Raw genomic sequence first — 108,921 nt, 5'->3', positions numbered from 1 at the left:
GGGCTCGGCCTGGTCCGGCGACGGCACATAGGCGCACCACTCGCAGATGCCGCGTTCGGCGCCCCGCCGCGCGTTGCGCTGCGAGCAGAGCGGGCAGACGAGCAGGATCAGGCGCGAGCCGGTGCGCAGCGCCAGCCCGCGCCCCCGGAAGGTGACCTCGGTCGCCGCGTCGCCCGAAGCGCGGTCGCGGGCGCTCACGGCGAGGCCCTGCCGCCGTGCGGGCGGCGCACCGGTGCGCGCGTGATCTCTGTTGCCATGGCGATGCCGCCCCCCAGCGTTCCTGCCAAGTTGTCGCTGGGTATAAGCGGCGGGGCGGCGAATGGCTCCGCTTGCGCATGTGGATCGGCGGGATGCGCGCGGGTCGAAAGGCCCGTATGACGGGCTGCGGCCCGGCCTCGCTCCGGCGCGGCCCCGGGCGGATGGTACCCGGACGACGATGCAGGCAACGATGCAGGCGACCATGCACGACACGCAGCACGGCGAATCCGGCGCGGCCACCGGCGGCCTTCCGACCTTCGCGGACGTGGCCCGCGCCGCCGAGCGGATCGCCGGGGCCGCGCACCGCACCCCGGTGCTGACCTCCCGCACGGCCGACGCGATGACCGGCGGCCGCCTGTTCTTCAAGGCGGAGAACCTGCAGCGGGCCGGCGCCTTCAAATTCCGCGGCGCCTACAACGCGATCAGCGCGCTGCCGGAGGCGGCCCGCACCCGCGGGGTCATCACTTACTCCTCGGGCAACCACGCCCAGGCGATCGCCCTGGCGAGCCGGCTGCTCGGAGCGCCCGCCACGATCATCATGCCGGGCGACGCCCCCGCGGCGAAGATCGCCGCCACCCGCGGCTACGGCGCCGAGGTGGTCCTGTACGACCGCTACACCCAGGATCGCGAGGCCCTGGGCCGCGAGATCGCCGAGGCCCGCGGCCTGACGCTGATCCCGCCCTTCAACCATCCCGACGTCATCGCCGGGCAGGGGACGCTGGCGCAGGAGCTGATCGAGACGGTCGGCCCCCTCGACGTGCTGGTGGCCTGCCTCGGCGGCGGCGGCCAGCTCGCGGGCTGCGCCCTCGCCGCCGCGGAGCTGTCACCGGGCTGCCGGGTGATCGGCGTCGAGCCGGAGGCGGGCAATGACGGGCAGCGCTCGTTCCGCGAGGGCCGGATCGTCACGATCCCGGTGCCCCGCACCATCGCCGACGGTGCGCAGTCGACGGCCCTGGGCGACCTGACCTTCGCGATCATCCGCGCGCGGGTGTCCGACATCCTCACCGTCACCGACGCGCAGCTCGTCGAGACCATGCGGTTCTTCGCCAGCCGGATGAAGCTCGTGGTCGAGCCGACCGGCTGCCTCGCGGCGGCGGCGGTGCTGAGCGGCCTCGTGGACGTGACGAACAAGCGCGTCGGCGTGGTGATCAGCGGCGGCAACGTCGATCTCGGGACCTTCGCGCGACTGACCGGCGAGGCCGCCTGAGGGCGCTCCCGCGCGGCGAATGCCGGGCCGGTGTGACCCCGCCGCGGTGGACCGGCCCCGGGCCAATGCTTATCTTGTACGCGTCGGAATGCGCGTCCCCGGGCCTTGAACCCGGATGGGCGGGAGGGTGACGATGTCCGCTGGTTTCAAGGTTCTCTCGCTGACCGATCGCGCCGCCGATCGGATCAAGGCGATCATGGCGGAGGCCGACCGGCCGATCGCCGGGCTGCGCGTCGGCGTCCGGAACGGCGGTTGCGCCGGGATGTCCTACACGATGGAATATGCCGAGGCGGCCAAGCCCGGAGAGGACGTGGTCGAGGATCGCGGCGTGCGCGTGTTCGTCGACCCGAAGGCGGTGCTGTTCCTGCTCGGCACCGAGATGGACTTCACCACCAACAAGCTGGCCTCGCAGTTCGTGTTCAACAACCCGAACCAGACCTCGGCCTGCGGCTGCGGCGAGTCGGTGGCGATCACGCCGGTCTCGGCTGACCGCCTGCCCGCGCAGGCCTGACCGGTCCGCGCCCGCCGTCGCGGGTGGCGCGCGTCGCCGGACGGCGACACGGCCGGGGCCGGCTCTAGGCCACCTGCATCAGCGACTCGGCGGCGTCGTCCAGGAAGCGGTTCCGGCCGGCGCGCTTCGCCGCGAACATACACAGGTCGGCCCGCTCCATCAGCGAGGCGGGCGTGTCGCCCGGGCGCAGCACCGCCACGCCCAGCGAGATGGTGACCTTGCCGAGCGACTCGCCGGTCGAGCGCTTGACCAGCTCGCGCCCCATGACGCTGGCGCGGACCGTCTCGGCCACCTGCTTGGCCACCGTCCGGTCGACCCCGGGCAGGATGATGCCGAACTCCTCGCCGCCGAACCGGGCGAGCTGCGCCTGCTTGCCGGCGTTCTCGCGCATCACGATCGCCACGAGTCGCAGGACCTGATCGCCCGTGAGGTGACCGTACAGGTCGTTGAAGCGCTTGAAGAAGTCGATGTCGAGGATGATCAGGCTCATGGGCGTGCTGCGCGCCCGGGCCGTCTCCATCGACGCTTTCAGCGTCTCCTCGAAATGCTTGCGGTTGGCGAGCCCCGTCAGGGCGTCGGTCAGGCTCTCGCGCCGGGTCGCCTCGAGCTTCTCGCGCAGGGTCTCGATCTCGCTGCGGGTCTCGCGCATGCGGGCTTCGAGGATCCGGTTGTTGGCGGCGACCTCCCGCGTCGTGGCGGCCAGGGTCGCGACAATCTCGCCGAACCGCGCCCGGCTCGGGACGCCCTGGGAGAGGTCCTGAGCGACCGCGCGCAGCGACTCGCTGTACTGCGCCGTCGAGCCCAGGGAGAGGTCGAGGATCTCGGTGACGGCCGCGATCTCGCTGAGGACGATGCGGCTGACGTCGTCGGTGGCGCTCGCGAGGCGGCGCCCGTCGAGATAGGTCTCGTGCAGGTCGTCGATGTCGCCCTCGGTGAGGCAGCCGTTCTGCGTGGTGAGACGCTTCACGGCGTCGGCGAGGAGCGGCAGCTCTCCCGAGACGTAGGCGTACCAGACGGCGTAGGCGCGCGGCGTCGCGGAGGGCCCGTAGTCGCGAATCAGATCGTGGCTGCGCTTCGCCAACGCGAAGCTGCGATCGCGATCCGAATAGGTCTCCTGGCTCATCCGTATCCCGCGGTCCGGGGCGACCGACGCGCCTGCGTCGTTGCCCTGACCCAATATACGGCTGCCTGGTAGCCGGACAGTTAAGCCGGAACAGACGTCTGTTACTTATCCTTCTTCGCCAAGACTGGTCGAAGCAGGAACGCAGGAACGTGCGAGCCGAGGCCGACGGGCGTGTCCCCGTCCGCGTCGATCCGGCGCCCGCGCTCCTCGCGCGCGGACTCGCCGCCGCGGCCTGACGCGCGGCCCGACGCGCGCGGCTCCGGACGGTTCTCGGGGCGGCTCTCGGGACGATCGTCCGGGCGGCTCTCCGCGCGCGCCGCGCCGCGGCCGCCGCGCGACCGGGTCGGACGCTCGCGGACCTCCTCGGTCTCGCTCGCGCTCCGGGCGCTCTTCTCGACGACGGCCTTGTCGGCGCCCTTGTCGGCACCCTTGTCGCTGCCGCTCTTGTCGCCGCTCCGTCCGCCGCTCTTGGCGGAGCGGCCGCCCCGACGCCCGTCGCTCGCGCGGCCGCGGTGGCGCGTCCCGGTGTCGCCGGACGCGTCGGCCACGCTGGTCAGGTCGCCGTCCAGCCAGGGGATCGGCTGGCCGATCAGCGCCTCGATGGCGCCGAGGGAGCGCGTGTCGTCGGGGGCGACCAGCGTGTAGGCCGTGCCGCTGCGGCCGGCGCGGCCGGTGCGGCCGATCCGGTGGACGTAATCCTCCGGGTGATGCGGCACGTCGAAGTTGAAGACGTGGCTGACGGCCGGGATGTCGAGGCCGCGCGCCGCCACGTCGCTGGCGACCAGCAGGGCGGTGTCGCCGTTGCGGAACCCGTCGAGGGCCGTCGTGCGGGCGCGCTGGTCCATGTCGCCGTGGAGCGCCGCGGCGTCGAAGCCGTGGCTGACCAGGGACTTCTGCAGCAGCGCGACGTCGCGCTTGCGGTTGCAGAAGATGATCCCGTTCTTCAGCTCGCCCTCGCCGCGGATCAGGGTGCGCAGGCGCTCGCGCTTGGCGTGCCCCTCGGCGCCGGTGGCGACGAGCCGCTGGGTGATCGTGGTCGCCGTAGAGGCGGGCCGGGCCACCTCGACCCGCTGCGGGTTGTGCAGGAACATGTCCGCCAGCCGCTCGATCTCCGGCGGCATGGTCGCCGAGAAGAACAGCGTCTGCCGGGTGAACGGCACCATCTTCACGATGCGCTCGATGTCGGGGATGAACCCCATGTCGAGCATGCGGTCGGCCTCGTCGATGACCAGGAGCTCGACGCCGGTGAGCAGCAGCTTGCCGCGCTCGAAATGGTCGAGCAGGCGGCCGGGCGTCGCGATCAGCACGTCGGTGCCGCGCATCAGCTTGGCGTCCTGATCGGCGAAGGAGACGCCGCCGATGATCAGCGCCACGTTGAGCTTGTGGTTCGTCCCGTAGCGGTCGAAATTCTCGACCACCTGGGCGGCCAGCTCGCGGGTCGGCTCCAGGATCAGCGTGCGCGGCATCCGCGCGCGGGCGCGGCCGTTCTCCAGCAGCGTCAGCATCGGGAGCGTGAAGGCCGCGGTCTTGCCGGTGCCGGTCTGGGCGATCCCGAGGACGTCGCGGCGCGCCAGCACGTGGGGAATGGCCTCAGCCTGGATCGGCGTCGGCTCGGTGTAACCCGCCGCTTCGACGGCGTTCAGGACTTTCTCGCTCAGTCCCAGGTCGGAAAAAGGCATCTGCGTTCAGGAACCGTTGCGCGCCCGGCCGGCGCGAAGGACACCGTCGCGGCAACGGCTGGGAAAGGCTCGCGCGGGGCGCTCGGACGCTCCCGGGGCCGCGGGGCGCATGCTCCCTGTCAGTTAGGGCCTTGGCGCGACTTGTCAATCTCGCAATGGCGACAGCGCGGGTCGGCGCACAGGGGATCGGCCGCCCGAAGGGTCGCCGTTCAGGGCCGGAGACGGTCGCCCGCGGGCGCGACGCAGGGGTCCAGGCGGGTGGTGCGGGCGGATCGCGCCGCCGCGATGGCACCGGTCGTCTCGGGCTCGGCCATCGGCGCGAGCGCCGCGGTCGCGACGGCAGTCCCGGGCGTCGGCGCGTCGGGCCGGCTCAGCCGCGCGAGCTGGTAGGCGCCGATCACCGCGACGATCCCGACCAGGCCCGCCACGCGCAGCGTCCAGGGCAGGGGGCCCGCGGACCGCCTCGGCTCGGCGCGCGCCACCCGCGCGGCGGTCGAGCCGGTCCGCGGGCCGGCCTGCGCGCCGGGCGCGGCCTCGCCGGTCCGGCGCTTGCCGAAGGTCGTCCGGCTCCGTTCGTCGGGGCTCTGCATGGACAGCGGTCTCCGCCGGCGGGGGACCGGATCCGGTTTGATGCGCGACAGGGGCTCGGGGACGGGCCCGCGAGCGACGGACCATCGGGCAACAGGGTTAATCGATCGCTTACGAGCGAGAATCATTCTCGTCGAAGTTGTGCCGGAATAAAACGTCCGCCGCCGACGGCTCCTGCAGAGACCACGAGCGATGTCGCAGGCCCCGCGCCGGCCGCCGCCAATATGCGCGGCGCGCAAGGCAGCTAGTCTTCACGGTCTCTGCAGCTCTCCTCGCCCTCCTCGAGCGCGCGAACGGGCCGTCTGCTGTCGGGCAGGGCCGGCTAGTCTTCATCTTTCGTTGACGGGATGTCCCTAGCCTGAAGAGGCTTGTTGCAGGAAAGCGACAGACCCGCCATCCGAGAGCGCCTAGAAGGCTGCCGGCTCAAGCTAACCCCAGGACCGAACACCACCATGAAGAAGCTTCTCCTCGCATCCACCGTCCTCGCCGGCATGACCGCCGCGGCGTCCGCCGCCGACCTTCCGCGCCGCGCCGCGCCGCCGCCGGTGTTCACGCCGGTGCCGGTGTTCACCTGGACCGGCTTCTACTTCGGTGTGAACGCCGGCTACGGCTTCGACGCCAACAGCCGCAACACCACCAACTACGCCCTGCCCGGCGGCTCGCTGATCAACTCCCCCGGCACCGCCGGCGTCGTCAGCGTCAACAACCGCAGCAACAACGACGGCTTCTCGGGCGGCGCCCAGATCGGCTACAACTACCAGTTCACCCCGGGCTCCGGCGTCGTGATCGGCTTCGAGGCTGACGCCCAGTACGTCGACTTCGCCCGCCGCGCCAACGGCACCCAGAACTACGCCTTCGGCGGCGCCCCGGGCATCGCGTTCGCCGCCCCGCGCGCCTTCGTCGCCACCAGCGGCAACGGGCTGGACTACTTCGGCACCGTGCGCGGCCGCCTCGGCTACGCCTTCGACCGCACCCTCGTGTACGGCACCGGCGGCTTCGCCTACGGCTCGGGCCAGGACGACCAGAACTTCGCCGGCAACCGCTTCCGCGACAGCTTCCGCACCGGCTGGGCCGCCGGCGGTGGCGTCGAGTACGCCCTGCCCACCGACTCGTTCCTGAACTTCTTCCGCTCGAACGCCGTGACGCTGAAGGTCGAAGGCCTCTACGTCAGCCTCGACCGCCAGAAGAACTCGGCCGGCGGCGTGTTCTACGGCAACCTCCTGCCCCCGAACGGCATCGCCTACCTCAACGGCGCCGCCGCCAAGACCGAGTTCGCCGTCGTCCGCGCCGGCCTGAACTACAAGTTCGGCTCGTACTGAGACCGGATGCCGGAGCCGGCTCTGCCGGCTCCGCGCTCCCGAAGGGCCCGGCCGCAAGGCCGGGCCCTTTCGCGTTTCGGGACCGCGAACCGGCCTCGGCGGGTGCGACAGGGAGGGCCGGAACCGCGCGGGCCGCCCGCGATTGAGACCGCGGCGCCCCTCAGTGACCCGGACAGGGCCTTCCACGCAGGGACCGGGCGCGCGGAGCGATCAGCCATGCGAAGCCGAATCCTTCTCCTGTCGCTCGCGGCCCTCGGCCTCGCGAACGCGCCGGCCTCCGCGCAGGACGCCAGCGTGATCGGCAAGGACACGATCCTGCCGGCCACGGGACCGGGAACCTCGACGGACGGCAAGGGGGGCGGGCGGCTGACGGAGGCGGCGAGCGCCGAGGACGCCGCCAAGCGTCAGGGGCTCAAGCCCGTCACCTTCCTGACCACGAAGATGATCGGCGTGACGGTGCGCAACGCCGCCGGCGACAGCGTCGGCAAGATCGAGGATCTGCTCATCGCCGACGGCGGGACGCTCAAGGCCGTCGTGATCGACGTCGGCGGCTTCCTCGGCCTCGGCAGCAAGCTCATCGCGGTCGAGCCGGGCGCCCTCGTGCTGCGTCCCGGCGGCGACCGCTTCTCGGCGGTCCTCAACATGGGCAAGGACACGGTGGCGGCGGCCCAGCCCTTCGACCCGGCCAAGGTGATCGCGCCGCCCCGATAAGGCGCGACCGAAACCCGTCTTTGCGAGCGCAGCGAAGCGATCCAGGGCAGCGCGACTTCGGTGGACGTGGCGCTGCTGGGTTGCTTCGCTCCGCTCGCAAAGACGGCGCGGGCGCCATCGACCGACGCGGCGCGGCCGCGCCGGCGCTCCGGCGTCAGATGTCGAGGTCGGCGCCCTCGGCGAAGGCCGCGCGCTCGCTGATGAAGGCGAAGCGCGCCTCGGGCTTGTTGCCCATCAGGCGCTCGACCGTGTCGCCGGTCGATTCCCGGGCCTCGTCCAGGACCGCGACGCGCAGCAATGTGCGCTTCCTCGGATCCATGGTGGTCTCCTTGAGCTGGGCCGGCATCATCTCGCCGAGGCCCTTGAACCGCCCGATCTCGACCTTGCCGCCCTTGAACACGGTCTTGACGATCCGCTCCCGATCCGCGTCGTCCCGGGCATAGGCCACCTTCGAGCCCTGCTGCAGCCGATAGAGCGGCGGGATCGCCAGGTAGAGGTGGCCGCGGTCGATCAGCCTCGGCATCTGGCGGTAGAAGAAGGTGATCAACAGCGAGGCGATGTGGGCGCCGTCGACGTCGGCGTCCGTCATGATGATCACCTTCTCGTAGCGCAGGTCCGCCTCGCGGAAGGCCGAACCGGTGCCGCAGCCGAGCGCCAGGGTGAGATCCGAGATCAGCTGGTTGGCGCCGAGCTTGTCGCGCGAGGCCGAGGCGACGTTCAGGATCTTGCCGCGCAGCGGCAGGATCGCCTGGGTCGCCCGGTCCCGGGCCTGCTTGGCCGAGCCGCCGGCCGAGTCGCCCTCGACGATGAAGATCTCCGAGCCCGCGGTGCCGGCCGCCGAGCAGTCGGCGAGCTTGCCGGGCAGGCGCAGCTTGCGGGTCGCGCTCTTGCGGGCGACCTCCTTCTCCTGGCGGCGGCGCAGGCGCTCCTCGGCCCGGTCGATCACCCAGTCGAGGAGCTTGTTGGCCTGGGCAGGGGAGGCGGCGAGCCAGTGGTCGAAGGCGTCGCGCACCGCCGTCTCGACGATGCGCTGGGCCTCCACGGTGGCGAGCTTGTCCTTGGTCTGGCCCTGGAACTCCGGCTCGCGGATGAACACCGAGAGCATCGACGCGCAGGTCGCCATGACGTCGTCGGTGGTCACCGCCGTCATGCGCTTGGCCTGGTTCACCCGCTCGGCGTGCTCGCGCAGGCCGCGCAGCAGGGCGACGCGCAGGCCCGCCTCGTGGGTGCCGCCCTCGGGCGTCGGGATCGTGTTGCAGTAGGAGTGCGAGATCCCGTCCTCGGCGACCATCCAGGCCACCGCCCATTCGAGCGACCCGTGCGAGCCCGGCTTGGTGATCTTGCCGGAGAACATCGCCTCGGTGACGAGTTCCTTCCCGTCGATGTCGCGGGCGAGGTAGTCGCGCAGCCCGTCGGGGAAGCGGTGCACCGCCTCGGCCGGCACGTCCTCCAGCCCCTCGAGGAGGGCAGGGGCGCAGCGCCAGCGGATCTCGACGCCGCCGAACAGGTAGGCCTTGGAGCGCGCCATCTTGAACAGGCGGCGCGGGTCGAACTTCAGCGAGCCGAAGATCTGGGCGTCCGGGTGGAAGCGCACGCGCGTGCCGCGCCGGTTCTGCACCCGGCCGACCAGCTCCAGCGCGCCCTGCGCGTGACCGCGCGAGAAGGTCTGGCGGTAGAGGGTCTGGTTGCGGGCCACCTCGACCTCGAGCAGGTCGGAGAGCGCGTTCACCACCGAGATGCCGACGCCGTGCAGGCCGCCCGAGGTCTCGTAGACCTTCGAGTCGAACTTACCACCGGCGTGCAGCGTGGTCATGATGACCTCGAGCGCCGACTTGCCGGGAAATTTCGGGTGCGGGTCGACCGGGATGCCGCGGCCATTGTCGGTCACCACGAGGGCGCCGGATTCCTCCAGCTCCACCTCGATGAAGCTGGCATGGCCGGCGACCGCCTCGTCCATCGAGTTGTCGATCACCTCGGCGAACAGGTGGTGCAGCGCCCGCTCGTCGGTGCCGCCGATATACATGCCGGGCCGGCGCCGGACGGGCTCCAGCCCCTCCAGCACCTCGATGTCGGAGGCGGTATAGCCGCCCTCGGGCTCGGCGGCCGCGAGCGTCGCCACGGAGGCCGCCGAATCCAGCCGCCGCCGCGGCTCGGGCGGGCGGGCCGCCGCGCCCTTGCCGCCCGGCCCGAACAGGTCCCGCGCCGGATCGCTCACGCGCGGCCTCCGGGCGCGCGGCGCGTCGGCCGACTCGGCTTCGCGCAGACGGGTCTTGGGACGGGTCTCGGGTCGTGGAGCATGCGCCTTCATCCCCGCATGATAGCGGAACAAACCATAAACATCAAAGCCGTTCGCCCTGCGGCGAGGCGGTCGCATCATCGCATGCTGCGCCGCCGCGAGCGAGGGCCGCGTCCGTGGTGGCACACGGTTCCGCGCGCCGGGCCGTCATCACGACGTTGCACAACAATGGGTTAAGGCTTTCTCGTGACCCGCATGCCCGGCTTCCACAGGCGACGTCCGGAACAGAACGGGACGATCGACGTTGGTGGCGGAGATAAATCTTGACCGTGGTCAGGGAGCCGCAGTCCATGAGCGACGCCGCGATCGAGGCCCGCCGCCTCACGTTGATCCGCTTCGAGCACGCGGCCGGCGCCGCCTTCGGCTGCGACGATGACGCGGCCGCAGTGACGCCGGCCCGGGCGCTGATGAACTCCACCACCCTCGCGCTCGCGACCTTCGCGACGGCCGTGGCGGCGACGATCACCTACCTGGTCTGAACCCGATCGCTGACCGCAACCCGCGGTGAGGGGCGGAAACGCTGCCTCTGCCACGTCCTTGCGAGCGGAGCGAAGCAACCCAGTCGGCGCCACGTTCGAACGCCTCGCGCTGCACTGGATTGCTTCGCTCCGCTCGCAAGGACGGGCGGGCTTGCCGGCCCGCCTCAGCCTCGTCCACGAACGCTTCAGCCCGCGCTCGACGTCTTCGCCGCCGCCTTCTTGGCCGCAGGCTTCTTCGCGGCGGTCTTCTTCGCCGCCGGCTTGTCGCCGCCCGCGGCCCGCGCCGACCCTTTCCGGACCGCCCCGCGCTTCGCCGGCTTGCCGCCGCCCGCGGCGCGCTTGGCGTTCACCAGGGCGATCGCCTCGTCGAGGGTCAGCGCCTCGGCGCTCATCGTCTTCGGCAGCGTGGCGTTGACCTCGCCGTCCGTGACGTAGGGCCCGTACTTGCCGGCCTTGACCACGAGATCGCGGCCGCTGGCCTCGTCCTTGCCGAGCGGCCGGCCCGGATCGGCGGCCGGGCGGCCGCGGCCGCCGCCCTGCTCCTTGGCGACGATCAGGTCGATGGCGCGGTTAGCCCCGATCTCCAGCACGTCGTCGTCCTTGCCGAGATTGGCGTAGGTCTTCCCGTGCTGCACGTAGGGTCCGAATCGGCCGAGATTGGCCAGGATCGGCTCGCCGGTCTCGGGGTGGCGGGCCACCTCGCGGGGCAGCGCCAGCAGGGCCAGCGCCTTGTTGAGATCCACGTCCGATGGGCTGAGCCCCTTGGGCAGCGACGAGCGCTTCGGCTTCTCGGCGCCCTTCTCGGCGGAGGCCTCGCCGAGCTGGAGGAACGGCCCGAAGCGGCCGTCGCGCAGCGTCACCGGCAGGCCGGTCGCGGGATCGTCGCCCAGCACCCGCACGCCCGGCTGGCCGCCCTCGGCCGAGGAGCCGTCACCGTCGCCGTCGACGCCCGAGGCCGAGAGCTGCCGGGTGTACTTGCACTCCGGGTAGTTCGAGCAGCCGATGAAGGCGCCGAACTTGCCGAGCTTCAGCGACAGCTGGCCCGAGCCGCAGGTCGGGCAGGTGCGCGGGTTCGAGCCGTCGCCCTTGTCGGGGAAGATGTGCGGGCCGAGGAGGCCGTTCAGCGCCTCCAGCACGTCGGCGACGCGCAGCTCCTTGGTCTCACCGATCGCCGCGGAGAAGTCGCGCCAGAAGTCGCGCAGCACCGCCCGCCAGTCGATCTCGGCGTTGGAGACCCGGTCGAGCTGCTCCTCGAGGCCGGCGGTGAAGTCGTACTCGACGTAGCGCCGGAAGAAGCTCTCGAGGAAGCCCGTGACGAGCCGCCCCTTGTCCTCCGGCTGCAGCCGCTTCTTCTCGATCTTGACGTATTCGCGATCCCGCAAGGTCTGGAGAACCGCGGCATAGGTCGACGGGCGGCCGATGCCGAGCTCCTCCATGCGCTTCACGAGGCTCGCCTCGGAGTAGCGCGGCGGCGGCTCGGTGAAGTGCTGGGTCGAGCTGATCCGCTCGCGGGCGAGCGGGTCGCCGGCCTTCATGGGCGGCAGGCGGCGGCTTTCCTCGTCCTCCTCGTCGTCCTTGCCCTCCTGGTAGAGGGTCAGGAAGCCATCGAACTTCACCACCTGGCCGGTGGCGCGCAGGTCGATGGTCCGCGGTCCGACCTTGGCGGTGACGTCGACGGTGGTCCGCTCCAGCTCGGCCGATTCCATCTGGCTGGCCATGGTGCGGGTCCAGATCAGCTCGTAGAGCCGGGCCTGCTCGGGCTCGAGGTGGCGCGCCACCGTCTTGGGCAGGCGGCCCATGTCGGTGGGGCGCACCGCCTCGTGGGCCTCCTGGGCGTTCTTGGCCTTGACGCTGTACTTGCGCGGAACGTCCGGCACGTAGCGGTCGCCGAACTCCTTGCCGATCACCCGGCGGGCGTCCTGGATCGCCTCCGGCGCCATGTCGACGCCGTCGGTCCGCATGTAGGTGATGATGCCGACCGTCTCGCCGCCGATATCGACGCCCTCGTAGAGCCGCTGGGCGACCCGCATGGTCTGGGCCGGCGCCATCCCGAGCTTGCGGGAGGCCTCCTGCTGGAGGGTCGAGGTGGTGAAGGGCGGCTGCGGGTGGCGCTTGGCGGGCTTCGCCTCGACGCTCGCCACCTGGAAGGTCGCGAGCTCGAGGTCGCGCTTGAAGGCGGCCGCCTCCTCGCCCGTGCCGACGTCGAGGCGCTGGATCCGCTTGCCGTCGGCGCCGACGAGGCGGGCCTCGAAGGTCGCGCCGTCGGCGGTCGTCAGCGTCGCGATGAGCGTCCAGTACTCGCGCGGCTTGAACCGCTCGATCTCCATCTCGCGCTCGACCACGAGCCGGAGCGCCACGGACTGGACGCGCCCGGCCGAGCGGGCGCCCGGCAGCTTGCGCCACAGGACTGGCGAGAGGTTGAAGCCGACGAGGTAATCGAGCGCCCGGCGCGCCAGGTAGGCGTCGACCAGCGCCTGGTCGATCTCCCGCGGCTTGCGCATCGCCTGCTCGACCGACGCCTTGGTGATGGCGTTGAAGGTCACGCGCTCGACCGGGATGCCCTTGAGCGCCTTGCGGGCGGTGAGCGCCTCCAGCACGTGCCAGGAGATCGCCTCGCCCTCGCGATCCGGGTCGGTGGCGAGGATCAGCTTGTCGGCGCCCTTGACCGCCTTGGCGATCTCCGAGACCCGGCTCGCCCCGCGGTCGGCCAGCTCCCAGACCATGTGGAAGTCCTGCTCGGGATCCACCGAGCCGTCCTTGGGCGGCAGGTCGCGGATATGCCCGAAGGAGGCGATGACTTCATAGTCGCGGCCGAGATACTTATTGATCGTCTTGGCTTTGGCCGGCGACTCGACGACGACGACTTTCATTCAGACCTCTGCCCCTGACGGAGCCTGGGCGCGACGGACGAATTCTGTTCGAGATTCGCGTGGGACGTATGCCCGCCGTCGGGCCGGGGCCGCGCGCCGGGCACAAGTGGGTCACGGGCGGCGGGTTGTCAAATCGCGAGGTTGTTCGGGGGAGCCACTGCGCGGCACTTTTTGGGCCGGGTCCTGATCAGGTTCCGCGTCGCTCCACCTGTCCGGGGAAGAGGCCATGCAGGATGAAACGCGGCCCGGGCTCCAGCACGGAACTTGCCGCGTCAGCAGCTCAAAATCCCGTCAGTCGCCTCAGATCCCCGCGTACCACTCGTAGCCGCGGTCTTCCCAGTAGCCGCCGCTGCCCTGGCCGATCCCGGCGAGCGACTCCACCATCTCGACCCGCATCACGTACTTGGCCTGCTTGTAGCCGAGCTGGCGCTCGACCCGCAGCCGCAGGGGCGCGCCGTTCGAGACCGGCAGCGGCTTGCCGTTGAGGTCGTAGGCCAGGATCGTCTGCGGGTTGAAGGCGTCGTAGAGGTCGATGCTCTCGTAGTAGCGGATCGGGATCCCCGCCGGCTCGGGCTCCGGGGCCGGGCTGCCCTGGCCCCAATCGTCCTTGGGCGCGTCGGTGGCGGTGGCCGGGCCGCCCCAATCGTCGGCGGCGGCGAGCTGCACGTAAGCGTCGCGCACCGCGCCCGGATGGCTCGGGCGCCAGAGGGACGCGCCCTGGTTGCGCCCTCTGCCACCGCCCTTGGGACCGGCCTCGAACTCCAGCGTGTCGGCGCAGTGGAACACCGCGTAGCGCGCCTGCGGCTTCAGCCCGGCCTTCTTGAGCACCTCGGCGAGCGGCACGCCGCCCCATTGCCCGATGCAGCTCCAGCCCTCCACGCAATCGTGCCGGGTGATCTGGGTGCGCGACGGCAGGGCGCGCAGGTCCGCGAGGCTCAGCGACAGCGGGGTCTGGACCAGCCCGTCGACGGAGAGCTTGAAGTCCGAGAAGTTCCGCGCCGCCAGCGCCCGGTAGGCGCGGTCCGGCGGGTCGATCGTGCCGTTCGGCTTGAACCAGGGCGAGATCATCGAGGCCGGGAATTCCCGGGCCAGGGTCGTCGGCGACATCAGCAGGCGCTGGACGTACTCGTTGGCGTCCTCGCCGACCTTGAGGGTGCGCTGCCCCGTCTCGGTCCCGGCGAACTTGTCGCAGCCGGCCAGCAGCGCGGTGCCCATCAGGCCGGCGCCCGCGGTGAGGAGCTTGCGGCGGTGGAGGATCATCGCGCGGTCTCCCGGTCGCGGCCGAGGCTGAACCAGCCGGTGATCATGCCGCGCATGTTGTTGACGAGCCCGGAGACGACCACGAGCAGCACGTGGACCACCACGAACAGCACGATCAGCCCGGCGGCGATGAAGTGGACGCTGCGCGCCGATTGCCTGCCGCCGAACAGCTCGGTGAGCCACGGCCAGGCCGCGTCCATCCCGGGCGACATGGCGAGGCCGGCGAGCACCATCGCGGGCAGCAGGCCCAGCACCAGCACGAGGTAGGTCAGCTTCTGGATGACGTTGTAGCGCTTGGCCTCGGTGCCCTCGGGGAAGCGCAGGAGCAGGTGCTCCTTCACGGAGCCGCCGAAGTCGCGGATCTGGTCGCCGTCCGGGATCAGGCGGCGGCGGAGCTGGCCCGAGACCAGGCCGTAGAGCAGGTAGACCGCCCCGTTGATCACCAGCAGCCACGCGAACAGGAAATGCCAGCGCCGCCCGGTGGCGAGGTCCTGGTTGGCCGGCAGCGTCGCCCAGGACGGGAAGGCGCGCTCCACCTCGGTGCCGCCCTCCCTCGACAGGCCGAGCACGCCGGTCGTGTCGAGGGTGTGGGAACCGACCGTCACGACGCCGCGGGTCGTGCCGTCGCGGCCGGGCTCGCTGGTGATGGCGAGCGACGGATTGTCGAAGGTCGAGACCGAACCCCAGTAGAGCGCCGGGTGGGCGTTGAAGATCTGCAGGCCGCTCATCAGCAGCACCAGCAGCACCGCGGCGTTGATCCAGTGCGCCAGCCGGATGACCAGCGGGTGGCGGTAGAACCAGCGGCGCCCCTGCCGGTCGACGGTCTCGGGGGCTTCGAGGGCAGGGGAGGCGGCCAAGCGTCTGGATCCCGGGCAAGCGGCGCGGGGTCGGGAGCGTACGAATCCCGACCGTTCGGGCAGATACGTGGCGCGGGGGCGGGCGGTTACCATCCGCCGGGAAAAAGGCCGCAGCCGCCCCTCGAAGTGCGACTGCGCCGATGGGCGCGCGCCGTCGATGACGGAGCGCGACGCGCCCCATCCTGCCGCCGGACGGACAGCCTGGGCCTCGACCCCGTGACGCCCGCAGCCCCTGACGGAGCGAGCGTCATGACTGAACCGGGATGAGCGCCGAACAGCCTTGCCCCCCGGGCGCGCCGCACCTACACCCGGGCCTCATCATGACGACGCCCGCGCCCCCGGCCTTCCCGCACCGGCACCTCCTCGGCATCGAGGGCCTGACCCGGCCCGACATCGAGGGGCTGCTCGACGCCGCCGAATCCGCCGTCGACATCTCGCGGCAGGTGGAGAAGAAGCGCACGACCCTGCGGGGCCGCACGCAGATCAACCTGTTCTTCGAGCCCTCGACGCGGACGCAATCGTCCTTCGAGCTCGCCGGCAAGCGGCTCGGCGCCGACGTCATGAACATGTCGGTGGCCTCGTCCTCGGTGAAGAAGGGCGAGACCCTGATCGATACCGCCGCGACGCTCAACGCCATGCGGCCCGACATCATCGTGGTCCGTCACGAATCGGCGGGCGCCGTTCACCTGCTCGCCCGCAAGGTCGACTGCGCGGTGGTCAATGCCGGCGACGGCGCCCACGAGCATCCGACCCAGGCCCTCCTCGACGCGCTCACCATCCGCCGCAACAAGGGCCGGATCGAGGGCCTGCAGGTGGCGATCTGCGGCGACGTCCTGCACTCGCGGGTGGCGCGCTCCAACATCATCCTGCTCCAGGCCATGGGCGCGCGGGTCCGCCTGATCGCGCCCTCGACGCTGCTGCCCTCCGGGATCGAGCGCTTCGGCGTCGAGACCTTCACGGACATGCGCAAGGGCCTCGTCGGCTGCGACATCGTCATGATGCTGCGCCTCCAGCGGGAGCGCATGAACGGCTCGTTCGTGCCGTCCGTGAAGGAGTATTTCCGCTACTTCGGCCTCGACGGCGAGAAGCTGGCGCTCGCCAAGCCCGACGCCCTGGTGATGCATCCGGGGCCGATGAACCGCGGCGTCGAGATCTCCTCCGAGATCGCCGACGGGGCGCAGTCGCTGATCCGCGAGCAGGTCGAGATGGGCGTCGCCGTCCGCATGGCCGTGCTGGAAGCGCTGGCGCGGCACCTGCCGAACGGGTGAACCCAAGACAACGGGTGATCCCCAGACAAAGCCGGGCGGCCTTCACCCGCTCCGCTTGCCCGCCGAGCGGCCGTGGCGCAGTTTCCTGCCGAAATCCGGCCCTGATCTGTATAAGGGGCCGTCGCAACATGCAGATCGCTTCATGACCGCCTACACGCTCGCCGACCTCGCCGCCCTCGTGGCGAGCCGCGCCGGGACCGATCCGGCCACCTCCTACACGGCCAAGCTCCTGTCCGAGGGCCCCGCCAAGGCGGCCAAGAAGCTCGGCGAGGAGGCGGTGGAGGCGGCGATCGCGGCCGTGCAGGGCGACAAGACCGGCCTGCGGAACGAGGCCGCCGACGTGCTCTACCACCTCGTCGTGCTGCTCCGGGCGGGCGGGGTCGAGCTCGATGCCGTGATGGCGGAGCTGGAGCGTCGCACGGCCCAGAGCGGCATCGCCGAGAAGGCCGCGAGGCGCCACGCGTGAACGCGGCCGCGCTGCCGGGCTCGGTCGAGGCGATCCTCGAAGCGTCCGACCGGCTCTCGCCGTATCGCCGCTTCAGCCGCGAGGAATGGGCGCAGCTGCGCGCCGACACGCCGCTCACCCTCAACCAGGAAGACCTGGAGCGGCTGCAATCGATCAACGACCCGATCTCGGTCGAGGAGGTGGTGGCGATCTACCTGCCGCTGTCCCGTCTGCTCGCCCTGTACGTCGCGGCGACGCAGGGCCTGTTCAAGGCGACGCAACGCTTCCTGATGGCCGAGCGCGAGACCAAGGCGCCCTACATCATCGGGCTCGCTGGGTCGGTGGCGGTGGGCAAGTCCACGACCGCCCGCATCCTGACCGCCCTGCTGGCGCGCTGGCCCAACACCCCCAAGGTCGACCTCGTCACCACCGACGGGTTCCTGCTGCCCAACGCCGAGCTCGCCGCCAACGGGCTGATGGAGCGCAAGGGTTTCCCGGAGAGCTACGACACCGCCGCGCTGCTGCGCTTCCTCCACGACGTGAAGGCCGGCCACAAGCGCGTCACCGCGCCGCTCTACTCGCACCTCGTCTACGACCGGGTGCCCGGGGAGGAGCGGGTCGTGGAGAGCCCCGACATCCTGATCGTCGAGGGCCTGAACGTGCTCCAGCCGGCGCGGCTGCCGCGGGACGGGACCGCGATCCCGTTCGTGTCCGACTTCTTCGACTTCTCGATCTATCTCGACGGCCACGAGGACGACCTGCACCGCTGGTACGTCACGCGCTTCATGAAGTTGCGGCAGACGGCGTTCCGCGACCCGCGCTCGTACTTTCGGAAATACGCCGAGATCGCCGAGACCGAGGCCCTCGACATCGCCGACCGGCTCTGGACGACGATCAACCTGCCGAACCTGCGCGAGAACATCGTGCCGACCCGCCAGCGGGCGAGCCTGATCCTGACCAAGGGCGCGAGCCACCGGATCGAGAGCGTGGCGTTGCGGCGGTTGTAGGCCGGTTCGGTCCGATCGCGCGATCGGCCCGCATGAAGACCGAACCTCCGTCATCACGAGCGACGCGAAGTGACCCAGGGCAGCGCGACGTTCGGGGCGATGTCGCCGACTCTGGATTGCTTCGCTTCGCTCGCAAGGACGTGAACGACCGAGCCTAGGCGCATCACGCGAACGGGAACTCCGCCTCCGCCACATACGGCCCGCCCCCGGTCGAGTCCCGCGCCGAGAACAGCGTCACCCGCTCCGCCGTGTAAGTCAGCGGCGCAAAGACCGGCGCCTGCGACAGGTACATCGCCGCCGCCTCCGGCGTGGCGTCGCGCCGGAGGCGCGCCAGGGTCACGTGCGGGGTGAATTTCCGCCGCTCCGGCTCGACCCCGGCCCGGCGCACGAGCCGCTCCTGCTCGGCCTGGAGATCCGTCAGCTCCGCCTCCGGCACCACCGAGGCGTAGAGCGCCCGCGGCCTGTCGCCGCCGAAGATGCCGAGGCCGTCGAGCGTCACCGTCAGGGCCGGGCGGATCCGCATCTCGGACAGCGCCTCCACCACGTCGTCGGCCGTGGTCGCGTCGACGTCGCCGATGAACCGCAGGGTCACGTGGAAGTCGCCCGGCTCGATCCAGCGGGCCCCGGGCAGGCCGCCCTGCCAGGCCCTGAGCGCGTCGGCGATCGCGGGCGGCACCGCGAGGCCGGTGAACAGGCGCGGCACTACCGCGACGCCCCCTGCCGGAGGCCCCCCAGGAAACCCTCCACCGTCGGCAGCATGCGGGAAGCGATGGTCTCCACGCCCTGCCGGTTCGGGTGGATCATGTCGTCGAGGTGCTGCGCCCGGTCGCCGATGATCCCGTCGAGGAAGAACGGGTAGAGGGTCAGGCCGTAGCGCTTGGCGAGCGCCGGGTAGATCGCGTCGAACCGCGCCTTGTAGTCCGGCCCGAGGTTGGGCGCGGCCTGCATGCCGGCGAGCAGGACCGGGATGCCCCGCGCCTTCAGCCGCTCGATGATCGCCGAGAGCGCGCCCTCGGTGACCTTCGGGTCGGTGCCGCGCAGCATGTCGTTGGCGCCGAGTTCGAGGATCACACCCGCGGTCCCGTCCGGCACCGACCAGTCGACTCGGTCGAGGCCGCCCGTGGCGGTGTCGCCGGAGACGCCGGCATTGGCGACCGTCACGTCCGCGCCCCTGGCCTTGAGCAGGCGCTCCAGCACGGTCGGGAAGGCGGCGTCGGCCGGGAGCTTGTAGCCCGCGGTCAGGCTGTCGCCGAGGGCGACGAGCTTGACCGGCTCGCCGGGCGCGGCCCGCGCTCCCGGCGCGACGGCTGTCATGAAAGGGACCATCAGGAGCGCTAGCGCTGCGGCATACAGGGCCGTGCGCCGGAACACAGCGCGCGCGTCATGGCGCGGCCCCAATGCCGAACCCATATCGCGGTGCACCCGCGGCCCGTAGAGCCAAGATCGAAGCCGAAGGGATCGACCCCACGTGAGGACCTCGCGCGCCATGCTCGTCATCGCCCACAGATCGGCTCACCGGTGAGCCAAGGCAAGGTGCTGCGCGAGCCCGCGATCGCGCTGTCGGACATCGATCTCAGCCTCGGCCGCGGCGCCGCCCGCGTCCACGTCCTGCGCGGCATCTCGCTGAATGTCGACCGCGGCGAGGCGGTCGGCCTCGTCGGCCCGTCCGGCTCCGGCAAGTCGACGCTGCTGATGGTGATGGCCGGGCTGGAGCGGCCCGATTCCGGCGGCGTCGTCATCGAGGACACCGACCTCGTCCGCCTCGACGAGGACGCGCTGGCGCGGTTCCGCGGACGCCGGATCGGCATCGTGTTCCAGGCCTTCCACCTCGTGCCGACCATGACGGCGCTCGAGAACGTGGCCCTTCCGCTCGAACTCGCCGACCGGCCCGGCGCCCTGGAGCGGGCACGCGCCGAGCTGGAGGCGGTCGGCCTCGGGCACCGGCTGCACCATTACCCGGCGCAGCTCTCCGGCGGCGAGCAGCAGCGCGTCGCCATCGCCCGGGCGGTCGCCCCCGACCCGGCGATCCTCGTGGCCGACGAGCCCACCGGCAACCTCGACGAGGCCACCGGCCGCCAGATCGTCGACCTGCTGTTCCGGCTGAAGCGCGACCGCGGCGCGACGCTGGTCCTCGTCACCCACGACAACGGCCTCGCCCGCCTGTGCGACCGCACCGTGCGCCTGCGCTCGGGGCGGATCGAGGAGGCGGTGGCCGCCTGATGCACGGCACGATCACCCGCCCCGACCCCGCGCCCCGCCGGATCCCGCTCACCCTGCGCCTCGCGCTGCGCGAGTTGCGGGCCGGGCTCAACGGCTTCGCGGTGTTCCTCGCCTGCATCGCGCTGGGCGTCATGGCCATCGCGGGCGTGGCGTCGATCTCGCGCTCGCTCTCGGACGGGCTCGGCCGGGAGGGCCGGCGCATCCTCGGCGGCGACCTCGCCTTCAACCTCATCAACCGCGAGGCGACCGACGCGGAGAGGCAGGCGCTGGCGCGCGAAGGCCGCCTCGACATCGTCGCCTCCCTGCGGGCCATGGCGGTGGCGGGCAGCGGCGACGCGGCCCTGGTCGAGCTGAAGGCCGTCGACCCCGCCACCTATCCGGCCGCCGGCGACCTCGCGACCGACCCGCCGGGCCGCCTCGCCGACCTGCTGGCGGAGCGCGACGGGGTGCCGGGGGCGCTCGCCGACCCGGCCCTGCTCACCCGCCTCGACGTCAAGGTCGGCGACCGGATCGCGCTCGCCGGGCACGACGTGGCGATCCGCGGCACCATCGTGTCCGAGCCCGACAAGATCGCCGGCGGCATCGGCTTCGGTCCGCGGCTGATGGTCTCCGAGCCGACGCTCCGCGCCACCGGCCTCGTCCAGCCCGGCAGCCTCAACCGCTGGAGCTACCGTCTGGTCCTGCCGCCCGGCACGCCGGACGCCGACCTCGACGCGGCGCAGGCCCGGATCCGCGCCGCCACCCCCGAGGCCGGCTGGGAGATCCGCTCGCGCACCAACGCCGACCCGCGCTTCGCCAAGAGCATCGAGCGCTTCACGCAGTTCCTGACCCTGGTGGGACTCACCGCGCTGATCGTCGGCGGCGTCGGGGTCGGCAACGCCGTCCACGCCTTCGTGGAGCGCAAGCGGCCCTCGATCGCGACGCTCAAGAGCGTCGGCGCGCCGGGCTCGCAGGTGGTCGCCCTGTACCTGACGCAGGTGATGCTGATCGCCGGCCTCGGCACCCTGATCGGCCTCGCGATCGGCGCGAGCCTGCCCTTCCTCCTCGACGCCCTGTTCTCCGCCGACCTGCCGCTGCCGCTGAACCCGACGCTGGCCCCGGGAGAACTGGCGCTCGCGGCCGCCTACGGTCTGATCACGGCCTTCGCCTTCGCGATCACGCCGCTCGGCCGCGCCCACGACGTGCCGGTCTCCGGCCTGTTCCGCGACACGGTCGACCCGGCCCGCGTCAGCCCGCGCTGGCGCTACCGGATCTGGCTCGCCGTCAGCCTCGCGGCCCTGGTCGGCCTGTCGGTGGCGACCGCCTTCGACCGGCGCGTCGCGCTGATCTTCATCGCGGCCGCAGCCATCGCGTTCGGCCTGCTGCATCTGGTGGCGCTCGGCCTGATGGCGCTCGCCCGCCGCCTGCCGCACCCGCGCTGGCCGGCGCCCCGGATGGCGCTCGCCAACCTGCACCGGCCCGGCGCCCTGACGCCCGCCATCGTCCTGTCGCTCGGCCTCGGCGTGACGCTCCTTGTGACGCTCAGCCTGATCGACGCCAATGTCCGCCGCACGATCAGCGCGACCCTGCCGGCCCGGGCGCCGAACCTCTTCTTCCTGGACATTCCCTCGCGGGACGCCGCCCAGTTCCGCGAGTTCCTGGCGCGCTCGGCCCCGAGCGGAAAGATCGAGGACGTGCCGATGATGCGCGGCCGGATCGTCGCCCTGAACGGCGTGCCGGCGAGCAAGATCCGCCCCCCGGAGGACGCCGCCTGGGTGCTCGACGGCGACCGGGGCATCACCTACGCCGACACGGTGCCGGACGGCTCCAGCCTCACCGAGGGGGCGTGGTGGAGCCCGGAGCAGGGCGCGAAGCCGCTGGTCTCCTTCGAGGCCGACCTCGCCCGCCAGCTCGGCCTGAAGCTCGGCGACACCGTGACGGTGAACGTGCTCGGGCGCGACCTCACCGCGACGATCTTCAACCTGCGCCGGGTGGAGTGGCGCAACCTCGGCATCAACTTCGTGATGGTGTTCTCGCCGGGCACCTTCCGGGGCGCGCCGCATTCCGACCTCGCGACGCTGACCCTGCCCGGCGGCACCGACGCTTCCGCCGAGAACCGCATCCTGCGCGACGTCGCCAAGACCTTCCCGTCGGTGAGCGCCGTGCGGGTGAAGGACGCCCTGGACGCCATCGGCGACCTCGTCGGCCGGCTGGTCCTGGCGATCCGGGGGGCGAGCGCCGTGGCGGTGCTGGCGAGCCTGTTCGTGCTGGCCGGCGCCATCGCGGCCGGGCACCGGGCGCGGCTCTACGACGCCGTCGTGCTCAAGGTGCTGGGCGCGAGCCGGGCGCGGCTGCTGACCGCCTACGCCCTCGAATACGCCGCGCTGGGGCTCGCCACGGCGCTGTTCGGCCTCCTGGCCGGGACGCTCGCCGGCTGGGTGATCGTCGCCAAGGTCATGCACCTCGACTTCCGCCTCGACCTGTCGGGCGCGCTGGTCGCGGCCGTGGCCGCGGTGGCGCTGGCGATCCTCCTCGGGCTCGTCGGTACGTGGCGGATCCTGGGTCAGAAGCCGGCGCCGTATCTCCGGCAGGCCTGACGGAGGCCGATCCCGCAGGCTCCGTATTCGGTTCAGCCCCGGCGGAGGCCGCGATCGAGGCCGTCGAGAGCGGCGGACCGCGCCCGGCCGGAGACGGTCCGGCGGGATATCGAAGCCCTCGGTCCGTGGGGGAGGGGCTTCCAACCGTCGAACCCCGCGCTCACGGGTCGCCGCGCTCCGCATTCTCCGCGGTGCGCGCGCATGCCTCGGTCGGTTCGGGGCCGACCAGAGCTTGGACCGCCTCACCGAATCGCCTCCGCGCCGCAGGATCGAGTCGGCCCAGGTGGACCCCGACCAGCATCAGCAGCCGCTCCGTCTCCCGCTCGATGGCCGGACGGTCCACAGATCCGCAGTGATCGGAACCGTAGAACGCCTCGATCGGCAAATCGAGGGACTGCGCAATCCTGTTCAGCGCGCGCGCGGCGGAGGATTCCACCTTCGGGTCAGCAATCGTCCGCAGGAATTCGAGTCCGTTCTCATCCATGGCGGCCCCTCGAATCACTCGCGACGGGGGAAAATTTCCCAACCATGACAAGAGGTGCCCCCGTGAAGGGGTATTCGCAAGTGAACTCTTTGTCATTTCGCCGGAAGATTGGTACGGAGCTAGACATTCGAGCTTCGAGCCGCCCGGGGGGACCGTCCACCATGCGCATCAACGTCATCGATGGCTACGCGGAGAACGCCGACCGTCTCCGGGCGGCTCTCGAAGCCTCGTGCGTTGTGGGAGCCTGGGAGTGGGACCACGTCCGCGGCGTGGTCGTCTACGACGCGGGCGCGGCCCGGTTGCTGACCGGCAATCCCGACCTTGCCGACCGTCCGATCAACGGGCCGATGGCTCTGGCCGCGGTGCATCCCGAGGACATGACGTGGTTGATGGACCACATGCTCCGGGCCGTCCGGTCGAGCGGGCTGGTCCTTGCCGAGTACCGCGTGTTCAAGGCGGACGGCACCGTGCGCTGGCTCCTCAGCCGGGGGCGGACCCATCGGAACGAGGACGGCGAGCCGCAGCGCTCGCACGGCATCCTGATGGACATCACCGAGATCCGCGACGGCGGCGACCGCTACGTGGTCAGCAGGCCCATGGCGGGCGGCGACCCGCTGGAGCGGGCGGCCGACCTCGCCGTCGCGCTCAAGGAGACGCTCACCGACGACATGCCCGCGGAGGTGCGGGCGGCCGCCGACCTGATGCTGCTGGGTCTGGGCCGTGCCCTGGCCCGCCGGATGACGCACTGAACCGCCCCTCCCGGGCCGCCCAGATCCCGCGCGCCGGAGAGCGAATCTTCGAGGCTGCGGACCCGCCTTGCAGGCACGAACCCGCCGGGACTTGGCGGTCCGGACCGGAGAAACCGGGGCGCATGCGGACGCACGTGGCATAAGGAAGCCGTTAAGACTTCGCGCGGGCGCATCGAAACGCCTGGACGGCGGCAACCGTCAGTCGAACAACCCGACGACGGAGCGGAATGCATTTTAATCCCGGCCCAGATGGACAAAAATACATCCGCCGGACACGGAAAAGCGGCCCCGGAACCGTGGCCGGGGACTTGTGTCGCGGCTTCGGGCGCAACATATTCCCGACCGAGGCGCCAGCCCGGCGCCAGAGGTCCTGCGTGGGCCTCGACCGAACACCACGCTGAGAGAGCCTCCGCAAGGAAACTCCCATGGCATTCGAGAACAGCCCCTTCCGGTACGGCGCCCAGCAGCCGACCGGCTACGCCGGCACCCAGGTCGAGGTCGATCAGGGCCTGCGCACCTTCATGCTCGGCGTCTACAACAACATGATCGTCGGGCTCGGCATCTCGGGTCTCGTCGCGCTCGGCCTGAACATGGCCTCCGTGGCGGCCTACCAGGGCACCCGCCCGATCCTGACCCCGTTCGGTCAGACCCTCTACCTCAGCCCGCTGAAGTGGGTCCTGATGCTCGCCCCGCTGGCGTTCATCTTCGTCTTCTCCATGCGGATGGACCGGATGTCGGCCTCGTCCGCCCGGACGATGTTCTGGGCCTTCGCGGCGGTGATGGGCGCCTCGATGTCCTCGCTCCTCCTGGTGTTCACCGGGGGCAGCGTGGTGCAGGTGTTCTTCATCACGGCGGCGGCCTTCGGCTCGCTCAGCCTGTGGGGCTACACCACCCGGCGCAGCCTCTCCGGCATGGGCTCGTTCCTGATGATGGGCCTGATCGGCATCATCCTCGCGTCGCTGGTGAACATCTTCTTCGCCTCGTCGGCCCTCCAGTTCGCCATCTCGGTGCTGGGCGTGCTGATCTTCGCGGGCCTGACCGCCTACGACACCCAGAAGCTCAAGGAGATGTATCTCTACGGCGGCTTCGACGGCGAGATGGCGGCCAAGATGTCGGTGAACGGCGCCCTGACGCTCTATCTCGACTTCATCAACATGTTCCAGTTCCTGCTGAGCTTGATCGGCGACCGCCGATAAGACAGCCCGAACAAGACGGGACGAGGGAACCCCGGCGGGACACCGCCGGGGTTTCTTTTTGCCTGGCCGCCGCGCGCGGATGCGCTAGGCTCGGGCCATGCCCGCGCTCTCCGACCTCTCCGGCCTCTCCGCTTTCCCGATCACCCCGAGCGACGCAGACGGCCGCGTCGACGCGGAAGCGCTGCGCCGGTTGCTGGAGCCCCTGGCGGCCGCCGGGGTCGACTCGATCGGCCTCCTCGGCAGCACCGGGACCTACTTATACCTGAGCCGCGAGGAGCGGCGCCGGGCGGTGGCGATCGCCGCCGAGGCCGTGGCCGGACGGGTCCCGCTCCTCGTCGGCATCGGCGCCCTGCGCACCGACGAGGCCGTCCGCCTCGCGCAGGACGCGCGGGCGGCCGGCGCGGATGCCGGGCTCCTCGCCCCCGTCTCGTACACGCCGCTCACCGAGGCGGAGGTCGAGGCGCATTTCGCGACCGTAGGGGAGGCGGGCGGCCTGCCCCTCGTCCTCTACGACAACCCCGCGACCACGCATTTCCACTTCACGCCGGCGCTGATCGGCCGGATCGCCCGCCAGCCCGGGATCGTGGCCGCCAAGTGCGCCGCGCCGGAGCCGGCGCGGGCCGCCTCCGGGATCGCGACCCTGCGGGAGGCCGTCCCGGCGGGCTTCCCCATCGGGTTCAGCGGCGACTGGAACGTCACCGAGGCGCTGATCGCCGGCGGCGCGGCGTGGTTCAGCGTGGCGGGCGGCCTGTTCCCCCGGACCTGCCTGGCGATCGTCCGGGCCGTGGCGGCGGGCGAGACCGAGCGGGCCCGCGCCCTCAACGCCGAGCTGGAGCCCCTCTGGAGGCTGTTCCGGACGCATTCCAGCCTGCGGGTGGTCTACGCCCTGGCCGATCTCATGGGCCTGTGCCGCGCCGAGCCGCCGCGGCCGATCCGGCCCCTGGCGCCGGAGACGGTGGCCGAGATCGCCGCGACCGTCCGGCGCCTGTCCCTGTCCTGAGCGGGCGCCGTCAGACCGCCGCCGGTGCCGGTTCCAGCACGGCGATCACCCGGGCGAGCTCGGTGCCGCGCTTCAGGATCTGGCCGCTCGCGGCGACGACGGCGTAGGCCCCCTGGCGCCGGGCGAGCTTGGGATCCTTCTCGATGCGGTAGAGCGGCATCTCGGAGGAGCGCCGGTAGATCGAGAACACCGCCTTGTCGCGGCGGAAATCGAGGGCGTAGTCGCGCCACTCGCCCGCGGCGACCTGCCGGCCGTAGAGGTTGAAGATCGTGCGGAGCTCGTCCCGGTTGAAGGCGATCTGCGGAGGGGCCGCGCGGGCGGGGAAGGGGATGACATGGCCCGCCGCTTCGTCGGGCCTCGACCCGGCGCTCGTCCTCTCGGTCATCACGGCTCCCGTGCATCGATGCTTTGCCGGATGATGGGCCTCGCCGCCGCGGCCCGCAAGGGTCGCGCGCGCCGTGTCCCGCGAGACACGCCCAAGCGACAAAAAACACGGTTTGGCCCGATTCACGCCTTTTGCAGGCCGCGTTGCGGCGCGACAACAGGCGTCGAACCTCGCCGGGTTCTGCCCGGTCGGCGACCGACACCCAGCTCCCCAGCCATCGGTCGCCGCTCGGGATCCCAGGATCCGGCACTCCGAGGTTTCGAGACCCAAGACTTCAGGCCGCCCCTCGGGCGGCCTTTTTTCCGTTTCCCGTCGGGCCGGGGTTGCGGCTATGCCAGCCGCACCATGGGCCCGCCCGCCTTCGACGCCGCCTTCCTGCACGACCTCGACGCGCTGTTCGCGTGGCGCCGCGACGTGCGCCGCTTCCGGACGGATCCGGTCGACGAGGACGCTCTGCGCGCCTGCCTCGCGGCGGCCCACCGGGCCCCCTCGGTCGGCAACAGCCGGCCCTGGCGCTTCGTGCGGGTCGCGGATCCGGGACGCCGCCGCGCGGTCGCGGAGAACTTCGCCGGCTGCAACGAAGCCGCGGCCGCGGGCTACGCGACCGATCGGGCCGCGCAGTACCGCGGCCTGAAGCTCGCCGGCCTGCGGGAGGCGCCGGTCCATCTGGCCGCCTTCTGCGACGCGGCCACCGAGACCGGCCTCGGCCTCGGCCGGGCCAGCATGCCGGAGACCCTGGCCTACTCGGTGGTGGGGGCGGTGCAGTGTTTCTGGCTCGCCGCCCGGGCCCGCGGCCTCGGCGTCGGCTGGGTCTCGATCCTGGAGCCGGAGGCGGTCACGGCGATCCTGGCCGTGCCGGAGACGTGGCGGCTCGTGGCCTATCTCTGCGTCGGCTACCCGGTGGAGGAGCATCTCGACCCGGAACTGGAGCGCCACGGCTGGCAGTCGGAGGATCGGCGCGGGAGCGAACTCCACGAGCGCTGAGACGCGCGCGGAGCGGCGGCCCCGCCGCGCGGCAACGGCCCGTACACTCTGGTTCGTGGTTGCTCTTTTACCGTGCCCCGCGGATCCGCAGAATGACCCCGCGTCAACCATAGCTTTTCTCGGAACGGTAAGCTCGGCCGGGGATTACTTGCCCGCGTCTAGTCTAGCTTTGCGAGGATCGCGGTGATGTCGGGTCGGGTGGCGGCTCTATTCGGTTTGGCCGGCGCGATGCTGGCCGGTTGTTTCCAGGCGGCGCAGGCGCGCGAGATCGTCCCCTTCGCCAACGGCGTCGCGCCGGGCTCGGTGGTGATCAGCGTGTCGCAGCGCAAGCTCTACCTGGTGAACGGCGACGGCACGGCGATCCGCTATCCCGTGGCGGTGGGCCGTCCCGGCAAGCAGTGGTTCGGCATCAAGCCGATCGACGGCAAGTACGTCGCCCCCGCCTGGTCGCCCCCCGCGGAGGTGAAGCGCGACAACCCGCGGTTGCCGAACCTCATCGCGGGCGGCTCGCCGCACAATCCCATGGGGGCGGCGGCGATGACGCTCGCGGGCGGCGAGTACGCGATCCACGGCACCAACCGGCCGAACTCGGTGGGCACCTACGCGTCCTACGGCTGCATCCGGATGTACAATCAGGACGTGGTCGACCTCTACGCGCGGGTCGATGTCGGCACGCAGGTCTACATGACCCACTGAGGCCCGCCGGCCTCACCCGGCCGGCGGCGCGGTCGCCTCGACGGCCGTGAAGGTCTCCAGGATCCGGTAGGTGTGCGCGGCGCCGGCCGGCACGCAGTAGGAATCGCCCGGCGCGAGCGCCACGGTCTCGCCCTCCAGCACGAGCTCGGCCCGGCCGCTGATGACGTAGCCGACCGTCTCGTGCGCCGAGGTGGTCATCGGCTTGTCGGCGTTGGGCTCCTCGGCCCGCCACATCCGCATGCCGAGCCGCTCGCCGCGGGCGAGGTGGATCTCGCCGTGCGGGCCCGCGGCCGCGCTCCGGGTCGATACTGTCGTCGCCATCGTCGCCTCCCTCCGGTGAACCTCGCCAACGGGGCCCGGCGCCCGACGTTCCGCGCCCGACAGCGCGACACGTTCGGCAAGCCCCGCGCCGGCGCGCCGCTTGACGGCCCGCGGCGCGCCCCGACAGGATGACGCACCGGTCCGAGAGGCGCCCGACAGAGGCGCGGGCCGGCGCGGCGTGCGCGATCCCGCCCGGATCCGGCGCGTCGGCGGACGACCCGGATCGGGAGGGACGCGCCATGCAGATCAAGGCGGCGATCGACAGGATTCCCGGCGGCCTGATGCTAGTGCCGCTCCTGCTCGGGGCCCTGTGCAAGACCTTCGCGCCGGGCGCCCCGGCCTATTTCAAGGGCTTCACGCAGGGGATCATGACCGGCGTGATCCCGATCCTGGCGGTCTGGTTCTTCTGCATGGGCGCCTCGGTCAGCCTGAAGGCGACCGGCACGGTGCTGCGCAAGTCCGGGACGCTGGTGGCGACCAAGCTCGTCGCCGCCTGGGCGATCGTGCTGGTGGCCGGGCTGTTCATCCCGCCCGAGGGCATCCAGACCGGCTTCTTCGCCGGCCTGTCGATCCTGGCGATCGTCTGCGCGATGGATATGACCAATGGCGGCCTCTACGCCTCGCTGATGCAGACCTACGGCAGCCGCGAGGAGGCCGGCGCCTTCATCCTGACCTCGATCGAGTCCGGCCCGCTGATGAGCATGATCATCCTCGGCGCCTCCGGGGCGGCGCATTTCGAGCCGCAGATCTTCGTGGGCGCGGTGCTGCCCTTCCTGGTCGGCTTCGCCCTCGGCAACCTCGACCCGAAGCTCCGGGCCCTGTTCGCGCCCGGCGGCCAGCTGATGATCCCGTTCTTCGCCTTCGCGCTGGGGAACACGGTCGACCTCAACAACCTGCTCTCGCCGCTCGCGGGGCTCGGCATCGTGCTGGCGCTCGCGGTGATCGTCCTGACCGGCATCCCGCTGATCCTGGCCGACCGGGCGATCGGGGGCGGGACGGGCACGGCCGGCTTGGCCGCCTCTTCCACCGCCGGGGCGGCGGCCGCCAACCCGCTGGCGATCGCCGCCGTCGCCCCGCAATTCGCCCCCTCGGCGCAGACCGCCACCGTGCTGGTGACGATCTGCATCATCGTCACCTCGATCCTCGTGCCGATCCTGACCGGGCTCTGGTACCGGCGCTTCGGGGCTGGCGTCGCGGAGGCCCGGGCCGAGGAAGAGGCCGGCGCGCCGCTGGCGGTCCCGGCCGAGTAGGCGCCCCGCGGCGGGTCTCTCAGAAGTCGACCGCGAGGCCCTTCACCTCCCAGTCGTCGTAGCGGACCGGCTCCAGACCGCCGCGCCCCTGGCGCTCGGGCTTGGCGCTGATCTCGGCGGCCCGGGCGTCGATCGCCGCGCGGCGCTCGGCGGCCTCGGCGAGGGCGCGCTGCGCCGCCGGGCTGAGGATGCGGGGCGGGGCGGCGCCGTCTCCGGCCTCCGCGGCCGGGTCCTGTCGGTGCGGGTCCTGTCGGTGCAGGTCTTGTGCGGTCGGCTCTTGCATCGCGCTCGCTCGGGTGTGAGGGCGTGGGTCGGGAAGACGTCGGATCTGGAGCAGAAGTGGCATCGCGGGACACAGGCCGCAACACGCGGAACGCAGCGGCACCGGGCGGGACCGGTCCGGACATCGCGGGACTGGGCGCGCGCCGCGCGGCGATGCAGGCGGTCGCGGCCCTGATCGGCCAGGAGCGCCCCCCCGCCCTCGACGACGCCCTCGCCCAGGCGATCCGCGCCGAGGCGCTGGCGCCGGCCGATGCCGGGCTGGCGCGGGCCATCGCGGTGGCGACCTTCCGCCGCTACGGTCTGATCCGCGCCGCCCTGGCCGCGCGGCTCGAGCGCGGGCTCCCCGCGGCCAAGCCGCAGCTCACGGCCCTGCTGGCCACCGCGGCCGCCCAGATCCTCGACCTCGCGGTCCCCGACCACGCCGCGGTCGACCTCGCCGTGCGGCTCGCCAAGGCGGATACCCGCACGGCCCATCTCGCCGGGCTCGTCAACGCGGTGCTGCGCCGGGTCGCCCGCGAGCGCGACGCGATCCTGGCCGCGGACGCCGACGCCCTGGCGGTCAACACCCCGGACTGGCTCGCCCGCCGCTGGGTCGCGGCCTACGGGCCCGAGCGCGCGGCCGAGATCGCCCGCGCCCACCTCGCGGGGGCCGCCATCGACCTGACGCCGCGGGGCGAGCCCGCCGACTGGGCCGCGCGGCTCGGCGCCGTGACCCTGCCGACCGGCTCCCTGCGCCTGCCCGAGAACGGCATGGCTATTCCCGAGCTGCCGGGCTTCCAGGAGGGAGCGTGGTGGGTCCAGGACGCCGCCGCGGCGCTGCCGGCCCGGCTCCTGGCGCCGCGGGACGGCACCTGCGTCCTCGACCTCTGCGCGGCGCCCGGCGGCAAGACCCTGCAGCTCGCCGCCACCGGCGCCCGGGTCACGGCGGTCGATCGGTCCGCACCGCGGCTGGAGCGCCTGCGCGAGAACGTCGCGCGGCTCGGCTTCGCCGTCGACGTCGTGGTCGCCGACGCCCTCGCGCTGGAGCCGCAGGACCACGACGCCGTGCTGCTCGACGCGCCGTGCTCGGCCACCGGGACGATCCGGCGCCATCCGGACGTGGCCTGGACGAAGGCCGAGGCCGATATCGGGCGGCTCGCCGCGCTCCAGGCGAAGCTCCTCGACCACGCGGCCGGGCTGGTGCGGCCGGGCGGCCTCCTCGTCTACTGCACCTGCTCGCTGGAACCGGAGGAGGGCGAGGCGCAGGTGGCGGCGTTCCTGGCCCGCGATCCCCGCTACGCGCGGGTGCCGGTCCGGCCCGAGGAGGTCGGCGGCGCCGCGGCGCTGATCGACGACCGCGGCGACCTGCGCACGCTGCCGTGCCACCTGCCGGAGTTGGAAGGCGCCCGCGGCGGCCTCGACGGCTTCTTCGCGAGCCGCCTCCGGCGGGCGGACTGACCGGTCGCCCGCCTCCGCCCCGTCATTCCGGGGCGCCGCAAGCGAGCTCGGAACCCGGACCCGCCGACGGTGCGTTCCCGATCGTGTTGCGAAGGCCCGGGAGACAGGAGTCTGCCGGTCGGCACAGCCGCGCCGCGACGCGATCCCTCTCTCGCACGGGAGAGGGACCCGCGCCCGCCTCTCACATCGTTTCCGGGTCATGGGATCGGTTCCGCCGTCCTCGCGAGCGGAGCGGAGCGGGGCAGGGTCGCGCCCCGCTCACTGACGTCGCGCCGCCCTGGGTCGCTTCGCTGCGCTCGCGATGACGGAGAGGCGCGTCAACCGGGGCGCGGCTCGGCTTCCCTTGACAATGTTCCTATTTTGTGCTTCCTGACCGCACCTGTCCGCGGCGGCCCGGGAGTGATCCCGGGCCGTCCTTCGGGGGCCCGCCCGGTGGCTGACCGTGCGGGTCCGGGGACGGGGCGGCGCCCGCGTCGGTGGCTCTCAGCCGCCATCGCCCCGGGCGACGGACCGGTGCGGGGCGTGCCTCGGACGCGGGCGTGAGACCGGGCGGCACTCTGCCCGGCGGGGTGAGGAAATGCCCCCGCGCCGACCCGCCTCTGGGCCGACCCTGAGCGACCTGCGGACCCGCCCACTACGAGGCGGGGGACGGCTGGAAGGCCACGGCGCCGATGCGGGTTCCGGAGGTGCGGGCACGGCGTGCGAGTACGGCGTGCCTGCACCTCGACAGAGACCGCTAACGGGGAGTCGCAGGACCGGGACGTCGGAGACGTCGCGACGAGACAGACGGCACCGGCCGGGGACCATGCCCGGTCGATGCCGCGGGGCGCCGCGGGGATCGGATCCCGCGCGTACTTGGCCGACACCTGGGTTCCCGCGGCGTCCCGCGTCCCTCGTGCTCGCCTCCCGGGCCATGCCCCCGGCGCCAGTCGGCGCGCGGGGACGATCACGCGTGTCCGCGAGCCTCAGCGTTTCGCGCCCGAATCGGCGCCGGAGCGCCCCCCGGCCGGAGCGGGCGCTCCGGCCCGCGGCGACCCGCGACCCCTGGAAAGTTGACGGCGGCCCGGCGGACTGCCATCCGCCCGTCCGACACGTCCGCCCGCCCGCGACATCCTCGAGTCCGAAGAGCCCATGACCGACCTGATCGAGACGATCCGCCGGACGCTCGTGCCGATCCACAAGGAGGGCTATCCCTTCATCCTGATCGGCATCGTGCTGACGGTGCTGGCCGGCTACTTCTCCCAGTTCTTCGGCTGGATCTTCCTGATCCTCACCCTCTGGGTCTGCTACTTCTTCCGCGATCCGGAGCGCGTCACCCCGGTGGCGGACGGGCTCGTGATCTCGCCCGCCGACGGGCGCGTGAACCTCATCGCCACCGTCCTGCCGCCGCCCGAGCTCGACCTGCCGCAGGTGCCGACCCTGCGCGTCTCGGTGTTCATGAACGTGTTCGACTGCCACGTGAACCGGGTGCCGGTGGCGGGCCGGATCGGCCAGATCCACTACACGCCGGGCCTGTTCCTCAACGCCGAGCTCGACAAGGCCAGCGACGACAACGAGCGCAACGGCATGGTCATCGAGACGACCCATGCCGGCCAGCCGAAGCGGGTCGGCGTGGTGCAGATCGCCGGCCTCGTGGCCCGGCGCATCGTCGGCTTCGTCGCGGCGGGCGACGTGCTCGGCGTCGGCGAGCGGTTCGGCCTGATCCGCTTCGGCTCGCGGGTGGACGTGTACCTGCCGGCCGGCTCGACCGTGCTGGTCGGCCTCGGCCAGAAGGCGGTGGCCGGCGAGACGGTGCTGGCCGATCTCGGCGGCGGCCCGGAGCGGCTGTTCAAGCGGATCTGAGGCGGCCATGGACGATCTCTTCCCGCCCTTCGCGCCCGATCCGAACGAGCCGCGGCCGCGCCGGTTCAAGCCGGTGCCGTTCCGGATGATCGCGCCCAACATGATCACCCTGATGGCGCTCTGCCTCGGGCTGACGGCGATCCGGCTCGCCTTCGAGGGCAAGTTCGAGCCCGCCGTCATCGCCGTGGTGGTGGCCGGCGTGCTCGACGGCATCGACGGGCGGGTGGCGCGGCTGCTCAAGGGCACGTCGCGCTTCGGCGCCGAGCTCGATTCGCTCGCCGACTTCGTGAATTTCGGCTGCGCCCCGGCCCTGATCCTCTACGGCTTCGTGCTGTTCCACCTGAAGTCGGTGGGCTGGATCGTGGCGCTGATCTTCGCCATCGCCATGGCGCTGCGCCTCGCACGCTTCAACGCGATGCTGGACGACCCGAACCGGCCGGAATGGAAGAAGGACTTCTTCGTCGGCATGCCGGCCCCGGCGGGGGCGCTCACCGCGATGCTGCCGCTCTACCTGCACTTCCTGGGCTTCGGCATCGAGACCTGGGCCGCGCCGGCGGTCCTGATCTACGTGCTGTGCATCGCCCTCCTGGTGGTCTCCACGGTCCCGACCTACTCGGGCAAGACCATGGGCAAGCGGGTACCGCGCAGCCTCGTCCTGCCGATCTTCCTGTTCGGCGTCGCGGCCTTCGGCATCCTGATCAGTTACCCGTTCGAGGCGCTCGTGGCGGTGAGCGGCGGCTACCTGCTGACCATCCCGGTCGTCGCCGCCCAGTATCGCCGGCGGCTCAAGGCGGAGCCGGCGCTCCCGGCCGGGGAGCGGCCCGCGGCCGGGACGGACGCGCAGCCCGAGAGCGCCACGGAGGCGCGGCCGCCGGCCGTCTAGCTGGACAGGGCGCTGGCCGCCGCGGGATTCTCCCCTACCTTGGCAGCGTTCGTGGAGAAGGTTCCGGAGATGCTCGAGGAATTCAAGAAGTTCGCGCTGCGCGGGAACGTGGTCGATCTCGCGGTCGGCGTGATCATCGGCGCGGCCTTCGGGGCCATCGTCAATTCGGCCGTGCAGGACATCTTCATGCCGGTGATCGGCGCGGTCACGGGCGGGCTCGATTTCTCGAACTACTACATCCCGCTCTCGTCCAAGGTGCAGGCCGGCCTGCCCTACGTGGACGCGAAGAAGCAGGGCGCCGTCCTCGGCTACGGCCAGTTCCTGACGCTGACGCTCAACTTCGCCATCGTCGCCTTCGTGCTGTTCCTGGTGATCCGGGCGATGAATCGTCTGCAGCACGCCGAGGTCAAGAAGCCCGACGAGGTTCCGGCCGACGTGAAGCTGCTCTCCGAGATCCGCGATCTGCTGGCGACGAAGCCCCGCGTCTGACGGCTCAGCCCGCGCGCGTGTCGTCGTCCGACGGCTTCACCCCGAAGGCGTCGAGGATCTGGTCGAGGGCCTGCCCGACGGCGCCGGTGCCCTCCTCGTGGGTCTTCAGGCGGGTCTCGAGCCTGCGGATCTGCGGCTCGAACGCGTCCGGCACCGGGTCGTCGCCCAGGAAGCGCGGCTTGTCGGTCCCGACCGGCAGGACGCTGCGCAGCTGCTGGCCGAGATGATCGCGCACCGGCTCGGGGAGCGTGGATTTCGGATCGGTGGGAGTGTCGCTCATGATCGCCTCACGGGTCGAACCGTTCCTCAACGGCCGGACGGATGAAGCGTTGCGCCGGCGGCCGCGTCTGCGGGAATGCCCCCGGAGCCAAGCTCCGGGGGCGTTCGGGCCGGCACGAGACCGGCCCAGGGTCTTAGTCGATGACCTCGACGATGCGGTGACCGCGGTCGACCAGCACCGGGCGGTCGTTCACTACGGTGTAGCGGTAGCCCGGCTGCACGCGGTACTCGCTCGGCACGTCGTAGTAGGTCACGCCCGAGTTCGGCAGGGTCGTGCCGACGGCGACGCGGCCGTCGTAGTCGTACGAGCGGACGTTGCGCTCGCGGACGTAGCTGCGGAAGCGCGGGGCCATGTCGACGCCGAGGATGCCGCCCACCGTGCCGGTGGCCGCGCCGACCGCGCCGCCGACGATGCCGCCGATCGGGCCTGCCGCGTCGGCACCCGCGGCGGCGCCGCGCTCGGCGCCCGGGATGGTGCCCTGGGCCTGGGCGGCCAGCGGCAGCGAGAGGGCGAGGGCCGAGGCGGCGATGAGGGTCTTGAAGGTCATGCGGTGCGTCTCCGTTCCGTGGTGTTTCGCCGCGCGGGCGCAGCGAAGCTCGGGCCGGTAACGCCCGATCCCCGGAATCGGATGCATCTTTTTTTGTGGAGCGCCGGCCCGCGGCGGCCTGGGCGCCTACGCGTCCTTGGGCATCGCTGACTGGATGAACCGGTCGGAGCCGAGATCCTCCTCGTCGTAGCCCAGAAGCTCCGCGAGGCGGCCGCGGGCGCGGCTGACGCGGCTCTTCACGGTGCCGACCTTGCAGCCCATGATCGTCGCGGCCTCCTCGTAGGAGACGCCCTCGGCGCCGACCAGCACCAGCGCCTCGCGCTGGTCCGGCGGCAGCTTGGCGAGCGCCGACTGCAGGTCCTCGACGTCGAGCCTGTCGCCCTGGTGCGGCGCGGTGGCGAGCCGGGCCGCGTAGGACCCGTCCTGGTCCTCGACCTCGCGGACCCGCTTGCGATGGTCCGAGTAGAAGATGTTGCGCAGGATCGTGAACAGCCACGCGTTCAGGTTCGTCCCCGGCTGGAAGCGGGCGCGGTGCTGCCAGCCCTTCAGCAGGGTGTCCTGGACGAGGTCGTCCGAGCGGGCCGGGTTCGAGGTCAGCGACAGCGCGAAGGCGCGCAGCGACGGCACGGCCGCGAGCAGGCCGTTGCGGAATTCGGGCTCGATCGCCTCGCCCCGGGCGCGCAGCGCCGCCTCGAGCTTCTCGATCAGCTCGGCGAAGCGGGACGGCAGCGTCTCCTCGCCGATCCGGTCGTAGACCGTGCGCAGGTGCTCCCCGAGATGCGTGCGGATGCCGGGCGCCAGGTTCGGGCGGCCATCCCGAGTCCCGTCCTCCTGGGACAGGACGGTGTCGGTGTCGTCGCGGGTCATGCGTATCGCGCTCGTCAACTCATCGTGGCTCGACCTGTGGTCCCGAGCGGGTCGAGGCGGAGCGCTTGCCGGCTCGAACCGGTAGTGAGGTCCGGCCGATGCGCTCCTGTTACCAGGATTCTAGCGCATCGGCCGCGGCCATGCACCCTCGGGCAAAACACACTTAAGCTAAGTTGGCCGGTCTCAACAGCCGGATCGCTCCGTCGCGCAGGGTCAGGACGTCGCCGCGGGCGAGATCGGTCCAGCACTCGTCCCGGGTCAGCGCCTGCGTGGCGATGACCGTCACCACGTCGTGCTCGGTGGTCTCCTGGGCGAAATCCACCTGCCAGTCCTCGTCGATCAGGGTGGCCTTCCCGAAGGGCGCGCAGCGGGTGAGATAGCAGAGGCGCTTGCCGCAATGGGCGTAGAGGGTGCGGCTGTCGGTGAGCAGCATGTTGAACACGCCGAGCGCGTGCAGCTCGCCCGCGAGGTCGGCCACCGCCCGGTCGAGGGTCTCGGGGCGGGGCAGGGCGCGGAACCGGGCCTGGAGACGGCCGAGCATCCAGCAGAAGGCGTGCTCGCTGTCGGTGGAGCCGATCGGCATGAAGCCGCCCAGCGGCAGCCGCTTCACGCCCTTGAGCTGACCGTTATGCGCGAAGGTCCAGCGGCGGCCCCACAACTCCCGGGAGAACGGGTGGGTGTTCTCCAGGCTGACCCGGCCGCGATTGGCCTTGCGGACATGGGCGACGACGATCCGGCTCTTGATCGGCATGTCGCGCAGGAGCCGGGCGAGCTGCGAGCGGGCGCTGGGCTCGGGCTCGTGGAAGCTGCGACAGGTGCGGCCGTCGTAGAAGCTGATACCCCAGCCGTCGGCGTGCGGCCCGGTCTCGCCGCCGCGCCGGGCGAGGCCCGCGAAGGAGAAGCGGATGTCGGTCGGCACGTTGGCGCTCATGCCGAGCAGTTCGCACATCGTCTTTCAGCCGGGCCATGCGGGGAAGCGGCCCCGTTTAGGAGCGTTCGGCCGTCCCGACAACGGCTTTCGCGCGGGTCAGCGGGCGAGATAGTCGGTCAGCGTCATGCCGACCATGATGGCGACCCAGAAGAAGCCGAGCCCCGAGAACAGCCGGATCAGCGGCGGCTCGTGGATCACCTCCATGGAGACGAGGAGGATCAGCGCCACCATCACGGCGACGACCGCGAGCTCCACGATCCAGACCTGCGCGAAGGGGAGGGTGGCGCCCAGCGTCACGTTGACGGCGAGCAGGGCGAGCAGCGCCAGGAAGGTGAGGACGGGCGTGCGCAGGCGCTTCCGGAGCAGGGCGCGGTCGTCGGCGCTCAGGGTCGCGAGGGGGTTCCGCATCCTACCGGTTCACCACGTAGAGGATCGGGAAGGCGAGGATCCAGACCAGATCGATGAAGTGCCAATACAGGCCGTAGACCTCGATCCAGTTCTGGTGCCGGGCGAGGAACCCGGCCCTGGCGGCCATCCACGTCATGCCGAGCAGGAGCGCGATGCCGGTGAACAGGTGCAGCGCGTGGAGCAGCGTCGCGACGTAGTAGAGGTTCACGAACAGCCGCGCCGCCGGCGTCTCGGCGAGGGCGAAGGGCCTGTCGCTGAGGAACGGCATCATGTGCTCGGCCCAGTCGGCGTAGTACTCATAGCCCTTGAGCACGAGGAACAGGCCGCCCAAAGCCGCGGTCGCCAGCATCGCCCGGACCATGGCGCGCTGCCAGCCCATGCGCGAGAACTCGATCGCCATCGACATGGTCAGGCTGGAGCAGATCAGCACCACGGTGTTGGTGGCCCCGATCCAGAACTTCAGGTGCTTGGCCGCCGCGACCGTCGCCTCGGGGTGCTGGATCCGGGTGATCAGCGCCACCAGGAACAGGGCCGCGAACAGCAGGAGCTCGGTGATCAGCCACGCCCAGATGCCGAGCGTCGCCGCCTCGCGCTGCTGCGCCACGCTCTCGAAATGGTGGGCGCGGGCGACCCCGACGCCGTCGGCGAGGGGCTCGCTCATCCGTGCTGGTCCCGGGCTTCCTGGGCCTGGATCGGGTAGTCGTAGGGGATGCGCGGCACCTCCGGCGGGGACAGGAAATTGTGCGTCGGCGGCGGGGACGACGTCTCCCACTCGAGCCCCTTCGCGTTCCACGGGTTGGCGGGCGCCTTCCGCCCGAACCAGAGGGAGTAGACGAGGTAGAGCATCGGGAAGAGGTAGCCCGCCGCCAGGATCGTGGCGCCGGCCGAGGACAGGACGTTCAGGAGCTGGAACTCGGCCGGGTAGGTCGCGTAGCGCCGCGGCATCCCCAGATAGCCGAGGATGAACTGCGGGAAGAAGGTCACGTTGAAGCCGAGGAAGATCAGCAGCGCCGAGACCCGTCCCCAGGGCTCGCTGTACATCCGGCCGGTGAATTTCGGCCACCAGAAATGCAGCCCGCCGAGGAAGGCCAGCACCGTGCCGCCGACCATGATGTAGTGGAAGTGCGCGACCACGAAGTAGGTCGCGTGGATGTGCTGGTTGATGGCGAGCGTCGCGAGGTAGAGCCCGGTGAGCCCGCCGAGCACGAACAGGCCGATATAGCCCATCGCGTAGAGCATCGGCGTGTCGAGGCGCAGCGCCCCCTTATGGATCGTGGCCGTCCAGTTGTAGACCTTCACGGCCGAGGGCACCGCCACCGCGAAGGACAGGGCGGAGAACACCAGCGAGGCCAGGTCGCTCTGCCCGTTGACGAACATGTGGTGGCCCCACACGAAGAAGGTCACCGAGGCCAGCCCGATCGACGCGTAGGCGACGAAGCGGTAGCCGAACAGCTTCTTCTGCGCGAAGGCCGGGACGATCTCGGAGATCACCCCCATGCCGGGCAGGACCATGATGTAGACGGCCGGGTGCGAGTAGAACCAGAACAGGTGCTGGAACAGCACCGGGTCGCCGCCGTAGGCCGGGTCGAACACGCCGATGTGGAAGGCACGCTCCGCGATCAGCAGGATCAGCGCGGTGGTGATGACGGGGGTGGCGAGCAGGAAGATCAGGCTGGTGGCGTAGTGCGACCAGACGAAGATCGGCAGCTTGAACCACGTCATGCCGGGCGCCCGCATGGTGTGGATCGTGACCACGAAATTGAGCCCGGTCAGGATCGACGAGAAGCCCACGATCGTGACGCCGATCAGCGCCGGCAGCACCCAGGTGTTCGAGAAGGCGGTGGAGAGCGGCGCGTAGAAGGTCCAGCCAGTGTCGACGCCGCCGAGCACCACCGAGACAAGGGTGAACAGGGCGCCGGCCATGAACACGTACCAGCTCGTCAGGTTGAGCTTCGGGAAGGCGAGGTCCTTGGCCCCGATCATCAGCGGGATCAGGAAGTTGCCGAAGGTCGCGGGGATCGACGGGATCAGGAAGAACCAGACCATCACCACCCCGTGGATGGTGAAGGCCTTGTTGTAGGTGTCGTTGGTCATGATCGCGCCGTTCGGCACGACGAGCGCGAGGCGCACCACGCCGGCCGCCAGGGCCCCGATCACGAAGAAGCCGGTGATCGAGGCGAGGTAGAGGATCGCGATGCGCTTGTGATCGGTGGTGAGGAACCACGAGCGCAGGGTCGATTCCGCGTGCAGGTAGTCGGATTTTCGCCCGATCGTGGATTCCGGGGCGTGGGGTTCCCGGCGGGCGGTGCCGCCGACGCTGCCCGATGCGCTCATCGTGTCGCTCCCGGCAGCGCCGCGTCCGCGGCCTTGCCGGAGGCCGGACCCGCGTAGGATTTCAGGAAATCGATCAGTGTGCCGAGTTCGTCCGCCGGGATCCGGCCGGCGAAGCTCGGCATCACCTGCTTGCCACCGCCGGCGAGCCGGTCACCGTTCGGGTTCAGGATCTTCTCGCGCAGCCACGCGTCGTCGGCGGTGACGGTGCGCCCGTCCGCGAGCTTGACTTGGCTGCCGTAGAGGCCCGCGAGGCTCGGCGCCTTCACGGACGAACCGGGGTCGTGGCAGCCGGCGCAGCCATAGGCCTCGTAGAGCGCCCGGCCCGCCGCGACCTTGCCCTGCTGCGCGCCGGCGTGGGTCAGCCAGTCCTGGTAGTCGCCGGGATTCATGAAGGTGACCTCGCCGCCCATCACGGAATGGTCGGTGCCGCAATATTCCGAGCAGTAGAGATGGTAGGTGCCGGTCTTCTCGGCCTTGAACCACAGGTCGGTGTAGCGGTCGGGCAGGGCCGCCACCTGCATCCGCACGGCCGGCAGGTAGAGGGCGTGGATCACGTCCTGGCTGATGATGTGCAGCCGGATCGGCTGGCCGATCGGCAGGTGCAGGTTGTTGATCTCGGACTGGCCCGTCGGGTGCTGGAACTTCCACATCCACTGCCGGCCGATCACCTCGACCACCATGGCGTCGGGGGGCGGGTTCTTCGACTCGACGAACAGCCGGGCGCCCCAGACGAAGAAGATCAGCGTCAGCAGGAACGGGATCAGCATCCAGCTGATCTCGATGAGGTTCGACCGGATGCCCGAGGGGCTCCGGTCCGCCTCGGAGCCCTCGCGGTAGCGCAGGGCGAAGTAGGTGATCGCCACGAAGACCGGCACGGTCAGCAGCAGCGTCAGCACCGTGAAGGCCAGGATCAGCCAATCGGTCTCGATCGCCGTGGCGGAGACCGCGGCGGGCCAGAGCTGGAGGGAATCGTGGCTCGGCGTCATCGCGCAGCGGGCTCCGCCGGTTCGAGGGAGCGGCCGACGGTCAGGTCCATGGCGCGCCCGATCGGGATGCGGGCGCGAGTGTGGGCCTCGTCCCGGTAGCCGTAGCCGGAGAGGCGCGCCGCGGCCTCGGCCCGCTCGCGGTCGAGGTCGGCGTAGGGGTCGGCCTGCAGGTTCGGCGGCGGCGGCGCCAGCCGCGTCGTCTGCTGCGGCGTCAGGGCGGGCAGCGCCCGGCGCTGGCTCGCCGCGAAGGTGCCCATCAGCCAGACCATCGCGCCGACGACCGCCAGCGCCGCGAGCGCGAGGCCCGCCATCACCAGCACGGTGTTGCGGACGTTGACGTCGCGCGTCTCGTGCCCGGGATCGTCGGGATGGCGCTGCGTGTTGGCCGCCGGGCGCGGCGGCCGCCCGTTCAGGAGGCCGCTGCCGCGCAGGGTCAGCCCCGCGAGGATCGCCGGGATCAGGCCGGTGGGTCCGTCCGCGCTCATGCCGGCCTCCCGGCGCGGCGGGCGGTCGAGGCCGCGCGGTCAACGCGCGGACGCATCAGCGGGCGCAAAGCGGCCGCGAGGCAGGCCACGGCGCCGGCGGCCAGCACGTCGCTCGGCCGGAGGACGAAGCGGTCGCGCACCGCCGGGGTGACCAGCCAGAACATCTCCAGGGCGTGGACGGCGAGCGCCGCGCCGGCCAGGATCCGGGTGGTCGGGCGGCCCGGCCGCAGGGTCGCGAGCCCGGCCAGGACCACGACCGCGCCGGCCACGATCGCCAGTGCCCGCCCGACCCAGCCGCCGCGGGCGAGGTACCACGCCACCTCGGGCGGCAGGTTGGCCGACCAGACGATCAGGAACTGCACGAAGTGCATGTAGGCCCAGAGGCCGAGGAGCACGACGAGGGGGACGAGCCGGCCCCGGCCGGGGGCCGTGCGGCCGCGCCCCACGGGCTCCGGCTCCTCCCAGGCCAGCAGGATCGCCGCCGCGAAGGCGAGGCCGCTCCACGCCGTCATCACCAGGAGACCCAGGAGGGTGGAGTCGAGCCGCGGATCCAGGGAGGCGACGACGTCGGTGACGAACAGCGTGCCGATGACCGCGTGCAGGCCCACCGCCGGCACGGTCCGCCCCTCGCCGGGCGCGTCGAACGGTCTGGCGAAGCGCAGCGCCAGCCAGGTCCAGGCCGCGAGGTAGGCGATGACCCGGACCGCGAAGAACGGCACCGTGAACCACAGGGCGGCCAGCGGCGTGCGCGCCGGGGCGCTCACCCACGGATAGAGCAGGGGCGCGGCGGCCAGCAGCGGCAGCGCCAGCACGGCCGCGACCGGCATCAGCGCCGTCAGCCGGCGCAGGCCCGCCAGCATCTCGATGCCGCCGCGCTCGCGGACCCGCTTGCCGAAGCGCTCGGCCACGATGACCACCGGCAGGGCGCCGACCGGCAGGGCGAGGAGGACCAGCCACGCCGCGAGATACGAGGCCGCGGCTCCGCGCCAGCCGCCCGCGATCAGGCAGACGGCCAGGAGGATGAGGCCGGCGAGGCCGAGCAGGGCGGGGCGCCTCACCGCGTCGCCTCCAGCCGCGCGCGATCCGCCTCGGGCAGGCTCGCCACCGGGGCGTCCTGGCTGAGCTGGAGGGCGCGGACATAGGCGACGATCGCCCAGCGGTCGGCGGAGGGGATCATCTGGGCCATGCCGAACATCGCCTTCCGGCCGTTCGAGATGGCGTCGTACAGGTCGGACGCGGAGGCCGCGCGCACCGGCCCGGCGGTGAGGTCGCCGGCATGCGGAAAGCCCCGGGCCACGATCATCCCGGCGCCGCGGCCGTCCTGCCCGTGGCAGGGGGTGCAGAACACGCCGTAGCGCTCGCGGCCCTGGTCGAGCAGCGCCCGGCTGATCGCCTGCGGCTGCGGCGCCGCGCGGGCCGGATCGCTCCGCGGCACGGTGCCGGCCACCGGCTGGCGCATCGTGATCTCGCGGGGGAAGAACGGGTTCTTGTCCCAGGTCTTGGCCCGCGCCTGATCGGCCATGTCGGCCTCGCCACAGGCGGCGAGCGGCGCGAGGGCCAGGCAGGCGAGGAGGGCGCGCGGCCCGGCGCGGCGGGCGGTGCGGCGGACGACGCGCCTCATCGCGGGATCCGCCGGATCTCGAGGGGGCGCCCGGCCTCGGCCGGCAGGGAGGCGAGCCGCCGCTCGATCCGCGCCGCGTCGAACCGGTCGCCCCGCGCCTCGGCGGAGAGGAAGAACCGGTCCTCCGAGGCGCGCAGGAAGCCCGGGATGTTGAAGGCCGGGTGGTTCAGGCGCGGCAGGCGGTTGAGCACGAGGAGCGCGAGGTGGATCGCCACGCAGCCGGCCATCATCGCGAAGGAGACGCTCGGGACCACGAAGGACGGCCAGGACAGGCGCGGGCGGCCGCCGATCAGGAACACGTAGTCGTAGGCCGTGGCGTAGATGCACAGCGCGAAGAAGCCGAAGCCGCCGAGCAGGGCGCCTGCCAGGGCGTAGGGCAGGATCGAGCGTCCCTCCAGGCCCAGGGGCCGCAGGGTGCGGGGCATCGGCACCGGTCCGTGCCCGTCGAGATGGACGTGGTCCGGGCCGATCCCGGAGACCGCCTGGAGGGCGGCGGCGAGGTCGCCCTGGCTCGCGAAGGTCGCGGACACGCCCCACAGGGGCGCGGTGACCGGGTTCTCCTCGGGGCGACCCGTGGCCCCGGACGCGGCCGCGCGGGCGGCCTCCTGCGCGGCCGGCGACGCCGTCAGGGCGAGGCGGCGGCTCTCGACGATCGAGACGGCCGGCAGGTAGCGCAGGAACAGGAGCAGCAGGGTCAGGAACAGCCCGATCGAGCCCGCGAAGGTGGCGATGCCCCAGATGTCGGTCGTGTAGGGCAGCCTCGAGGAGGGCAGGAAGTCCTGCGTCAGGGTGACGACCAGGACCATGACGTGGTCGGCGTAGGCACCGATCGCCACGAGGAGCCCCACCGCCGCGATCGCCGGCGGCGCCGTGCGGGCGCGGGCCGACCACAGGATCTGCGCGGGCAGGACGAGGCACAGGACCGCCATCCAGGACACCAGGGCGTGTTCGCCGGTCATGCGCCGGACCAGGACGCCGCGCCCCTCGGCGTCGCCGTTGAGGAAGGTGTCGAAGTACTCGGCCGCGTAGCAGTAGGCGCTGGCGCAACCGAGGCAGAGCAGCAGCCGCCCGAGGACGTCGAGATGGCGGTCCGTCACCAGGGCGTCGAGGCCGTAGACGAGGCGGATCAGCATCACGGTCACCGCCGTGACGCCGACGCCCGAATAGACCGCGTTGACCAGGAAGCTCACCGGCAGCAGCGTGCTGTGCCAGCCGGGCATCAGCGAGCCCGCCAGCATGACCGAGGCCCCGGTCTGGACCGAGACCACCAGCAGCACGCCGAGGAGCGCCACCGTCCGGTAGGCCTGGACCCAGATCTGCCAGTGGGCCGCCGAGCCGCGCCAGCCCGAGGCGAGGATGCCGTAGACCTGCGCGCGCAGGAGGGCGAGCTTGCGGGTCGGCGCCTTCGCGTCGAACTGGCGGAGCGCCTCGACGTGGGCCCGGTCGCGCAGCGTCGCGAGGTCCGGCAGCAGGCCGATGAACCAGAGGCTGACGCAGATCACCAGGAACGACACGATGTCGATCGCGTCCCACAGGAGCGGCGAGCGGAACTGCGGCCAGAGATCGTAGGTGTTGGGGTAGGGCAGGTTCCAGAAGAAGAACCAGGGCCGCCCGAGATGGATGATCGGGTAGAGGCCGGCGGCCGCGGTGGCGAGCAGCGCCAGGGTCTCGGCGACGCGGTTCACCGCCCCGCGCCACTCGGCGCCGAGCAGGAGCAGGATCGCCGAGACCAGCAGGCTGCCGGAGGCGACGCCGATCCACCAGTCGTAGCTCGCTATGTCCAGCGCCCAGACGACGGCGTTGTTGTTCGCCCAGATGCCGGGGCCGGCGTAGAGCAGGTAGCCGAGGGTGAGGACGAACAGGCCGAGGAGCGAGGCGGCCCCCGCGAAGGCGATCCACCAGCGGCGGTTACCGGGATGCGTCAGCGGGATCTCCGCGACCGCGCCGCCGATGTCCTCGAGGGTCGCGTCGGGCCGGATCAGGGCGCCGGACATGCTCAGCCCTCCCGTCCGTTCGGATCCGCGGCCGGGGCGAGCCCGGCGAGGTAGGTGGTGCGCGGCCGCGTGTTCAGGTGCCCGAGGAGCGCGTATTCCCGGGTGTCCCGTCGGGCGGCCGAGACCTGGCTCCCCGGGTCGGCGACGTTGCCGAAGGTGATCGCCCGGGTCGGGCAGGCGCCCTGGCAGGCGGTCTCGACGCTCCCGTCGGGGATCGGCGCGTGGGCGTCCTTGGCCGAGGTGATCCGCGCCGCCGTGATCCGCTGGATGCAGTAGGTGCACTTCTCCATCACGCCGCGGGACCGGACCGTGACCTCGGGGTTGCGCTGCTGCTGCTCCACCGGGGTCGTGCCGCCGGTATAGTCGCGGTAGTTGAAGCGCCGGACCTTGTAGGGGCAGTAGCTCTGGCAGGTCCGGGTGCCGACGCAGCGGTTGTAGACCTGCAGGTTCAGGCCCTCGCTGTCGTGGAGCGTCGCCTCGACGGGGCAGCCGAGTTCGCAGGGCGCCTGCTCGCAATGCATGCAGGGCACCGGCTGGAAATGCGTGGTCGGGGCGTCGAGGCCGCCCGCGTAGTAGCGGTCGACCCGCAGCCAGCCCATCCAGCGGCCGAGCGCGACCTCCTCGCGCCCGACCACGGGGATGTTGTTCTCCGCCTGGCAGGCGGTGACGCAGGCGTTGCAGCCGATGCAGGCATCGAGGTCGATGGCCATGCCCCACTGCGCGGCGACCCAGCGGTCCTGGCTCTCCGGGGGCGGGTAGAACGAGGCGGGGGTCGGCGCACCCTTCGGGTCGCCCGCGGGCGCGGCGCCGAGCGCCTGGACGCGCACGAGGTCCTGCCCCTCCATCGTGCCGAGGTGCTGGGTGGTCACCGGCTTGCGCACGCGGCCGGTCTTCGTCAGCCGTGCGCCGGCGAGGCGCCAGGTCGAACCGGCCGGGCGCAGGGGCGCGGAATCGTAGCCGAGGCCGCGGGCGAGGTGGTCCGGCACGTCGCGGCCGTAGCCCAGGGTGAGGGTGACGGTGTCGTCGGCCTGGCCGGGCAGGATCCAGGCCGGCCCCTCGACCGCGCGGCTGCCGGCCTCGACCCGCAGGATGTCGCCCGTCGCGATCCCCGAGCGCTCGGCGAGGCGCGGGCTCACCGCGACCACGTTCTCCCAGACCACCTTGGTCAGCGGCTTCGGGAGTTCCTGCAGCCACGCGAGGTCGGCGTGGGTGCCGTCCCAGATCGTCGGATCGGGCCGGAACAGCACCTCGACCTCGCCGGCGGACGCGGGCGATGGGCCGGCCGCGGGGGCCGCCGCCTGCGTCAGCGCGACGGTCTCGGCCGGGCGCGCGCTGCCCGCCCAGAAGCCGAGGCGCAAGGCCTCGGTGAAGCGGGCCTCGAAGGCCGCGTCGTCCTCGCCGGCGCTGCGCGCGCCCGCCTTGAGGAGGTCGAGGGCGTCCTGGCCGCTCTCCCCGCCCTCGCCGCCGGCCAGGAAGGCCAGCATCTCCGAGGGCGTCCGCCCGTTGTAGAGGGGCGCGACGGTCGGCTGGATCAGCCCCACGGTCCCGTCGAGGGACCGGATGTCGCCCCAGGATTCCAGCGGGTGGGCGGCGGGCAGGTGCCAGTCGGCGTGCGCGCCGGTCTCGTCGTAGTAGAGTCCCGCGTGGATCTTGAGCGGGACGCGCGCCATCCGGGCGGCAAAGTCGAGGGCGCCCGGCGCCTCGTAGACCGGGTTGGCGCCGAGCACGACGAGCGCCTTGACGGCACCCTGATCCATGGCCTCCGCGAGCTCCGCGAGGGTCCCGGCGCCCGTCTCCTCCGCGGGCGCCCTGTGGACCAGGGTCGTGCCGGTGTTGCTGAGGGCGCCGTTGAGGCGGTGGACCAGCGCGTGCAGTTCCGGGCTCGCGGTCAGGCCGGCGGTGACGATGCCGCTTCCCTGGGCCTCGGCGAGCGCCGTGCCGGCACCGCGCGTCCAGCGCGCGACGGGGTCGTCGCCCATCGGCGCCGCGCCGCCGGCGGCCAGGGCGAGGAGGTCCCGGGCGAGATTCTCCAGCCGGCCGGCCGGGACCGCGAGTCCGTAATCCGCTTTGGCGCTGGTCAGCGTCGGCGTCGGCGCCGCCGCGTGGAGGGTGAGGAGGCGCCCCTCCGCGTAGGCCGCGCGCCGCGCCTCGCTCCAGCGCCGCGCCAGGCCGACCTGGCCCGGCCCGAGGTCCAGGAAATCGCCGTCCAGCGCCACGATGGTGCGGGCGCGGCCGAAATCCGGGATGGTCTCCAGCGGCCGGCCGTAGGCCTGGCGGGCGCCCTCGTAGATCCCGCCGCGGCCGGCCCCGGCGCCGGTGTACCAGCGCAGAGCCGGGTAGGCGGCCCGCAGCCGCGCGATCTGGGCCGCCACGCCGGGCGACGTCACCGGGCCGGTGAGCAGGGCGAGACCCTCGCCCCGGCTCTCGCGCCAGCCCGGCATCCGCGCCTGGAGATCCGCCCGGAACGCCGGCCAGGAGCTCGGCCGCCCGAGATGCTGCACCGCCTGGGAGCGGAACGGGTCGTAGAGCCCGAGGACCGAAGCCTGAGCCAGCACGTCGGTGCCGCCGCGGCTCCAGGGATGCTCGGGGTTGCCCTCGATCTTCAGGGGGCGGCCGTTGCGGGTGGTGACCAGGATGCCGTTGCCGAAGCCGTCGAACACCGCCGAGGAGGCGTAGGACAGGTCCGTGCCGGGCACGATCCGCTCGGGCTGGTTGACGTAGGGCACCTCGTAGTCGCGGCCGCTGCCCCCGCCGCAGGCCGTGAGGCCGCCCAGCGCGAAGGAGGCGGCCATGAGCTTCAGGAAGCCGCGCCGCTCCGGGGCGGCGGCGAGCCGGGACGCCGACGGGAACTCGGCCGCCAGATAGGCGCGGAACTCGGGGCTGTCGGCCACGGCGTCGAGGCTGCGCCAGAAGCGCGGTCCGTCGCCGCCGGCGAGTTTCTCGCGCAGGGCCGCGATGTCGGGGGCGCCGGTCATCGGTGGCAGATCCCGCATTCGGTCAGCCGCTCCCCGCCGCGGATATGGTACTGGGCCACGAGCTTGGGGCCCAGACTCGCCTGATCGGCCGGCGGCTTCCAGGTCATGTTCCAGACCTGATCCGGCGTGCGGACGTACTTCTCCGGGGCCCGGTGGCAATCGAGGCAGAACTGCATCTCGAAGGCGTTGGCCCGGTAGGTCATCTGCATCGACGTGACGTCGCCGTGGCAGGTCGAGCAGCCGATCCCCTTCGTCACGTGGACGGAGTGGTTGTAGTAGACGTATTGCGGCAGCTTGTTCAGCCGCTTCCATTCCAGCGGCTTGTCCTGCGCGTAGCTGTCGCGCACCGGCTTGAGCATCTCGGAGCCGGTCCAGATCTGCGAGTGGCAGGTCATGCAGGTATGCGTCGGCGGGATGCCGGCGGTGGCCTCCCGGTCGACCGTGGTGTGGCAGTAGCGGCACTGGATGCCGAGCTCGCCGGAATGGTGCTTGTGGCTGAACGGCAGCGGCTGGGCCGGCGCGATCCCGACGCCCGTGACGTAGTTCGAGCGCACGATCCCGGCCGCCAGGACCGGGACGCCCACCAGGCAGGCCACGCCGGTCATCAGCGCGAGGCGGTAGAGCGCGTCGGCGCCGGGGGTGAACAGCTGCGCCATCAGGCCGTCCCGGACGTCGAGCCGGCCGTGCCGTGCCCTTCGGTCTGCTCAGCCCCTCGCCGCACGCGTCACCCCATCCTCTGGTCCCGCCCGAGATCGGCTGCGCCGGCACGCCCACGCGATGCGGTCCGGGCGGACGCGGCGACCGGACCTCGCGGCGCGCTCCGGATCGCGCCGCGTGCAGGGAATTGAACCTAGAGCGCTTCCAGACCAGGGCTAGAACTTGGATCAGTCCGGCCGACATGTCGCACGGGGCCGGGCCGCGCCGGCCGCCCTTTCCGCCGCGGCCCCGAAGGCCTATGCCGCGGACGGCGGCGGACCGCGGCGGACCCGCCCGATGCTGTCCGGAGACGCATGGAATCCGATCCTCTCCTCCTGACGTGGCGCGCCGCGCGGCCGCAGCACACCGTCGCGGCGGCCCTCGCGGTCGGGGTCGGCGCGCCGCTCTGCGCGCTCGCGCTCCTGTGCCTGCGCGACCTGATCGCGGTCCTGCCGCGCGACGAGGCGCCGATCCTCCCGTTCCTGCGCGTGGCGGCGGAGCTCCCGGGCCGGGAACTGGTGCTCGTCCCCGGCATCCCGATGCGCCCCGCCGAACTCGAACTCACGGCTTTCCTGTGCATCGCGGTCTGCGCGCTGGCGCTGGCGGGGGTCGGCTGGTTCGTGGCGCGCCTGTGCTTCAAGGCGCAGAACAGGGCCGGGGACGCCGTCCGCGAGGGCGTGCTGCAGGCGATCCTCGACGCCCCCGCGGGCGCGCGGGACGAGGCGCGCGGCCTCACCCGGATCGTCGGCGAGGTGCTGGCCCGGGCCGACCGCCTGCTGGCCGCCGGCATCGTGCTGCCGGCGATGACCCTCGCGGCCCTGATCCTGGCCCTCGGCTTCGCGGCGCTCGCCGCGCCCCGGCTGGTCCCCGCGGCGGTGATCGGCCTCGCGGCGATCGGCCTCGCCTACGGGCTGGTGCTCGAGCGCGCGCGCGACCGGCACGATCTGCGCCTGCGCTCGAGCGCGCGCGCCGAGGAGAGCCTGAACGACCTCGTCCGGCGGCTGCCCGCCGTGCGCAACCACGGCGCGGCGGCCATCGAGCGCCGCCGGATCGCCGCCCGCGTCGCCGCGATGCGGGCCAATGTCGGGCGCGCCGAGGCGCGGCTGGCCTATGCCCGGGCGCCGGCCCTGGCCCTGGCTGTGATCCTTCCGGCCATCGCCGCCGGCACCGCGCTGTGGCGCTCGGGACCGGGCCAGCCGCCCGCGGCCCCGGTGGATCCGGCCGCCCTCGTGGCGGCCGTGGGCGCCTTCGGCCTCGCCGGCTGGCTCGCGGCGATCTGCGCGCGGCTCTGGATGGTCCGCAGGTCGGTGCGCCCGCGCATGCGCGACCTCGCCCGCACCATCGCGGCCCTCGAGGGGCGGCGGGCCCGGGCCGCCCGCAGCGGCGCCGCCGCCCTGCCGCTGCCCCGGTCCGGGATCCTGGCCACCGAGGGCGTCGGCGCCTTCGATCCGGCCACAGGCGAGCGCCTGACCGGCGTCGACGTGGCCGTGTCGATGCCGGGGCACGTGGCGATCACGGGCAGCCGCGGCAGCGGCGCCCGCGCGCTGGCGGCGGTGCTGGCCGGCCAGGTCGAGCCGACGGCCGGCGCCGTCACCTACGCGGGGACGGACCTGCGCGACTTCGACGCCGCCGAGCGCGCCCGGCGGATCGCCTTCACGTCGGGCGAGGCGATCCTGATGGAGGGCTCGCTCCGGCAGAACCTGCTCTACGGCACCGATCCGGCGACCGCGCCCGACGACATCGCGCTGATCGGGATCAGCCGGCTCACCGGCCTCGACGGCTTCGTGTACGCCCGCGGGCTGACCGGGCGGCTCGACCCGGCCGCCCAGCCGCGGCTCGCCGCCGCGATCGTCGCCGCGCGCCGGACCATGCGGGTGGCGCTGGCCGCCAAGGGCGCCGAGCGCCTCGTCGAGCCCTTCGACCCCGACCGCTACAACAACCAGGCGAGCATCGGCGAGAACATCCTGTTCGGCGAGCCGGTGGGCGGCACCTTCGCGCCCCTGCGCTTCGCCCGCCACCCCTACCTGCGGGCGGTCCTGGAGGCCGAGGGGCTGGTCCGGCCGCTCACCGAGATCGGCCTGTCGGTGGCCCGCAGCACGGTGGAGATCTTCGCCGACCTGCCCAACGACCACCCCCTGTTCGACGCCTACTCGCTGTTCCAGGCGGCCGAGCGGGGCTATTTCGAGGATCTCGTGGCGCGCCTGCCCGGGGCGGCGAGCCTGCGGCGGGGACCGGCGGGCCAGCGCGACCGCGCGCGGCTGATCGGCCTCGCGCTGCGCTACAACGAGTCCCGCCACCGCTTCGGCCTGATCGACGGCCCGTTCGAGGAGCGCCTCGTGCAGGCGCGCCGGTCCTTCGCCCGGATGCTGCCGGCCCACCTCGCCGGCGCAGTGGTCTTCCACGATCCCTCGCGGGTCAATCCGGCCGCGAGCCTGGAGGAGAACCTGCTGTTCGGCCGGATCAGCCTCGGCGAGGCCAATGCCGAGCCGCGGGTGCGCGAACTGGTGCGCCGGGTGCTGGCCGACGAGGGCCTCGAGGCCTCGGTCTACGGCCTCGGCCTCGACAGCAAGGTCGAGATCCAGCCCAGCACCGGGGCGCTGGCGGACGGCGCGATCAACGCCCGCGAGCGGGTGGCGATCGAGCTGAGCCGGTGCCTCGCCCGCGACCCCGACATCCTCGTGGTGGCGGTCGCGATGGACGAGCGGAAGGCCGAGGGCGCGCGCGAGCGTCTCGCCCAGCTGCGGCAGGCGCGGGCCGGGCGCGGCCTCATCGTCTTCCTGTCCGAGACGGGCCTCGCCGAGTGCGCCGCGCCGTTCGACGCGGTGATCGCCGTGGAGAACAGCGCGGTCGTCGCGCCCGTGCCGGCGGATGCCGAGCGCGAGCCGGAACCCGCGGCCTGAGGGGAACCGGCGGCGACGCCCGTCCGCGGGGGAGGGGGCGCCTCCGCGGAGCGACGGGCGGTGCGACAGGCGGGGCGACGGGCGGACCGGACGCGCAGCCTCACGGCCGCCGCAATACTCCGTCAGGTCGCGAGGCCGCGCCCGTCCGGCAGCCATCCCGGCCGATCCAGCGCGGACGGTTCATGCCCCTGTCGACCTCGCTTCCCCTCGCCGCCGGCCTCGTTCTGCTGGCCCTCGCAGGCCCGGCCGCCGCGCAGGCGGGCAAGGCCGAGGCGCCGATTCCGGCCGCGACCCTCGCGCTGATGGCGCAGAAGGGCGTGACGGCCGCCTCGCCGGTCCTGTTCCGGGCCTACAAGAAGGAATCGGAGATCGAGGTCTGGAAGAAGGGCGCCGCGGGCTACGTCTACATCAAGACCTTCCCGATCTGCCGCTGGTCCGGCCAGCTCGGGCCCAAGCGCAAGACCGGCGACCGTCAGACCCCGGAGGGGTTCTACGCCGTGCCCCGGCGCCAGATGAACCCGAACTCGCACTACTATCTGTCCTTCGACGTCGGCTATCCCAACGCCTACGACCGGGCCCATGGCGGCACCGGCTCCGCCGTGATGGTGCACGGGATCTGCTCGTCCATGGGCTGCTTCGCCATGACCAACGGCACGGTCGGCGAGATCTACGCCATCGCCCGGGACGCGCTGAACGGCGGGCAGGCGGCCTTCCAGTTCCAGTCCTACCCGTTCCGGATGACGGCCGAGAACATGGCCCGCCACCGGACCGATCCCAACATCGCCTTCTGGCGGGAGCTCAAGGCCGGCTCCGACCGGTTCGAGGCCAGCCGGGAGGAGCTGCAGGTCTCGGTCGTCGCGGGCCGGTACGCCTTCGCGCCCGCCCGGGATCCCGCCGTCGAGGCGGCCGTCACCACACGCCGGGCGGTCGAGGAGGCGCGGATGGCCGCGCTCGCCGAGGCGGGCGAGCCCGCCGTGCGCACCACCTATTCCGACGGCGGGCAGAACGCCTTCTGGGCGGCCTACACGGCCCGGGGCGGCGCGGTGGGGGACATCAGCCGGCCGGAGGCCCTGGCCTTCGCCGGGCAGGAGGTGGTGGTCGTGCCGGGCCATCGCGTCCATCGCCCGGTGCCCGAGACGGTCTGGGCCGGCTGGGCCGCGCCCGGATCGGGCCTGTCGCCGCGGCAGATGGCGGGCTTCGTGCCGGTCTACGAGCGGGCGCCCGACCCGTTCGGGGCCCTGGTCGCGCCGCTCCCGACGCGGTACAGCGACGCACTCCCGTCCTGGCTGGCCGCGGGACTCGCCGGATCGGCGACCGGCCGCCCGATTCTGGCCGGGTCGCCGGCCGGTCTCCTGGCCGCCGCGGAGCCTCTCTGAGCATGCGAAGGCCCTTCGCGGCGGCCCGTGCGTGTGCGCGGACGCACATCACGACCGCGTGCGGCACACCAATTCATGATACGGCAGGGGATGAGCGGTACACCTGCTCCGTCGGCCTGCCGTATTCAAAGCTACCTTCCCGGAACGGCGACGGGGTTTCGATCATAAGTGATCGGGACCGACTGTCCGCGGATTCGTGATCGCCATGTCGAACAGTTCCGAGCCGACCATCCTGGCGGCCGACCAGGACCTCGCACTGCGCTTCTGGGGCGTCCGCGGCTCGACGCCCGTCAGCGGCCCGCAATACGCCGAGTTCGGCGGCAGCACGCCCTGCATCGAGGTGCGGTGCGGCCAGCGCATGTTCATCGTCGACGCGGGCTCGGGCATCTACAACCTCGGGCAGGGTCACCGGACCGATCTGCCCCAGGAAGTCGACCTGCTGTTCAGCCACCTGCATCTCGACCACACCGCGGGTCTGCCCTTCTTCAAGCCGGCGGTCCTCGATCCCGACCGGGTGATCAACACCTATTGCGGCAACCTCGGCGGCGAATCGGCCGGGCCGACCCTCGACCGCCTGTTCGCGCCGCCGCTCTTCCCGGTTACGCTCGACAAGCTGTGCTGCACCTTCCACCACCACGGCTTCGAGGCGGGCCAGACCCTGGCCTTCCCGGACGGCACACGCGTCGCCACGATCCTGCTGAATCATCCGCAGGGATCGGTCGGCTACCGGTTCGAGCACGGCGGCCGACGCCTGTGCCTGATCAGCGACATCGAGCACAGCGACCCGTGGCCGGATCCGGAGCTCGCCGCCTTCGTCGCCGACGCCGACCTGATGGTCTACGACGGCATGTTCACCGACGGGGAATATCCGACCTGCCGGGGCTGGGGGCACTCGACCTGGCAGAAGGGCGTGGAGCTCGCCCGGAACGCCGGCGTGAAGGCGCTCGGGATCATCCACCTGCACCCGGCCCATTCCGACACGGCGCTGCGCGACATGGAGGCCGACCTCCAGGCCGAGATGCCGACGGCGTTCATCGCGCGCGAGCGCCAGAGCCTCATCGTCGGCGCCCCGCGGGCGGTCAGCGGCCGGCCGAGCGCGCGCCCGGCCGTGGCGCGGGAGATGCGCCGCCGAATCAAGGTCGCCTGAGGCCGGGCGTCAGACGGAGCGCCGTCGGCGCGTCCGGCTGTACCGGGCCCAGGTGAACAGCACGAACAGCGCGACGCCGATGATCAGGATGCTCCAGCCGTAGTTGCTGACGAGCTGCGCGTCGATCGGGTGGCCGACGTACCCGAGCGCCACCAGCAGACCGAGCACCGCGATCGCCGCGGAAACGAGCATCCCTACAATCATCGAAGTCCCCGGCGCGTCCCATCCGCGCGATTCGGCAGGGCCGTATGGTGGGGAAGAATGCACGGCGGCGGCACCCGTTCCAGCCCCGTGATCAGCCTCCCGCGAGCCGGCGCGCGGTCCCTCGGCCGCGATCATCCGCCCCGCGCTGTTCACCGGAATGGCGCGGCGGCGCATTCGGCGGCTCCCATCGCGCCGAAGTTAGGCTAAGTAGGCCGCCTGACGGCGCCCCGAGGCGCGCGAGGAGCTCGAGACCACGGCGATGAGCGGCCAAGACAACACGACGGCGTCCGCGACGGCGCACACCAGCGAGCAGACGCATTCCGCCGCCGCGCCCGGACCCCTGCGCCCGCAGGACCAGCTCGTGACGATCTACGGCGGCTCCGGCTTCCTGGGCCGGCACGTGGTGCGGGCGCTGGCCAAGCGCGGCTACCGGATCCGCGTCGCGGTGCGCCGGCCGGACCTCGCGCTGTTCCTGCAGCCGCTCGGCAAGGTCAACCAGATCGTCGCCGTCCAGGCGAACCTGCGCTACCCCGATTCGGTGGCCCGGGCCGCCGAGCGGTCGGACGTGCTGATCAACCTCGTCGGCATCCTGCAGGAGACCGGCTCCCAGAGCTTCGCGCGGCTGCAGGTCGACGGGGCCGAGGCGATCGCCCGCGCCGCCGCGCGCCAGGGCGCGCGGATGATCCAGGTCTCGGCGATCGGCGCCGATCCGGCCTCGCCGTCGCTCTACGCGCGCACCAAGGCCGAGGGCGAGGCGCGGGTCTTCGCCGCCTGCCCGGACGCGGTGGTGTTCCGGCCCTCGCTGATCTTCGGGCCGGGCGACAGCTTCTTCAACCGCTTCGCCGGCCTCGCCCGGGCGCTCCCGGTCCTGCCGCTCGCCGGCGGCCAGTCCCGCTTCCAGCCGGCCTTCGTGGGCGACGTCGCCGAGGCGATCGCCCGCGCGGTCGACGGCACCCTGGCGCCCGGCAAGGTCTACGAGCTCGGCGGCCCGGAGGTGGGCACGCTGGAGCATTTCGTGCGCTACATGCTGAAGACGATCCGGCGGAAGCGGGTCGTCGTGGACCTGCCCGTGCCGGCGGCCAAGCTCCAGGCCCGCATGCTGGAGATCGCCGACACGCTGACCTTCGGCCTGCTGCCGGATTCGCTGAAGCTGACCCGCGATCAGGTCACCCTGCTCCAGAACGACAACGTCGTCTCGGAGGCCGCCAAGGCCGAGGGCCGGACCTTCGAGGGGATCGGGATCACGCCGACCGCCGCGGAGGCGGTGGTGCCGGGCTATCTCTGGACCTTCCGCAAGGCGGGCCAGTTCGCGACCGATCGCGACGAGGAAGTTCTGTCCGAGGTGCCCGACACGCTGGCGTCGCAGCCCCTGGCGGCCGGCTCGCAGCACCGGCCGAAGACCGCCTCCGGCCCGGCGATCGGCGCCGATGCCGGCAGCTCACCGGGGGCCGGGCAGGGCAGCATGGGCGTGCGCTGGGGAACCCGGAACCCGGGCTAGGTGACGCTCCCCGCCCGGATCGCGCCGTGAGCGCGCCCTCTCCCCACGGGTCCGGCGGCCCGGCCCCGCGGCGCATCCTCGTCACCGGGGCGGCCGGTTTCGTGGGCGGCCACGTCCTGCCGCTCCTGGCGGGGGCGACGGCGGGGTCGACGGCGGAGTCGGCGGCGCGGGCGGGCGACTGCGTGGCCGGGATCGGGCGGGGGCGGTCGCCGCGCCTGCCGGACGGCGTCACCTACGCGGCGATCGACCTCCTCGACGAGGCCGCGCTCGGCGGCTTCGTGGCGCGGTTCCGGCCGACCGCGATCCTGCACCTGGCGGGCCTCGCCTCGGTGGCGGATTCTGCGAGCGGCCCGGGCCAGACGTGGCGGGTCAACGTCAACGGCCTGATGAACCTCGTGGCCGCGGTGGAGGCGGTGCCGGGCTGCACCTTCTTCTTCGTCAGTTCCGGCGAGGTCTACGGCAGCGCGTTCCTCGCCGGCCACGCCCTCAGCGAGGCGGTCGAGCCCCTGCCGCGCAACACCTACGCCCGGTCGAAGTGGGTCGGCGAGCAGCTGCTCCGCGACCTGCTGCCCCGCATCGGCGTGAAGCTCGTCGTGCTGCGGCCGTTCAACCATATCGGTCCCGGCCAGGACGAGCGCTTCGTCGTGGCCTCCTTCGCGGGACAGATCGCCCGGATCGAGGCCGGCCTCGTGCCGCCCTGCCTGGAGGTCGGCAACCTCTCGTCCTACCGCGACTTCCTCGACGTCGCCGACGTGGCGAACGCCTACGCCGACCTGATCGGCCGCGCGGACTCCCTCGCGGACGGGAGCGTGTTCAACATCAGCTCGGGCCAGCCGCGGACGATCGCCAGCGTCCTCGAGGACCTGCGCGCGCGAGCCCGGGTCCCCTTCGAGATCCGCATCGCCCCGGAGCGGGTGCGGCCGACCGAGATCCCCCTGGCCGCGGGCGATGCCGGCCGCCTCCACGCCGCCACCGGCTGGCAGCCGCGGGTCTCGTGGGACGCGGCCCTGACCCGGGTTCTGGACGACGCGCGGGCGCGGCTCGCGGACGCGCGCGAGACCCGCTGAGACGCCGGGTCCCGCGCGAAGCGGCGCTCAGCGCTCCGCGACGCCGATCAGGGCAGTGGAGGGGATCGGCAGGACGGGTCGATCGCCCGCCATGCGCCGCGCCTCCGCGATCACCGCGGCCCGGTCGTCCGCGCTCAGGTCGACCCAGTCCGGCGACAGGCCGAACACCGTGTCGGGGTCGTCCAGAAGGGCGACGTCGAGCGCGTAGTCGAAGGTCACCCGGTCGATCCGGGGAGCCGCGTACCCGGCCGCGACCAGCTCCCGGGTGAACCCGGCCGGATCGCCGAGCGCCCGCACCCCGTCGGGCATCGCCCGGCTCTCGCGTTCGGGGAACAGCCGGCGGCGGATCTCGCCGAGCAGCAGGAACGTCGCCGCGCCCTGGTCCTGCCAGGTCGCCACGACGCCCCGCCCCCCGGGCCGCGTCACGCGCGCCATCTCGGCGAGGCCCTTCCGCCAGTCGGGGAACATGATCACCCCGAAGATCGAGAACACCGCGTCGAAGCCGCCGTCAGGCAGGTCGAGGGCTTGGCCGTCCATGACCCGCGCGTCGACGTTGGGCAGGGCCGCCCCGGCAATGCGCGCGACCATGCCGGGCGCGAAATCGACCGCGAGGACCTGCGCCCCCGTCCGCGCCGCGGCCAGCGCCAGGGCACCGGTGCCGGCCGCGACGTCGAGGACGCGGCTTCGCCCGGTCAGCGGCACCCGCGCGAGCGCCGCCTCCGCGAAGCGCGCGGTGAACGGGTGGGCGGTCGTCGCGTAGTGCTCGGCGACCTTGTCCCACCGATCGGGGTTCTCGAACTCGCGCACCGCTGGGCTCCACTCCATCACGCAACTTGATAAGTATCGTGATCCGGCACGGTTGCCAATCCCGGGCCCGGTGTGATGGATCGGCGGGTGCGCACCGACAGCCGCCTCTCCCGGACGCTCCATGTGCTGCTTCACATGGCGCGCCACGACGGACCGATGACGTCCGAAGCGATCGGGCGGATGCTCGGGACGAACCCCGTGGTCGTCCGCCGGACGATGGCGGGGCTCAGAACCGCGGGCTACGTGAAATCCGAGAAGGGGCACGGCGGCGGATGGTCCATCGCGGCGGACCTGAACGCGGTCTCGCTGCTCGACGTCCACCGCGCGGTCGGCGGCCCCCGCATCTTCGCGATCGGCAGCGATCGCGCGAACCCGGCCTGCGCGGTCGAGAAGGTCGTCAACGCGGCGGTCGAGGACACGCTGCGCGAGGCCGAGGCGCTCCTGGTCGCGCGGCTCGGCTCCGTCAGCCTCGCCGAACTCGCGCGAAGCTTCGACGCCCAGTGCCAGCCCGAGGGGCAGTCGGACGCCTCGATCTGCGCCTGACGGCGGGCGGTTGCCGCGGCGACGCTCAGGCGCCATCCTCGGCATCGACGCGGACCAGCACGAGATGATCGGCCATGGGCCTACTGGACGGATTGCTCGGACACGGCTCGGCCGTCGACGCGGCCTCCCTGGAGCGCCGGCTCGACGGCATCCTGATCGAGGGCGAGTCGGCGCGGCTCGCCTTCAAGATCATCCGGGACGTGTTCGTGTTCACCGAGCGCCGCGTCATCCTGATCGACGTCCAGGGCGTGACCGGCAGCAAGGTCGAGTTCCTGTCGGTGCCGTACCGCGCGATCGTGCGCTTCTCGGTCGAGACCGCCGGCACGTTCGACCTCGACGCCGAGTTGAAGATCTGGGTCTCGGGGGCGGCGGAGCCGATCCAGCGCACCCTGAAGAAGGGCGCGGATGTCCGGGGCATCCAGCGGGCCCTCGCCGAGGGCGTGCTGCGCTAGCCCGGGGCGCGCGCCGGCGGGCGGCGGCAGCCTAGCGGACCACGCCCTTCGCCCGCAGCGCGTCGCGCGCGGCCTCGGGGTAGTCCAGGTGCTCGGCCAGGATCTCGGCGCTCGAATCCCCGAGACCGGGCGGCATGCGCCGCACCGGCAGCCGGCGGCCGTTGAGCCGGTAGGGCGGGGCGATGACGTGGGCGTTCGCGGAGGCCGCCTCCGGTGCCGCGACCACCAGCCCGGCCTCCCGGGCGCGGTCGCAGGTGAGCGCCTCGCGCAGGCCCATCACCTCGCCGCAGGGGATGCCCGCCGCCCGCAGCCGGGCGATCAGCGGCGCGCGCTCCCACTTGGCGAGCTCGGCCTCCAGCACGGGGATGAAGGCGGCGCGGTTGCGCGACCGGTCGAGGTTGGTGGCGAAGCGCGGGTCGGCGACCCAGTCCGGCCGCTCCAGCACCTGCTCGCAGAAGCGGCGGTACTGCCCGTTGTTGCCGACCGTGATCACCACCGGCCCGTCGCCGGCCTCGAACACCCCGTAGGGCACGATCGACGGGTGGGCGTTGCCGTAGCGGGGCGGATCGATCCCCCGGGCGAGCGCCTCCAGGCCGTAATAGGAGGTCAGCGCCACGCCGCAATCGAACAGGGCGAGGTCGACGGTCCGGCCGCGCCCGGTCCGCTCCCGCTGGTACAGGGCGGCCAGCACGGCCTGGGCGGCGAACTGGCCGGTGAACAGGTCGACCGCCGCGACCCCGAACTTGAGGGGCGGTCCCCCGGCCTCGCCGTTGAGCGCCATCACGCCGGATTCGCCCTGGACCACGAGGTCGTAGCCGGGCCGGCTGGCCTCGGAGCCGTCGGAGCTGTAGCCGGCGATCGAGCAGTAGATCAGGCCGGAATTCTCCGCCGACAGGTCCGCGTAGCCGAGGCCGAGCTTCTCGGCCCCGCCGGTCTTGAAGTTCTGGACCAGCACATCGCTCTCGCGGGCGAGCGCCTTGACGATCGCCAGCCCCTCCGGCGTGGCGAGGTCGACGCCGATCGAGCGCTTGTTGCGGTTCACGCTGTCGAAATACGAGGTGTTGCCGGGGCTCGTCGGCACGCCCCAGTCGCGGGTGTCGTCGCCGCGCTCCGGGTGCTCGACCTTGATCACGTCGGCGCCGAGATCGCCCAGCACCTGCGCGCACCAGGGCCCGGCCAGGACCCGGGACAGGTCGAGGACGCGGATTCCGGCGAGCGGCAGGTCGGCAACGGCATCCATCGCGATGGTCCTCAGGCTCCCATGACGCCGTCGAGGCTGCGCACGGCGTCGATCAGTCTCGGGCGCGCCACCTCCAGGAGGAAGCGCGCGTCGGTGATGACGGTGGGGGCACCGCAATTGACCGACATGGGCGGCAGCCCGCCGCCGGGATGGAACCCCACCGCGATGGCGCAGACCGTCTCCTGCCACTCGCCGAACGAGGTGCAGCAGCCGAGTTCCCGGTGCTCCTCCACCGCCCGGTCGAGGCCGGCGCGCAGCACCGGCCAGGCCACGGGATCCAGCGCCTTCAGGTCCTCGTAGATGCCCGCGCGCTCCCGGTCCGGGCAGACCGCGACGTAGGCGCGGCCCATGGCGCTGCGGGCCAGCGAGATGCGCGAGCCGGTGTCGAGGTTGAGCGAGATCGCCGCCGGGCCGCGCTGGCAGTCGACGTAGCGCATGCTGAGCCGGTCCCGCACCCCGAGGCCGACCGAGGCGTTGGCCGCCTCCGCGACCGCGCGCAGCACCGGCCGGGCGATGGCGCGGACGTCGAGGCCGCCCAGGGCGGCCGAGCTCAGCGCGATGGTGGCGGTGCCGAGGCGGTAGCGGCCGAGTTCGGGCATGTGCTGCAGGTAGCCGAGCTTGGTCAGCGTGTAGGTCAGCCGCGACACGGTGGAGCGCGGCAGGCCGCAGGCCTCCGCGATGTCGTGGTTGGCGAGGCTCGTGCGCCCCGGGCCGAAGCAGGCGAGCACCGACAGCCCCCGGGCCAGGGCCGTGACGAAGTGCCGGTCCTCCTTCGCGCCGGCGCCGGCCGCGTCGGGCTCGGCTGTGTCGAGCCCGATGTCGGATCCGGCGCGCGGGCCGGCCTCTACCTCCATCCGCCCGCTCATCGGCGCAGGAACGCCGCGAAGGCCGCCTGCGCCGCCGGACCGCGGCGGAGGGCGTGGAAGACCTCCGCCTCGGCGTCGAGGGCGCGGGCGACGCTGTCGTCGTGGCCGCGCCGCAGCGCCTGCTTGGTGGCGGCGATCGAGACCCGGGGCAGGGCGGCGAGCGCGCGCGCCTTGGCGAGTGCGGTCTCCAGGGCCGTCCCGGCCGGGACGGCGGCGTTGATGAGGCCGGCCGCGGCGGCGTCCGCGGCCGTGAAGGGCTCGCCGAGCATCAGCAGCTCGGCGGCGCGTTTCGATCCCGCCACCAGGTGCAAAAGGTAGCTCGACCCGCCCTCCGGGCTGAGGCCCAGGGCCGTGAAGGGCAGGCGGAACCGTGCCCCGTCCCCCGCGTAGGCGAGGTCGCAGTGGAGCAGCAGCGTCGTGCCGATGCCGACCGCGTGGCCCTCCACGGCGGCCACGACCGGGAGCGGGCAGGCGCGCAGGGCCTTGAGGAAGGTGAGGCCGGGACTGTCGCCCCCGGTCTCGACGTCCTGGAAATCCTTGAGATCGTTGCCGGCGGTGAAGCATTCGCCCGCGCCGGTGAGGACCAGGGCGCGCACCTCCGCGTCCCGTCCCGCGGCCTCCAGGGCGCCGGTCAGGCCCGCGTAGGTCGCCCGGTCGAGGGCGTTGCGCCGCTCCGGCCGGTCGATCGTGACGAGCCGGATCCCGGGCTCCGGATCGGCGAGGCGGACGCTCACGGAACGGCCCCGCCGTCGCGGTCTGCAACGTAGTCCGCGGCGTAGTCCGCGGAGGTGCCGGCCGTCCGCGCTCGCGCCGCCGCGTATTCCCGGGCGAGCCGGGCGACGAGGTCGGCGGTCGCCGGCGCGTCCGCGATGGTGCCGACACCCTGGCCGGCACCCCAGACGTCGCGCCACGCCTTCACGCTGGCGCTGCCGAAGTCCATCGCGGTCTTGTCGCGCACCGGCAGGGCCTCGGGATCGAGCCCGGCGGCGCGGATGCTCGGCGTCAGGTAGTTGCCCGGAACGCCGGTGAAGTAGGGGGTGTAGAGGATGTCGGCGGCGGCGCTGCCAGCGATCATGTCCTTGTAGGCCGCCGCCGCGTTCGCCTCCCGGGTGGCGATGAAGCGGGTGCCCATGTAGGCGAGGTCGGCGCCCATGGCCTGGGCCGCCAGGATCGCGGAGCCCGAGGTGATCGCCCCCGACAGGATCAGCGGCCCGTCGTAGAACCGCCGGATCTCGCCCACCAGGGCGAAGGGGCTCAGTGTCCCCGCGTGCCCGCCCGCCCCGGCGCAGACCAGGATCAGCCCGTCGACGCCGGCCTCCAGCGCCTTCTCGGCGTGGCGGACATTGGTGACGTCGTGGAACACCACCCCGCCATAGGCGTGGACCGGGCGGATCACCGCGTCCGGCGCCCGCAGCGAGGTGATGATGATCGGCACTCGGTGCCGGACGCAGGCCTCGACATCCTGCGCCAGCCGGTCGTTGGAGGCGTGGACGATCTGGTTCACCGCGAACGGCGCGATCCGCCGCGACGGGTCGGCGGCGCGGGCCTGCGCGAGCGTCTGCGTGATCCGCGCGAGCCACGCGTCGAGGAGTTCGGCCGGCCGGGCATTCAGCGCGGGGAAGGAGCCGACAACCCCGGACAGGCACTGGGCGATGACCAGCTCCGGGCCGGAGACGATGAACATCGGGGCGCAGATCACCGGCAGGGCGAGCCGGCCGCGCAGGATCTCGGGCAGGCGCCCGCCCGGGTCGCGCTCGGGACCGTCGCTCACCGCCCGCTCCCCTCTGCCGGAACCCGCGCCGGACAGCCGCTCCCGGGCCGCTCGCCCCGATCCTTGCCGTGCACCGCGATCCTCCCCCGTGCCTCCGGCGGCCCGGCCTTCGCGCGCCGGGCGGCGTCCGCAACCGAGTCTCGTTCAGGGCCGTTGTGATGGCATGGCCCCGGGCCGCGGGTCAAACGGCCGAGGCGATACTTTTCTGCATTGCAGAACAGTTGGCCGCACCCCGATGACAGACCTTGCCCGTCCTTGACGCTGGCGGGCACTCGGACCAACATCCCGACGAAATGCGGACACTTATTCTGCATTGCAGAACAACAGGGAGTATCGGGTGGTTCGTCAGGAGGTCGACGGCGGCGTGGCCGTGCTCACGCTCGCCAACCCGCCGGTCAACGCGCTGGGCGCCGCGCTGCGGGCGGCCCTCGACGAGGCCCTGACGAAGGCCCTCGCGGACGCGTCGGTCCGGGCCGTCGTCCTGGCCGCGGAGGGCAAGGTGTTCGTCGGCGGCGCCGATATCGGCGAGTTCGGCAAGCCGCAGCGCCCGCCGAGCCTGCCGGACATCCTGGACCGGCTCGACGCCAGCCCGAAGCCGGTGGTGGCGGCGATCGGCGGCGCGGCCCTCGGCGGCGGCCTGGAGCTGGCGATGGCCTGCCACGGCCGCGTCGCGGCCCCGTCGGCCCGGATCGGCCTGCCGGAGATCAAGCTCGGGATCATCCCGGGGGCGGGGGGCACGCAGCGCCTGCCGCGCCTGATCGGGCCCGACGCCGCCTTCCCGATGATGCTCACCGGCGAGCCGGTCTCCGCCGAGACGGCGGCGGCGCTGGGCATCGTGGACGCCGTGGTGCTCGGCGACCTCGTCGCGGAAGCGCGCACCCGCGCCCTGGAACTCGCCGATTCCGGCGCCCTGCCGCGGGTGCGCGACCGGTCCGAGACGCTGACGCCGGAGGCGCGGGAAAAATTCGAGGCGCAGGCCGCCGAGGCGGTGAAGCGCGATCCCGACGCCACCAACGTCCACGCCCTGGCGCGGGCGGTGCGCGCCGGCCTGGAGCAGGATTTCGATGCCGCCGTGGCGGTGGAGCGGGCCGAGTTCCGCGCCCTGGTGGAGGATCCGCGCTCGAAGGCCCTGCGCTACGCCTTCTTCGCCGAGCGCGAGGCCGGCCGGGTGCCCGGCCTGCCGAAGGACACGCCGCGCCGCCCCGTCCGCACGGCCGCGGTGATCGGCGCCGGCACGATGGGCGGCGGCATCGCCATGTGCTTCGCCAATGCCGGGATCCCCGTGACGGTGATCGAGACGGAAGAGGGCGCCCTGGCGCGCGGCCTCGACCGGGTGAGGGGGCTCTACGCCGGCTCGGCCAAGCGCGGCTCGATCACCGAGGCTCAGCGCGACGAGCGGGTCGGCCGGATCACGGGGGCGCTCGGCCTGGAGAACGCCGGGGAGGCCGACATCGTCGTCGAGGCGGCCTTCGAGGACATGGGCGTCAAGCGCGAGATCTTCTCCAAGCTCGACCAGGTCGCCAAGCCCGGCGCGATCCTGGCCACCAACACCTCCTACCTCGACGTGAACGCCATCGCGGCGGTGACGGGCCGGCCGCAGGACGTGCTCGGCCTGCACTTCTTCAGCCCGGCCAACGTCATGCGCCTCGTGGAGGTGGTCCGTGCGGAGAGAACCGCGCCGGACGTGCTGGCCACCGCGCTGGACCTGGGCAAGCGCCTCAACAAGCTGCCGGTGACGGTGGGCGTCTGCTTCGGCTTCGTGGGCAACCGGATGCTGGAGCGCCGCAGCCGGGCCGGCGAGCGGCTGCTGCTCGAGGGCGCGCTGCCGCACGAGGTCGACGCGGCGGTCACTGGCTTCGGCTTCCGGATGGGGCCTTTCGCCATGGCTGACCTCGCCGGGCTCGATATCGGCTGGCGCTCGCGCAAGGATTTCGGCGGTCGGGCGCCGGTGGCTGACTCGCTCGCCGAGCAGGGCCGGTTCGGCCAGAAGACCGGACGCGGCTTCTACCTTTACCCGGACGGCGCCCGCGCCGGCACGCGCGACCCGGAGGTGGAGGCGCTGATCGCGCGCGTCGCCGCCGAGCACGGCGTCGCGCGCCGCAGCTTCACGGCCGACGAGATCGTCGCGCGGCTCATGTACCCGATGGTCAACGAGGGCGCGCGGATCCTGGAGGAGGGCATCGCGGCCCGGCCCGGCGACATCGATACGATCTGGATCAACGGCTACAATTGGCCCGCCTGGCGCGGCGGCCCGATGCACTGGGCCGACACGGTCGGATTGAAGACCGTCGCCGAAGCCTTGTCGCGCTTCGCGGCAGAGACCGGCGACGACAGCCAGGAGCCGGCGCCGCTCCTGAAGAAGCTCGCCGCCGAGGGCGGCAGCTTCGCCGGCCTGAAGAACGCTTGAGCGGGAGAGCGATCATGACCGACGCGGTGATCGTCTCGACCGCCCGCACGCCCATCGGCAAGGCGCATCGCGGCGCGCTGAACCTCACCCGCGGCGCCGACCTCGCGGCCCACGCGATCCGCGGCGCCCTGGACCGGGCGCTCCTGGAGCCCGCGGCCGTCGAGGAGGTGGTGCTCGGCTGCGGCTATCCCGAGAACGCCACGGGCGGCAACGTCGCCCGCCACGCGGCCCTGGTGGCGGGGATCCCGGTCGAGTCGGCCGGCGTCACGGTCTCGCGCTTCTGCGCCTCGGGCCTGGAGGCGATCGCCAGCGCGGCGCGCCGGATCATCCTCGACGGCGTGCCGGTGGCGGTGGCCGGCGGCGTCGAGTCGATCAGCCTCGTCCAACCGAAGGTCCAGCGGGAGCTGACCCGCAACGCCTGGCTGGAGGCGCATCTGCCGGCGATCTACATGCCGATGATCGAGACCGCCGACATCGTGGCGGAGCGCTATCGGATCTCCCGGGAGGCGCAGGACCACTTCGCCCTGGAGAGCCAGCGACGGACCGCGGCGGCGCAGGAACGCGGGCTGTTCGACGACGAGATCGTCCCGATGAGCGCCGTCATGGCGGTGACCGACAAGGCCACCGGCGAGACCCGGGAGGTCGAGACGCGGCTCGCCAAGGACGAGGGCAACCGCCCGGACACGAATCTGGAGGGGCTGTCCAAGCTCAAGCCCGTGCGCGGGGAGGGGGCCTTCATCACGGCGGGCAATGCCAGCCAGCTCTCGGACGGCGCCTCGGCCAGCGTGCTGATGTCGGCCGACGAGGCGGCGCGGCGGGGCCTCACCCCACTCGGCACTTTCCGGGGCTTCGCCTCCGCGGGCTGCGGGCCGGACGAGATGGGCATCGGCCCGGTCTTCGCGGTGCCGCGGCTCCTCGAGCGGCAGGGCCTGCGCGTCTCCGACATCGACCTGTGGGAGCTGAACGAGGCCTTCGCGTCCCAATCGGTCTACTGCCGCGACACGCTCGGGATCGACCCCGAGAAGGTCAACGTCAACGGCGGCGCCATCGCGGTCGGCCACCCGTTCGGCATGTCGGGGGCGCGGCTCGTGGGCCACGCCCTGCTGGAGGGCCGCCGCCGCGGCGCGCGCTACGCCGTCGTGACCATGTGCGTCGCCGGTGGCCAGGGTTGCGCCGGCCTGTTCGAGATCGGAGGCTGACGATGGATCTCCGCTTTACGCCGGAAGAGATCGCGTTCCGCGACGAGGTCCGGAGCTTCTGCCGCGAAGAAATCCCGGCGGAGATCCGGAAAAAGGTCTCGGAGGGGCGCAGCCTCTCGAAGGAGGACTACGTCACGAGCCAGCGGATCCTCAACGCCAAGGGCTGGGCGGTGCCGCACTGGCCGCAGGAATGGGGCGGCCGGGATTGGACCCCGATCCAGCGCTACATCTACACCGAGGAGCTGTTCCAGGCGGCGGTGCCGCTACCCCAGCAGTTCAACTGCTACATGTTCGGCCCGGTGCTGGCGACCTTCGGGCGGCAGGACCAGAAGGCGCGCTTCCTGCCGCGCGCCGCCAACCTCGACGACTGGTGGTGCCAGGGCTTCTCCGAGCCCGGCGCCGGCTCGGACCTCGCCTCGCTGAAGACCAAGGCGGTGCGCGACGGCGACCACTACGTCGTGGACGGCCAGAAGACCTGGACCACGCTCGGCCAGCACGCCGACTGGATCTTCTGCCTGGTGCGCACCGATTTCGAGGCCAAGAAGCAGCGCGGCATCTCCTTCCTGCTCATCGACATGACGACGCCCGGGATCACCGTGCGGCCGATCCTGACACTGGAGGGGCGGCACGAGGTCAACGAGGTCTTCTTCGACGCCGTGCGCGTGCCCGTGGAGAACCTCGTCGGCGAGGAGAATCGGGGCTGGGACTACGCGAAATTCCTGCTCGCCAACGAGCGCACCGGCATCGCCCGGATCGGGCTGACCAAGGAGCGGATCGCCCGGATCAAGCGGCTGGCCCGCGAGATGCCGGCCGGGCCCGGCACGATGTGGGACGATCCCGCCTTCCGCGCCCGCGTCGCGGAGGTCGAGGTCGAGCTGAAGGCCCTGGAGATCACCCAGATGCGGGTGGCCGCCAAGCAGGGAAGGGCGGATTCGGTGGAGCCGGACCCCGCCTCCTCGCTCCTCAAGATCCGCGGCTCGCAGCTCCAGCAGGCGGCGACAGAATTGCTGGTGGAGCTCGCCGGGCCCTTCGCCCTGGCGGCGCCCGCGCGCGGGGCCGGGGCCAACAACCTGCCCGGCGGCTTCGACTGGGTCGACGCGGCGGCGCCGAGCTACTTCAACAACCGCAAGGTCTCGATCTACGGCGGCTCGAACGAGATCCAGCACAACGTCATCGCCAAGGGCATCCTGGGGTTGTGAGCGGTCGCCTCGACCCGTCCTCCCCCTCATCCTGAGGTGCCGGGCGCCTCCGACGACATCCGCGAGGGAACACCATGGATTTCGACCTGAACGAGGACCAGTCACTCCTGCGCGACAGCGTCGAGCGGCTGGCCGCCGACCTCTACCCGTCGCTGGAGAGCCGGCAGGCGCGCCTCAAGGCGCCTCTCGGCTTCCCCGAGGACGGCTGGGCGGCCTTCGCGGAACTCGGCGTCGCCGGCCTGCCCTTCTCCGAGGACGAGGGCGGCCTCGGCGGCGGCCCGGTCGAGACCATGCTGGTCATGGAGGCGGTGGGCCGCAACCTCGTGGTCGAGCCCCTGCTCGCGAGCCTCGTGCTGGGCTCGACGGCCCTGCGGCTCGGCGGCAGCGCCGCGCAGCGGGAGCGCCTCGTCCCGGGACTCGTCGCCGGCGACCTCCGCCTGACCCTCGCCCACACCGAGCGCCAGTCCCGCTACGACCTCGCCGACGTGGCGACGACAGCCCGTCGCAGCGGCGACGGCTACGTGCTGAGCGGGGCGAAGAGCGTCGTGCCCAATGCCGACGCGGCCGGCCTGATGGTGGTCTCGGCCCGCGTCTCGGGCGAGCGGCGCGCCCCGAGCGGGATCGGCCTGTTCCTCGTCCCGACCGACGCCCCCGGCGTCGCCATCGAGGCCTACCCGACCCAGGACGGCGGCCGGGCCGCCGAGGTGTCCTTCTCAGACGTGACGCTCCCGGCCGACGCCGCGCTCGGCGACCCGGAGGGCGGCCTGCCGCTCCTGGAGCGGGTGGTGGAGCACGGGATCGCGGCGCTCGCCGCCGAGGCGGTCGGCTCCATGGACGCGCTCCACAAGCTCACGGTGGAGTACCTCAAGACCCGCAAGCAGTTCGGCGTCAGCGTCGGCTCGTTCCAGGCGCTGCAGCACCGCGCCGTCGACATGCTGATCCAGCTGGAGCAGGCCCGCTCCATGGCGCTCTACGCCGCCATGATGGTGGACACACCCGAGCCGCGCGCGCGGGCGGCGGCCCTGTCGGCCGTGAAGGTGCAGATCAACAAGGCCTGCCGCTACGTCGGCCAGGAGGCGGTGCAGCTCCACGGCGGCATCGGCATGACGCTCGAGTATATCGGCGCCCACCACTTCAAGCGGCTCGCCATGATCGAGTACCAGCTCGGCGACACCGTCCACCACCTGCGCCGGATCACGCAGGACGAGAACGGCCTGCTGGCGGCGTAGTTCGCCTCAGGCGCTGGCACCGTCCCTGCGGGCGGAGCGGAGCGATCCGGTGGCGCCGCGCGCGAACGTGTCGCGCTGCCCCGGGCCGCCTCGCTCCGCGCGCGATGACGGAGCGGTCAGTTGAACAGCGTGCCGACACCGCCCTGCACGCGGCCGAGGCCGGCCCGCGCGACGGTGTTGTTGGGGTCGATCGTCGAGGCGCGCTGGTAGTTCTCCATCGCCTCCTTGCGCTGGCCCTGCTTCTCGTAGGCGAGGCCCCGATAGGCCCAGGACGTGGCGTCCTTGGCGTTCACGTTGAGCGCGGCGTTGTAGTCCTCGATCGCCTTCGCGTACTGGTTGGTCGCGATCAGGCTCTGGCCGCGGGCCGCGTAGGGCGCGGCCACGAACGGGTCGCGGTCGATGGCGGCGTCGAAATCGGCGATCGCCTGGGTGTCCTGGCCCTGCTTCTGCTTCACGAGGCCGCGGGCATGGTACGCCTGCGCGGATTCGGGACTCAGGCGGATCGCGACGTTGAGGTCGTTCAGCGCCTGGTCGAGGTTGCCCTGCGCGCGCTCGACATTGGCCCGGCCGATATAGGCCGGCCCGTAATTCGGATCGATCCCGATCGCCTTGGAGAAGTCCTGCAGCGCCGGGCCGTCGCGGCCGATCTGGCGGTTCGCCAGGGCGCGGTTGTTGTAGGCGGAGGCGGAGTTCGGATCGAGCTGGATCGCCTTGGTGAAGTCGCCGATGGCGTCGTTGAACTGGCCGGCGCGGGCGTAGGCGGCGCCGCGGGTGTTGTAGGCCGCCGCGTCGTTCGGGTTGCGCTGCACGACCTCGGTCAGGGAGGCGATGTTGACGTTCGTGGCGCCGGTCGTGTCCTTCTCCAGGACCGCGTATTGCCGCGGACCGGCCGCGCTGCCGACGGTCTCGCAGCCCGCGAGGCCGGCAGCCGAGACCAAGGCCGCGCCGATCAGTGCCGTCTTCCGTCCCAGCCGGTTGCGTACGTTCATTGCCCCACTCTCCCCGAGGCGTCGCCCGCTCCGCGCGCGCCCGCCCCGCCCCTCACAGTCCAAGAGCCCGCGCCGAGCGCCGGGCACGCCCGAGTTCGGGGCACCGTCGCGCATCACGGTGAAGGCCGGCTTAAGAAGCGCCGCGTCGTGATCCGGCCCCCGCCGGTCCCGGCGGGACCGAAGCGGTGCGGGCGGGGTCGAGCGGCAGCATTCGGAACCGACCACACTGTCGTGGAAGCGGCGGGATGTGGCGAAGGTATGGCTCGACCGTTCCGCGGGGCCGCGGACGGCCCTCCGGCGATCACGCGGCGACGCGGGTGTGCCCTCGAAGCCTCAGGATCCGGTCGGACCCGGCCCGAGGCGCGTGACGTGGCCCATCTTGCGGCCGGGGCGCGCCTCGCCCTTGCCGTACAGGTGCAGGTGGGCGCCGGGCTCGGCCAGCAGGGCGTGCCAGTCGTCCGCCTGGGCGCCGATCAGGTTGCGCATCTCGACGGGCAGGCCGCCGACCCGGCCCGCATCGCCCAGCGGCCAGCCGCAGACGGCGCGGACGTGCTGGGCGAACTGCGAGGTCAGCGCGCCCTCGCTGGTCCAGTGGCCGGAATTGTGCACCCGGGGCGCGATCTCGTTGACCACGAGCCGCTCCGCCCCGTCCTCGCGGACGAGGAACATCTCGACGGCGAGCACGCCGACATAGTCGAGGGCGTCGGCGATCCGCCGAGCGATCTCGACGGCGGCGCGGCCCGTCTCGGCGGACACGCCGGGCGCCGGCACCCGGGTCAGCGCGAGGATGTGGTCGCGGTGCTCGTTCTCGCAGAGGTCGTAGGCCGCGAAGCTGCCGTCGCGCCCGCGCGCGCTCACCACCGAGACCTCGCGCTCGAACGGCACGAAGCCCTCCAGGATCAGCGGCGCGCCGCCGAACTCGGCGAACAGGGCGTTGCGGTCGCCTTCGGCCCGCTCGCGGAGCATGCGCTGCCCCTTGCCGTCGTAGCCGAAGCGGCGGGTCTTGAGCACGGCCGGCAGGCCGATCACCTCGATCGCCCGGTCGAGGTCGTCGGGCGTGTCCACCGCCCGGAACGGCGCCGTCGGAATGCCCAGGCCGTTGATGAACTCCTTCTCGGAGAGCCGGTCCTGCGTGGTCGAGAGCGCGCGCGCGTTCGGGTGCAGGACGGCGTGCCGGGCGAGGACGTCGGCGGTGGCGTGCGGGATGTTCTCGAACTCGTAGGTCACGACGTCGACGCCGCGGGCGAAATCCGCCAGCGCCGCGGCGTCGTCGTAGGCCGCGCAGGTGGTCCGGGCGGCCACGTCGAAGGCGGGGCTGTCCGCGTCGGGCGCGTAGACATGCGCCTTGAGGCCGTAATCGGCCGCCGCGAGCGCGATCATGCGCCCGAGCTGGCCCCCACCGACGATGCCGAGGATGGAGCCGGGGCCGAGGATCTTGTCCGTCACGCGTTCTCTTCCGTCACCGGCCGTTCGGCCACCGAGGCGCTCTGGGCCGCGCGCCACGCCTCCAGGCGCTCCGCCAGGTCCGGATCGGTCAGCGCCAGGACGGCGGCGGCGAGCAGGGCCGCGTTCACCGCCCCGGCCCGGCCGATCGCCAGGGTCCCCACCGGGATGCCCGCCGGCATCTGGACGATGGAGAGCAGGCTGTCCTGGCCGGAGAGGGCCTTCGACTCCACCGGCACGCCGAAGACCGGCAGGCGGGTCATCGCGGCCGCCATGCCGGGCAGGTGCGCGGCGCCGCCCGCACCGGCGATCACCACCTTGAGGCCGGCCGCGACCGCGCCCTTGGCGAAGGCGACGAGCCGGTCCGGCGTGCGGTGGGCCGACACGATGCGCGCGTCGTAGGGTACGCCGAGCGCGTCGAGCGTCTCGGCGGCATGACGCATGGTCGCCCAGTCGGACTGGCTGCCCATGATGATCGCGACCGGAGGAGGCGACGCCATCGTTGATCCCGGCAAAAGAGGGCGCTTACAGGCGGCGCGGGCCCGCGGCAAGGCGGGGCCGGAGGGCGTCCACCGGCATCAGGCGATGATGTCCGGCGTGAGCGCGTCCTCGATGTGATAGATGCGGTCGCGCAGCGTGAGCTTGCGCTTCTTCAGGCGCTGGATCTGGAGCTGGTCCCCGGCGACGCTGCGCTCCAGCGCCTCGATGGCGCTGTCGAGATCCCGGTGCTCCTCGCGCAGCCGCGCCAGTTCGCCCAGGAGGTCCGACTGCGCACCCTCACCCGCCTCGTCCGCCATCGTCACCTGAGAACCCGAAGACCGTTCGTCGCCCGAGAGCATGCGTCACGCTCCGGCGCCGGACAAGGCGGCGCGGTAAGCAATCATCAGACTTAGCAGCAGAAAACGCTTCGACAGGTCCGGCATCCTGTGCCAATCTCGTTGTGTCGAAACGATGACAGGAGATTCGACTCATGTCGCTGCAGACGCATCTGAACCAACTCGCCCGGAAGCACGAAGCCCTCGAGCGCGAGATTCAGGAAGCGATCCACAGACCTTCGGCGAACGACCTCCACATCGCCGAGCTGAAGCGACGGAAACTCCTCCTCAAGGACGAGATCAACAAGCTTCAGGCGGGCAACGACACGTTGCACTGACGCCTGAGACGTCCAATCCGATAGCGAATTCACGCTGACGACCGCCGCATCGGGAGCCCCGGTGCGGCGGTTTTCTCATGGGGGGCACCGAGCCGCGGCCGTCACGCCCGTGGCCACTCCCTCCCGTGGCCACTCCCGTGCGCGCGAGAATGGGCTACTCTGCGACCCGCCGCCGGAGAGCGGTCCGCGAGGAAACGCCCAACCGATGACGAGAGCCAGCCTGCCGGGCCGCTACCCGGAAATCTACGAATCGGCCTGCCGCGACCCCGAGGCGTTCTGGCTCGGCGCGGCGCGGGCCCTCGACTGGGCGCGGGCGCCGGAGCGGGCCTTCGCGCCGGATTCCGGCCCCTACGGACGCTGGTTCCCGGACGGCACCCTGAACGCCTGCCACAACGCGGTCGACCGCCACGCGGACGGGGGCCGGGCGGATCAGGTGGCGATCCGCTACGACTCGCCCGTGACCGGGACCAAGCGCAGCATCACCTACCGGGCGCTGCGCGACGAGGTGGCGGTGCTGGCCGCCGTGCTGGCCGACCTCGGCGTCGGCAAGGGCGACCGGGTGATCCTGTACATGCCGATGGTGCCCGAGGCGCTGTTCGGCATGCTGGCCTGCGCCCGGCTCGGCGCGGTCCACTCGGTGGTGTTCGGCGGCTTCGCGGCCAACGAGCTGGCGGTGCGGATCGAGGACGCGGCGCCGAAGGTGGTGCTCGCCGCCTCCTGCGGGATCGAGCCGAACCGCGTGGTCGCCTACAAGCCGCTCCTCGACGCGGCGATCGCGGCCTCGCGGCACAAGCCGGAGGCCTGCCTGATCCTCCAGCGCCCGCAAGGGCCCGCGACCCTCGTCGCGGACCGGGATCGCGACTGGGGTGAGACCGTCGCGGCCGCCCGGGCGGCGGGGCGGAGCGCGGCGTGCGTGCCGGTCGCCGCCACCGACCCGCTCTACGTCCTCTACACCTCCGGCACGACCGGGAAGCCGAAGGGCGTGGTCCGCGATACCGGTGGCTACCTCGTCGCCCTGGCCTGGTCGATGCCGAACCTCTACGGCGTCCAGCCCGGCGAGACCTACTTCTGCGCCTCCGACATCGGCTGGGTCGTCGGTCATTCCTACATCGTCTACGCGCCGCTCCTGCACGGCTGCACCACGGTCCTCTACGAGGGAAAACCTGTCGGCACGCCCGATGCCGGCGCCTTCTGGCGGGTGGTCGCCGAGTACGGGGTGGTCTGCCTGTTCACCGCGCCCACGGCCCTGCGGGCGATCAAGAAGGAGGATTCGAAGGGCGCCCGGATCTCCGATCACGACCTCTCGGCCTTCCGCAGCCTGTTCCTGGCGGGCGAGCGCGCCGATCCCGACTCGGTCGCCTGGGCCGAGCGCGTGCTGGGCCGACCGGTGGTCGACCATTGGTGGCAGACCGAGACCGGCTGGCCGATCGCCGGCAACCCGATGGGCCTCGGCCTCCTGCCGGTGAAGCACGGCAGCACCTGCGTGCCGATGCCGGGCTACCGGGTCGAAGTCCTGGACGAGGGCGGGAAGCCGGTTCCGGCGGGGACCATGGGCACGATCGCGATCCGCCTGCCCCTGCCGCCCGGCTGCCTGCCGACCCTCTGGGGCTCGGACGACCGGATGCGGTCGAGCTACCTCGCCACCTTCCCGGGCTACTACGACACGTCGGATGCCGGGGTGATCGACGCCGACGGCTACATCACGGTCCTGGGACGGACCGACGACATCATCAACGTCGCGGGCCACCGGCTGTCCACCGGCGGCATGGAGGCGGTGCTGGCGAGCCACCCGGACGTGGCGGAATGCGCGGTCATCGGCATCCGCGACGCGCTGAAGGGGGAGGTGCCCTGCGGGTTCGTGGTGCTGAAGGCCGGCGTCGCCCGGCCGACCGAGACGATCGAGCGGGAACTCGTCGCCAAGGTGCGGGACGAGATCGGCCCGGTGGCGGCCTTCAAGCTGGCGCTGACCGTGCCGCGGCTGCCCAAGACCCGGTCGGGGAAGATCCTGCGGGCCACGATGAAGCGCATCGCCGATCACGAGCCGTGGACGATGCCGGCGACGATCGACGACGCGGCGGCCCTCGACGAGATCGGCGACAGCCTGAAGGACCGGGGGATCGGCGCGGACCGGTAGGGTGCCGGACCGCGCCGCTTGCGCGTTGACGGGCGATCGCGGCCCGCCTCAATCCGCCTCAATCCGCGTCAGCGCCGTCGTCGTCGGTGTCGATATCGACCGTCGGCGCCGGCTGCGTCAGGGCGGGCGCGTAGGTCCCCGCGGTCGGACCCGTCGTGACCGAGGCCGGGACGCGCCGGGCGTTCGGCTCGGACGGGATCAGCGTCGCGGTCGCGGCCACGAGGCCGGCGAGGGACCGGACATCCTGCGGCTGCCGCGGATCGCGCGAGATCAGCGTCGCCTCCTGTTGCAGGCGGAGATTGCAGGCCTCCGAAGGCAGGCCGCCGTTCGGCGTACAGGCGTCGTGGCGGGCGCAGGCGGCATCAAGGGCGTCGATCGGCGGGAGCGGCGCGTTGTTGCCCGGTCCGCAGTAATTCCCGTGGATCAGCATCTTGGGGCCGCCGAAGGCGGCAGGCTGGGCCTGGGCGGTGCCCGCGAGGGCGGCGCAGCCGGCGGCCAGGGCGAGCGGGACGGCGAGTCTGGTGAGCATCATCTGGACCTCGGGCGATCTCGCCCCCTCAGGCGGTTCGCGTCGATTGCCGCGATGCGGCGACAGGCCAGGAAACGGGCGGCCATATCCGCAAGTTCCCGCAACGCCCGCCCGCAGAGGTGCTCTGCCGCACCGCACTGGCCGCCGCGCCCGTCCTGGGCCAGAGTGAACCCTCCACCAGGAGTTGCCGATGACCGCTCGCCTGTTCGAACCGCTGACACTCGACGCGCTCACGCTCGAGAACCGCATCCTCGTCGCGCCGATGTGCCAGTACTCGGCGCGAGACGGCGAGGCGACCGACTGGCACATGATGCATCTCGGCCAGCTCGCCATGTCGGGGGCCGGCCTGCTGACCCTGGAGGCCACCGCGGTCTCCCCGGAGGCGCGGATCACCGCCTGGGATCTCGGCCTCTACAACGACGGCTGCGAGCGAGCGCTGGGCCGGGTGCTCGACGCCGTGCGCGAGTACGCGCCGATCCCGGTCTGCATCCAGATCGCCCATGCCGGGCGCAAGGCGTCCAGCGAGGCCCCCTGGGCCGGCGGCCAGCAGATCGCGCCGGAGCACGCCTACGGCTGGCGCACCGAGGCGCCCTCGGCGGTCGCGCACGGGGAGGGCGAGGTCCCGCCCCACGCCCTCGACGCCGCCGACCTGAAGCGCGTCCGCGACCAGTTCGTGGCCACCGCCAAGCGGGCCGTGCGCCTCGGTATCGAGGCCGTCGAGCTGCACGGCGCCCACGGCTACCTGCTGCACCAGTTCCTGTCGCCGATCGCCAACAAGCGGACAGATGAATACGGCGGCAGCCTCGCCAACCGCATGCGCTTCCCCCTGGAGGTCTACGACGCGGTGCGGGATGTCGTCCCCGCCGGCAGCCCGGTCTGGCTGCGGGTCTCGGCCACCGACTGGGTCGAGGACGGCTGGGATCTCGACGAGACGGTGGAGCTGGCCCAGGCCCTCAAGCGGGCCGGATCGCCGGCGCTCCACGTCTCCACCGGCGGCGTCTCGCCCAAGCAGGCGATCAGGCTCGGGCCGGGCTATCAGGTGCCCTACGCGGAGCGGATCAAGGCCGAGACGGGCCTCACCACCATCGCGGTCGGGCTGATCACCGAGGCCCGGCAGGCGGAGACGATCCTGCAGGAGGGCCGGGCGGACGCGATCTCGCTCGCCCGGGCGATGCTGTACGATCCGCGCTGGCCCTGGCACGCCGCCGCCGAGCTCGGCGCCCGGGTGCGCGCCCCCAAGCAGTACTGGCGCTCGCAGCCGCGGGAGTACAAGGACCTGTTCAAGGACACGGCCTTCGGCCAGCGCTGAGGGCGGCCCTCACCGCGGCAGCGCGCCGACCAGCGGCCCGAGAGGGCGGCTGATGTCGGTGCGGCCGAGGTTCGGCGCGTAGAGGCTGGAGACCGAGCCGTCGAGGAACAGGGCGTTCCGGCAGCCGAGATCGTCGCGGAACAGCCGCGCGAAGGCGCCGAAGGTCACCGGGCGCTCGGAGATCGCGAAGATCGCCACGTGCCCGTCGCCGGGCACGCCGACGCCGTTGCGGATCTTCTGGCTCGGCCCGTCGGCGGCGATCTTCGGGTGGATCTGGCCGTCGATCACCAGCATCGGCCCGGACTGCGTGGCGAAATCCGGCCGGATCTTCGCCCGCAGGAAGCGGGGCGTGTCGACCACCCCGGCGCGCTCACCCTTCAGCCAGAAGATCCCGTTGGGCTTCAGGTGGAAATTGCCCGGCCCGTCCGCCGTGGAGACGCGCTTCAGCTCGTGCCCGTTCTCGACGTAGAGGCCGACCGGCGCCTGGTCCTTGTCGTACATGCCGGCGTTCATCGCGAAGGCGAGGCGACCGCCCTGCTTCTCGGCGAGGGTGCCGAGGGCGCCGTAGGGCTTGCCGTCGTCCTGGAGCCAGAACAGCCGCAGCCGCTGCTTCCGGAGGTCGATGGTGCAGACCGTGAAGGTCTCACCCTGCGCCTCGACCGCCCGACAGGGCTCCGTCGCGGCCGGGGCGGCCGCCCGGGCCGGCGCCGCGAGGGCGAGCAGCATGATCAAGAGGGCGTGAGCCGGGCGCAGCATCATCATTCGTTCCAGGCAGCTCGGGGACGGCGAGTCGGGGACGGCGAAGCTCGTTCGGGCCGCCCTTCGCCCTGGAAAGCGGCGAATTTCGTGTCCGAGCCGCGCCCGGATGGGTCCGGACGCGGCCGGGTGCGTCTCGCGACCGCGCGCCGCGGCCGGGGCTGGACCGTTTTACCGGTTCGAGCGTTCTTAGCCGCAGAGGGCGTGTTTCCACGGAGATGACGTGATGAAGGGTGCAGTGCTCGGCTCGGCCCTGCTGGCGGCGGGTGCTCTGGCCTTGGCGCCGGCCAGCGCGGACGCGCGCGGCTTCGGCGGCGGCGGCTTCCATGGCGGCGGTTTCGGCGGCGGCTTCCACGGTGGCGGGTTCGGCGGCGGCTTCCGCGGCGGCGGCTTCGGCGGGTTCCGCAACGGCGGCTTCGGCGGCGGCTTCCGGGGCGTCGGCTTCCGTCCGGGCGGCTTCGGCTACGGCCGCGGCTTCTACGGCCGGGGCTACGGCTGGCGCGGCGGTTACGGCTACCGCGGCGGGTACGGCTACGGGCTCGGCGGCCTGGGCCTCGGTGTCGGGCTCGGCCTCGCGGCCGGTGGTCTCTACGGCGGCTACGGCTACCCGGGTTACGGCTACGGTTACGGCGGCGGCTACGCCCCCGTCGGCTACGGGTACGGCGGAGATTACGGCTACGGCGGCGGCTGTTACACGGTCCCGCGGGTGCGCTGGACTCCCTACGGCTACCGCCGGGTTCTGGTCGAGCGCTGCTACTGAGCCTCGATCGAGCGTGAAAAGAACGGGACAGGCCGCCTCCGGGCGGCCTTTTCCTTTCCGGTTGCTTGCGTGATCCGCCGCATCGTTGGACAGCTCTGCCCGGGACGCTGATACTGGTATCGGGCGGCGGGAGGCGGTGATGAGTTCAGCAACCGGGCAGGGGCCCACGGGCGTGGACGCGGTCGAGATCCGCGACGCCAGCCTCACCGCCTTCTACCGATCGATGACGCCGCCGGAGCGGCACACCTTCTGGGCGTGCGCCGCCGGCTGGTGCCTCGACGGCATGGACTTCATGATCTACCCGCTGGTGATCGGCACGATCATGGCGCTGTGGCACGTCGATGCCGGCACGGCCGGGCTCGCCGCCACGGTGACGCTGCTGGCCTCGGCGCTCGGCGGCTGGCTCGCGGGCTTCGTCGCCGACCGCATCGGCCGGGTGCTGACGCTGCAGATCACGATCCTCTGGTTCTCGCTGTTCTCCCTCCTCTGCGCCTTCGTGCAGAACTTCGAGCAGCTGCTCATTGCGCGGGCGCTGCTCGGCCTCGGCTTCGGCGGCGAGTGGGCGGCCGGCGCCGTGCTGATCGGCGAGACGATCCGGGCCGAGTATCGCGGCCGGGCGGTGGGCTCGGTCCAGTCCGGCTGGGCGATCGGCTGGGGCCTCGCGGTCCTGTCGCAGGCGGTGCTGTTCTCGCTTCTGCCGCCCGAGACCGCGTGGCGCTGGATGTTCGCGGTGGGCGCGCTGCCGGCGCTGCTGGTGTTCTACCTGCGCCGCTACGTGAAGGAGCCGGAGGTCGCCGCCGAATCCCGTGCCCGGGCCGCCGCCACGGGCGACCGGCCGCAGATCTGGGAGATCTTCTCCGGTCCGATCCTCAAGACCACCCTGCTCGCCTCCCTGGCGGCGGCGGGCTGCCAGGGCGGCTACTACGCGATCACCACCTGGGTGCCGCGCTTCCTGACCACCGAGCGCCACCTGTCGATCGTGTCCTCCACCGGCTACCTCGCGGCCCTGATCATCGGCTCGTTCACCGGCTACCTCGTGGGCGCGTGGCTCGCCGACCGGCTCGGCCGGCGGCCCCTCTTCCTGATCTTCTCGCTGGGCGCCATCGCGGTGATCGTCGCCTACACGCAGATCCCGCTCTCGAACGGCGTGCTCTGGGTGCTGGGCTTCCCGCTGGGCTTCTTCGCCTCCGGCTACTTCTCCGGCATGGGCGCCTTCCTGACCGAACTGTACCCGACCCGCCTGCGCGGCTCGGGGCAGGGGTTCTGCTACAATTTCGGCCGCGGCATCGGCGCCCTGTTCCCGGCGCTGGTCGGCTACCTCGCGGAGCGCGCCGGTCTCGCCTCGGCCATCGCGATCTTCGCGGCCGTCGCCTACGGGATTTTCTTCCTGGCGGCCTTCGCGCTGCCCGAGACGCGCGGCAAGGTCCTGCACGCGGATTCCTGATCATGCCCGAGATCCGAGACTGCCCCGCCCCGGACCCGCATCCGGAAGGCCCGACCCGCTACGCCGTGCCGGAGGGCGCGGTCGACACGCACGCCCACGTCATCGGCCTACCGCCGGACTATCCCCTGGTGGCGGACCGCAGCTACACGCCCCCGGCGGCGCCGGCCGAGCGGTATCTGGCGATGCTCGACGGGACCGGCATGGCCAACGGCGTGCTGATCCAGGTCAGCGTGCACGGCACCGACAACCGGCTGATGGTCGAGACGCTGCGCGCCCACCGGCAGCGCCTGCGCGGCGTCGCCGTGATCCCGCTCGGCCTGCCCGACGCGGAGCTCGCCGCGCTGAAGGAGGCCGGCGTGGTCGGCCTGCGCCTCAACGTCCTGTTCGGCGGCGGGGTCGGGCTCGACGCGGTCGAGTCCTACGGGGCGCTCGCCCGCGAGATGGGCTGGCACCTCCAGTTCCTGCTCGATGCCCGCGAGCTGCCGCCGATCGCCGGCCGCCTGTCGCGGCTGCCCGTGCCGCTGGTCTTCGACCATATGGGCCACATGCCGACCTCGGCGGGCGTGGACCATCCGGGGTTCCGGGCGCTGCTCGGCCTCGTCGCCGACGGCAACTGGGTGAAGCTCTCGGGCGCCTTCCGGGATTCCGTGACCGGGCCCCCCTACGCCGACACGATCCCCTTCGCCCGGGCGCTCAACGACGCCGCGCCGGAACGCTGCCTCTGGGGCTCGGACTGGCCGCACGTGGCCGCCTGGGACGGGCCGCCGCGGACGCGGGAACTCCTCGACCTGATGGCCGACTGGGTGCCGGACGCGGACAGGCGCCGGATGGTGTTCGTCGACAACCCGCGGCGGCTCTACGGCTTCGGGTAGGGCGGACTGGGCGGCGGCGGGCGCGCGGCGCCCCCGTCAGACCCGCAGGTCGACGCTCAGCCCCTGCCCGGGAGGGGCCGGCGGGCCGGCGCTCGCCGCCTGGGCCGCGCTGTCCGCCACGAGCCCGGCGACCGCCTTGTCGGCCGAGAGCTGCTGCTTGGCGACGGCGATGCCGATCTGCTGGTTCTGGGACGAACCCAGCATCTGGACGGCGGCTGCGGCGATCGAATCCATGGCGGGATCCTAGACGGCCGGCCTGAATCCGGGGTTACCCGGATCCGACGCCTTTGACCGGTCGCGCTCACCCGTCCAGGAAGCCCCGCTGCCGCGCCCGGTAGCCGCTGATCGCCGTGACGCACAGGAACGACACGCCGGCCAGCGCCGTGCCGAACACCGCGATCGGCCACCAATGGCCCTGGAAGCGCTCGGCCAGCACGGTGCCTACGATCGGGGTGAGGCCGCCGGCGAGCGCGCCGCAGAACTGGTAGGCGATGGAGATCGCCGTGTAGCGCACCCGCGTCGGGAAGGCGCCCGCGAGGTAGCCGGCGATCACCGCGTAGAAGGTCCCGGTGCCGATGACGTTGAGGGCGAGACCCAGCACGATCAGCGGCACCGACTTGGTCTCGACGAGCCAGAACAGCGGGTAGGGGGCCAGCATCGCCCAGACCAGCGTCCCCTGCAGGAACAACCGCTCGTTGCGGATCAGCTCCGCGATCCGGGCGCCCACCGGGGTCATCACCAGCTGCACCACGGCGCCGATCAGCAGGGCGTCGAGGATCGTTGCGCGCTCGATGCCGAGATACTGCGTAGTGAACGCGATCATGAAGGTGTTGAACAGGTAGACCGAGGCGATCGCGAAGGTGTTGGCGCCCGCCGCCAGCAGCACCGGCTTCAGGCTGGTCGTCAGGACCTCGCGCACGGGCGCCGCCGGGGGACCGCCCGCGGCGCGGGCCTTCTCGAAGGCCGGCGATTCCGCGACGCCGAGGCGGATCGCCAGTCCCACGAACAGCAGCAGGATGCTCACCAGGAACGGCACACGCCAGCCCCAGGTCAGGAAGCTCTCCTTGTCGAGGAGGCCCGCGAGCCGGAAGGCCAGCAGCGACAGGATCTGCCCGGCCGGGCTGCCGAGCTGCGCGAAGGAGGCGAAGAAGGTGTTGCGCCCGGCCGGCGCGTGCTCGGCGGCCATCAGCACCGCGCCGCCCCACTCGCCGCCGACCGCGAGCCCCTGGATCAGCCGCAGGACGACCAGCATCACCGGCGCCCAGAGGCCGACCGACGCGTAGGTCGGCAGCAGGCCGATACACGAGGTGGCGATGCCCATCATCACGAGCGTCGCCACCAGGGCGCGCTTGCGCCCGAACCGGTCGCCGAGATGGCCGAAAATCAGGCCGCCGAGTGGTCGTGCGAGGAAGCCGACCGCGAAGGTGCCGAAGGCCGAGAGCGTCGCGATGTAGGGCGATTCCGCCGTGAAGAAGAGCGGCCCGAACACCAGGGCCGCCGCCGTGCCGTAGATGAAGAAATCGTACCACTCGATCGTGGTGCCCACGAAGGCCGCGAGCGCCGCGCGCGCCGACTGGTTCTGTCCGGGCCCGGCGGCCGGGCTTGCGGTCGTGACGGCCATCGATCCTCGCGCGGCATTATGAATTCAAACGCCGCCCTGCATGCGCCAGTCTGCCGGCCGACCGCAACGCCTGCACGCGACAGGGCGGGCGTTTCATCCGCCGCAGCCCGGCTCCGTCTCAGAAGCTCGGCGGCGTGCAGGCGCTCACCACCTCGCAGGGGTTGGGCCCGACGCAGCGGAACCGGTGCGGGCGGCAGCTGTCGAAGCTGTAGGCGTCGCCGGGGCCGAGGATCCGGCGCTCGGCATCCACCGTGACCTCCAGGCGCCCGGAGAGCACGATGCCGCCCTCCTCGCCCTCGTGGGAGAGCGGCACCCGGCCGGTATCGGCGCCCGGCTCGTAGCGCTCCTTGAGGATCTGGAGCTTGCGCCCGAACAGGCTGTCGCCGACCTGACGGTACGAGATCGCCCCCTTGGCGGCCCGGCGGCCGATCTCGGTGAGGTCCTCGGCGGCGAAGAACGCCTTGCGCTCCGGCTCCGGCTCCAGGGCGAAGAACTCGGCCATGCCGATCGGCACCCCGTCGAGGATCCGCTTCAGGGCGCCCACCGACGGGTTCACCCGGTTGGCCTCGATCAGCGAGATCGCGGAATTGGTCACCCCGGCCCGCTTGGCCAGCGTCCGCTGCGACAGGCCGTGGCGGGCCCGAACGAAGCGCAGCCGCGCGCCGACATCGATGCTCATCCGGCTGAAGGCCCGTTTCAGGTGTTGCGGATCCCGCAACGGTGCCACCCGTGGCCCCGGTCCTGCAAGGGGTTGGCGGCGACCAGAAAAGGACTTGTTGCCCGATCGGCGAAGGTGTCCCCTGGTCCCGCCGCCGATCCGCGTCGCCCGTCCCGGAGAACCGCCCCATGACCGACCATCCGCTCCGCAACACGCCCGCGATGGACGCCTTCTGGATGCCGTTCACGGCCAACCGCCAGTTCAAGGCGGCGCCGCGCCTGCTCGTCTCGGCCGAGGGCATGCACTACACCGCCGACGACGGCCGCAAGGTCCTCGACGGCTCCGCGGGCCTCTGGTGCGTCAACGCCGGCCACGGGCGGCGGGGCATCGCGGCGGCCGTTGAGCGCCAGCTCGCGACCCTCGACTTCGCCCCGACCTTCCAGATGGGTCACCCCGTCGCCTTCGAGTTCGCCGAGCGGCTGGCCGAGATCGCCCCGGGCGGTCCGGACAAGCGCCTCGACCGGGTGTTCTTCACCAATTCCGGCTCGGAATCGGTCGACACCGCCCTCAAGATCGCGCTCGCCTACCAGCGGGCGATCGGGCAGGGGACGCGGACCCGGCTCGTCGGCCGCGAGCGCGGCTATCACGGCGTCGGCTTCGGCGGCCTGTCGGTCGGCGGCATCGTGTCGAACCGGCGGGTCTTCCCGCAGCTCAACGGCACCGACCACCTGCGCCACACCCACGACCCGGCCCGCAACGCCTTCGTGAAGGGCCAGCCCGAGCACGGGGCGGAGCTCGCCGAGGATCTGGAGCGGCTGGTGGCGCTGCACGGCGCCGAGACCATCGCAGCCTGCATCGTCGAGCCGGTGGCGGGCTCCACGGGCGTGCTGATCCCGCCGAAGGGCTACCTCGAGCGCCTGCGCGAGATCTGCACCAAGCACGGCATCCTGCTGATCTTCGACGAGGTGATTTCCGGGTTCGGCCGCCTCGGCGCGCCGTTCGCGACCGACTTCTTCGGCGTCGTCCCGGACCTCGTGACCAGCGCCAAGGGCCTGACCAACGGCACGGTGCCGATGGGGGCGGTCTTCGCGAGCCGCGCGGTCCACGACGCGCTGATGCAGGGCCCGGACGGGATCGAGCTGTTCCACGGCTACACCTATTCCGGGCACCCGATCGCCTGCGCGGCCGGCCTCGCGACGCTCGACATCTACCGGGAGGAGGGGCTCCTCACCCGCGTCGCCGACATCGCCGACGATTGGGCGGCGGCGATCCACGACCTGCGCGGGCGCAAGGGCGTCATCGACATCCGCACCATCGGGCTCGTCGCCGGCGTCGAGCTGGCGCCGCGGCCGGACGCGCCGGGCAAGCGCGCCTACGACGTGTTCGTGGACTGCTTCGAGCGCGGCCTGCTCACCCGGGTGACCGGCGACATCATCGCCCTGTCGCCGCCGCTGATCATCGAGCGCGGCCAGATCGGCGAGATCGTCGACATCCTGGGCGCGGCGATCGACCGGGTCGCCTGAGAGCTTTCTCGGCTGCCCCACCGTCTTTGCGAGCGGAGCGAAGCAATCCAGGATAGCGCCACGCTTGCTGGTGTCGCGCCGCCCTGGGTCGCTTCGCTGCGCTCGCGATGACGGAGATGGCGACGCGATCACACAACCCTTGCGCGCCGCACATTCGTCCCCGCTGCCCGGCGGGGTTGTCGCGACACCGCCTGCGCCCATCTGCCCCGGACCCGGATTTGGGCCGGGCACGAGGGTTTCCATGTCGAACACCGCCCTGATCGTCGGCGCGAGCGGGATCGTCGGCAGCGCCACCGCGGCGCTGCTGACCCAGGAAGGCTGGATGGTCGCGGGCCTCGCCCGTCACCCGGTGCAGCAGGACGGCGTCGCGCCGGTGGCGGGCGACCTGCAGGATCCGGCCTCCCTGGAGGAGGCGCTCTCCGACCTCGCCCCGAGCCACGTGTTCCTGGCGACCTGGCAGCGGCGTCCGACCGAGGCGGAGATGATCCGCGTCAACCGGGCGATGGTGGAGAACCTGCTCAATGCCCTGCGCCCGAAGAAGAGCGTCCGCCACGTCGCCCTGGTGACCGGGCTGAAGCACTATCTCGGCCCGTTCGAGGCCTACGGCAAAGGCACCCTGCCGCAGACGCCGTTCCGCGAGGACCAGGGCCGCCTCGACATCGAGAACTTCTACTACGCGCAGGAGGACGCCGTGTTCGCGGCCGCCGCGCGCGACGGCTTCACTTGGAGCGTGCACCGCCCGCACACGATCATCGGCAAGGCGGTGGGCAATGCCATGAACATGGGCACGACGCTCGCCTGCTACGCCACCCTGTGCCGGGAGCTGGGACGCCCGTTCATCTTCCCGGGCTCGGCCGCGCAGTGGAACGGCCTGACCGACATGACCGACGCGCGGCTGCTCGCCCGCCAGCTGCTCTGGGCGTCGACAGAACAGAGGGCCGCCAACGAGGCGTTCAACGTCGTCAACGGCGACGTCTTCCGCTGGAGCTGGATGTGGGACCGGATCGCCGCGTGGTTCGGGATCGAGGCGGTGCCGTTCGACGGCACGCACCGGCCGCTGGAGCCCCGGATGGCGCAGGACGGCCCGGCCTGGGCCGAGATCGCGGCGCGCCACGGCCTCGCCGAGCCGGATCTCACCAAGCTGGCCTCGCCCTGGCACACGGATGCCGATCTCGGCCGGCCGATCGAGGTCGTCACCGACATGAGCAAGAGCCGCCGCCTCGGCTTCACGACCTACCAGCCGACCGACGACGCGTTCTACGACCTGTTCGCCCAGCTCCGCGCGGACCGGCTGATCCCCTGACGGAGGACACCACCGTCATCGCGAGCGCAGCGAAGCGACCCAGGGATGCACGACGCCCGTGAGCGCAGCGCTGCCCTGGATTGCTTCGCTGCGCTCGCAAGGACGGCGGCTCACCCCGCCTTGCGCTCGGTCCCGCACCACTCGGCCACGAACAGCGCCATGGTGGTCGTGATCCGCTTCACCGAGGCGAGGCTGACCCGCTCGTCGAAGCCGTGGATGTTCTGGGAGGTCGGGCCGTAGCAGAGGGCCGGCACCCGGTCGTAGAGGGCATGCACCCGGGTATCGAGATAGCCCGCCGTCATGAAGCTCTGGAGCGACGACCCGATCGCCCGCTCGTGGGCGCGGCCGAGCACGGCCTCGGCCTCCGAGCCTTCCTCCAGCACGTAACCCTCGGCGAAGAAGCCGTTGAAGACCACCCGTGGCGGGCTGTTGGCCAGGAACGGGTCGGTGCGGGAGAAGCCCGCCACCGCGGCCTCGATCTCGGCAGCGGCCTGCGCGGCGGTGACGCCCGGGTAGAGCGCCACCCGGCAGTGGATACGGCACCAGGCCGGGACCGAGGAGGCCCAGTCGCCGCCCTCGATCTTGCCGATGTTGAGATTGATCGGGTGGTCCTCGGTCTCGAAATGCGGGTGCGCGGCCTTCTCGGCGTTCCAGCGGGCCTCGACCTCGCGCAGCGCGCCGATCACCCGGTAGGTGGCGTCGATCGCGTTGGCGCCGGCGCCCATCTCGCGCACGTGGACCGGGACGCCTCGCACCTCGACGGTGAACCAGAGCACGCCGGTATTGGCGCGCACGAGCTTCTCGTCCTCGGGCTCGGGGATCAGCACGGCGTCGGCCCGGTAGCCGCGCAGATGGGTCATCAGGGCGCCGTTGCCGGTGGATTCCTCCTCGACGACCGACTGCACCGTCACGGCGGCCGCCGGCTGGAGGCCGAGGCGGGCGAGCGCGTCGAGGGCGAACAGGTTGGCGGCGTGCCCGGCCTTCATGTCACCGGCGCCGCGGCCATACATCCAATCGCCCTGGATTACCGGATCGAAGGGGCGGTGGGTCCAGAGGTCGGCGGGCCCCGGCGGCACCACGTCGACATGGGCTTGCAGGATCAGGGACCGGCCGGTCTCGGTGCCCGGCCGGTGGTGGCAGACCACGATCGGCGCGTCTGAGTGGTGCGCCGCGTCGATCTTCGAGCCGCCCGGATGTTCCGCGATGGCCGCCCGGTCCATGGCGAAGCGCTCCGTGGCGTAGCCCCGCGCGCGGAACTGCTCGAACACGTAATCCTGGCAGGCATGCTCCTCCCCGCGCAGGGACGCGAACCGGACCAGTGCCTGCGTGTGGGCGACCTGATCGGCGAAGCCCTCCGCCACGGAGGCTTCGATCTCGGCGGCGAGGGTGGGGTCGAGGGCCATGGAAACTCCGAACCGTCTGCGGCCGGGAGGAAGCGCCCGGGCCCGGGCCGCTGTCAACCGGCGGTTGCCGAGAGCATGGCGCGTGCCGGAACCGGGGTCCTAGGTCACATCCGGGAGGGCCGTCCGGACCTGCTCGGCGAACCGCGCGAAGGCCGCGCTCGGCCGGTCGTCGGCGCGGCGGACCAGCAGCGTCGGGACGTGCCCGTCCCCGTCGGGCACCGGGTGAACCGAGACCCGGCCCGCGCGGTGCGCCGGCTCTGCCACGGCCCGCGGAACCAGGGTCACGCCCAGGCCGGCCGCCACGCAGCCGAGGATGCCGTCGAGGGTCCCGAACTCCATGCGCCGCACATGCACGAGGCCCTGGCGGGCCAGGAACGCCTCCAGGCGCCTCCGGTACGAGCAGCCGGCCCGGAACACGAGCACCTTCGCGTCGCGCGCCCGGGCCAGCCGGTCGAGCAGCGCCGCGAGGTCGCCGACGGCCGGGTGCGCCACCAGCACCAGCTCCTCCGTGAAGACCGGGATCCCGACGAGGTCGGCCTGCGCGACCGGGCCGGCCACGAAGGCCCCCTCCAGGCTCCGGTCGAGGACCCGGGCGATCAGGTGCTCGGTCGGGCCGGTCTCCAGCTCGATGTCCACGTCCGGGTGGCGCGCGGCGAAGTCGGCGAGCGGGCCGGGCAGGCGCAGGGCCGCGGTCGTCTCCATGGCGCCGATCCGCAGGGGTCCGCGCGGCTCGCCCTCGGCCAGCAGGGCGTGGCGCGCCTCCGCGAGCAGCTGCCCGACCTGGAGCGCGTAGGGCAGGAGCCGCTCACCCGCCCGGGTCAGCGTCACACCGCGGCTGCCGCGGTGGAACAGCGGCACGCGCAGGGCCTGCTCCAGGGCGCGGATCCGGCCGGTGACGTTGGACTGGACGGTGTTGAGCCGCGCCGCCGCCCGCCCGATGCCGCCGGTCTCGGCCACCGCCGCGAAGAACATCAGGTCGGTGCTGTTCATGCCATCTGCTTTCCCGATGCCTTTCTTCAGAAGGAATCATTTTTTTCGCCGCCACGCGAGCGTTAAGCCCTGGCGGACGGCGCGCGCAACCGAGACGCTTCCCGGGGAGGGGACCCATGGCCTTGAGGACGAGACTCACCGACGCCTTCGGGCTGCGGCACCCGATCGTGCTGGCCCCCATGGACCCGGCCTCGGGGGGGGGCCTCGCGGCGGCGGTGAGCGCCGCCGGCGGCCTCGGCCTGATCGGCGGCGGCTACGGCGACCACGCGACGCTCGACCGGGAATTCGCCCGCGCGGGCAATCAGCGGGTCGGCTGCGGCTTCATCACGTGGTCGATGGCCCGGGACCCGTCGCTCCTCGACGCGGCGCTCGCCCGGTCGCCCGCGGCCCTGATGCTCTCCTTCGCGGATCCCGCGCCCTTCGCGGACCGGATCCGCGCCGCCGGCGTGCCGCTGATCTGCCAGGTGCACACCCTGGCGCATGCGAGGCGCGCCCTGGAGGTCGGCGCGGCCGCGGTGGTGGCGCAGGGGACGGAGGCCGGCGGCCACGGCCTCACCGCCCGCGGCACCGCGGCGTTCGTGCCGGCGGTCGCCGACCTGATCGCCCGCGAGCGCCCCGAGACGCTGCTCCTCGCGGCGGGCGGCATCGCGGACGGGCGCGGCCTCGCCGCCGCCCTGGCGCTGGGGGCCGACGGTGTCCTGATGGGGACCCGGTTCTGGGCCAGCCGGGAGGCGCTGATCCACCCGGCCGCGAAGCAGCGGGTTCTCGCCGCCACCGGCGACGACACGATCCGCACGCAGGTCTACGACATCGCCCGCCACCGGGCCTGGCCGGCGCCCTATACCGGACGACTCCTGCGCAACACCTTCATCGAGACGTGGCACGGCCGCGAGGACGCGCTGCGCGCGGCCTCGGCCGAGCGGCGCCGGGACGTGGAGGATGCCGACGCGGCGGGCGACTACGACGTCGCCAACGTCACGGTCGGCGAGGCCGTCGGGCTCATCTCCGACCTACCGGGCGCCGGCGACCTCGTCCTGCGCATCGCCGAGGAGGCCGAGGCCGCGATCCGCCGGATCTCCGGCATGGCCGCCGCGGCGCCGTGAGGGCGCCGCCAGGGTGCTGTGAGGGTGCCCAGCAAAGCGTGACTACGCAGGGTTGCCGCGGACCGGAACCTCGGTGTTGCCGACGGTTTAGCGTGACGGCAAACCGTCGCGGTTTCTCGAGGCGCGTCTCGAGTCGGAGTCGCTCATGCGTATCGGTCTGATCTCCGTCCTGTCCGGGCTGCTCCTGTGCGCGGGGATTCCCGCGACGGCCAGCGCGGACGTGCTCGTCAACGTCGACAAGACCACCCAGCGCATGGAGGTCTCGGTCGACGGCCAGCCGCGCTATTCCTGGCCGGTCTCGACCGGCGTCGCGAGCTACGACACCCCGTCCGGCGCCTACCGCCCGTTCCGGATGGAGCGCACGCACTTCTCGAAAGAGTGGGACGACGCGCCGATGCCCTTCGCGATGTTCTTCACGACCCAGGGCCACGCCATCCACGGCACCAACCACGTCCGGAGCCTCGGGCGCGCGGCCTCGCACGGCTGCGTGCGCCTGTCGGTGCGCAACGCCGCGACCCTGTTCAACCTCGTGAAGAGCCAGGGCATGGGCCGGACGCGGGTGGTGATCGAGGGGGCGGATGTTCCGATGGCGGACCGCGGCCGGCGCGGCACCCGGCTCGCCCGGAACCGCAGCCCCTACGAGCCGGACGACCTGCTGGCGAACAGCGATCAGATGGGGCGCCGGTCAGTGCCGGCCTACTACCGCCCGGCGGCCCGGCCCGCCTACGCGCCCGCGACGGTCTACGGCTACCCGGCCGACGCCGACGAGACGGACGGCTGGTAGGCCGGATCGCGGCCCGGACCCCGTATCGGCCGATCGGCGCCACGACGTCCCCTGCGTGCGGACGATCACCGGCCGCGTCGTCTGAGCGCGAAAGTCATGCGCCGTAGCGCCCGCCCATTGCCGAGCGCCCCCTCCCGGCCTAGCTCCTGCGCGGCCATCAGAGCCTGCGCGGCCCCTGCCGCGACCTGAGACGGACGGAGACACCCCGAGATGCCCTTCGCTTTCTGCCGGTCCCTTCCCCTCGCCGCCCTGGCGCTCGCCGCGGCCACCGTGCCGGGCTACGCCCTGGAGGTGACGCGCTCGGCCGACATCGCCGCGCCGCCGGCCAAGGTCTGGCAGACCATCGGCGAGTTCTGCGGCATCGGCGACTGGCACCCCGCCATCGAGAAGTGCGTCCTGTCGGACAAGGACGGCATGAAGGTCCGCACCCTCAGCCTCAAGGGCGGCGGCACCATCAAGGAGGAGCAGGTCTCCCGCGACGACAAGGTGATGAGCTACACCTACACGATCTTGGAGAGCCCGCTGCCGGTCTCGGACTACAAGTCGACCCTCTCGGTCGCCCCCGCCGGCTCCGGCTCGAAGGTGACCTGGACCGGAACCTTCAACGCCAAGGGCGCGCCGGACACGGTCGCCACCGACGCGATCCAGGGCATCTACGATTCCGGCCTGAAGGCGCTCGCCGACAAGGCGAAGTGAGCCCGTCACGATTCGGAGCGCGCCGCCGACGCCGGATGCCGGCGGCGCGCACCAAGTCCCTCCGGCAACAGCGGAATCGCGCGTTCGCGGCGAACCGCGTCCCGCGCTTCGCGCCCCTTCGGCATGTCGCCGGGGCGATTGACCCCTTGCCAAGCTCGGCTCAGAACCTCGGCGGCGCGGCCCCTCGCGCCCCAACAGGATGATCGCCGTGCCCGCGTCCCGCCTCCCGATGCGCCTCAGCCTCGTCGCCCTCGCCGTCGCGGCGCTGGGCGCCTGCCAGCAGCGCGCCACGCCCGCGGTCACCGAGCCCTCGCCGATCGTGCCGGCGCCCCTGGCCCTGCCCACGGGCAGCGGTTGCGGCCCGGAGATCGCCCGCACGAAGGCGATCGTCGACAGCGACGTGGCCACCGGCAACCTCAACAAGCCGGTGGGCGACCGCTTCAGCGCCGACCTCGCCCACGCCGCCGCGGAGTGCTCGGCCGGCAAGTCGGGCGAAGCCCTGCACCTGCTCGCCGCCGCCAAGAGCCGCTACGGCTACCGCTGAGCGCGGGGCTTTCCTTTCCCGCCGCGCCTGCAGGATCGCGCTGTCGATCCTGCAGGCGCGTCCGACCCGGCCCCTCATCCCGCGGTGCGGAGCGCGGCGGAGGTCTCGAAGGCGGCCTCCAGGCGCCGCGCGCTCCCTGGAACTCGCCCTCGAGGCCCGCCGACACGGCCACCTCGGGACGAGGCCGTCGGTTCGGACAGGCGCATCCCGCGCTAGATCACGAACAGCAGGTTCAATCCGGCGCGCCGGAACCCGTCCTCGGCGATCTTCAGATCGAGCCCGTAGGACGCGATGTCGTCCGCCACCGGGTCGAGGGCCGGCGCCCGGTGCTGGTGGAGGTGCTTGATGTAGCTGTGGCAGGTCGTGCAGGTCTCGACCTGAACGTCCTTCGAGACCTCATCGAGCCCGTAATAGCTCACGTTCTCGCCGTCACCGCAGGCGGTGCAGCGGATCCGGACGTGGTTCCAGTACGTGCCGCAGAGCGAGCAGCTGAGATATCGGGCCTTGTCGGCCGGGGTCCAGGAGACGATGACGCTCGCCACCGGCGCGCCGCCGCAGCACGGGCAGACGCCGTCCGCGACGGGCTTCAGCGTCCGCGTGTCGAGGCGCGCGGCCCGCGCGGCGAAGCGCACCTGCAATGCGGCTGAGACGAACAGGCATTCGGCGATCCGGTCGACCGGCAGCGCGCCCTCGAAAACCTGCACGGCGAGATCGCGGCGCTCCTCCGGCGCGGCGGCCCGCAGGGCATCCCGCGCCGCGGCCGAGGCCTCGGGCGCGGTCGCGAGATCCAGCGCGTCGAGCAGCGCCAGGAGGCACGCGTCGAAATCCTGGTCGGCCTCGAGGCTGTGCCGCGACAGCGGCGGCATGCCGTGCTCGCTCCGCAGCGCCTGATCGGCGGGATCCGGCGCCGGCGGGGCCGGAAACCGTGCCTGGATCGCCGCCTGGGCGCGGGCGACCTCACCGACGAACCGGAGATAGGCCTCCAGCGGGTGCCCGGGCGCGGCCTCCGCCAGGCGCGCGGCCCGGTCGGCGAACAGCGTCGCGGGATCGGGCAGGCGCACGAACGGGACCGAGCCCGAGATCCCGATCTTGTCGGGATCGGGCTTGAGCTCGCTGAAATCCCGGCGGCGGGGCTTCGGGGCCTCGGCGGGTTTCGGGGTCTTGTCCGCGGCCGGAGCCGCGGGTTTCCGCCTGAAGAAGTTGGCCACGCGATCAGGATCCGCGCTTGTCCACCGAGCCGCGGCGCGCCGGGCCGCCGGCCATCTGACGGAACCACTTGCGGTGATGCCGGTAGGCCCAGCCGCCCGTGACCGTGCCGCGGACCATCGCCCGGCCGGTGCCGCGCACCCAGATGCCGGCGTAGACGTGCACCACGATGATCGCGATGGCGATGACGGCGGCCAGCGAGTGCGCGAGCAGCGCCCAGCGCTGGGTCTCGATCGAGGTGAGGCCGCCGAAATAGGTGTTCCAGATCACGAGGCCGGTCACGAACATCACGCCGATCAGCGCGGTCTGGCCCCAGAACACGCCCTTCTGGCCGGCATTGTACTTGCCGAGCTCCGGCAGCCGGTCCTCGCGGTTGGTGACCACGTCGCCGATCTTCTTCGACCACTCGACATCGTCCTTGTTGGGGATGTTGAGCCGCCAGAAGCGCACGAACAGGAAGAGGAAGCTGATCGCCAGCGCCACGCCGAACCACGGGTGGATCGCTCGGGTCGCCTGCCCGCCGCCGAACAGGCCGGTCAGCGAGAACAGGTAGGGCGTGAACATCGCCAGCCCCGAGAGGGTCAGCAGCGTGAACAGGATCGCGGTGATCCAGTGATTCACGCGCTGCACGCCGGTGTAGCGCGGGACGTACATCACCTCCGGCGCCTCGGACTTGGCGTGGTGGAGGGGGCGGGAATCGCCGTCCCGGACATCGTTCTGGATCGTCATCGGCCTTCTCGCGCCTGACGGGGCCGGCTCCGCGGTCGGCGGAGGTGGCTCTGAAACTCGAGATAGGGCCCGGCGGCCCCATCGTCTCCGGTCGTCCGCTTCCCGCGCTCTCGGAAGAGAACGCGGGTCCCCTCTCCCGTGCGGGAGAGGGCGTGAATCGCGTCACCCGGGCCGGCGCGCCAGCCCGGGATCCGTCCCTCAGTGCGGCCGGGCCTCGCCGCCGCCATTCTCGCGGCGCTTGGCCTCGTCGTACTCGACCGCCTCTTCCTCCTCCTCGGGCACGACCTCGTTCGGGCCGGCCGTCACGTAGTGGAAGAAGCCCGCGACCGCGGCGAAGCCCATCGCGGCGAGACCGAACACCTTGGCGCCGCCCTTCCAGAAGGCGACCAGCGGCGAGATCTTCGGGTCGTTCGGCAGGCCGGCATAGAGGCTCGGCTGGTCGGCGTGGTGCAGCACGTACATGACGTGCGTGCCGCCGACCCCGGCCGGGTCGTAGAGACCCGCCTTGTCAAAGCCACGCGACTTCAGGTCCTCGACGCGGTCGTGGGCCTGATCGATCATGGCCTGCTTGGTGCCGAACATGATCGAGCCGGTCGGGCAGGCCTTGGCGCAGGCCGGAGCCTGACCCACCGCCACCCGGTCCGAGCACAGGGTGCACTTGTACGCCTTGTGGTCGGTCTGGCTGATGCGCGGGATGTTGAAGGGGCAGCCCTTCACGCAGTAGCCGCAGCCGATGCAGTTCTCCTCGATGAAGTCGACGATGCCGTTGGAGTACTGCACGATCGCGCCCGGCGACGGGCACGCCTTCAGGCAGCCCGGTTCGGTGCAGTGCATGCAGCCGTCCTTGCGGATCAGCCATTCGAGGTTGTTGGTCTCCGGGTTCTCGTACTCGGTGAACCGCATCAGGGTCCACGACTTCGGCGTGAGGTCGTGGGGATTCTGGTAGGTGCCCGTGTTGACGCCGATGTCGTCGCGCAGGTCGTTCCACTCCTCGCAGGCCGACTGGCAGGCCTTGCAGCCGATGCACTTCGACACGTCGATGAGCTTGGCGACCTCCACCTGACGGCGGATCTCCGGCGGCGTCTCCGTGGAGGCGGAGCGCTGGCGGATGTCGAGGGAGCTGTAGTCAGCCATGTCTGCCGCTCCCCCTTACGCGACCGCGTCCGACGGAGGCGTGGTCGGCTCGATGTTCACGAGCCAGGCCTTGAACTCCGGCGTCTCGGTGTTCGCGTCGCCGACGACGGGCGTCAGCGAGTTCGGGTGCCATCCTTTCTTGGTGTGGCCCATGAAGCCCCAGTGCTGCGGGATGCCGACGACGTGGACGGGCTTGCCGTCGCAGATCAGCGGCTTGATGCGCTTCGTCACCACGGCCTTGGCCTTCAGGGAGCCGCGCTTCGACCAGACGCGGACCCAGCCGCCCTTGGCGATGCCCTTCTCCTTGGCGAGCTCCTCCGAGATCTCCACGAAGGCCTCCGGCTGGAGGATCGCGTTGATCCGGGCGTGCTTGGTCCACCCGTGGAAGTGCTCGGTCAGGCGGTAGCTCGTCGCGGCGTAGGGGAACTCCTTCGCGTCGCCGAGATCGGCCAGATCGTCCTTGAAGATGCGGGACGCGGGCGCGCCCTTGATCTTCGGGAAGGCGAGGTTGGCCACCGGGGACTCGAAGGGCTCGTAATGCGCCGGGAACGGCCCGTCGCGCATGAGACCCCGGGTCCACAGGCGGGCGACGCCCTCCTGGTTCAGGATGAACGGCCCGACGCCCTTATCGGGGGCGACGGTGACGCCGTAATCCGGCACATCGAAGCCGATCCACTGCTTGCCGTTCCACTCGATGAGCTTCTTCTTCTCCGACCACGGACGACCCTCGGGGTCGCACGAGGCGCGGTTGTAGAGCACGCGCCGGTTGGCCGGCCACGCGAAGGCCCAGTTCGGCGCGATGCCACGGTCGCCGGGGTCGGTGTTGTCCCGGCGGGCCATCATGTTGCCCTTCTCGGTGTAGCAGCCCGAGTAGATCCAGCAGCCGCAGGCGGTCGTCCCGTCGTCCTTGAGCTGGGCGAAGCCGTCGACCTGCTTGCCCGCCGGGATGATCGTCCCGTTGAGGTCCGGCGTCGGCGCCAGCGTGTAGCCGTTGAGCTCGCGGGCGAGCTCGGTCGGCGTCGGCGCCTCGGCGATCGCGTAGTCCCACTTCAGATTGACGATCGGGTCCGGGAAGGCCCCGCCGTCCTTCTTGTAGGCCGCCTTCATGCGGAGGAAGATCTCCGACATGATCTCGATGTCCGAGCGACACTCGCCCGGCGCCTCCTGCGCCTGCCAGTGCCACTGCAGCCACCGGCTGGAGTTCGACAGCGAGCCTTCCTCCTCCACGAACAGGGTGGTCGGAAGCTCGAACACCTCGGTCTGGATCTTGGTCGGATCGACGTCGTTGTACTCGCCGTGGTTCTCCCAGAAGCGGGCCGTCTCCGTCTTGAGCGGGTCCATCACCACGATGAACTTCATCTTGGAGAAAGCTTCCGTCATCTTGGCGCGATTCGGGAACGACAGCAGGGGGTTGAAGCCCTGGATGACGTAGCCGGTCATCTTGCCTTGCTTGGCGAGCTCGAATCCGCGCAGCACGTCGTAGGTCGGCACGTCGAGCTTGGGCAAGTAATCGTACGCCCAGTCGTTCTCTTTGGTAGCCTTGTCGCCCCACATCGCCTTCTGGAACGAGACGAAGAACTTGTTGTAGTTCTGCCAGTAGCTCGTCTGTCCGGGGCGCAGCGGCTTGAACTGCCGCTTGGCGATGTAGCTCGCGTAGTCGGGCTCCTTCTCCACCGGGATGTTCAGGTATCCGGGGATGAGGTTCGACATCAGCCCGATATCGGTCAGCCCCTGGATGTTGGAGTGACCGCGCAGGGCCTGCATGCCGCCGCCGAGCACGCCGATGTTCCCGAGCAGCGTCTGCACGATGCACATCGAGCGGATGTTCTGCGAGCCCTTGGAGTGATGGGTCCAGCCGAGCGCGTAGAGCGAGGCCATCGACTTCTCGGGGGACGCCGTCGTCGCCATCAGCTCGCAGACCTTCAGGAAGGTCTCCTTGGGCGAGCCGCAGATTTTTTCCACCATCTCGGGCGTGTAGATCGCGAGATGCTTCTTGAGGAGCTGCATCACGCTGCGCGGATGCTGCATCGTCTCGTCGACCACGGCGTAGCCGTCGGGGCCGATCTCGTAGTCCCAGGTGGTCTTGTCGTAGTCGCGCTTGTCCGCGTCGTAGCCCGTGAACAGACCCTCGCTGAAGTCGTAGCCCTCGCGGACCACGTACCCGGCGTTGGTGTAGGCGGAGACGTAGCGGTGCTGCAGCTTGTCGTTGTCGAGCAGGTACTTGGCCACGCCCGACAGGAACGCGATGTCGGTCCCCTGCCGGATCGGGCAGTAGAGATCGGCCACCGACGCCGTGCGGGTGAAGCGCGGATCGACGACGATCAGCTTGGCATTGTTATGGGCTTTCGCCTCCACGACCCACTTGAAGCCGCAGGGGTGAGCCTCGGCGGCATTGCCGCCCATCACGGTGATCACGTCCGCGTGCTTGATGTCCATCCAGAGGTTGGTCATCGCACCGCGTCCGAAGGAGGGCGCCAAACTGGCGACCGACGGACCGTGTCAAACTCTAGCCTGATTATCGAAGACCAGGGCCCCCATGCTTCGGACTGTCTTGTAGGTCAGCCAGGCCGTCTCGTTGGTGGTGGCCGAGGCCCCGAGGAAGCCCATCGTGGTCCACCGGTTGACCGTGAGGTCGCCGTTCTTGGCCACGAAGTTCTTGTCCCGGTCCTCCTTCATGAGCTGCGCGATGCGGTCGAGGGCGAAATCCCAGGACACGCGCTTGAACTCGGAGGAACCCGGGGCGCGGTGGAGCGGGTACTTGGTGCGGGTCTCGGCGTGCACGAAGTCGAGCAGCGCCGAGCCCTTCGGGCAGAGCGTGCCGCGGTTGACCGGATGATCCGGGTCGCCCTCGATGTGCATGACCGAGGAGCGCGCGTTCTTCGAACGGTCCCCCAGGCTGTAGAGGATCACGCCGCACGCGACCGAGCAGTACGGGCAGGTGTTGCGGGTCTCGCGCATCTGCGCGAGCTTGAACGGCCGCACCGCGGCGGCCATGGCGGGCTCGAGTCCGCCGAATCCGAGCGCGCCCAGCGAGCCGCCAGCGAGGCCGGCGCCGGCCCCCTTGAGCAGGCCACGCCTTGAGACCTGGACCGTCATCTCCGCTCCGTAAAAGCGATCTGGTATAATTCCAAGCTGTCCCAAAAAAGCGTGCGCGAGGCAAGTGCGGTTGCGTGACACAGCAAGTCGCCGTGTCTCAGCCGAAGCAACACGTTTGTCACACCGGCATCATCCTGCATGAGAACGGTTTTTTTACTTGCTGGGATTGGCCGGATTGGCGCCTGACGGGCCGGCCGTGCGGTGCTCCAGGGGCGCCTGCGGCTCGGTGGCGGAGGTGCCGCCGGGCTGGGCCGGCGGCACGGGACGGTCGGCATTCTCCTTGATCGAGTTGCCGCCCGGGTCCGGCGCGTCCTTGGCGGCCGACTGCTCCCGCGGCACCGGGGCCTGGCTCCAGCCGTCCTGCGCGCTGCGGGACTTGTCGCCCATCGCGTCGACGCCCTTGATCTCGCCCGGTTTCGTCTGCGCGAGACAGGGCGACGCCACCGTCGCGAGACCGAGGAGCAGCGACATCATCAGGGGAATCGAGCGGGACACGGGGCGCCTCCTGGCAGCAGAGGGAATGCGGGAGAATGGCAGCGGGGGATGAACAGCGGGGAATGCCCGGGCAACGTAGCCTTCGCGGCGGCAGTTCCGGCCTGCGACACCGACCCGGCACGGGGCACCGGGATCGCGTGGCGGCAGCGCGGCCGCGGCGGTGACGGCTCCTTAACCAAACCTTGCAACCGTACGTGTCCACAGGTGCGAGGATTTCCCGGTCATGTCGAAGCCGCATCCCGAGCGCCCCTGCGAGACCGAGCGGTCCGTAGACGCACCACCGCTCACCTCCGACATCCGGCGCCATCTCGGCCAGAACCTGCGCGCGCTCTTCACCGACACGCTGGCGGCCCCGGTCGACAAGCGGCTGGAGGCCCTGATCGCCCGGCTCGACAAGCCGAAGCGCTGACCCGGACCGCGGCCGGCAGGGGAGCGGAGGATCGCCGTCTTGCGGGCAACCGCGTGCGGCGCGAACCGCCGACGGCTCTCGCCCGCTCGTGGAATGCCGCCCGATGTGCGCTAGAGCACTTAAGATCGTTCGTTCTGAGAAACCCGATTCCGCGCACGAAATCTTCTCCATCGGCGACGCCAGAGAGAAGATCCATGCGTTCTGATCGTCTACTGCCCTGAGTTATCTTGCATTTCCGGCACGATCGTCGATCCTGATCACGTTACGGCATCACGCGGGTCCACACCCGAGGCTTGACTTCGTTCGGTAAAAAGAACGATTTCGCGCCTCCCGGGGACGCCTGTCCCCTGCGTCGCAACCGCGGATGGCTGGGGGATCGAACGTGATGACGAACGCTTCAGGTCTGGGCCGGATGGCTCGGGCGATCGGGCTGACCCTTCTGGCCGGAGCCGGCCTGCTGACCTGCGCGCTGCCGGCCGCGGCCGAGACCGCGCTCCTCAACGTCTCGTACGACCCGACCCGCGAGCTCTACCGCGAGATCAACGCCGCCTTCGCGGAGGAGTGGAAGGCGAAGACCGGCGAGGCCATCACGGTGCGGGCCTCGCACGGCGGCTCGGGCGCGCAGGCGCGCACGGTGATCGACGGGGTGGACGCCGACGTAGTCACCCTCGGCATCCCGTCCGACATCGACGCGATCGCCAAGCTCACCCACAAGATCCCCGAGGATTGGCGCAGCAAGCTGCCGAACCAGGGGACGCCCTACACCTCGACGGTGGTGTTCCTCGTCCGCAAGGGCAACCCGAAGGGCGTGAAGGACTGGGACGACCTGGTCAAACCCGACGTGAAGGTGATCACCCCGAATCCGAAGACCTCGGCGGGGGGGCGCTGGAACTTCCTCGCCGCCTGGGGCTACGCCTACGGGAAGGACAAGGACGCCGCGAAGGCCGACGCCTTCGTCGGGCAGGTCTACAAGAACGTGCCGGTGCTCGACACCGGCGCCCGGGGCTCGACCGTGACCTTCGCGCAGCGCGGCCTCGGCGACGTCCTGCCGACCTGGGAGAACGAGGCCTACCTCGTGCTCCAGGAATTCGGCGCCGACAAGTTTGACATCGTCTCGCCGCCGACCTCGATCTACGCCGAGCCGCCTGTGGCCCTGGTGGCGGTCAATGCCGAGCGGAAGGGCACCACCAAGGCTGCCCAGGCCTATCTCGACTTCCTCTACAGCGACCGCGCCCAGGCGATCTTCGCCAAGCACCATTATCGGCCGATCCGGCGGGAGGCGGCCGCCCCGGCGGACCTCGCCCAGCTGCCCGAGATCAAGCTGTTCAAGATCGAGGACCTCCAGGGATCCTGGGACGAGATCCAGAAGCGGAACTTCGACGCCGGCGGCCTGTTCGACCGTCTGAGCCGGGCCGGCCGCTGAGGCATCAGATCATGGTCCAGACGCCCCGTCCCCGTCGGACATTCCGACGGCCGAGCGTGATCCCGGGCTTCGGGATCAGCTTCGGCTACACGCTGACCTGCCTCGGCCTGATCGTCCTGCTGCCGCTGGCCGGATTGGTGGTGAAGGCTTCGGGGCTCGGCCTGTCGGGCATCTGGGAGGTCGCCACCGATCCGCGGGTCGCGAGCGCCCTGCGGATCAGCTTCGGCGTCTCGGCGATCGCGGCGCTCGTCGCCTCGGTCTTCGGCTTCCTGGTGGCCTGGGTGCTGACCCGCTACCGCTTCCCGGGGCGCAAGCTGGTCGACGCCGCCGTCGACCTGCCCTTCGCGCTGCCCACCGCGGTCGCCGGCATCGCGCTCGCCTCGCTCTACGCGCCGGACGGGCTGCTCGGCGCGCCGCTCGCGCGCCTCGGGATCCAGGCAGCCTACACGCCGGTCGGCATCTTCATCGCCATGGTGTTCATCGGCCTGCCCTTCGCGGTGCGGACCGTGCAGCCGCTGATCGCCGAGATCGACAAGGAGATCGAGGAGGCCTCGGCCACCCTCGGGGCGACGCGCCTCGTCACCCTCACCCGGGTGGTGCTGCCGCCCCTGATCCCGGCGGTGCTCACCGGCTTCGCGCTCGCCTTCGCCCGGGGTGTCGGCGAGTACGGCTCGATCATCTTCATCGCCGGCAACCTGCCCTACGTGTCGGAGATCGCGCCGCTGCTCATCGTCATCAAGCTCTCCGAGTTCGACTACGGCGGCGCGGCGGCCATCGCGACGATCATGCTCGGGATCTCGTTCCTGACGCTACTCGCCATCAACCTCATCCAGGCCTGGTCACGGCGGCGGTTCGGCTATGTCTGAGATCTTCTCCCCCGCCTTCGTGCCGGCCGCCAAGCCGGCCCCGGTCGCCTCGGAAGGGGTCGGCGTCCGCGCGGTCCTGATCGGGGTCGCCGTGGCGTTCCTGGCGCTGTTCCTGGTGCTGCCGCTGTTCGCGGTCTTCCTCCAGGCCTTCTCCAAGGGGCTCGGTGCCTTCCTGGACGCGTTCCGGGAGCCCGACGCCTGGAGCGCGATCCGCCTGACGCTGACCGTGGCGGCGATCGCGGTGCCGTTCAACGTCGTGTTCGGGCTGGCCGCCTCCTGGGCGATCGCCAAGTTCGAGTTTCCCGGCAAGGCGCTGCTGATCACCCTGATCGACCTGCCGTTCTCGGTCTCTCCGGTGGTCTCCGGCCTGATCTACGTGCTGCTGTTCGGGTCCCAGGGCCTGTTCGGCTCCTGGCTCCTCAACCACGGCGTCCAGATCCTGTTCGCCCTGCCGGGGATCGTCCTGGCGACGGTGTTCGTGACCTTCCCGTTCGTCGCACGCGAGCTGATCCCGCTGATGCAGGAGCAGGGCACCGCCGAGGAGGAGGCGGCGCTGACGCTCGGCGCCTCGGGCCTGCACGCGTTCCGGACGGTGACGCTGCCCAATATCCGCTGGGGCCTGCTCTACAGCGTGCTCCTCTGCAATGCCCGGGCGATGGGCGAATTCGGAGCGGTGTCGGTGGTGTCGGGCCACATCCGCGGCCTGACCAACACCATCCCACTCCACGTGGAGATCCTCTACAATGAGTACAACTTCGTCGCCGCATTCGCCGTCGCTTCGCTCCTCGCCGTCCTTGCCCTCATCACCCTCGTCCTCAAATCCGTCCTCGAATGGCGCTTCGCGGGTGAGCTCGCGCACGGCCGGGCACACTGATCGCCCCTCCACGGCGATCCGGGTCGAGAACGTCTCGAAGACGTTCGACACGGCGGCGGTGCTGCACGACCTGTCGCTGGACGTGCGGGCGGGCGAGCTGATCGGGCTCCTCGGCCCGTCGGGCTCGGGCAAGACGACGCTGCTGCGGATCATCGCCGGGCTCGACGCGCCGGACCGGGGCCGGATCCTGTTCGGCGGCGACGACGCCACCGGCCTGCCGGTGCAAGAGCGGGCCGTGGGCTTCGTGTTCCAGCACTACGCCCTGTTCAAGCACATGAGCGTGGCCGACAACATCGCCTACGGGCTGAACGCGCGGCGCCGCGTCGACCGGCCGGCCAAGGCCGAGATCAAGCGCCGGGTCGGCGACCTGCTCGACCTGATCCGCCTCTCCGGCTTCGGCGACCGCTACCCGTCGCAGCTCTCCGGCGGCCAGCGGCAGCGGGTGGCGCTCGCCCGGGCCCTCGCGGTCGAGCCGCGGGTTCTCCTGCTGGACGAGCCCTTCGGCGCGCTCGACGCCCAGGTCCGCAAGGACCTGCGCCGCTGGCTGCGCGAGATCCACGACCGCACCGGCCAGACCACGATCTTCGTCACCCACGACCAGGACGAGGCGCTGGAGCTGTCCGACCGCGTGGCCGTGCTCGATCGCGGCCGCCTGGAGCAGGTCGGCACGCCCGACGAGGTGCAGGAGAACCCGGCCTCCGCCACCGTGATGAAGTTCCTGGGTGATTCCGTCGAGGTGGAGGCGATCGCCGAGGGCGGCCGGGTGCTGGTCCGGGGCCGGGAGACGCCGGTCGCCGCGCCCGCCAGCCTGTTCGGCCCGGTCAAGCTCTACGTCCGGCCCTGGCAGCTGCAGCTCGCCGAGCCCGAGGCGGCGCACCTGTCGGGCACCGTGCGCAGCTCGTACCGGACGCAGGGGCGCCAGCGGATCGAGGTGGCCGACGCCGAGGGGCGCGTCCTCGCCGTGGAGGATTTCGACGGCGTGCGCTACCCGGCCGGCCACCCGGTCGGCCTGCGGATCAACGGCGGGCACGTGTTCGGGTGAGGCTCGCCAGCGGCCGCGCGGCACCCTAGGCTCCCGACCATGACCGTACCGAGTCGCGAACCCGCCCCCGACGTCCTGGCCGCCATCGGCCGGACGCCGCTGATCCGCCTGCGCCGCGCCTCCGAGGAGACCGGCTGCACCATCTACGGCAAGGCGGAGTTCCTGAATCCCGGCCTGTCGGTGAAGGACCGGGCGGCACTCTCGATCGTGCGGGACGCGGAGGCGCGAGGCCTGATCCGCCCGGGCGGCACGATCGTCGAGGGCACCGCCGGCAACACCGGCATCGGCCTCGCCCTGGTGGCCTCGGTGCGCGGCTACCGGACGCTGATCGTCATCCCGGTCACCCAGTCCGAGGAGAAGAAGCAGACCCTGCGGCTCGCGGGCGCCCGGCTGGTGGAAGTGCCGGCGGTGCCCTTCGCCAACCCGAACAACTACGTCCACGTGGCCCGGCGGCTCGCGGAGAAGCTCGCCGCCACCGAGCCGGCGGGCGCCTTCTTCGCCGACCAGTTCGACAACGTCGCCAATCGGCAGGCCCATGTCGACGGCACCGGCCCGGAGATCTGGGCGCAGACCGGTGGCCGGGTCGACGGCTTCGTCTGCGCGGCCGGCACCGGCGGCACGCTGGCCGGCACCGCCGAGGCCCTGCGCGCCCGCAACCCGCAGGTGCGGATCGCGCTGTCGGATCCGGAGGGCTCGGCCCTCTACGCCCACTACACGACCGGCACCCTGAAGGCCGAGGGCTCCTCGATCACCGAGGGGATCGGCCAGGGGCGGATCACCCGGAACCTCGAGGGCTTCACCCCCGACCGCGCCTTCCGGATCCCGGACCGCGAGGCCCTCGACATCGTCTTCGGGCTGATGCGGGAGGAGGGGCTGTCACTGGGCGGCTCGTCGGGCATCAACGTCGCCGGGGCGATCCGGCTGGCCCGGGACCTCGGGCCCGGTCACACGATCGTGACGATCCTCTGCGACGGGGCGGCCCGCTACGCCTCGAAGCTGTTCAACCCGGCCTTCCTCACCGAGCGCGACCTGCCGGTTCCCGGCTGGCTCGACGCGCCCGCGGACGCTCTGCCGGACTGGCACGCCTGAGGCCGGGGTCTCATCCGGAATTTTCCTCACAAAAGCGTGGCTTGGCGTTGAACGGAACGGAATGTCGCAGCGTTTGAACGGTCACGCTCGCACCAGCGCGACCGTCCGGAGAACGCGACCGATGTCCCTCGTCACCATCCTGCTCATCATCCTGATCATCCTGGCCTTCGGCGGCGGCGGCTTCCTCGGCGGCGGCGCGTATCGCGGCCCCGGCTTCGGCCTGGGCGGCATCCTGCTCATCGTGCTGATCGTGCTCCTGGTCACCGGGCGGCTCTGAGCGGCGGCCCGTCGCCTGGGCGGACGGCTCGTCCGCCCAGGCTCGTGAACGCCGGCGGATCCCGCGCGAGCGACAGGGGATCCGCCGCGCGACCCGCATCTCAGCGGCAGGTGATCCCCACCACGGCAGGCGCGACCGCGCTGGGCCCGCCACCCGAATGCGGCGCCGCCGCGGCGATGCCCTGGGCGGCGAGGAAGGCGGAGATCGCCCGCGCCGGCACGACCGGCAGTCGCGCCGGCGGCACCACCCCGGCGACTTGGCGCGGCGCTGCGGGATAGCGGGCGACGAGACCGACGAGGGCCCCCGACCGGTCCAGCACCGGCGCGCCGCCGGAACCCGGCTGGAGCGCCGCGATCACGTCGCCGCCCCGCGCCTCACCGGGAGCGGCCTGGACCCCGTCCGCACCCGGCGCCAGGGCGATCACGCTCTCCTCGGCACCGACGGGCTCGGTCCGGAGCGCGGGCCGGAGCGGGGCGGGGGCGCCGGGCACATCGAGGAGGGCGAGGCCGGCGGGATCGGTGGCGAGCACCCGCGCCGATGCCGCGCCGATCCTGGGCTGGGCGCAGCCCTCCAGCACGGCGGCGGCGGTCAGCACGCGTCCCGGCGCCACCGCGAGACCCGCGCCCGAGGCCGGCGCGTGGGACAGGCTCGCCGGCCTCAGCGGCGCGGCCTGCGGCTGGGGCGCCGAGTGGGCGGCGACGCGGGCCGCCGGTGCCGGACCCGGGCTCGGGGGTAGCTGCGCGGCCGGCGCCGCGGCGGGATCGGGAAACGGCACGAAGGCGTTCGCCACCGCGATGACGAGCCGGTCGACCTCCGGCGCTAGGGCGCGATCGTAGCCGAGCAGGAACCCCCGCACGCCCTCCGGTCCGGACGCGTAGCGGATGTATGACAGTCCCGGCCCGGTCTCGGCGGTGACCACCACGGTGTCCGGCCGCCGCAGCTTGTAGGACACCTTGCGGCCGGGGAGCGGCGCGGTCGCCTTCTCGAACAGCGCGTCGAGGCTCTCGGCCCCCGGCGGGAAGGCGCGGGATTCCAGGGTGACGCGGCCGTCCTGGCTCTGCCAGCGGGTTCCGGAGGGCAAGGCAGTCCGTTTCGCCAGGAGTCTCTCGGGCACGCCCATCACGGCGCCGGTCCCGGGATCGACCGCGACGCGGAAGCGCGCCGCGTTCCGCGCCGCCGCGCCGGCGGCCAGCAGCGCCGCACGGCCGCGCGGATCGAGGGGGTCGGCCCGGCCGCCGGTCCGGGCGCCGTAGGCGGTGAGCGCCTCGAAGGTCCGGCGCCCGAAGGCCCCCGACACGACGGCGTTGAAGTCGCCGGTCCAGACCAGGGCGTCCTGGACGGCCTTGCGGTCGGCCTCCGGCAGGGCCTCGAAGCCCGCCCGCATCGCCTCGAAGACGGGGTCGGCCGGCGCGCCGGCCGCCGGCGCGGGTCTGGGGGCGGCCCGGGCGGGCGCCGGCCGGTCCTGGGCCCCGACAGGCCCGGTGCCGAGGGCGATCAGGATCGCGAGGGCCGTCGCGCGCCGGGCGCGGCCGCGCAGGGTATCCGGGTTCCGACACCGCGACGCGTCACCCGAATCCATGCCCGCCCCCGACCCTTTCTGCCCCGCGTCGTCCCGATCCTGGCAGAGGCTGCCGCCACAGGCCAGATCAATCCGATCCCCGCCCGATCCCGGCAGCCGTGCGTCCAGCGCCGCGATGCGCTACAGGGCGGATGTCCGGCCCTGGGCGGCGGCCGGATCCCGGATCGGTCGTCCGGCCACGCGATGCCGCCACGGTTCGACGCGGAGCCCGGCATGAGCGACACGAACAACACCTTCAAGAAGGCGCCCAAGCGCAAGGCCGCCAAGGGCAAGAGCATCAGCGTCTCGCCGGAGATGCGGCAGGCCTACGCCGACCTGATCCAGGAGCGCGCAGAGAAGCAGGAGGCCTACGGCCGCCACCTGCCGCAGGACGAGACGCGGCGGCGGTAGCGCGGTTGGGAGAAGCGCCGCCCCGCATCGGCCTCAGCGCTTGCGCACGAACTCGGTGCGCAGCACGAGGCCCTTGATGGTGTCGTGGCGGCAGTCGATCTCCTCCGGATCGTCCGTGAGCCGGATCGACCGGATGACCGTGCCCTGCTTCAGGGTCTGGTTCGCACCCTTGACCTTGAGGTCCTTGATCAGCGTGACCGAATCGCCGTCGGCCAGGACGTTGCCGGCCGCGTCGCGGACGGCATTCGCCTCGGCGGGCGCGGCCGCGGACCCGGGCGGGAGCCACTCGCCCGTCGCCTCGTCGTAGACATAAGCCTCGTCGTCGCCGCTCAAAACCGTGCCCCTTGTCCGGATCGGGGCCGGGTCCTGTGAGGATCGCGTGGGCCCGTCATCAGCGCCCCGGCACACCGAATCGGTCGCCGAGTCGGCGCGGGACGCCGCGAGCCTAGCCGATCGGGCCGGCCCCGCGCGAGAGCGGGAACCGGCCCGACGGAGCGCCTTACCGCTTCAGCGGACCGGCCTCGATCACGTCCTCGACCGTGCGCAGGCCGGCGCGCGGGGAGTTGACGAGGCAGGCCATGTTGCCCGGCGGGTGCTGGTTCTTCCACATCTTGGTGTGGGCCTGGGGGATCTTGTCCCAGGGGAAGACCTCGCTCATGCACGGGTCGATCCGCCGGTCGAGCACGAACTGGTTCGCCGACGAGGCCTGCTTGAGGTGGGCGAAGTGCGAGCCCTGGATGCGCTTCTGCCGCATCCAGACGTAGCGGGCGTCGAAGGTGATGTTGAAGCCGGTCGTGCCGGCGCAGAACACCACCATGCCGCCGCGCTTCACCACCAGCGCCGAGACCGGGAAGGTCGCCTCGCCCGGATGCTCGAACACGATGTCGACGTCCTGCTTGCCGGTGATGTCCCAGATCGCCTTGCCGAACTTCCGGGCCTCCTTGGTCCAGGCGTGGAACTCGGGGCTGTTGACCTTGGGCAGCTGGCCCCAGCAGTCGAAGTCCTTGCGGTTGATGACGCCCTTGGCGCCGAGGCTCATCACGTAGTCGCGCTTCGACTCGTCCGAGATCACCGCGATGGCGTTGGCTCCGCTCGCCGCGCAGAGCTGCACGCCGAACACGCCGAGGCCGCCGGAGGCACCCCAGATCAGCACGTTCTGGCCCGGCTTCACCGTGTGCGGGGCGTGGCCGAACAGCATGCGGTAGGCGGTGGCGAGCGTCAGCGTGTAGCAGGCGGCCTCCTCCCAGGTGAGGTGCTTCGGCCGGACCATGAGCTGGCGGGACTGCACCCGGCAGAACTGCGCGAACGAGCCGTCGCCGGTCTCGTAGCCCCAGATCCGCTGCGAGGGCGAGAACATCGGGTCGCCGCCGTTGCACTCCTCGTCGTCGCCGTCGTCGCGGTTGCAGTGAACGATGACCTCGTCGCCGACCTTCCAGCGCTTCACCTTGGAGCCGACCTTCCAGACGATGCCGGAGGCGTCGGAACCCGCGATGTGGTACTCGCCCTTGTGGACGTCGAAGGGCGAGATCGGCTCGCCGAGGCCGGCCCAGACGCCGTTGTAGTTGACGCCCGCCGCCATGACGTAGACCAGCACCTCGTCGTCGCCGATCTCCCAGACCGGCAGCACCTCGAGCTGGTGGGACTGTTCCGGGGGTCCGTGCCGCTCGCGCCGGATCGCCCAGGCATACATCTTGGCCGGCACATGACCCAGCGGCGGGATCTCACCCATCTCGTAGAGGTCCTTGACCTCCCCGCCCGTCGGACTGATCGCAGCGCTCGCCGCCATCTCGCTCTCCTCTCGTCCCGCGTGTTTCTCACGGCCGCGGTTCTCCATCGCGCTATACCGGCGATGCCGGAGGCGTCCAAGTGGGCCGAAAGTCGAAAGCCGACGGTTTCCGACATGAAAAAAGCGCGAGCACAGGGCGCGCGATCACGTATTCAAAATCGGCTTTCCGGCAGACCAAGTATTATTCGGCGCCGGCCTCGGTCGCCCCGGCCCCGAGACCTTTCCCGACTCCACCGCCGCGCTCCCGAGCTGCTCCGGGCCGTCCGGCGAGCACATGCACCTCTAAGTCATTGGTTCGACTTGCTCTCTCGCGCCTGAACAGCGGCAAGTCCCGCGAAGAACAGTTCAGGTGGACATTATACCAGCACTGATAAAGCCGATCGGGACCGTCGCGCGGCACCGTCCGGACCGCGGGTGCGGGCGGCGCGCGGGCGGCGGCGCGCCGCGGCGCCTTCAAATCCCGCTGTTCCGGCGGGCAAGTTTTTTCATGAGCCGCGGATGCCCGCGCGGGCGTCTTGCACTTCCGTCCCGGATGACGCGTGCTCAAGCCTTCGCTACGGTGACCGCAAGGCCGCGCCCCGCGCGGATACAAAGATCACACGGAGGCGAGGAATGGGCGCGAGCGTCGCCGAGACCAGGAGCGACAAGTCGAGCCGCGACAAGCCCTGGATCATCCGCACCTACGCGGGGCACTCGACCGCGGCGGAGTCCAACAAGCTCTATCGGGGCAACCTCGCCAAGGGCCAGACCGGCCTGTCGGTCGCCTTCGACCTGCCGACCCAGACCGGCTACGACCCCGACCACGAGCTCTCCCGCGGCGAGGTCGGCAAGGTCGGGGTCTCGATCGCGCATCTCGGCGACATGCGGACCCTGTTCCAGGACATTCCGCTCGCCCAGATGAACACCTCGATGACGATCAACGCCACGGCCCCGTGGCTGCTGGCGCTCTACCTCGCGGTGGCCGAGGAGCAGGGCGCGCCGATCGCCGCCCTCCAGGGCACGACCCAGAACGACATCATCAAGGAGTACCTGTCGCGCGGCACCTACGTGTTCCCGCCCGCGCCGTCCCTCCGGCTCACCAAGGACGTGATCCTGTTCACGACCAAGAACGTGCCGAAGTGGAACCCGATGAACGTCTGCTCCTACCACCTGCAGGAGGCGGGGGCGACGCCGGTCCAGGAGCTGTCCTACGCGCTCGCCATCGCCATCGCGGTGCTCGACACCGTGCGCGAGGACCCCGAGTTCGACGCCGCGAGCTTCCCCGAGGTGTTCGGCCGGATCTCGTTCTTCGTGAACGCGGGCCTGCGGTTCGTCACCGAGATCTGCAAGATGCGGGCGTTCTCGGAGCTCTGGGACGAGATCGCCCGCGAGCGCTACGGCATCGACGATCCGAAGAAGCGCATCTTCCGGTACGGCGTGCAGGTGAACTCCCTGGGGCTCACCGAGCAGCAACCGGAGAACAACGTCCACCGCATCCTGATCGAGATGCTGGCGGTGACGCTGTCCAAGCGCGCCCGCGCCCGCGCGGTGCAGCTCCCGGCCTGGAACGAGGCGCTCGGCCTGCCGCGGCCCTGGGACCAGCAATGGTCCATGCGCATGCAGCAGATCCTGGCCTTCGAGACCGACCTCCTCGAGTACGACGACATCTTCGACGGCAGCCACGTGATCGAGGCCAAGGTCGAGGAGCTGAAGGCGCAGACCCGGGCCGAGCTGGAGCGGATCGGCGGCATCGGCGGCGCGGTCGCGGCCGTCGAGACCGGGGCGCTCAAGCGCGCGCTGGTGGAATCGAACGCGCGCCGGATCTCGGCGAT

At 71.9% G+C, this 108,921-nt stretch carries 105 protein-coding genes (2 of these 105 cut by a window edge); 52 read left to right on the top strand and 53 right to left on the bottom strand.

Annotated features, from left to right (window positions below; all coding sequences use genetic code 11):
- Positions 1 to 198: the 5' portion of a hypothetical protein gene (locus ABIC30_RS12570; protein ID WP_020095325.1), read on the bottom strand. Its footprint begins 21 nt before the window's first position; only the first 198 of its 219 coding nucleotides appear in the window; it begins with the start codon at positions 196 to 198; its stop codon lies beyond the left edge, outside the window.
- Positions 199 to 448: 250 nt separating this feature from the next.
- On the opposite strand from ABIC30_RS12570, the gene ABIC30_RS12565 reads away from it, so the two are divergent.
- Both ABIC30_RS12565 and ABIC30_RS12560 read left to right on the top strand, forming a co-directional pair.
- Entirely contained in the window at positions 449 to 1,465 is a 1,017-nt protein-coding gene (locus ABIC30_RS12565) for a threo-3-hydroxy-L-aspartate ammonia-lyase (RefSeq protein WP_056529551.1), read from the top strand.
- A gap of 133 nt (positions 1,466 to 1,598) precedes the next feature.
- The gene (locus tag ABIC30_RS12560) at positions 1,599 to 1,976 is read left to right on the top strand and encodes a HesB/IscA family protein (protein ID WP_012317999.1); all 378 of its coding nucleotides are present in this window, start codon (positions 1,599 to 1,601) and stop codon (positions 1,974 to 1,976) included.
- 64 nt (positions 1,977 to 2,040) lie between these two features.
- Here ABIC30_RS12560 and ABIC30_RS12555 read toward each other — a convergent pair whose 3' ends face one another.
- The 3 genes from ABIC30_RS12555 to ABIC30_RS12545 all read right to left on the bottom strand — a co-directional run bounded on the left by ABIC30_RS12555 (position 2,041) and on the right by ABIC30_RS12545 (position 5,368).
- A complete protein-coding gene (locus tag ABIC30_RS12555; protein WP_354455267.1) occupies positions 2,041 to 3,099 on the bottom strand; it encodes a GGDEF domain-containing protein in 1,059 nt (352 codons plus the stop codon).
- Positions 3,100 to 3,200: 101 nt separating this feature from the next.
- Positions 3,201 to 4,778: a DEAD/DEAH box helicase gene (locus tag ABIC30_RS12550; RefSeq protein ID WP_354455265.1), complete on the bottom strand. Its 1,578-nt coding sequence runs from the start codon at positions 4,776 to 4,778 to the stop codon at positions 3,201 to 3,203.
- A 209-nt stretch (positions 4,779 to 4,987) separates the two neighbouring features.
- Positions 4,988 to 5,368, bottom strand: coding sequence for a hypothetical protein (locus ABIC30_RS12545; protein ID WP_103986074.1), 381 nt, complete (start codon positions 5,366 to 5,368; stop codon positions 4,988 to 4,990).
- Positions 5,369 to 5,818: 450 nt separating this feature from the next.
- Here ABIC30_RS12545 and ABIC30_RS12540 point away from each other — a divergent pair, with 450 nt between their 5' ends.
- Together ABIC30_RS12540 and ABIC30_RS12535 are read left to right on the top strand one after the other, a co-directional pair.
- The gene (locus tag ABIC30_RS12540; protein WP_091980959.1) at positions 5,819 to 6,685 is read left to right on the top strand and encodes an outer membrane protein; all 867 of its coding nucleotides are present in this window, start codon (positions 5,819 to 5,821) and stop codon (positions 6,683 to 6,685) included.
- 216 nt (positions 6,686 to 6,901) lie between these two features.
- Positions 6,902 to 7,396, top strand: a complete 495-nt coding sequence (locus ABIC30_RS12535; protein WP_020095331.1) for a PRC-barrel domain-containing protein — start codon at positions 6,902 to 6,904, stop codon at positions 7,394 to 7,396.
- Between the two features lie 154 nt (positions 7,397 to 7,550).
- Here ABIC30_RS12535 and parE read toward each other — a convergent pair whose 3' ends face one another.
- Positions 7,551 to 9,611, bottom strand: coding sequence for a DNA topoisomerase IV subunit B (gene parE / locus ABIC30_RS12530; protein ID WP_354455263.1), 2,061 nt, complete (start codon positions 9,609 to 9,611; stop codon positions 7,551 to 7,553).
- Between the two features lie 371 nt (positions 9,612 to 9,982).
- Here parE and ABIC30_RS12525 point away from each other — a divergent pair, with 371 nt between their 5' ends.
- The gene (locus tag ABIC30_RS12525; protein ID WP_354455261.1) at positions 9,983 to 10,171 is read left to right on the top strand and encodes a hypothetical protein; all 189 of its coding nucleotides are present in this window, start codon (positions 9,983 to 9,985) and stop codon (positions 10,169 to 10,171) included.
- Between the two features lie 185 nt (positions 10,172 to 10,356).
- On the opposite strand, the gene topA is transcribed toward ABIC30_RS12525, so the two are convergent.
- The 3 genes from topA to ABIC30_RS12510 form a co-directional block, all read right to left on the bottom strand.
- On the bottom strand, positions 10,357 to 13,041 hold the full coding sequence (topA, locus tag ABIC30_RS12520) for a type I DNA topoisomerase (RefSeq protein ID WP_091980962.1): 2,685 nt from the start codon (positions 13,039 to 13,041) through the stop codon (positions 10,357 to 10,359).
- Positions 13,042 to 13,341: 300 nt separating this feature from the next.
- Positions 13,342 to 14,301 (bottom strand): molybdopterin-dependent oxidoreductase, encoded by a 960-nt coding sequence (locus ABIC30_RS12515; protein ID WP_042669666.1) that lies wholly within the window; start codon positions 14,299 to 14,301, stop codon positions 13,342 to 13,344.
- Positions 14,298 to 15,158, bottom strand: a complete 861-nt coding sequence (locus tag ABIC30_RS12510; protein ID WP_056531198.1) for a cytochrome b/b6 domain-containing protein — start codon at positions 15,156 to 15,158, stop codon at positions 14,298 to 14,300. Before ABIC30_RS12510 ends, ABIC30_RS12515 begins: the two co-directional genes overlap by 4 nt.
- A gap of 320 nt (positions 15,159 to 15,478) precedes the next feature.
- Here ABIC30_RS12510 and ABIC30_RS12505 point away from each other — a divergent pair, with 320 nt between their 5' ends.
- The 3 genes from ABIC30_RS12505 to coaA all read left to right on the top strand — a co-directional run bounded on the left by ABIC30_RS12505 (position 15,479) and on the right by coaA (position 17,878).
- Complete coding sequence (locus ABIC30_RS12505; RefSeq protein WP_042669664.1) at positions 15,479 to 16,426, top strand: aspartate carbamoyltransferase catalytic subunit; 948 nt, start codon at positions 15,479 to 15,481, stop codon at positions 16,424 to 16,426.
- Between the two features lie 142 nt (positions 16,427 to 16,568).
- Entirely contained in the window at positions 16,569 to 16,892 is a 324-nt protein-coding gene (locus ABIC30_RS12500) for a phosphoribosyl-ATP diphosphatase (RefSeq protein WP_020095338.1), read from the top strand.
- A complete protein-coding gene (coaA, locus tag ABIC30_RS12495; protein WP_020095339.1) occupies positions 16,889 to 17,878 on the top strand; it encodes a type I pantothenate kinase in 990 nt (329 codons plus the stop codon). The genes ABIC30_RS12500 and coaA overlap by 4 nt, the downstream gene beginning before the upstream one ends.
- 163 nt (positions 17,879 to 18,041) lie before the next feature.
- Here coaA and thpR read toward each other — a convergent pair whose 3' ends face one another.
- The gene (thpR, locus tag ABIC30_RS12490) at positions 18,042 to 18,581 is read right to left on the bottom strand and encodes an RNA 2',3'-cyclic phosphodiesterase (protein ID WP_354455259.1); all 540 of its coding nucleotides are present in this window, start codon (positions 18,579 to 18,581) and stop codon (positions 18,042 to 18,044) included.
- A complete protein-coding gene (locus tag ABIC30_RS12485) occupies positions 18,581 to 19,192 on the bottom strand; it encodes an arylesterase (protein ID WP_020095341.1) in 612 nt (203 codons plus the stop codon). The genes thpR and ABIC30_RS12485 overlap by 1 nt, the downstream gene beginning before the upstream one ends.
- A 204-nt stretch (positions 19,193 to 19,396) precedes the next feature.
- Here ABIC30_RS12485 and ABIC30_RS12480 point away from each other — a divergent pair, with 204 nt between their 5' ends.
- Positions 19,397 to 20,098 (top strand): ABC transporter ATP-binding protein, encoded by a 702-nt coding sequence (locus ABIC30_RS12480; protein ID WP_020095342.1) that lies wholly within the window; start codon positions 19,397 to 19,399, stop codon positions 20,096 to 20,098.
- On the top strand, positions 20,098 to 22,674 hold the full coding sequence (locus ABIC30_RS12475; protein WP_354455257.1) for an ABC transporter permease: 2,577 nt from the start codon (positions 20,098 to 20,100) through the stop codon (positions 22,672 to 22,674). The genes ABIC30_RS12480 and ABIC30_RS12475 overlap by 1 nt, the downstream gene beginning before the upstream one ends.
- Before the next feature lie 160 nt (positions 22,675 to 22,834).
- Here the strand turns inward: ABIC30_RS12475 and ABIC30_RS12470 are convergent, their stop codons facing one another.
- Positions 22,835 to 23,158: a hypothetical protein gene (locus tag ABIC30_RS12470; RefSeq protein ID WP_354455255.1), complete on the bottom strand. Its 324-nt coding sequence runs from the start codon at positions 23,156 to 23,158 to the stop codon at positions 22,835 to 22,837.
- A 161-nt stretch (positions 23,159 to 23,319) separates the two neighbouring features.
- On the opposite strand from ABIC30_RS12470, the gene ABIC30_RS12465 reads away from it, so the two are divergent.
- The 3 genes from ABIC30_RS12465 (at position 23,320) to ABIC30_RS12455 (ending at position 26,103) form a co-directional block, all read left to right on the top strand.
- Positions 23,320 to 23,907, top strand: a complete 588-nt coding sequence (locus tag ABIC30_RS12465; protein ID WP_354455253.1) for a PAS domain-containing protein — start codon at positions 23,320 to 23,322, stop codon at positions 23,905 to 23,907.
- A gap of 425 nt (positions 23,908 to 24,332) precedes the next feature.
- Positions 24,333 to 25,103, top strand: coding sequence for a Bax inhibitor-1/YccA family protein (locus ABIC30_RS12460; protein WP_020095346.1), 771 nt, complete (start codon positions 24,333 to 24,335; stop codon positions 25,101 to 25,103).
- A 97-nt stretch (positions 25,104 to 25,200) separates the two neighbouring features.
- Complete coding sequence (locus tag ABIC30_RS12455) at positions 25,201 to 26,103, top strand: dihydrodipicolinate synthase family protein (protein ID WP_354455251.1); 903 nt, start codon at positions 25,201 to 25,203, stop codon at positions 26,101 to 26,103.
- 10 nt (positions 26,104 to 26,113) lie between these two features.
- Here the strand turns inward: ABIC30_RS12455 and ABIC30_RS12450 are convergent, their stop codons facing one another.
- Positions 26,114 to 26,488 (bottom strand): DUF2794 domain-containing protein, encoded by a 375-nt coding sequence (locus ABIC30_RS12450; RefSeq protein ID WP_020095348.1) that lies wholly within the window; start codon positions 26,486 to 26,488, stop codon positions 26,114 to 26,116.
- A 345-nt stretch (positions 26,489 to 26,833) separates the two neighbouring features.
- Between ABIC30_RS12450 and bluB the strand changes: the two genes are divergently transcribed.
- Together bluB and ABIC30_RS12440 are read left to right on the top strand one after the other, a co-directional pair.
- A complete protein-coding gene (gene bluB, locus ABIC30_RS12445; RefSeq protein ID WP_354455250.1) occupies positions 26,834 to 27,472 on the top strand; it encodes a 5,6-dimethylbenzimidazole synthase in 639 nt (212 codons plus the stop codon).
- 186 nt (positions 27,473 to 27,658) lie between these two features.
- A complete protein-coding gene (locus ABIC30_RS12440) occupies positions 27,659 to 28,168 on the top strand; it encodes a L,D-transpeptidase (protein ID WP_020095350.1) in 510 nt (169 codons plus the stop codon).
- A gap of 12 nt (positions 28,169 to 28,180) precedes the next feature.
- Here ABIC30_RS12440 and ABIC30_RS12435 read toward each other — a convergent pair whose 3' ends face one another.
- Complete coding sequence (locus tag ABIC30_RS12435; RefSeq protein WP_354455249.1) at positions 28,181 to 28,489, bottom strand: cupin domain-containing protein; 309 nt, start codon at positions 28,487 to 28,489, stop codon at positions 28,181 to 28,183.
- A 239-nt stretch (positions 28,490 to 28,728) separates the two neighbouring features.
- Between ABIC30_RS12435 and ABIC30_RS12430 the strand changes: the two genes are divergently transcribed.
- Complete coding sequence (locus ABIC30_RS12430; protein ID WP_020095352.1) at positions 28,729 to 29,739, top strand: 2-keto-3-deoxygluconate permease; 1,011 nt, start codon at positions 28,729 to 28,731, stop codon at positions 29,737 to 29,739.
- A gap of 19 nt (positions 29,740 to 29,758) precedes the next feature.
- Here the strand turns inward: ABIC30_RS12430 and ABIC30_RS12425 are convergent, their stop codons facing one another.
- A complete protein-coding gene (locus ABIC30_RS12425; RefSeq protein ID WP_354455248.1) occupies positions 29,759 to 30,022 on the bottom strand; it encodes a DUF1674 domain-containing protein in 264 nt (87 codons plus the stop codon).
- A gap of 56 nt (positions 30,023 to 30,078) precedes the next feature.
- Between ABIC30_RS12425 and ABIC30_RS12420 the strand changes: the two genes are divergently transcribed.
- From ABIC30_RS12420 to mscL, 4 genes are all read left to right on the top strand, one after another.
- Positions 30,079 to 31,458: an RsmB/NOP family class I SAM-dependent RNA methyltransferase gene (locus tag ABIC30_RS12420; RefSeq protein WP_354455246.1), complete on the top strand. Its 1,380-nt coding sequence runs from the start codon at positions 30,079 to 30,081 to the stop codon at positions 31,456 to 31,458.
- Between the two features lie 1,131 nt (positions 31,459 to 32,589).
- Positions 32,590 to 33,300 (top strand): phosphatidylserine decarboxylase, encoded by a 711-nt coding sequence (locus ABIC30_RS12415; RefSeq protein ID WP_020092368.1) that lies wholly within the window; start codon positions 32,590 to 32,592, stop codon positions 33,298 to 33,300.
- A 7-nt stretch (positions 33,301 to 33,307) separates the two neighbouring features.
- Entirely contained in the window at positions 33,308 to 34,183 is an 876-nt protein-coding gene (locus ABIC30_RS12410) for a CDP-alcohol phosphatidyltransferase family protein (RefSeq protein ID WP_354455245.1), read from the top strand.
- A 69-nt stretch (positions 34,184 to 34,252) separates the two neighbouring features.
- Positions 34,253 to 34,672 (top strand): large conductance mechanosensitive channel protein MscL, encoded by a 420-nt coding sequence (gene mscL / locus ABIC30_RS12405; protein ID WP_100252875.1) that lies wholly within the window; start codon positions 34,253 to 34,255, stop codon positions 34,670 to 34,672.
- Between the two features lie 4 nt (positions 34,673 to 34,676).
- Here mscL and ABIC30_RS12400 read toward each other — a convergent pair whose 3' ends face one another.
- The 14 genes from ABIC30_RS12400 to ABIC30_RS12335 all read right to left on the bottom strand — a co-directional run bounded on the left by ABIC30_RS12400 (position 34,677) and on the right by ABIC30_RS12335 (position 48,756).
- Positions 34,677 to 34,952 (bottom strand): hypothetical protein, encoded by a 276-nt coding sequence (locus ABIC30_RS12400; protein ID WP_020092371.1) that lies wholly within the window; start codon positions 34,950 to 34,952, stop codon positions 34,677 to 34,679.
- 133 nt (positions 34,953 to 35,085) lie between these two features.
- Positions 35,086 to 35,499, bottom strand: a complete 414-nt coding sequence (locus ABIC30_RS12395) for a DUF1236 domain-containing protein (protein ID WP_020092372.1) — start codon at positions 35,497 to 35,499, stop codon at positions 35,086 to 35,088.
- Positions 35,500 to 35,625: 126 nt separating this feature from the next.
- Entirely contained in the window at positions 35,626 to 36,366 is a 741-nt protein-coding gene (locus ABIC30_RS12390) for a NepR family anti-sigma factor (RefSeq protein WP_020092373.1), read from the bottom strand.
- A gap of 163 nt (positions 36,367 to 36,529) precedes the next feature.
- Positions 36,530 to 37,315 (bottom strand): class II glutamine amidotransferase, encoded by a 786-nt coding sequence (locus ABIC30_RS12385; protein ID WP_020092374.1) that lies wholly within the window; start codon positions 37,313 to 37,315, stop codon positions 36,530 to 36,532.
- Positions 37,316 to 37,393: 78 nt separating this feature from the next.
- The gene (locus tag ABIC30_RS12380) at positions 37,394 to 37,705 is read right to left on the bottom strand and encodes a hypothetical protein (protein ID WP_020092375.1); all 312 of its coding nucleotides are present in this window, start codon (positions 37,703 to 37,705) and stop codon (positions 37,394 to 37,396) included.
- A gap of 1 nt (position 37,706) precedes the next feature.
- On the bottom strand, positions 37,707 to 38,366 hold the full coding sequence (locus tag ABIC30_RS12375) for a cytochrome c oxidase subunit 3 (protein ID WP_056523414.1): 660 nt from the start codon (positions 38,364 to 38,366) through the stop codon (positions 37,707 to 37,709).
- A complete protein-coding gene (locus tag ABIC30_RS12370) occupies positions 38,363 to 40,039 on the bottom strand; it encodes a cytochrome c oxidase subunit I (RefSeq protein ID WP_056523416.1) in 1,677 nt (558 codons plus the stop codon). The genes ABIC30_RS12375 and ABIC30_RS12370 overlap by 4 nt, the downstream gene beginning before the upstream one ends.
- Positions 40,036 to 41,025 (bottom strand): cytochrome c oxidase subunit II, encoded by a 990-nt coding sequence (coxB, locus tag ABIC30_RS12365; protein WP_056523418.1) that lies wholly within the window; start codon positions 41,023 to 41,025, stop codon positions 40,036 to 40,038. The genes ABIC30_RS12370 and coxB overlap by 4 nt, the downstream gene beginning before the upstream one ends.
- Entirely contained in the window at positions 41,022 to 41,510 is a 489-nt protein-coding gene (locus ABIC30_RS12360; RefSeq protein WP_354455243.1) for a hypothetical protein, read from the bottom strand. Before ABIC30_RS12360 ends, coxB begins: the two co-directional genes overlap by 4 nt.
- Positions 41,507 to 42,568, bottom strand: a complete 1,062-nt coding sequence (locus ABIC30_RS12355; protein ID WP_354455242.1) for a hypothetical protein — start codon at positions 42,566 to 42,568, stop codon at positions 41,507 to 41,509. Before ABIC30_RS12355 ends, ABIC30_RS12360 begins: the two co-directional genes overlap by 4 nt.
- Positions 42,565 to 43,131, bottom strand: a complete 567-nt coding sequence (locus ABIC30_RS12350; protein ID WP_354455240.1) for a c-type cytochrome — start codon at positions 43,129 to 43,131, stop codon at positions 42,565 to 42,567. The genes ABIC30_RS12355 and ABIC30_RS12350 overlap by 4 nt, the downstream gene beginning before the upstream one ends.
- Positions 43,128 to 45,125 carry a quinol:electron acceptor oxidoreductase subunit ActD gene (locus ABIC30_RS12345; protein ID WP_354455238.1) on the bottom strand — a complete coding sequence of 666 codons (1,998 nt, stop codon included), beginning with the start codon at positions 45,123 to 45,125 and terminating at the stop codon, positions 43,128 to 43,130. Before ABIC30_RS12345 ends, ABIC30_RS12350 begins: the two co-directional genes overlap by 4 nt.
- A gap of 2 nt (positions 45,126 to 45,127) precedes the next feature.
- The gene (locus ABIC30_RS12340) at positions 45,128 to 48,100 is read right to left on the bottom strand and encodes a TAT-variant-translocated molybdopterin oxidoreductase (RefSeq protein WP_354455236.1); all 2,973 of its coding nucleotides are present in this window, start codon (positions 48,098 to 48,100) and stop codon (positions 45,128 to 45,130) included.
- Entirely contained in the window at positions 48,097 to 48,756 is a 660-nt protein-coding gene (locus ABIC30_RS12335; protein ID WP_020092384.1) for a cytochrome c3 family protein, read from the bottom strand. Before ABIC30_RS12335 ends, ABIC30_RS12340 begins: the two co-directional genes overlap by 4 nt.
- A gap of 354 nt (positions 48,757 to 49,110) precedes the next feature.
- On the opposite strand from ABIC30_RS12335, the gene ABIC30_RS12330 reads away from it, so the two are divergent.
- The 3 genes from ABIC30_RS12330 (at position 49,111) to ABIC30_RS12320 (ending at position 54,219) form a co-directional block, all read left to right on the top strand.
- On the top strand, positions 49,111 to 51,696 hold the full coding sequence (locus tag ABIC30_RS12330) for an ABC transporter ATP-binding protein (protein ID WP_354455235.1): 2,586 nt from the start codon (positions 49,111 to 49,113) through the stop codon (positions 51,694 to 51,696).
- 182 nt (positions 51,697 to 51,878) lie between these two features.
- Positions 51,879 to 53,072, top strand: coding sequence for a L,D-transpeptidase family protein (locus ABIC30_RS12325; protein ID WP_020092386.1), 1,194 nt, complete (start codon positions 51,879 to 51,881; stop codon positions 53,070 to 53,072).
- A gap of 205 nt (positions 53,073 to 53,277) precedes the next feature.
- On the top strand, positions 53,278 to 54,219 hold the full coding sequence (locus ABIC30_RS12320) for an MBL fold metallo-hydrolase (RefSeq protein WP_020092387.1): 942 nt from the start codon (positions 53,278 to 53,280) through the stop codon (positions 54,217 to 54,219).
- A gap of 9 nt (positions 54,220 to 54,228) precedes the next feature.
- Here the strand turns inward: ABIC30_RS12320 and ABIC30_RS12315 are convergent, their stop codons facing one another.
- Positions 54,229 to 54,411, bottom strand: coding sequence for a hypothetical protein (locus ABIC30_RS12315; protein ID WP_020092388.1), 183 nt, complete (start codon positions 54,409 to 54,411; stop codon positions 54,229 to 54,231).
- Positions 54,412 to 54,682: 271 nt separating this feature from the next.
- Between ABIC30_RS12315 and ABIC30_RS12310 the strand changes: the two genes are divergently transcribed.
- Both ABIC30_RS12310 and ABIC30_RS12305 read left to right on the top strand, forming a co-directional pair.
- Complete coding sequence (locus ABIC30_RS12310) at positions 54,683 to 55,921, top strand: complex I NDUFA9 subunit family protein (protein WP_020092389.1); 1,239 nt, start codon at positions 54,683 to 54,685, stop codon at positions 55,919 to 55,921.
- 26 nt (positions 55,922 to 55,947) lie between these two features.
- Entirely contained in the window at positions 55,948 to 56,988 is a 1,041-nt protein-coding gene (locus ABIC30_RS12305; protein ID WP_354455233.1) for a GDP-mannose 4,6-dehydratase, read from the top strand.
- A 27-nt stretch (positions 56,989 to 57,015) separates the two neighbouring features.
- Here the strand turns inward: ABIC30_RS12305 and ABIC30_RS12300 are convergent, their stop codons facing one another.
- Positions 57,016 to 57,795, bottom strand: coding sequence for a class I SAM-dependent methyltransferase (locus ABIC30_RS12300; RefSeq protein ID WP_354455231.1), 780 nt, complete (start codon positions 57,793 to 57,795; stop codon positions 57,016 to 57,018).
- 87 nt (positions 57,796 to 57,882) lie between these two features.
- Here ABIC30_RS12300 and ABIC30_RS12295 point away from each other — a divergent pair, with 87 nt between their 5' ends.
- Positions 57,883 to 58,338, top strand: a complete 456-nt coding sequence (locus ABIC30_RS12295; protein WP_354455229.1) for an Rrf2 family transcriptional regulator — start codon at positions 57,883 to 57,885, stop codon at positions 58,336 to 58,338.
- A 74-nt stretch (positions 58,339 to 58,412) separates the two neighbouring features.
- Positions 58,413 to 58,790 (top strand): PH domain-containing protein, encoded by a 378-nt coding sequence (locus tag ABIC30_RS12290; RefSeq protein WP_354455227.1) that lies wholly within the window; start codon positions 58,413 to 58,415, stop codon positions 58,788 to 58,790.
- A gap of 31 nt (positions 58,791 to 58,821) precedes the next feature.
- On the opposite strand, the gene ABIC30_RS12285 is transcribed toward ABIC30_RS12290, so the two are convergent.
- Genes ABIC30_RS12285 through ABIC30_RS12270 form a run of 4 tightly spaced genes read right to left on the bottom strand, consistent with a single transcriptional unit; the run spans position 58,822 to position 62,667 of the window.
- Complete coding sequence (locus ABIC30_RS12285; protein ID WP_354455225.1) at positions 58,822 to 60,030, bottom strand: CaiB/BaiF CoA transferase family protein; 1,209 nt, start codon at positions 60,028 to 60,030, stop codon at positions 58,822 to 58,824.
- An 11-nt stretch (positions 60,031 to 60,041) separates the two neighbouring features.
- Positions 60,042 to 60,884, bottom strand: a complete 843-nt coding sequence (locus tag ABIC30_RS12280) for an IclR family transcriptional regulator (RefSeq protein ID WP_354455223.1) — start codon at positions 60,882 to 60,884, stop codon at positions 60,042 to 60,044.
- Between the two features lie 8 nt (positions 60,885 to 60,892).
- On the bottom strand, positions 60,893 to 61,630 hold the full coding sequence (locus ABIC30_RS12275; protein WP_354455221.1) for an enoyl-CoA hydratase-related protein: 738 nt from the start codon (positions 61,628 to 61,630) through the stop codon (positions 60,893 to 60,895).
- Positions 61,627 to 62,667 (bottom strand): NAD(P)H-dependent flavin oxidoreductase, encoded by a 1,041-nt coding sequence (locus ABIC30_RS12270; RefSeq protein ID WP_132368676.1) that lies wholly within the window; start codon positions 62,665 to 62,667, stop codon positions 61,627 to 61,629. Before ABIC30_RS12270 ends, ABIC30_RS12275 begins: the two co-directional genes overlap by 4 nt.
- Positions 62,668 to 63,004: 337 nt before the next feature.
- On the opposite strand from ABIC30_RS12270, the gene ABIC30_RS12265 reads away from it, so the two are divergent.
- The 4 genes from ABIC30_RS12265 (at position 63,005) to ABIC30_RS12250 (ending at position 68,701) form a co-directional block, all read left to right on the top strand.
- Complete coding sequence (locus ABIC30_RS12265) at positions 63,005 to 65,074, top strand: 3-hydroxyacyl-CoA dehydrogenase NAD-binding domain-containing protein (RefSeq protein WP_354455219.1); 2,070 nt, start codon at positions 63,005 to 63,007, stop codon at positions 65,072 to 65,074.
- A 14-nt stretch (positions 65,075 to 65,088) separates the two neighbouring features.
- Positions 65,089 to 66,273 (top strand): acetyl-CoA C-acyltransferase, encoded by a 1,185-nt coding sequence (locus tag ABIC30_RS12260; protein ID WP_354455217.1) that lies wholly within the window; start codon positions 65,089 to 65,091, stop codon positions 66,271 to 66,273.
- 2 nt (positions 66,274 to 66,275) lie between these two features.
- On the top strand, positions 66,276 to 67,472 hold the full coding sequence (locus ABIC30_RS12255) for an acyl-CoA dehydrogenase family protein (RefSeq protein WP_354455215.1): 1,197 nt from the start codon (positions 66,276 to 66,278) through the stop codon (positions 67,470 to 67,472).
- Between the two features lie 74 nt (positions 67,473 to 67,546).
- Positions 67,547 to 68,701, top strand: coding sequence for an acyl-CoA dehydrogenase family protein (locus ABIC30_RS12250; protein ID WP_354455213.1), 1,155 nt, complete (start codon positions 67,547 to 67,549; stop codon positions 68,699 to 68,701).
- A 116-nt stretch (positions 68,702 to 68,817) separates the two neighbouring features.
- Here ABIC30_RS12250 and ABIC30_RS12245 read toward each other — a convergent pair whose 3' ends face one another.
- From ABIC30_RS12245 to ABIC30_RS12230, 4 genes are all read right to left on the bottom strand, one after another.
- Positions 68,818 to 69,690, bottom strand: a complete 873-nt coding sequence (locus ABIC30_RS12245; protein WP_020092402.1) for a tetratricopeptide repeat protein — start codon at positions 69,688 to 69,690, stop codon at positions 68,818 to 68,820.
- Positions 69,691 to 70,023: 333 nt separating this feature from the next.
- Positions 70,024 to 71,136: a 5-(carboxyamino)imidazole ribonucleotide synthase gene (locus tag ABIC30_RS12240; protein WP_354455211.1), complete on the bottom strand. Its 1,113-nt coding sequence runs from the start codon at positions 71,134 to 71,136 to the stop codon at positions 70,024 to 70,026.
- Positions 71,133 to 71,633, bottom strand: a complete 501-nt coding sequence (gene purE, locus ABIC30_RS12235; RefSeq protein ID WP_020092404.1) for a 5-(carboxyamino)imidazole ribonucleotide mutase — start codon at positions 71,631 to 71,633, stop codon at positions 71,133 to 71,135. Before purE ends, ABIC30_RS12240 begins: the two co-directional genes overlap by 4 nt.
- 78 nt (positions 71,634 to 71,711) lie before the next feature.
- Positions 71,712 to 71,972 carry a YdcH family protein gene (locus ABIC30_RS12230; RefSeq protein ID WP_081636461.1) on the bottom strand — a complete coding sequence of 87 codons (261 nt, stop codon included), beginning with the start codon at positions 71,970 to 71,972 and terminating at the stop codon, positions 71,712 to 71,714.
- 131 nt (positions 71,973 to 72,103) lie between these two features.
- Here ABIC30_RS12230 and ABIC30_RS12225 point away from each other — a divergent pair, with 131 nt between their 5' ends.
- Positions 72,104 to 72,286: a YdcH family protein gene (locus tag ABIC30_RS12225; RefSeq protein WP_012318068.1), complete on the top strand. Its 183-nt coding sequence runs from the start codon at positions 72,104 to 72,106 to the stop codon at positions 72,284 to 72,286.
- Positions 72,287 to 72,491: 205 nt separating this feature from the next.
- Entirely contained in the window at positions 72,492 to 74,420 is a 1,929-nt protein-coding gene (locus ABIC30_RS12220; RefSeq protein WP_354455208.1) for a propionyl-CoA synthetase, read from the top strand.
- A gap of 58 nt (positions 74,421 to 74,478) precedes the next feature.
- On the opposite strand, the gene ABIC30_RS12215 is transcribed toward ABIC30_RS12220, so the two are convergent.
- The gene (locus ABIC30_RS12215; RefSeq protein ID WP_020092407.1) at positions 74,479 to 74,952 is read right to left on the bottom strand and encodes a phospholipase A2 family protein; all 474 of its coding nucleotides are present in this window, start codon (positions 74,950 to 74,952) and stop codon (positions 74,479 to 74,481) included.
- Between the two features lie 187 nt (positions 74,953 to 75,139).
- Here ABIC30_RS12215 and ABIC30_RS12210 point away from each other — a divergent pair, with 187 nt between their 5' ends.
- Positions 75,140 to 76,258 carry an NADH:flavin oxidoreductase/NADH oxidase gene (locus ABIC30_RS12210; RefSeq protein WP_091927251.1) on the top strand — a complete coding sequence of 373 codons (1,119 nt, stop codon included), beginning with the start codon at positions 75,140 to 75,142 and terminating at the stop codon, positions 76,256 to 76,258.
- A gap of 9 nt (positions 76,259 to 76,267) precedes the next feature.
- On the opposite strand, the gene ABIC30_RS12205 is transcribed toward ABIC30_RS12210, so the two are convergent.
- Positions 76,268 to 76,984 (bottom strand): phosphodiester glycosidase family protein, encoded by a 717-nt coding sequence (locus ABIC30_RS12205; RefSeq protein ID WP_354455307.1) that lies wholly within the window; start codon positions 76,982 to 76,984, stop codon positions 76,268 to 76,270.
- A gap of 256 nt (positions 76,985 to 77,240) precedes the next feature.
- On the opposite strand from ABIC30_RS12205, the gene ABIC30_RS12200 reads away from it, so the two are divergent.
- The 3 genes from ABIC30_RS12200 to ABIC30_RS12190 all read left to right on the top strand — a co-directional run bounded on the left by ABIC30_RS12200 (position 77,241) and on the right by ABIC30_RS12190 (position 80,090).
- Complete coding sequence (locus tag ABIC30_RS12200) at positions 77,241 to 77,774, top strand: hypothetical protein (protein ID WP_091927252.1); 534 nt, start codon at positions 77,241 to 77,243, stop codon at positions 77,772 to 77,774.
- 139 nt (positions 77,775 to 77,913) lie between these two features.
- Positions 77,914 to 79,218 carry an MFS transporter gene (locus ABIC30_RS12195; RefSeq protein ID WP_026604804.1) on the top strand — a complete coding sequence of 435 codons (1,305 nt, stop codon included), beginning with the start codon at positions 77,914 to 77,916 and terminating at the stop codon, positions 79,216 to 79,218.
- 2 nt (positions 79,219 to 79,220) lie between these two features.
- On the top strand, positions 79,221 to 80,090 hold the full coding sequence (locus ABIC30_RS12190) for an amidohydrolase family protein (RefSeq protein ID WP_354455206.1): 870 nt from the start codon (positions 79,221 to 79,223) through the stop codon (positions 80,088 to 80,090).
- Between the two features lie 36 nt (positions 80,091 to 80,126).
- On the opposite strand, the gene ABIC30_RS12185 is transcribed toward ABIC30_RS12190, so the two are convergent.
- The 3 genes from ABIC30_RS12185 to ABIC30_RS12175 form a co-directional block, all read right to left on the bottom strand.
- Positions 80,127 to 80,324 (bottom strand): hypothetical protein, encoded by a 198-nt coding sequence (locus ABIC30_RS12185; RefSeq protein WP_354455204.1) that lies wholly within the window; start codon positions 80,322 to 80,324, stop codon positions 80,127 to 80,129.
- 67 nt (positions 80,325 to 80,391) lie between these two features.
- Positions 80,392 to 81,711, bottom strand: a complete 1,320-nt coding sequence (locus ABIC30_RS12180) for an MFS transporter (protein ID WP_354455202.1) — start codon at positions 81,709 to 81,711, stop codon at positions 80,392 to 80,394.
- 118 nt (positions 81,712 to 81,829) lie between these two features.
- On the bottom strand, positions 81,830 to 82,390 hold the full coding sequence (locus ABIC30_RS12175; protein WP_354455200.1) for a cupin domain-containing protein: 561 nt from the start codon (positions 82,388 to 82,390) through the stop codon (positions 81,830 to 81,832).
- 167 nt (positions 82,391 to 82,557) lie between these two features.
- Here ABIC30_RS12175 and aptA point away from each other — a divergent pair, with 167 nt between their 5' ends.
- On the top strand, positions 82,558 to 83,892 hold the full coding sequence (gene aptA, locus ABIC30_RS12170; RefSeq protein WP_354455198.1) for an omega-aminotransferase AptA: 1,335 nt from the start codon (positions 82,558 to 82,560) through the stop codon (positions 83,890 to 83,892).
- A gap of 241 nt (positions 83,893 to 84,133) precedes the next feature.
- Positions 84,134 to 85,195: an SDR family oxidoreductase gene (locus tag ABIC30_RS12165; protein WP_354455196.1), complete on the top strand. Its 1,062-nt coding sequence runs from the start codon at positions 84,134 to 84,136 to the stop codon at positions 85,193 to 85,195.
- Positions 85,196 to 85,305: 110 nt separating this feature from the next.
- Here the strand turns inward: ABIC30_RS12165 and ABIC30_RS12160 are convergent, their stop codons facing one another.
- Positions 85,306 to 86,598 (bottom strand): ArgE/DapE family deacylase, encoded by a 1,293-nt coding sequence (locus ABIC30_RS12160; RefSeq protein ID WP_354455194.1) that lies wholly within the window; start codon positions 86,596 to 86,598, stop codon positions 85,306 to 85,308.
- Positions 86,599 to 86,697: 99 nt separating this feature from the next.
- Positions 86,698 to 87,588, bottom strand: coding sequence for a LysR family transcriptional regulator (locus ABIC30_RS12155; protein ID WP_056523472.1), 891 nt, complete (start codon positions 87,586 to 87,588; stop codon positions 86,698 to 86,700).
- A gap of 116 nt (positions 87,589 to 87,704) precedes the next feature.
- On the opposite strand from ABIC30_RS12155, the gene ABIC30_RS12150 reads away from it, so the two are divergent.
- The 4 genes from ABIC30_RS12150 (at position 87,705) to ABIC30_RS12135 (ending at position 90,715) form a co-directional block, all read left to right on the top strand.
- On the top strand, positions 87,705 to 88,691 hold the full coding sequence (locus ABIC30_RS12150) for an NAD(P)H-dependent flavin oxidoreductase (protein WP_354455192.1): 987 nt from the start codon (positions 87,705 to 87,707) through the stop codon (positions 88,689 to 88,691).
- A gap of 145 nt (positions 88,692 to 88,836) precedes the next feature.
- Positions 88,837 to 89,475, top strand: coding sequence for a L,D-transpeptidase (locus ABIC30_RS12145; protein WP_020092421.1), 639 nt, complete (start codon positions 88,837 to 88,839; stop codon positions 89,473 to 89,475).
- Positions 89,476 to 89,685: 210 nt separating this feature from the next.
- On the top strand, positions 89,686 to 90,171 hold the full coding sequence (locus ABIC30_RS12140) for an SRPBCC family protein (protein WP_012318087.1): 486 nt from the start codon (positions 89,686 to 89,688) through the stop codon (positions 90,169 to 90,171).
- A 199-nt stretch (positions 90,172 to 90,370) separates the two neighbouring features.
- Positions 90,371 to 90,715, top strand: a complete 345-nt coding sequence (locus ABIC30_RS12135; protein ID WP_020092423.1) for a hypothetical protein — start codon at positions 90,371 to 90,373, stop codon at positions 90,713 to 90,715.
- A gap of 212 nt (positions 90,716 to 90,927) precedes the next feature.
- Here ABIC30_RS12135 and fdhE read toward each other — a convergent pair whose 3' ends face one another.
- From fdhE to ABIC30_RS12110, 5 genes are all read right to left on the bottom strand, one after another.
- Positions 90,928 to 91,923: a formate dehydrogenase accessory protein FdhE gene (gene fdhE, locus ABIC30_RS12130; protein WP_354455190.1), complete on the bottom strand. Its 996-nt coding sequence runs from the start codon at positions 91,921 to 91,923 to the stop codon at positions 90,928 to 90,930.
- Between the two features lie 4 nt (positions 91,924 to 91,927).
- Positions 91,928 to 92,650, bottom strand: coding sequence for a formate dehydrogenase subunit gamma (locus tag ABIC30_RS12125; protein ID WP_205833410.1), 723 nt, complete (start codon positions 92,648 to 92,650; stop codon positions 91,928 to 91,930).
- A gap of 198 nt (positions 92,651 to 92,848) precedes the next feature.
- Entirely contained in the window at positions 92,849 to 93,784 is a 936-nt protein-coding gene (gene fdxH, locus ABIC30_RS12120) for a formate dehydrogenase subunit beta (protein WP_192710034.1), read from the bottom strand.
- A gap of 15 nt (positions 93,785 to 93,799) precedes the next feature.
- Positions 93,800 to 96,880 carry a formate dehydrogenase-N subunit alpha gene (fdnG, locus tag ABIC30_RS12115; RefSeq protein ID WP_354455187.1) on the bottom strand — a complete coding sequence of 1,027 codons (3,081 nt, stop codon included), beginning with the start codon at positions 96,878 to 96,880 and terminating at the stop codon, positions 93,800 to 93,802.
- A 153-nt stretch (positions 96,881 to 97,033) separates the two neighbouring features.
- Entirely contained in the window at positions 97,034 to 97,375 is a 342-nt protein-coding gene (locus tag ABIC30_RS12110; protein ID WP_091682271.1) for a hypothetical protein, read from the bottom strand.
- Between the two features lie 223 nt (positions 97,376 to 97,598).
- On the opposite strand from ABIC30_RS12110, the gene ABIC30_RS12105 reads away from it, so the two are divergent.
- The 7 genes from ABIC30_RS12105 (at position 97,599) to ABIC30_RS12075 (ending at position 103,355) form a co-directional block, all read left to right on the top strand.
- Positions 97,599 to 97,784: a hypothetical protein gene (locus ABIC30_RS12105; RefSeq protein WP_091927264.1), complete on the top strand. Its 186-nt coding sequence runs from the start codon at positions 97,599 to 97,601 to the stop codon at positions 97,782 to 97,784.
- 412 nt (positions 97,785 to 98,196) lie between these two features.
- Positions 98,197 to 99,207, top strand: coding sequence for a sulfate ABC transporter substrate-binding protein (locus ABIC30_RS12100; protein ID WP_132368683.1), 1,011 nt, complete (start codon positions 98,197 to 98,199; stop codon positions 99,205 to 99,207).
- A gap of 11 nt (positions 99,208 to 99,218) precedes the next feature.
- Positions 99,219 to 100,073 (top strand): sulfate ABC transporter permease subunit CysT, encoded by an 855-nt coding sequence (gene cysT, locus ABIC30_RS12095; RefSeq protein WP_103985479.1) that lies wholly within the window; start codon positions 99,219 to 99,221, stop codon positions 100,071 to 100,073.
- On the top strand, positions 100,066 to 100,947 hold the full coding sequence (gene cysW, locus ABIC30_RS12090; protein WP_354455184.1) for a sulfate ABC transporter permease subunit CysW: 882 nt from the start codon (positions 100,066 to 100,068) through the stop codon (positions 100,945 to 100,947). Before cysT ends, cysW begins: the two co-directional genes overlap by 8 nt.
- The gene (locus ABIC30_RS12085) at positions 100,919 to 101,989 is read left to right on the top strand and encodes a sulfate/molybdate ABC transporter ATP-binding protein (RefSeq protein ID WP_354455182.1); all 1,071 of its coding nucleotides are present in this window, start codon (positions 100,919 to 100,921) and stop codon (positions 101,987 to 101,989) included. The genes cysW and ABIC30_RS12085 overlap by 29 nt, the downstream gene beginning before the upstream one ends.
- A gap of 39 nt (positions 101,990 to 102,028) precedes the next feature.
- On the top strand, positions 102,029 to 103,078 hold the full coding sequence (locus tag ABIC30_RS12080) for a cysteine synthase A (protein ID WP_354455180.1): 1,050 nt from the start codon (positions 102,029 to 102,031) through the stop codon (positions 103,076 to 103,078).
- A 121-nt stretch (positions 103,079 to 103,199) separates the two neighbouring features.
- Positions 103,200 to 103,355 (top strand): hypothetical protein, encoded by a 156-nt coding sequence (locus ABIC30_RS12075; protein ID WP_007563230.1) that lies wholly within the window; start codon positions 103,200 to 103,202, stop codon positions 103,353 to 103,355.
- 100 nt (positions 103,356 to 103,455) lie between these two features.
- On the opposite strand, the gene ABIC30_RS12070 is transcribed toward ABIC30_RS12075, so the two are convergent.
- Entirely contained in the window at positions 103,456 to 104,934 is a 1,479-nt protein-coding gene (locus ABIC30_RS12070; protein ID WP_354455178.1) for a S1 family serine peptidase, read from the bottom strand.
- Between the two features lie 213 nt (positions 104,935 to 105,147).
- Here ABIC30_RS12070 and ABIC30_RS12065 point away from each other — a divergent pair, with 213 nt between their 5' ends.
- The gene (locus ABIC30_RS12065) at positions 105,148 to 105,324 is read left to right on the top strand and encodes a hypothetical protein (protein ID WP_012318104.1); all 177 of its coding nucleotides are present in this window, start codon (positions 105,148 to 105,150) and stop codon (positions 105,322 to 105,324) included.
- A 33-nt stretch (positions 105,325 to 105,357) separates the two neighbouring features.
- Here the strand turns inward: ABIC30_RS12065 and ABIC30_RS12060 are convergent, their stop codons facing one another.
- Positions 105,358 to 105,657 carry an alkylphosphonate utilization protein gene (locus ABIC30_RS12060; protein WP_042672038.1) on the bottom strand — a complete coding sequence of 100 codons (300 nt, stop codon included), beginning with the start codon at positions 105,655 to 105,657 and terminating at the stop codon, positions 105,358 to 105,360.
- A gap of 166 nt (positions 105,658 to 105,823) precedes the next feature.
- Entirely contained in the window at positions 105,824 to 107,110 is a 1,287-nt protein-coding gene (ccrA, locus tag ABIC30_RS12055) for a crotonyl-CoA carboxylase/reductase (protein WP_042672037.1), read from the bottom strand.
- 612 nt (positions 107,111 to 107,722) lie between these two features.
- Here ccrA and ABIC30_RS12050 point away from each other — a divergent pair.
- On the top strand, positions 107,723 to 108,921 hold the 5' portion of the coding sequence (locus tag ABIC30_RS12050; RefSeq protein ID WP_020092440.1) for an ethylmalonyl-CoA mutase. 844 nt of this gene lie beyond the right edge of the window; only the first 1,199 of its 2,043 coding nucleotides appear in the window; its start codon is at positions 107,723 to 107,725; its stop codon lies beyond the right edge, outside the window.

It is taken from the genome of Methylobacterium sp. 1030, assembly GCF_040544715.1.
GTDB lineage: Bacteria > Pseudomonadota > Alphaproteobacteria > Rhizobiales > Beijerinckiaceae > Methylobacterium.
Note: the sequence above shows the minus strand (reverse complement) of the source record. Positions and strands in the feature narration are given on the sequence as shown.

What these genes read in the sequence shown, in the direction of transcription:
- ABIC30_RS12565 (WP_056529551.1), top strand. Translation starts at nt 449, where the DNA reads ATGCAGGCGACCATGCACGACACGCAGCACGGCGAATCCGGCGCGGCC.
- ABIC30_RS12560 (WP_012317999.1), top strand. Translation starts at nt 1,599, where the DNA reads ATGTCCGCTGGTTTCAAGGTTCTCTCGCTGACCGATCGCGCCGCCGAT.
- ABIC30_RS12555 (WP_354455267.1), bottom strand. Translation starts at nt 3,099, where the DNA reads ATGAGCCAGGAGACCTATTCGGATCGCGATCGCAGCTTCGCGTTGGCG.
- ABIC30_RS12550 (WP_354455265.1), bottom strand. Translation starts at nt 4,778, where the DNA reads ATGCCTTTTTCCGACCTGGGACTGAGCGAGAAAGTCCTGAACGCCGTC.
- ABIC30_RS12545 (WP_103986074.1), bottom strand. Translation starts at nt 5,368, where the DNA reads ATGCAGAGCCCCGACGAACGGAGCCGGACGACCTTCGGCAAGCGCCGG.
- ABIC30_RS12540 (WP_091980959.1), top strand. Translation starts at nt 5,819, where the DNA reads ATGAAGAAGCTTCTCCTCGCATCCACCGTCCTCGCCGGCATGACCGCC.
- ABIC30_RS12535 (WP_020095331.1), top strand. Translation starts at nt 6,902, where the DNA reads ATGCGAAGCCGAATCCTTCTCCTGTCGCTCGCGGCCCTCGGCCTCGCG.
- ABIC30_RS12525 (WP_354455261.1), top strand. Translation starts at nt 9,983, where the DNA reads ATGAGCGACGCCGCGATCGAGGCCCGCCGCCTCACGTTGATCCGCTTC.
- topA (WP_091980962.1), bottom strand. Translation starts at nt 13,041, where the DNA reads ATGAAAGTCGTCGTCGTCGAGTCGCCGGCCAAAGCCAAGACGATCAAT.
- ABIC30_RS12515 (WP_042669666.1), bottom strand. Translation starts at nt 14,301, where the DNA reads ATGATCCTCCACCGCCGCAAGCTCCTCACCGCGGGCGCCGGCCTGATG.
- ABIC30_RS12505 (WP_042669664.1), top strand. Translation starts at nt 15,479, where the DNA reads ATGACGACGCCCGCGCCCCCGGCCTTCCCGCACCGGCACCTCCTCGGC.
- ABIC30_RS12500 (WP_020095338.1), top strand. Translation starts at nt 16,569, where the DNA reads ATGACCGCCTACACGCTCGCCGACCTCGCCGCCCTCGTGGCGAGCCGC.
- ABIC30_RS12485 (WP_020095341.1), bottom strand. Translation starts at nt 19,192, where the DNA reads ATGACAGCCGTCGCGCCGGGAGCGCGGGCCGCGCCCGGCGAGCCGGTC.
- ABIC30_RS12475 (WP_354455257.1), top strand. Translation starts at nt 20,098, where the DNA reads ATGCACGGCACGATCACCCGCCCCGACCCCGCGCCCCGCCGGATCCCG.
- ABIC30_RS12470 (WP_354455255.1), bottom strand. Translation starts at nt 23,158, where the DNA reads ATGGATGAGAACGGACTCGAATTCCTGCGGACGATTGCTGACCCGAAG.
- ABIC30_RS12465 (WP_354455253.1), top strand. Translation starts at nt 23,320, where the DNA reads ATGCGCATCAACGTCATCGATGGCTACGCGGAGAACGCCGACCGTCTC.
- ABIC30_RS12460 (WP_020095346.1), top strand. Translation starts at nt 24,333, where the DNA reads ATGGCATTCGAGAACAGCCCCTTCCGGTACGGCGCCCAGCAGCCGACC.
- ABIC30_RS12455 (WP_354455251.1), top strand. Translation starts at nt 25,201, where the DNA reads ATGCCCGCGCTCTCCGACCTCTCCGGCCTCTCCGCTTTCCCGATCACC.
- ABIC30_RS12450 (WP_020095348.1), bottom strand. Translation starts at nt 26,488, where the DNA reads ATGACCGAGAGGACGAGCGCCGGGTCGAGGCCCGACGAAGCGGCGGGC.
- bluB (WP_354455250.1), top strand. Translation starts at nt 26,834, where the DNA reads ATGGGCCCGCCCGCCTTCGACGCCGCCTTCCTGCACGACCTCGACGCG.
- ABIC30_RS12440 (WP_020095350.1), top strand. Translation starts at nt 27,659, where the DNA reads ATGTCGGGTCGGGTGGCGGCTCTATTCGGTTTGGCCGGCGCGATGCTG.
- ABIC30_RS12435 (WP_354455249.1), bottom strand. Translation starts at nt 28,489, where the DNA reads ATGGCGACGACAGTATCGACCCGGAGCGCGGCCGCGGGCCCGCACGGC.
- ABIC30_RS12430 (WP_020095352.1), top strand. Translation starts at nt 28,729, where the DNA reads ATGCAGATCAAGGCGGCGATCGACAGGATTCCCGGCGGCCTGATGCTA.
- ABIC30_RS12425 (WP_354455248.1), bottom strand. Translation starts at nt 30,022, where the DNA reads ATGCAAGAGCCGACCGCACAAGACCTGCACCGACAGGACCCGCACCGA.
- ABIC30_RS12415 (WP_020092368.1), top strand. Translation starts at nt 32,590, where the DNA reads ATGACCGACCTGATCGAGACGATCCGCCGGACGCTCGTGCCGATCCAC.
- ABIC30_RS12410 (WP_354455245.1), top strand. Translation starts at nt 33,308, where the DNA reads ATGGACGATCTCTTCCCGCCCTTCGCGCCCGATCCGAACGAGCCGCGG.
- mscL (WP_100252875.1), top strand. Translation starts at nt 34,253, where the DNA reads ATGCTCGAGGAATTCAAGAAGTTCGCGCTGCGCGGGAACGTGGTCGAT.
- ABIC30_RS12400 (WP_020092371.1), bottom strand. Translation starts at nt 34,952, where the DNA reads ATGAGCGACACTCCCACCGATCCGAAATCCACGCTCCCCGAGCCGGTG.
- ABIC30_RS12395 (WP_020092372.1), bottom strand. Translation starts at nt 35,499, where the DNA reads ATGACCTTCAAGACCCTCATCGCCGCCTCGGCCCTCGCCCTCTCGCTG.
- ABIC30_RS12390 (WP_020092373.1), bottom strand. Translation starts at nt 36,366, where the DNA reads ATGACCCGCGACGACACCGACACCGTCCTGTCCCAGGAGGACGGGACT.
- ABIC30_RS12385 (WP_020092374.1), bottom strand. Translation starts at nt 37,315, where the DNA reads ATGTGCGAACTGCTCGGCATGAGCGCCAACGTGCCGACCGACATCCGC.
- ABIC30_RS12380 (WP_020092375.1), bottom strand. Translation starts at nt 37,705, where the DNA reads ATGCGGAACCCCCTCGCGACCCTGAGCGCCGACGACCGCGCCCTGCTC.
- ABIC30_RS12375 (WP_056523414.1), bottom strand. Translation starts at nt 38,366, where the DNA reads ATGAGCGAGCCCCTCGCCGACGGCGTCGGGGTCGCCCGCGCCCACCAT.
- ABIC30_RS12370 (WP_056523416.1), bottom strand. Translation starts at nt 40,039, where the DNA reads ATGAGCGCATCGGGCAGCGTCGGCGGCACCGCCCGCCGGGAACCCCAC.
- coxB (WP_056523418.1), bottom strand. Translation starts at nt 41,025, where the DNA reads ATGACGCCGAGCCACGATTCCCTCCAGCTCTGGCCCGCCGCGGTCTCC.
- ABIC30_RS12360 (WP_354455243.1), bottom strand. Translation starts at nt 41,510, where the DNA reads ATGAGCGCGGACGGACCCACCGGCCTGATCCCGGCGATCCTCGCGGGG.
- ABIC30_RS12350 (WP_354455240.1), bottom strand. Translation starts at nt 43,131, where the DNA reads ATGAGGCGCGTCGTCCGCCGCACCGCCCGCCGCGCCGGGCCGCGCGCC.
- ABIC30_RS12345 (WP_354455238.1), bottom strand. Translation starts at nt 45,125, where the DNA reads ATGTCCGGCGCCCTGATCCGGCCCGACGCGACCCTCGAGGACATCGGC.
- ABIC30_RS12340 (WP_354455236.1), bottom strand. Translation starts at nt 48,100, where the DNA reads ATGACCGGCGCCCCCGACATCGCGGCCCTGCGCGAGAAACTCGCCGGC.
- ABIC30_RS12335 (WP_020092384.1), bottom strand. Translation starts at nt 48,756, where the DNA reads ATGGCGCAGCTGTTCACCCCCGGCGCCGACGCGCTCTACCGCCTCGCG.
- ABIC30_RS12330 (WP_354455235.1), top strand. Translation starts at nt 49,111, where the DNA reads ATGGAATCCGATCCTCTCCTCCTGACGTGGCGCGCCGCGCGGCCGCAG.
- ABIC30_RS12325 (WP_020092386.1), top strand. Translation starts at nt 51,879, where the DNA reads ATGCCCCTGTCGACCTCGCTTCCCCTCGCCGCCGGCCTCGTTCTGCTG.
- ABIC30_RS12320 (WP_020092387.1), top strand. Translation starts at nt 53,278, where the DNA reads ATGTCGAACAGTTCCGAGCCGACCATCCTGGCGGCCGACCAGGACCTC.
- ABIC30_RS12315 (WP_020092388.1), bottom strand. Translation starts at nt 54,411, where the DNA reads ATGCTCGTTTCCGCGGCGATCGCGGTGCTCGGTCTGCTGGTGGCGCTC.
- ABIC30_RS12310 (WP_020092389.1), top strand. Translation starts at nt 54,683, where the DNA reads ATGAGCGGCCAAGACAACACGACGGCGTCCGCGACGGCGCACACCAGC.
- ABIC30_RS12290 (WP_354455227.1), top strand. Translation starts at nt 58,413, where the DNA reads ATGGGCCTACTGGACGGATTGCTCGGACACGGCTCGGCCGTCGACGCG.
- ABIC30_RS12285 (WP_354455225.1), bottom strand. Translation starts at nt 60,030, where the DNA reads ATGGATGCCGTTGCCGACCTGCCGCTCGCCGGAATCCGCGTCCTCGAC.
- ABIC30_RS12280 (WP_354455223.1), bottom strand. Translation starts at nt 60,884, where the DNA reads ATGGAGGTAGAGGCCGGCCCGCGCGCCGGATCCGACATCGGGCTCGAC.
- ABIC30_RS12260 (WP_354455217.1), top strand. Translation starts at nt 65,089, where the DNA reads ATGACCGACGCGGTGATCGTCTCGACCGCCCGCACGCCCATCGGCAAG.
- ABIC30_RS12255 (WP_354455215.1), top strand. Translation starts at nt 66,276, where the DNA reads ATGGATCTCCGCTTTACGCCGGAAGAGATCGCGTTCCGCGACGAGGTC.
- ABIC30_RS12250 (WP_354455213.1), top strand. Translation starts at nt 67,547, where the DNA reads ATGGATTTCGACCTGAACGAGGACCAGTCACTCCTGCGCGACAGCGTC.
- ABIC30_RS12245 (WP_020092402.1), bottom strand. Translation starts at nt 69,690, where the DNA reads ATGAACGTACGCAACCGGCTGGGACGGAAGACGGCACTGATCGGCGCG.
- purE (WP_020092404.1), bottom strand. Translation starts at nt 71,633, where the DNA reads ATGGCGTCGCCTCCTCCGGTCGCGATCATCATGGGCAGCCAGTCCGAC.
- ABIC30_RS12230 (WP_081636461.1), bottom strand. Translation starts at nt 71,972, where the DNA reads ATGCTCTCGGGCGACGAACGGTCTTCGGGTTCTCAGGTGACGATGGCG.
- ABIC30_RS12225 (WP_012318068.1), top strand. Translation starts at nt 72,104, where the DNA reads ATGTCGCTGCAGACGCATCTGAACCAACTCGCCCGGAAGCACGAAGCC.
- ABIC30_RS12220 (WP_354455208.1), top strand. Translation starts at nt 72,492, where the DNA reads ATGACGAGAGCCAGCCTGCCGGGCCGCTACCCGGAAATCTACGAATCG.
- ABIC30_RS12215 (WP_020092407.1), bottom strand. Translation starts at nt 74,952, where the DNA reads ATGATGCTCACCAGACTCGCCGTCCCGCTCGCCCTGGCCGCCGGCTGC.
- ABIC30_RS12210 (WP_091927251.1), top strand. Translation starts at nt 75,140, where the DNA reads ATGACCGCTCGCCTGTTCGAACCGCTGACACTCGACGCGCTCACGCTC.
- ABIC30_RS12205 (WP_354455307.1), bottom strand. Translation starts at nt 76,984, where the DNA reads ATGCTGCTCGCCCTCGCGGCGCCGGCCCGGGCGGCCGCCCCGGCCGCG.
- ABIC30_RS12200 (WP_091927252.1), top strand. Translation starts at nt 77,241, where the DNA reads ATGAAGGGTGCAGTGCTCGGCTCGGCCCTGCTGGCGGCGGGTGCTCTG.
- ABIC30_RS12195 (WP_026604804.1), top strand. Translation starts at nt 77,914, where the DNA reads ATGAGTTCAGCAACCGGGCAGGGGCCCACGGGCGTGGACGCGGTCGAG.
- ABIC30_RS12190 (WP_354455206.1), top strand. Translation starts at nt 79,221, where the DNA reads ATGCCCGAGATCCGAGACTGCCCCGCCCCGGACCCGCATCCGGAAGGC.
- ABIC30_RS12185 (WP_354455204.1), bottom strand. Translation starts at nt 80,324, where the DNA reads ATGGATTCGATCGCCGCAGCCGCCGTCCAGATGCTGGGTTCGTCCCAG.
- ABIC30_RS12180 (WP_354455202.1), bottom strand. Translation starts at nt 81,711, where the DNA reads ATGGCCGTCACGACCGCAAGCCCGGCCGCCGGGCCCGGACAGAACCAG.
- ABIC30_RS12175 (WP_354455200.1), bottom strand. Translation starts at nt 82,390, where the DNA reads ATGAGCATCGATGTCGGCGCGCGGCTGCGCTTCGTTCGGGCCCGCCAC.
- aptA (WP_354455198.1), top strand. Translation starts at nt 82,558, where the DNA reads ATGACCGACCATCCGCTCCGCAACACGCCCGCGATGGACGCCTTCTGG.
- ABIC30_RS12165 (WP_354455196.1), top strand. Translation starts at nt 84,134, where the DNA reads ATGTCGAACACCGCCCTGATCGTCGGCGCGAGCGGGATCGTCGGCAGC.
- ABIC30_RS12160 (WP_354455194.1), bottom strand. Translation starts at nt 86,598, where the DNA reads ATGGCCCTCGACCCCACCCTCGCCGCCGAGATCGAAGCCTCCGTGGCG.
- ABIC30_RS12155 (WP_056523472.1), bottom strand. Translation starts at nt 87,588, where the DNA reads ATGAACAGCACCGACCTGATGTTCTTCGCGGCGGTGGCCGAGACCGGC.
- ABIC30_RS12150 (WP_354455192.1), top strand. Translation starts at nt 87,705, where the DNA reads ATGGCCTTGAGGACGAGACTCACCGACGCCTTCGGGCTGCGGCACCCG.
- ABIC30_RS12145 (WP_020092421.1), top strand. Translation starts at nt 88,837, where the DNA reads ATGCGTATCGGTCTGATCTCCGTCCTGTCCGGGCTGCTCCTGTGCGCG.
- ABIC30_RS12140 (WP_012318087.1), top strand. Translation starts at nt 89,686, where the DNA reads ATGCCCTTCGCTTTCTGCCGGTCCCTTCCCCTCGCCGCCCTGGCGCTC.
- ABIC30_RS12135 (WP_020092423.1), top strand. Translation starts at nt 90,371, where the DNA reads ATGATCGCCGTGCCCGCGTCCCGCCTCCCGATGCGCCTCAGCCTCGTC.
- ABIC30_RS12125 (WP_205833410.1), bottom strand. Translation starts at nt 92,650, where the DNA reads ATGACGATCCAGAACGATGTCCGGGACGGCGATTCCCGCCCCCTCCAC.
- fdxH (WP_192710034.1), bottom strand. Translation starts at nt 93,784, where the DNA reads ATGGCTGACTACAGCTCCCTCGACATCCGCCAGCGCTCCGCCTCCACG.
- ABIC30_RS12105 (WP_091927264.1), top strand. Translation starts at nt 97,599, where the DNA reads ATGTCGAAGCCGCATCCCGAGCGCCCCTGCGAGACCGAGCGGTCCGTA.
- ABIC30_RS12100 (WP_132368683.1), top strand. Translation starts at nt 98,197, where the DNA reads ATGGCTCGGGCGATCGGGCTGACCCTTCTGGCCGGAGCCGGCCTGCTG.
- cysT (WP_103985479.1), top strand. Translation starts at nt 99,219, where the DNA reads ATGGTCCAGACGCCCCGTCCCCGTCGGACATTCCGACGGCCGAGCGTG.
- cysW (WP_354455184.1), top strand. Translation starts at nt 100,066, where the DNA reads ATGTCTGAGATCTTCTCCCCCGCCTTCGTGCCGGCCGCCAAGCCGGCC.
- ABIC30_RS12080 (WP_354455180.1), top strand. Translation starts at nt 102,029, where the DNA reads ATGACCGTACCGAGTCGCGAACCCGCCCCCGACGTCCTGGCCGCCATC.
- ABIC30_RS12075 (WP_007563230.1), top strand. Translation starts at nt 103,200, where the DNA reads ATGTCCCTCGTCACCATCCTGCTCATCATCCTGATCATCCTGGCCTTC.
- ABIC30_RS12070 (WP_354455178.1), bottom strand. Translation starts at nt 104,934, where the DNA reads ATGGATTCGGGTGACGCGTCGCGGTGTCGGAACCCGGATACCCTGCGC.
- ABIC30_RS12065 (WP_012318104.1), top strand. Translation starts at nt 105,148, where the DNA reads ATGAGCGACACGAACAACACCTTCAAGAAGGCGCCCAAGCGCAAGGCC.
- ccrA (WP_042672037.1), bottom strand. Translation starts at nt 107,110, where the DNA reads ATGGCGGCGAGCGCTGCGATCAGTCCGACGGGCGGGGAGGTCAAGGAC.